This window comes from Loigolactobacillus coryniformis subsp. coryniformis KCTC 3167 = DSM 20001 (assembly GCF_002706425.1).
Classification (GTDB): domain Bacteria; phylum Bacillota; class Bacilli; order Lactobacillales; family Lactobacillaceae; genus Loigolactobacillus; species Loigolactobacillus coryniformis.
In genome coordinates, this window is the sequence record NZ_CP017713.1 from 2824845 (window position 1) to 2940187 (window position 115343).

At 43.2% G+C, this 115343-nt stretch carries 108 protein-coding genes, 1 tRNA gene, 4 pseudogenes and 1 other annotated feature (2 of these 114 cut by a window edge); of the genes and pseudogenes, 35 read left to right on the top strand and 78 right to left on the bottom strand.

The window, feature by feature from the left end:
- A protein-coding gene (locus LC20001_RS13635) for an ABC transporter ATP-binding protein/permease (protein WP_010010334.1) crosses the window boundary here: on the top strand, nt 1-1595 show its 3' portion. The gene continues 388 nt to the left of window position 1, outside the view; the window shows 1595 of its 1983 coding nt (coding positions 389-1983); the start codon falls outside the window, past its left edge; its stop codon occupies nt 1593-1595.
- A gap of 58 nt (nt 1596-1653) precedes the next feature.
- Here the strand turns inward: LC20001_RS13635 and LC20001_RS13640 are convergent.
- The 4 genes and pseudogenes from LC20001_RS13640 to LC20001_RS13655 all read right to left on the bottom strand — a co-directional run bounded on the left by LC20001_RS13640 (nt 1654) and on the right by LC20001_RS13655 (nt 4941).
- Nucleotides 1654-2672, bottom strand: a pseudogene (locus LC20001_RS13640) (linear amide C-N hydrolase).
- A gap of 90 nt (nt 2673-2762) precedes the next feature.
- Nucleotides 2763-3113 carry a hypothetical protein gene (locus LC20001_RS13645; RefSeq protein ID WP_010010337.1) on the bottom strand — a complete coding sequence of 117 codons (351 nt, stop codon included), beginning with the start codon at nt 3111-3113 and terminating at the stop codon, nt 2763-2765.
- 12 nt (nt 3114-3125) lie between these two features.
- Nucleotides 3126-4049 (bottom strand): Gfo/Idh/MocA family protein, encoded by a 924-nt coding sequence (locus LC20001_RS13650; RefSeq protein ID WP_010010339.1) that lies wholly within the window; start codon nt 4047-4049, stop codon nt 3126-3128.
- 160 nt (nt 4050-4209) lie between these two features.
- Entirely contained in the window at nt 4210-4941 is a 732-nt protein-coding gene (locus LC20001_RS13655) for a TatD family hydrolase (RefSeq protein ID WP_010010340.1), read from the bottom strand.
- 115 nt (nt 4942-5056) lie between these two features.
- Between LC20001_RS13655 and LC20001_RS13660 the strand changes: the two genes are divergently transcribed.
- Genes LC20001_RS13660 through LC20001_RS13670 form a run of 3 tightly spaced genes read left to right on the top strand, consistent with a single transcriptional unit; the run spans nt 5057 to nt 6293 of the window.
- The gene (locus tag LC20001_RS13660; protein WP_010010341.1) at nt 5057-5431 is read left to right on the top strand and encodes a DUF4430 domain-containing protein; all 375 of its coding nucleotides are present in this window, start codon (nt 5057-5059) and stop codon (nt 5429-5431) included.
- On the top strand, nt 5418-5942 hold the full coding sequence (locus tag LC20001_RS13665; RefSeq protein WP_010010343.1) for a membrane protein: 525 nt from the start codon (nt 5418-5420) through the stop codon (nt 5940-5942). Before LC20001_RS13660 ends, LC20001_RS13665 begins: the two co-directional genes overlap by 14 nt.
- A gap of 9 nt (nt 5943-5951) precedes the next feature.
- Nucleotides 5952-6293, top strand: a complete 342-nt coding sequence (locus LC20001_RS13670; RefSeq protein WP_010010345.1) for an iron chaperone — start codon at nt 5952-5954, stop codon at nt 6291-6293.
- Between the two features lie 279 nt (nt 6294-6572).
- Here the strand turns inward: LC20001_RS13670 and LC20001_RS13675 are convergent, their stop codons facing one another.
- The 4 genes from LC20001_RS13675 to LC20001_RS13690 form a co-directional block, all read right to left on the bottom strand.
- Nucleotides 6573-7199 carry a stage II sporulation protein M gene (locus LC20001_RS13675; protein ID WP_010010346.1) on the bottom strand — a complete coding sequence of 209 codons (627 nt, stop codon included), beginning with the start codon at nt 7197-7199 and terminating at the stop codon, nt 6573-6575.
- A gap of 7 nt (nt 7200-7206) precedes the next feature.
- The gene (locus tag LC20001_RS13680) at nt 7207-7686 is read right to left on the bottom strand and encodes a universal stress protein (RefSeq protein ID WP_010010347.1); all 480 of its coding nucleotides are present in this window, start codon (nt 7684-7686) and stop codon (nt 7207-7209) included.
- Nucleotides 7687-7775: 89 nt separating this feature from the next.
- Nucleotides 7776-7937, bottom strand: coding sequence for a hypothetical protein (locus tag LC20001_RS14460; RefSeq protein ID WP_010010349.1), 162 nt, complete (start codon nt 7935-7937; stop codon nt 7776-7778).
- Nucleotides 7938-7952: 15 nt separating this feature from the next.
- Nucleotides 7953-9491, bottom strand: a complete 1539-nt coding sequence (locus tag LC20001_RS13690; protein ID WP_010010350.1) for a multicopper oxidase family protein — start codon at nt 9489-9491, stop codon at nt 7953-7955.
- A gap of 153 nt (nt 9492-9644) precedes the next feature.
- Here LC20001_RS13690 and LC20001_RS13695 point away from each other — a divergent pair, with 153 nt between their 5' ends.
- A complete protein-coding gene (locus LC20001_RS13695) occupies nt 9645-10163 on the top strand; it encodes a type 1 glutamine amidotransferase domain-containing protein (protein WP_003678359.1) in 519 nt (172 codons plus the stop codon).
- Nucleotides 10164-10228: 65 nt separating this feature from the next.
- Here the strand turns inward: LC20001_RS13695 and LC20001_RS13700 are convergent, their stop codons facing one another.
- Entirely contained in the window at nt 10229-11614 is a 1386-nt protein-coding gene (locus LC20001_RS13700) for an Nramp family divalent metal transporter (protein ID WP_010010352.1), read from the bottom strand.
- Between the two features lie 448 nt (nt 11615-12062).
- On the opposite strand from LC20001_RS13700, the gene LC20001_RS13705 reads away from it, so the two are divergent.
- The gene (locus tag LC20001_RS13705) at nt 12063-12263 is read left to right on the top strand and encodes a hypothetical protein (RefSeq protein ID WP_010010354.1); all 201 of its coding nucleotides are present in this window, start codon (nt 12063-12065) and stop codon (nt 12261-12263) included.
- A gap of 49 nt (nt 12264-12312) precedes the next feature.
- Here the strand turns inward: LC20001_RS13705 and LC20001_RS13710 are convergent, their stop codons facing one another.
- The 3 genes from LC20001_RS13710 to LC20001_RS13720 form a co-directional block, all read right to left on the bottom strand.
- Entirely contained in the window at nt 12313-13653 is a 1341-nt protein-coding gene (locus tag LC20001_RS13710) for a helix-turn-helix domain-containing protein (RefSeq protein WP_010010355.1), read from the bottom strand.
- 289 nt (nt 13654-13942) lie between these two features.
- Nucleotides 13943-14695 (bottom strand): TerC family protein, encoded by a 753-nt coding sequence (locus LC20001_RS13715; protein WP_010010356.1) that lies wholly within the window; start codon nt 14693-14695, stop codon nt 13943-13945.
- 102 nt (nt 14696-14797) lie between these two features.
- Nucleotides 14798-15631: a YbhB/YbcL family Raf kinase inhibitor-like protein gene (locus tag LC20001_RS13720; protein WP_010010358.1), complete on the bottom strand. Its 834-nt coding sequence runs from the start codon at nt 15629-15631 to the stop codon at nt 14798-14800.
- Between the two features lie 227 nt (nt 15632-15858).
- Here LC20001_RS13720 and LC20001_RS13725 point away from each other — a divergent pair, with 227 nt between their 5' ends.
- Complete coding sequence (locus LC20001_RS13725) at nt 15859-16110, top strand: hypothetical protein (protein ID WP_010010359.1); 252 nt, start codon at nt 15859-15861, stop codon at nt 16108-16110.
- On the opposite strand, the gene LC20001_RS13730 is transcribed toward LC20001_RS13725, so the two are convergent.
- Nucleotides 16107-17129: a YeiH family protein gene (locus LC20001_RS13730; RefSeq protein ID WP_010010361.1), complete on the bottom strand. Its 1023-nt coding sequence runs from the start codon at nt 17127-17129 to the stop codon at nt 16107-16109. The genes LC20001_RS13725 and LC20001_RS13730 overlap by 4 nt on opposite strands.
- Before the next feature lie 114 nt (nt 17130-17243).
- Here LC20001_RS13730 and LC20001_RS13735 point away from each other — a divergent pair, with 114 nt between their 5' ends.
- On the top strand, nt 17244-18116 hold the full coding sequence (locus tag LC20001_RS13735) for a LysR family transcriptional regulator (protein WP_056943299.1): 873 nt from the start codon (nt 17244-17246) through the stop codon (nt 18114-18116).
- A gap of 117 nt (nt 18117-18233) precedes the next feature.
- On the opposite strand, the gene LC20001_RS14465 is transcribed toward LC20001_RS13735, so the two are convergent.
- A complete protein-coding gene (locus tag LC20001_RS14465) occupies nt 18234-18440 on the bottom strand; it encodes a hypothetical protein (RefSeq protein WP_204773051.1) in 207 nt (68 codons plus the stop codon).
- Nucleotides 18373-19148, bottom strand: a pseudogene (locus tag LC20001_RS13740) (IS5-like element ISLpl3 family transposase). The gene LC20001_RS14465 and the pseudogene LC20001_RS13740 overlap by 68 nt, the downstream one beginning before the upstream one ends.
- A gap of 329 nt (nt 19149-19477) precedes the next feature.
- Between LC20001_RS13740 and LC20001_RS13745 the strand changes: the two are divergent.
- Nucleotides 19478-20926, top strand: coding sequence for a DDE-type integrase/transposase/recombinase (locus tag LC20001_RS13745; RefSeq protein ID WP_056943358.1), 1449 nt, complete (start codon nt 19478-19480; stop codon nt 20924-20926).
- A gap of 294 nt (nt 20927-21220) precedes the next feature.
- Here the strand turns inward: LC20001_RS13745 and LC20001_RS13750 are convergent, their stop codons facing one another.
- The 9 genes from LC20001_RS13750 to asnB form a co-directional block, all read right to left on the bottom strand.
- Nucleotides 21221-21862 (bottom strand): TetR/AcrR family transcriptional regulator, encoded by a 642-nt coding sequence (locus tag LC20001_RS13750; RefSeq protein ID WP_010010363.1) that lies wholly within the window; start codon nt 21860-21862, stop codon nt 21221-21223.
- A 102-nt stretch (nt 21863-21964) separates the two neighbouring features.
- Nucleotides 21965-23587 carry an ABC transporter permease gene (locus tag LC20001_RS13755; protein ID WP_010010364.1) on the bottom strand — a complete coding sequence of 541 codons (1623 nt, stop codon included), beginning with the start codon at nt 23585-23587 and terminating at the stop codon, nt 21965-21967.
- A complete protein-coding gene (locus LC20001_RS13760; protein ID WP_010010365.1) occupies nt 23574-24485 on the bottom strand; it encodes an ABC transporter ATP-binding protein in 912 nt (303 codons plus the stop codon). Before LC20001_RS13760 ends, LC20001_RS13755 begins: the two co-directional genes overlap by 14 nt.
- A gap of 254 nt (nt 24486-24739) precedes the next feature.
- Nucleotides 24740-25039, bottom strand: coding sequence for a hypothetical protein (locus LC20001_RS13765; RefSeq protein ID WP_010010366.1), 300 nt, complete (start codon nt 25037-25039; stop codon nt 24740-24742).
- A 125-nt stretch (nt 25040-25164) separates the two neighbouring features.
- Nucleotides 25165-26514, bottom strand: coding sequence for an FAD-dependent oxidoreductase (locus LC20001_RS13770; protein WP_010010368.1), 1350 nt, complete (start codon nt 26512-26514; stop codon nt 25165-25167).
- 112 nt (nt 26515-26626) lie between these two features.
- A complete protein-coding gene (locus LC20001_RS13775) occupies nt 26627-27118 on the bottom strand; it encodes a helix-turn-helix domain-containing protein (RefSeq protein WP_010010369.1) in 492 nt (163 codons plus the stop codon).
- Nucleotides 27102-27548, bottom strand: coding sequence for a GNAT family N-acetyltransferase (locus tag LC20001_RS13780; RefSeq protein ID WP_010010370.1), 447 nt, complete (start codon nt 27546-27548; stop codon nt 27102-27104). The genes LC20001_RS13775 and LC20001_RS13780 overlap by 17 nt, the downstream gene beginning before the upstream one ends.
- 127 nt (nt 27549-27675) lie before the next feature.
- On the bottom strand, nt 27676-27921 hold the full coding sequence (locus LC20001_RS13785; protein ID WP_010010371.1) for a metal-sensing transcriptional repressor: 246 nt from the start codon (nt 27919-27921) through the stop codon (nt 27676-27678).
- Between the two features lie 75 nt (nt 27922-27996).
- Nucleotides 27997-29892: an asparagine synthase (glutamine-hydrolyzing) gene (gene asnB / locus LC20001_RS13790; protein WP_035457012.1), complete on the bottom strand. Its 1896-nt coding sequence runs from the start codon at nt 29890-29892 to the stop codon at nt 27997-27999.
- Nucleotides 29893-30433: 541 nt separating this feature from the next.
- Here asnB and LC20001_RS13795 point away from each other — a divergent pair.
- Together LC20001_RS13795 and LC20001_RS13800 are read left to right on the top strand one after the other, a co-directional pair.
- Complete coding sequence (locus tag LC20001_RS13795) at nt 30434-33223, top strand: LysM peptidoglycan-binding domain-containing protein (RefSeq protein WP_010010373.1); 2790 nt, start codon at nt 30434-30436, stop codon at nt 33221-33223.
- A 110-nt stretch (nt 33224-33333) separates the two neighbouring features.
- A tRNA-Ala gene (locus LC20001_RS13800) sits at nt 33334-33406 on the top strand.
- A 135-nt stretch (nt 33407-33541) separates the two neighbouring features.
- Here the strand turns inward: LC20001_RS13800 and tyrS are convergent.
- From tyrS to LC20001_RS13820, 4 genes are all read right to left on the bottom strand, one after another.
- Entirely contained in the window at nt 33542-34795 is a 1254-nt protein-coding gene (tyrS, locus tag LC20001_RS13805) for a tyrosine--tRNA ligase (RefSeq protein WP_010010374.1), read from the bottom strand.
- A gap of 314 nt (nt 34796-35109) precedes the next feature.
- Nucleotides 35110-35751, bottom strand: coding sequence for a histidine phosphatase family protein (locus tag LC20001_RS13810; RefSeq protein WP_010010375.1), 642 nt, complete (start codon nt 35749-35751; stop codon nt 35110-35112).
- A 70-nt stretch (nt 35752-35821) separates the two neighbouring features.
- Nucleotides 35822-36262, bottom strand: a complete 441-nt coding sequence (locus tag LC20001_RS13815; RefSeq protein ID WP_010010376.1) for an MFS transporter — start codon at nt 36260-36262, stop codon at nt 35822-35824.
- A 168-nt stretch (nt 36263-36430) separates the two neighbouring features.
- Nucleotides 36431-36763 carry a thioredoxin family protein gene (locus tag LC20001_RS13820; protein WP_003677813.1) on the bottom strand — a complete coding sequence of 111 codons (333 nt, stop codon included), beginning with the start codon at nt 36761-36763 and terminating at the stop codon, nt 36431-36433.
- A 236-nt stretch (nt 36764-36999) separates the two neighbouring features.
- Between LC20001_RS13820 and LC20001_RS13825 the strand changes: the two genes are divergently transcribed.
- Nucleotides 37000-38196 (top strand): acetate/propionate family kinase, encoded by a 1197-nt coding sequence (locus LC20001_RS13825; RefSeq protein ID WP_010010377.1) that lies wholly within the window; start codon nt 37000-37002, stop codon nt 38194-38196.
- A 190-nt stretch (nt 38197-38386) separates the two neighbouring features.
- Here the strand turns inward: LC20001_RS13825 and LC20001_RS13830 are convergent, their stop codons facing one another.
- Both LC20001_RS13830 and LC20001_RS13835 read right to left on the bottom strand, forming a co-directional pair.
- Nucleotides 38387-39109: a zinc ribbon domain-containing protein gene (locus LC20001_RS13830; RefSeq protein ID WP_010010379.1), complete on the bottom strand. Its 723-nt coding sequence runs from the start codon at nt 39107-39109 to the stop codon at nt 38387-38389.
- A 115-nt stretch (nt 39110-39224) separates the two neighbouring features.
- Nucleotides 39225-39456, top strand: a binding site (T-box leader).
- 248 nt (nt 39457-39704) lie between these two features.
- The gene (locus tag LC20001_RS13835) at nt 39705-41153 is read right to left on the bottom strand and encodes a DDE-type integrase/transposase/recombinase (RefSeq protein ID WP_056943358.1); all 1449 of its coding nucleotides are present in this window, start codon (nt 41151-41153) and stop codon (nt 39705-39707) included.
- Between the two features lie 175 nt (nt 41154-41328).
- Between LC20001_RS13835 and LC20001_RS13840 the strand changes: the two genes are divergently transcribed.
- The 7 genes from LC20001_RS13840 to serS all read left to right on the top strand — a co-directional run bounded on the left by LC20001_RS13840 (nt 41329) and on the right by serS (nt 48199).
- Nucleotides 41329-42147: a MetQ/NlpA family ABC transporter substrate-binding protein gene (locus tag LC20001_RS13840; RefSeq protein ID WP_035457020.1), complete on the top strand. Its 819-nt coding sequence runs from the start codon at nt 41329-41331 to the stop codon at nt 42145-42147.
- Nucleotides 42148-42182: 35 nt separating this feature from the next.
- The gene (msrA, locus tag LC20001_RS13845) at nt 42183-42722 is read left to right on the top strand and encodes a peptide-methionine (S)-S-oxide reductase MsrA (RefSeq protein WP_003677819.1); all 540 of its coding nucleotides are present in this window, start codon (nt 42183-42185) and stop codon (nt 42720-42722) included.
- On the top strand, nt 42715-43854 hold the full coding sequence (locus LC20001_RS13850; protein ID WP_010010380.1) for an ArgE/DapE family deacylase: 1140 nt from the start codon (nt 42715-42717) through the stop codon (nt 43852-43854). The genes msrA and LC20001_RS13850 overlap by 8 nt, the downstream gene beginning before the upstream one ends.
- Nucleotides 43855-44108: 254 nt before the next feature.
- Nucleotides 44109-44438 carry a hypothetical protein gene (locus LC20001_RS14645; RefSeq protein WP_225351656.1) on the top strand — a complete coding sequence of 110 codons (330 nt, stop codon included), beginning with the start codon at nt 44109-44111 and terminating at the stop codon, nt 44436-44438.
- A 33-nt stretch (nt 44439-44471) separates the two neighbouring features.
- The gene (locus LC20001_RS13860; protein ID WP_010010382.1) at nt 44472-45293 is read left to right on the top strand and encodes a DNA/RNA non-specific endonuclease; all 822 of its coding nucleotides are present in this window, start codon (nt 44472-44474) and stop codon (nt 45291-45293) included.
- Between the two features lie 161 nt (nt 45294-45454).
- Nucleotides 45455-46579 carry a LysM peptidoglycan-binding domain-containing protein gene (locus LC20001_RS13865; RefSeq protein ID WP_010010383.1) on the top strand — a complete coding sequence of 375 codons (1125 nt, stop codon included), beginning with the start codon at nt 45455-45457 and terminating at the stop codon, nt 46577-46579.
- Between the two features lie 342 nt (nt 46580-46921).
- On the top strand, nt 46922-48199 hold the full coding sequence (gene serS / locus LC20001_RS13870; RefSeq protein ID WP_010010384.1) for a serine--tRNA ligase: 1278 nt from the start codon (nt 46922-46924) through the stop codon (nt 48197-48199).
- 18 nt (nt 48200-48217) lie between these two features.
- Here the strand turns inward: serS and LC20001_RS13875 are convergent, their stop codons facing one another.
- The 3 genes from LC20001_RS13875 to LC20001_RS13885 all read right to left on the bottom strand — a co-directional run bounded on the left by LC20001_RS13875 (nt 48218) and on the right by LC20001_RS13885 (nt 51091).
- Nucleotides 48218-49609, bottom strand: coding sequence for an MFS transporter (locus LC20001_RS13875; RefSeq protein WP_010010385.1), 1392 nt, complete (start codon nt 49607-49609; stop codon nt 48218-48220).
- Nucleotides 49610-49673: 64 nt separating this feature from the next.
- Nucleotides 49674-50378: a VIT1/CCC1 transporter family protein gene (locus LC20001_RS13880; RefSeq protein WP_010010386.1), complete on the bottom strand. Its 705-nt coding sequence runs from the start codon at nt 50376-50378 to the stop codon at nt 49674-49676.
- 23 nt (nt 50379-50401) lie between these two features.
- On the bottom strand, nt 50402-51091 hold the full coding sequence (locus tag LC20001_RS13885) for a VIT1/CCC1 transporter family protein (RefSeq protein ID WP_010010387.1): 690 nt from the start codon (nt 51089-51091) through the stop codon (nt 50402-50404).
- A gap of 344 nt (nt 51092-51435) precedes the next feature.
- Between LC20001_RS13885 and LC20001_RS13890 the strand changes: the two genes are divergently transcribed.
- The 5 genes from LC20001_RS13890 to LC20001_RS13910 all read left to right on the top strand — a co-directional run bounded on the left by LC20001_RS13890 (nt 51436) and on the right by LC20001_RS13910 (nt 56079).
- Complete coding sequence (locus tag LC20001_RS13890) at nt 51436-51903, top strand: Fur family transcriptional regulator (protein ID WP_003677837.1); 468 nt, start codon at nt 51436-51438, stop codon at nt 51901-51903.
- An 897-nt stretch (nt 51904-52800) separates the two neighbouring features.
- A complete protein-coding gene (locus tag LC20001_RS14815; RefSeq protein ID WP_409338989.1) occupies nt 52801-53052 on the top strand; it encodes a transposase in 252 nt (83 codons plus the stop codon).
- Between the two features lie 17 nt (nt 53053-53069).
- Nucleotides 53070-53846, top strand: a complete 777-nt coding sequence (locus tag LC20001_RS13895; RefSeq protein WP_258410017.1) for an IS3 family transposase — start codon at nt 53070-53072, stop codon at nt 53844-53846.
- A 501-nt stretch (nt 53847-54347) separates the two neighbouring features.
- Nucleotides 54348-54953, top strand: coding sequence for a WxL domain-containing protein (locus LC20001_RS13905; RefSeq protein WP_056943357.1), 606 nt, complete (start codon nt 54348-54350; stop codon nt 54951-54953).
- 67 nt (nt 54954-55020) lie between these two features.
- Nucleotides 55021-56079, top strand: a complete 1059-nt coding sequence (locus LC20001_RS13910; RefSeq protein WP_010010390.1) for a WxLIP family cell surface protein — start codon at nt 55021-55023, stop codon at nt 56077-56079.
- 108 nt (nt 56080-56187) lie between these two features.
- Here the strand turns inward: LC20001_RS13910 and LC20001_RS13915 are convergent.
- From LC20001_RS13915 to LC20001_RS13940, 6 genes and pseudogenes are all read right to left on the bottom strand, one after another.
- Nucleotides 56188-57469, bottom strand: a pseudogene (locus LC20001_RS13915) (ISL3 family transposase).
- A gap of 307 nt (nt 57470-57776) precedes the next feature.
- On the bottom strand, nt 57777-57992 hold the full coding sequence (locus tag LC20001_RS13920; RefSeq protein ID WP_010010391.1) for a hypothetical protein: 216 nt from the start codon (nt 57990-57992) through the stop codon (nt 57777-57779).
- Between the two features lie 294 nt (nt 57993-58286).
- Entirely contained in the window at nt 58287-58472 is a 186-nt protein-coding gene (locus LC20001_RS13925) for a hypothetical protein (protein ID WP_010010393.1), read from the bottom strand.
- 29 nt (nt 58473-58501) lie between these two features.
- Nucleotides 58502-59833 (bottom strand): DnaB-like helicase C-terminal domain-containing protein, encoded by a 1332-nt coding sequence (locus tag LC20001_RS13930; RefSeq protein WP_010010395.1) that lies wholly within the window; start codon nt 59831-59833, stop codon nt 58502-58504.
- The gene (locus tag LC20001_RS13935) at nt 59817-60698 is read right to left on the bottom strand and encodes a conserved phage C-terminal domain-containing protein (protein ID WP_010010396.1); all 882 of its coding nucleotides are present in this window, start codon (nt 60696-60698) and stop codon (nt 59817-59819) included. Before LC20001_RS13935 ends, LC20001_RS13930 begins: the two co-directional genes overlap by 17 nt.
- A 273-nt stretch (nt 60699-60971) precedes the next feature.
- The gene (locus LC20001_RS13940; RefSeq protein WP_010010397.1) at nt 60972-61784 is read right to left on the bottom strand and encodes a hypothetical protein; all 813 of its coding nucleotides are present in this window, start codon (nt 61782-61784) and stop codon (nt 60972-60974) included.
- 282 nt (nt 61785-62066) lie between these two features.
- Here LC20001_RS13940 and LC20001_RS13945 point away from each other — a divergent pair, with 282 nt between their 5' ends.
- The 3 genes from LC20001_RS13945 (at nt 62067) to LC20001_RS13955 (ending at nt 63750) form a co-directional block, all read left to right on the top strand.
- Nucleotides 62067-62564, top strand: coding sequence for a sigma-70 family RNA polymerase sigma factor (locus LC20001_RS13945; RefSeq protein ID WP_010010398.1), 498 nt, complete (start codon nt 62067-62069; stop codon nt 62562-62564).
- Between the two features lie 245 nt (nt 62565-62809).
- On the top strand, nt 62810-63013 hold the full coding sequence (locus tag LC20001_RS13950) for a hypothetical protein (protein ID WP_010010399.1): 204 nt from the start codon (nt 62810-62812) through the stop codon (nt 63011-63013).
- A 482-nt stretch (nt 63014-63495) separates the two neighbouring features.
- Complete coding sequence (locus tag LC20001_RS13955; RefSeq protein WP_010010400.1) at nt 63496-63750, top strand: DUF2922 domain-containing protein; 255 nt, start codon at nt 63496-63498, stop codon at nt 63748-63750.
- A gap of 241 nt (nt 63751-63991) precedes the next feature.
- On the opposite strand, the gene LC20001_RS13960 is transcribed toward LC20001_RS13955, so the two are convergent.
- Nucleotides 63992-64624: a hypothetical protein gene (locus LC20001_RS13960; protein ID WP_010010401.1), complete on the bottom strand. Its 633-nt coding sequence runs from the start codon at nt 64622-64624 to the stop codon at nt 63992-63994.
- A gap of 544 nt (nt 64625-65168) precedes the next feature.
- Here LC20001_RS13960 and LC20001_RS13965 point away from each other — a divergent pair.
- Complete coding sequence (locus LC20001_RS13965) at nt 65169-65702, top strand: hypothetical protein (protein WP_010010402.1); 534 nt, start codon at nt 65169-65171, stop codon at nt 65700-65702.
- 397 nt (nt 65703-66099) lie between these two features.
- On the opposite strand, the gene LC20001_RS13970 is transcribed toward LC20001_RS13965, so the two are convergent.
- From LC20001_RS13970 to LC20001_RS14085, 24 genes and pseudogenes are all read right to left on the bottom strand, one after another.
- Nucleotides 66100-66354, bottom strand: coding sequence for a transposase domain-containing protein (locus LC20001_RS13970; RefSeq protein ID WP_275453048.1), 255 nt, complete (start codon nt 66352-66354; stop codon nt 66100-66102).
- 81 nt (nt 66355-66435) lie between these two features.
- The gene (locus LC20001_RS13975; RefSeq protein ID WP_099267179.1) at nt 66436-66621 is read right to left on the bottom strand and encodes a hypothetical protein; all 186 of its coding nucleotides are present in this window, start codon (nt 66619-66621) and stop codon (nt 66436-66438) included.
- Nucleotides 66618-67376, bottom strand: a complete 759-nt coding sequence (istB, locus tag LC20001_RS13980) for an IS21-like element helper ATPase IstB (RefSeq protein ID WP_003680852.1) — start codon at nt 67374-67376, stop codon at nt 66618-66620. The genes LC20001_RS13975 and istB overlap by 4 nt, the downstream gene beginning before the upstream one ends.
- Nucleotides 67363-68925: an IS21 family transposase gene (gene istA / locus LC20001_RS13985; protein ID WP_010013312.1), complete on the bottom strand. Its 1563-nt coding sequence runs from the start codon at nt 68923-68925 to the stop codon at nt 67363-67365. Before istA ends, istB begins: the two co-directional genes overlap by 14 nt.
- 160 nt (nt 68926-69085) lie before the next feature.
- Nucleotides 69086-69559: pseudogene (locus LC20001_RS13990) on the bottom strand (SDR family oxidoreductase); the annotation flags it as partial.
- 209 nt (nt 69560-69768) lie between these two features.
- Complete coding sequence (gene rfbB, locus LC20001_RS13995) at nt 69769-70803, bottom strand: dTDP-glucose 4,6-dehydratase (RefSeq protein WP_010010404.1); 1035 nt, start codon at nt 70801-70803, stop codon at nt 69769-69771.
- Between the two features lie 10 nt (nt 70804-70813).
- The gene (gene rfbC, locus LC20001_RS14000; RefSeq protein WP_010010406.1) at nt 70814-71395 is read right to left on the bottom strand and encodes a dTDP-4-dehydrorhamnose 3,5-epimerase; all 582 of its coding nucleotides are present in this window, start codon (nt 71393-71395) and stop codon (nt 70814-70816) included.
- A 4-nt stretch (nt 71396-71399) separates the two neighbouring features.
- A complete protein-coding gene (gene rfbA / locus LC20001_RS14005; RefSeq protein ID WP_069700444.1) occupies nt 71400-72272 on the bottom strand; it encodes a glucose-1-phosphate thymidylyltransferase RfbA in 873 nt (290 codons plus the stop codon).
- 29 nt (nt 72273-72301) lie between these two features.
- Complete coding sequence (tagD, locus tag LC20001_RS14010) at nt 72302-72685, bottom strand: glycerol-3-phosphate cytidylyltransferase (RefSeq protein ID WP_010010409.1); 384 nt, start codon at nt 72683-72685, stop codon at nt 72302-72304.
- A gap of 11 nt (nt 72686-72696) precedes the next feature.
- Nucleotides 72697-74133: an oligosaccharide flippase family protein gene (locus LC20001_RS14015; RefSeq protein WP_010010411.1), complete on the bottom strand. Its 1437-nt coding sequence runs from the start codon at nt 74131-74133 to the stop codon at nt 72697-72699.
- 7 nt (nt 74134-74140) lie between these two features.
- Nucleotides 74141-75268 (bottom strand): CDP-glycerol--poly(glycerophosphate) glycerophosphotransferase, encoded by a 1128-nt coding sequence (locus LC20001_RS14020; protein ID WP_010010412.1) that lies wholly within the window; start codon nt 75266-75268, stop codon nt 74141-74143.
- Nucleotides 75269-75286: 18 nt separating this feature from the next.
- Nucleotides 75287-76474, bottom strand: a complete 1188-nt coding sequence (locus tag LC20001_RS14025) for an O-antigen ligase family protein (RefSeq protein ID WP_010010413.1) — start codon at nt 76472-76474, stop codon at nt 75287-75289.
- A 15-nt stretch (nt 76475-76489) separates the two neighbouring features.
- Entirely contained in the window at nt 76490-77404 is a 915-nt protein-coding gene (locus LC20001_RS14030) for a glycosyltransferase (RefSeq protein WP_010010414.1), read from the bottom strand.
- 2 nt (nt 77405-77406) lie between these two features.
- The gene (locus LC20001_RS14035; RefSeq protein ID WP_010010415.1) at nt 77407-78327 is read right to left on the bottom strand and encodes a glycosyltransferase; all 921 of its coding nucleotides are present in this window, start codon (nt 78325-78327) and stop codon (nt 77407-77409) included.
- An 8-nt stretch (nt 78328-78335) separates the two neighbouring features.
- Complete coding sequence (locus LC20001_RS14040; protein ID WP_010010417.1) at nt 78336-79484, bottom strand: glycosyltransferase; 1149 nt, start codon at nt 79482-79484, stop codon at nt 78336-78338.
- On the bottom strand, nt 79485-80375 hold the full coding sequence (locus tag LC20001_RS14045; RefSeq protein WP_010010419.1) for an NAD-dependent epimerase/dehydratase family protein: 891 nt from the start codon (nt 80373-80375) through the stop codon (nt 79485-79487). It abuts the gene before it with no gap.
- The gene (locus LC20001_RS14050; protein WP_010010420.1) at nt 80350-80985 is read right to left on the bottom strand and encodes a sugar transferase; all 636 of its coding nucleotides are present in this window, start codon (nt 80983-80985) and stop codon (nt 80350-80352) included. Before LC20001_RS14050 ends, LC20001_RS14045 begins: the two co-directional genes overlap by 26 nt.
- A 1-nt stretch (nt 80986) precedes the next feature.
- Nucleotides 80987-82819, bottom strand: coding sequence for a polysaccharide biosynthesis protein (locus LC20001_RS14055; protein ID WP_010010421.1), 1833 nt, complete (start codon nt 82817-82819; stop codon nt 80987-80989).
- Between the two features lie 26 nt (nt 82820-82845).
- Nucleotides 82846-83616, bottom strand: coding sequence for a tyrosine-protein phosphatase (locus tag LC20001_RS14060; protein ID WP_029507993.1), 771 nt, complete (start codon nt 83614-83616; stop codon nt 82846-82848).
- Complete coding sequence (locus tag LC20001_RS14065) at nt 83613-84356, bottom strand: CpsD/CapB family tyrosine-protein kinase (RefSeq protein WP_082602220.1); 744 nt, start codon at nt 84354-84356, stop codon at nt 83613-83615. Before LC20001_RS14065 ends, LC20001_RS14060 begins: the two co-directional genes overlap by 4 nt.
- On the bottom strand, nt 84356-85168 hold the full coding sequence (locus LC20001_RS14070) for a YveK family protein (protein ID WP_056943240.1): 813 nt from the start codon (nt 85166-85168) through the stop codon (nt 84356-84358). The genes LC20001_RS14065 and LC20001_RS14070 overlap by 1 nt, the downstream gene beginning before the upstream one ends.
- A 399-nt stretch (nt 85169-85567) precedes the next feature.
- Entirely contained in the window at nt 85568-86698 is a 1131-nt protein-coding gene (locus tag LC20001_RS14075; protein WP_010010426.1) for a serine hydrolase domain-containing protein, read from the bottom strand.
- 416 nt (nt 86699-87114) lie between these two features.
- Nucleotides 87115-89658 carry an ABC transporter permease gene (locus tag LC20001_RS14080; RefSeq protein WP_010010427.1) on the bottom strand — a complete coding sequence of 848 codons (2544 nt, stop codon included), beginning with the start codon at nt 89656-89658 and terminating at the stop codon, nt 87115-87117.
- A gap of 8 nt (nt 89659-89666) precedes the next feature.
- Complete coding sequence (locus tag LC20001_RS14085; RefSeq protein WP_010014305.1) at nt 89667-90368, bottom strand: ABC transporter ATP-binding protein; 702 nt, start codon at nt 90366-90368, stop codon at nt 89667-89669.
- Between the two features lie 856 nt (nt 90369-91224).
- On the opposite strand from LC20001_RS14085, the gene LC20001_RS14090 reads away from it, so the two are divergent.
- Entirely contained in the window at nt 91225-91614 is a 390-nt protein-coding gene (locus tag LC20001_RS14090) for a hypothetical protein (RefSeq protein WP_010010430.1), read from the top strand.
- On the opposite strand, the gene LC20001_RS14095 is transcribed toward LC20001_RS14090, so the two are convergent.
- From LC20001_RS14095 to LC20001_RS14125, 7 genes are all read right to left on the bottom strand, one after another.
- A complete protein-coding gene (locus LC20001_RS14095) occupies nt 91611-91985 on the bottom strand; it encodes a hypothetical protein (protein WP_003677344.1) in 375 nt (124 codons plus the stop codon). The two genes, LC20001_RS14090 and LC20001_RS14095, sit on opposite strands and share 4 nt — an antisense overlap.
- 14 nt (nt 91986-91999) lie before the next feature.
- The gene (locus LC20001_RS14100; protein WP_010010431.1) at nt 92000-92263 is read right to left on the bottom strand and encodes a YdcF family protein; all 264 of its coding nucleotides are present in this window, start codon (nt 92261-92263) and stop codon (nt 92000-92002) included.
- Between the two features lie 46 nt (nt 92264-92309).
- Nucleotides 92310-92981 (bottom strand): YdcF family protein, encoded by a 672-nt coding sequence (locus LC20001_RS14105; RefSeq protein WP_010010432.1) that lies wholly within the window; start codon nt 92979-92981, stop codon nt 92310-92312.
- Between the two features lie 55 nt (nt 92982-93036).
- Complete coding sequence (locus LC20001_RS14110; protein WP_010010434.1) at nt 93037-93606, bottom strand: LptM family lipoprotein; 570 nt, start codon at nt 93604-93606, stop codon at nt 93037-93039.
- A 43-nt stretch (nt 93607-93649) separates the two neighbouring features.
- Nucleotides 93650-94414, bottom strand: a complete 765-nt coding sequence (locus LC20001_RS14115) for a YibE/F family protein (RefSeq protein WP_003677345.1) — start codon at nt 94412-94414, stop codon at nt 93650-93652.
- The gene (locus LC20001_RS14120; protein WP_010010435.1) at nt 94411-95511 is read right to left on the bottom strand and encodes a YibE/F family protein; all 1101 of its coding nucleotides are present in this window, start codon (nt 95509-95511) and stop codon (nt 94411-94413) included. The genes LC20001_RS14115 and LC20001_RS14120 overlap by 4 nt, the downstream gene beginning before the upstream one ends.
- A gap of 113 nt (nt 95512-95624) precedes the next feature.
- Nucleotides 95625-96152: a GNAT family N-acetyltransferase gene (locus LC20001_RS14125; RefSeq protein WP_056943241.1), complete on the bottom strand. Its 528-nt coding sequence runs from the start codon at nt 96150-96152 to the stop codon at nt 95625-95627.
- Nucleotides 96153-96847: 695 nt separating this feature from the next.
- Between LC20001_RS14125 and LC20001_RS14130 the strand changes: the two genes are divergently transcribed.
- The 4 genes from LC20001_RS14130 (at nt 96848) to pgmB (ending at nt 103837) form a co-directional block, all read left to right on the top strand.
- Entirely contained in the window at nt 96848-97549 is a 702-nt protein-coding gene (locus tag LC20001_RS14130; RefSeq protein WP_010010436.1) for a hypothetical protein, read from the top strand.
- 192 nt (nt 97550-97741) lie between these two features.
- Entirely contained in the window at nt 97742-100048 is a 2307-nt protein-coding gene (locus tag LC20001_RS14135; RefSeq protein WP_010010437.1) for a glycoside hydrolase family 65 protein, read from the top strand.
- 342 nt (nt 100049-100390) lie between these two features.
- Entirely contained in the window at nt 100391-103135 is a 2745-nt protein-coding gene (locus LC20001_RS14140) for a glycoside hydrolase family 65 protein (protein WP_010010438.1), read from the top strand.
- Nucleotides 103136-103168: 33 nt separating this feature from the next.
- On the top strand, nt 103169-103837 hold the full coding sequence (gene pgmB, locus LC20001_RS14145) for a beta-phosphoglucomutase (protein ID WP_003677353.1): 669 nt from the start codon (nt 103169-103171) through the stop codon (nt 103835-103837).
- Nucleotides 103838-104190: 353 nt separating this feature from the next.
- Here pgmB and LC20001_RS14150 read toward each other — a convergent pair whose 3' ends face one another.
- Complete coding sequence (locus LC20001_RS14150) at nt 104191-105387, bottom strand: MFS transporter (protein ID WP_010010441.1); 1197 nt, start codon at nt 105385-105387, stop codon at nt 104191-104193.
- Between the two features lie 339 nt (nt 105388-105726).
- Here LC20001_RS14150 and nrdJ point away from each other — a divergent pair, with 339 nt between their 5' ends.
- Nucleotides 105727-107976, top strand: coding sequence for a ribonucleoside-triphosphate reductase, adenosylcobalamin-dependent (nrdJ, locus tag LC20001_RS14155; protein WP_010010442.1), 2250 nt, complete (start codon nt 105727-105729; stop codon nt 107974-107976).
- Between the two features lie 83 nt (nt 107977-108059).
- Here nrdJ and LC20001_RS14160 read toward each other — a convergent pair whose 3' ends face one another.
- From LC20001_RS14160 to LC20001_RS14180, 6 genes are all read right to left on the bottom strand, one after another.
- Nucleotides 108060-108716: a DUF6198 family protein gene (locus LC20001_RS14160; protein WP_003677356.1), complete on the bottom strand. Its 657-nt coding sequence runs from the start codon at nt 108714-108716 to the stop codon at nt 108060-108062.
- Nucleotides 108717-108880: 164 nt separating this feature from the next.
- Nucleotides 108881-109708: an undecaprenyl-diphosphate phosphatase gene (locus LC20001_RS14165; RefSeq protein WP_003677358.1), complete on the bottom strand. Its 828-nt coding sequence runs from the start codon at nt 109706-109708 to the stop codon at nt 108881-108883.
- Nucleotides 109709-109789: 81 nt separating this feature from the next.
- Nucleotides 109790-110977, bottom strand: a complete 1188-nt coding sequence (locus LC20001_RS14170) for a hypothetical protein (RefSeq protein ID WP_010010444.1) — start codon at nt 110975-110977, stop codon at nt 109790-109792.
- A gap of 117 nt (nt 110978-111094) precedes the next feature.
- Entirely contained in the window at nt 111095-111268 is a 174-nt protein-coding gene (locus LC20001_RS14470; RefSeq protein WP_010010445.1) for a hypothetical protein, read from the bottom strand.
- Nucleotides 111269-111335: 67 nt separating this feature from the next.
- Complete coding sequence (locus LC20001_RS14175) at nt 111336-113726, bottom strand: ATP-dependent DNA helicase (RefSeq protein WP_056943260.1); 2391 nt, start codon at nt 113724-113726, stop codon at nt 111336-111338.
- 71 nt (nt 113727-113797) lie between these two features.
- Entirely contained in the window at nt 113798-114217 is a 420-nt protein-coding gene (locus LC20001_RS14180) for a MerR family transcriptional regulator (RefSeq protein WP_010010448.1), read from the bottom strand.
- Between the two features lie 200 nt (nt 114218-114417).
- Between LC20001_RS14180 and LC20001_RS14185 the strand changes: the two genes are divergently transcribed.
- On the top strand, nt 114418-115343 hold the 5' portion of the coding sequence (locus LC20001_RS14185) for an MDR family MFS transporter (protein ID WP_010010449.1). 544 nt of this gene lie beyond the right edge of the window; only the first 926 of its 1470 coding nucleotides appear in the window; it begins with the start codon at nt 114418-114420; the stop codon falls past the right edge of the window.

Genomic DNA, 115343 nt, shown 5'->3' on the forward strand with positions numbered 1-115343 from the left:
AAGTCGGTTTAGGCGATCAGTTAAAAAAACACCCCAACCAATTATCTGGTGGCCAGAAGCAGCGGGTCGCAATTGCCCGCGCTTTAGCTAGTAATCCGCAAGTGATCATCGCTGATGAACCAACGGGGGCGCTAGATTCTAAGAATACCGCCGAAGTATTAGAGATTCTAGAAAACATCGCGGCGGAAGGTAAATTGGTCATCACCGTGACCCACTCCCAAGACGTGGCTAATTACGGCACCCGGATTGTCCGCCTCGCTGACGGTAAAATTGAAGACGACACCCGCTTAAAACCAGCTTACGAAACAACCGCTGAACAACCAAATATTAAGCCGAAAGTGTTATCAGCTGGCGCCAGTTACAAAAATGCTTTCCAGCACTTATCCTATAATTTTTGGCGTAATTCCCTGATTATGCTCGGTACGGCAATTGGCTTGTTCGCTGTCTTGCTTTTCAGCGGCATTGGTAATGGTGTCAACGCCTTTATTCAAGACCAAATCAATTCAATGATCAACCCGAACTCGATCACGGTCATGAAAAATCCTACCGGTAAAAAACTGAGTAACACTGAATTTCAGCAGCAACTAGCCCAGTTCGCCGATGATCCAACTAAACTCTTATTTTCAGATCAGCAAGTTAAACAATTAGAAAAAGTTAAAGACGTGGACGATGTTGAAGCTGGCTACCAATTGAACAGCTACACCTTATCCTATAAAAATAAAAACCAAACAAGTTCAGGTATCCAGACGTGGACTAAAGCTTTCGCCAGCGACACGATCAAAAGTGGTCATGCGCCCAAAGATAACGAGATCGTGATCGATAAAGCGCAGGCGATCGCCTTAACTAGCGAAAAAACGTACAAAAAAATGCTTGGTCAAAAAATTAAAGTCACCCTTCCATGGATCAATCAAAGTAATCAACCAGTACAAGTTAGCGCTGAATTAACGATTGCTGGCTTTGCTGACGGTGGTCAAGCAGGTTCGATCACCACCACTAATTACAAAACGATGCGCAACTTATTGCGTGACGCTAAGGCGGACACCCGTACTAACTTTATTTCGGTTAACGTCAAAGACAGCAATGACGTTAAGGCCGTTGCCAATCGGATCCGTGCCCTAAAGGACAACGGTAAATACAATTATGGCGCAGTAACCGTCGGCGATATCCTCGATACCGTCAACCGGTATGTCAGCATTGCATCGATCGTCCTAGCTGCGATCGCCGGTATTTCACTGATTGTTTCCGCATTGATGATCATCGTCACCATGTACATGTCCGTTTCTGAACGGACCAAGGAAATCGGGATTCTCCGTGCTTTAGGTGAACGGAAAAAGGATATCCGTCGCTTATTTACCGCTGAATCGGTTTTGATCGGCTTGTTCTCTGCTGCATTAGCGTTAGTTCTCGCATATGCTGCTAGCTTAGGCCTGAACCATGTGCTTTACGGTATTGTGAAGTTTAATATGGTACAGATCACCCCAGGCAACATTATCTTTACCATTGTCGCCGCGATCGTCATCTCTTTTGTCGCGGCACTACTACCAGCCCGTAAGGCATCGCGCTTGAACCCAATCGACGCATTGTCTGCTGACTAATGATCATGAAAAAGAGCCACTCCAGTTAACGCCGGAGAGGCTCTTTTTGCGTTTCAATTTAAATTTCGTTAGTTTTAAACGTTAAATCGATTGGGGTATAGGTGATCGTATCAGTTGTTTGATCAAGGGCTTTACTAGTGAATGTTGGGCAAGCATAGTCCTGCACGTAGAGTTTGCGTGCAGTCAAGTCATAGCCGCTCCAATACTGTGTATAATCAGTGACCGTTTCGTGTTGCGGTGTGCGCCCTAATCCCTTAGGAATCATAACTGAGCTAAACGTATTATATAACACCGGAATACCCGCTGAACTGGCAAACGGATCAATATTCTTAGCAATCAAAGTTGCCCGTACAAAGCGTGACGGCGAAGTATAATCACCAGGCATGCCAAAGAAGCCATGGCCTGTCCCATTTTCGCTCGGTTCTAATTCTAGATCTGCACCCACTGTCTTTTTTGCTTTATTCAGATTGTCCAAAGAAATATAATTACGCAGGTTAGTCGTATGGTAATCATATTCGGGGCTATTGGTCAACACGCCAACACTATCGTATAACTTAAAAGTACCGTTATCAGTCGATTCCAAAACGACCATTGCGCCAGTTGGATCAATAAATGTATAATGCGCTGGAATCTGTGCCGTTTGACCCATAAATGAGTAAGGCTGATCAACCGAAGCTAACGTCGCCGCTAATTCTTTCACTGCAGCGACATCCTTACATTGAGTTAATATGTATGTAACTAACTCTTCGCCTAAGATCGGCTGCAGCCCTCTTTGTTCCAAATCGTCAGCACTGGCGCGGCCGCACTCCATCAAAACTTGTAAATCGCCTGCTAGGCCGCATTCATTGATGCCATCGTATAGCACCAGCGAATTAGTTAAACCAACACCTAGCGTCGCGTAATTTGATCGCCAAGTCGTACTTTGCCCCGTCATGGTGATATTGGCTGGCATATTAATAATCTGTGATGGCATGTAACCATTCGGATCAGCTGCATGGAAAAACTGACCGGATAATCCATCGTCCGCCCCCAGAACTGATCACCGGTTTCCGATGTAAGCTTAATCGATGTACACATATCAATTCCCCCTCGTAATTTTTAATAAAAAACCGCTTAAAAAAAGTATATTCTTTCAGCAAAAAAATGCCAAACGAACATACTTTAAGGTTAAATCAATGTGGCTGCCGTATGCAGATCAACCGGCTGCGCCTGATACATAAATGCCTGCGTGACAAAACCTTGCCGCAACTCAGGTGTCATCGCCTGCCAGTGAAAGGGATGGATCGGAAACGAGAACAGACTGCCATCACCGTTGATATTCTGCACGTAAAAGATCTGAAAGCGCGGAAATGATAAATTGTCTTCAATTAGCGCTACAATTGCCTGTTCTAACGCATTCGTACGTGGTAAGGCTAGCGTCGCTAATTGGCGCTTGAATTCACTGATTTGTTCAACGGTTAATGGCGCTTGCATAATGGCTTGCTTAGTTGCCGCATACAATGCTAATAATTCAGTCATTGAAACACCGCCTTATTTCGTCAATTTATTTTTCTGAGCATAGGCTAATAGGTTTTGGCAAACTTCATGGGTCAAAATACTGGATGCTGGGCTAACCGGATTGACTTGTTGCCCTTGAACCGCCGCAATAAAAGCACGAATCAGGGGTGCGAAGCCACGGCGTTCCAAATTAGGCGTCCAATCCGGAAATACTTGCTGCGTCGTGACCCCATTTGCTTGGACACTGTACGTTGCTAGATCCGTCACTTGGGCAATACCCTGTGGATTCTGTAATTCAGCCGTTTCACTATTCGCCCCTGCCTGCATATTCAGCAACGCATAGGCAGTCGCAGTCGGCGTTTCCAGCACTACACTGGCCTGCTGCAGCAGACCATCCTGCGCCAAGACACGATAGTGATAATGCGTCGGTGTTTGGCCCAGTAAAAATAGTGCCGTATCTACAACATGAGGCATCAGGTCAAACAACACAAACGGTACCGGCTGTGCAGTTGCGATACGATTCTTCTGTACCAAAACCGTTTGTGCTGGCTGCCGTTCTTGTAACTTGGCATTAAACGGCGCAAACCGCCGATTAAAACCTGCCGTTAATAATAAACCTTGTTGTGCTGCCAGTTGATACAAGCGTTTCACTTCAGCCGCGTTAGCGCTAACTGGTTTATCCACGTAGACATGGACCCCAGCGCGCAAACATTTCTCGATATAGGTTGCGTGAGTCGGTGTCGGCGTGTGAATAAAAATTGCCGTTGGCTGCTGCGCTAATAAGTCATCTAGGTCCGCAGCCGTGTGGGCAAAGCCGAACTTTTGCTGTAAGTTTTTTAATTTTGCTACGTTGCGGGTACATAATACCCAATCAACTTGATCCTGCAATTGTGCCATTACCGGTAGATAGGCCTTTTGGGCGATGTTACCTAACCCGAGTACGCCAATTTTTAACATCTGCTCACCTCATTTATTTTTATTCTAGCGTTTCGTTAGCGCTAACACAACCGATAGACTGCAACGCAACCTACTAATATGTTGCACAAGGATGACTTTGCTACTATAGCGTAATAGCTGGCGCCTTATGCCACACGCTCACTCATTTTATGTTAGTCAGCTATTTTTCGCTATCCCCCGCCCAAAAGCGCTGCAGATTATCCACCAACTGCGCTGCTACGTGATCCGGCGCAACATGGTGTGCCTGCGATAACGCCTGGATTCCAGAATCCATGATCCGTGGATAAGCACTCAACGGTAGTTCTTGATTCAGGGCCCAAGCGATACTATCCATTCCGTCTGACTCCAACAAAACTCTGTTCAGCGGTACCGCATTTAACAAGTAATGAACGCTCTCTTCAGTGGCAAATGACGGCCCAATACTGAAATAGCAGCCTAACGCCAAGTAATCCTCAATATATTCAGTACTAGAATACCAATGCAATAAATACGTGTTAAAATACGTCTTCAAAATTCGTAACGTTTCTTGCTCCATCCCTTTAGTATGGATGATCACTGGCTTATGTGCTTGTTCCGCGTAAGCTAGTTGCTTGGTAAAAATTTGCTGCTGTAGTTGCGGATCTGTTTTAGTCCAAACGTTGTCCAACCCAATTTCACCGATCACCGGTACCTGTGCTAAAATCGGCGCCATGTCAGTCCACGCAACTTGGTCGACCTGCCAGGGATGAATACCAGCACTTAAGCGTAAACGCCGGCTATTACCGACCCAACTTTGATTACGGGTAAACTCTGCTGGTGTGCCACAATTAATCGTGGCGTAGATTTTTTCTCGTTTTAATAGACGAACGTAACTTTGTTCTTCTGTATGCGTATGCGCATCAATTAATTGCATGTTCAAACTCCATTCTAAGTGACCAACTTCTCTTTCAATTCTAACATTAATCTCACTAATTATTTGCCAATTGAAAGCAGATTTACGGTATACTATTACCATTGGAGGGAATTACATGCAAAAATTAGTCAAAATCACAACTATTTTTACGTTAAGTGTGGGATTACTCGGTGCCAGCGCACAGCCAGTTGCGGCGGCTAAAGCTAAAACCGTCAAGGCACAGATCACATTAACGGTTGATCATAAGAAAGTCAGCACCAAAAAAGTGACAACCACCAGCAAGCAAACACTGATGAAAGTCATGAAACAACATTATCAGATCAAGGAAGACAACGGGATGATCACCGCGATCAATGGGCATAAACAGAATACCAAAGCACAAAAGTACTGGCTGTACAAAATCAACGGTAAAGACGCCACTAAAGGGGCTGCTGCAACTTATCTAAAAAACAACGATAAGGTTAGCTTCACGCTAAATGCCAGCAAGTAAATCACGTTATACCCCACGTTACATTGCTGTTGTTTCGTTGATCACAGCATTATGTGTCGTCGGTCGTTACTTATTTCAGTTTCTACCCAATATCCAACCAGTCACCGACATCATTATTTTCATGACCTTGAGTTTTGGCGTCGTTACCGGCGGTTATATCGCGATTCTATCGATCTTGATCTCCAATGTTTTACTTGGTTTTGGGATCTGGACCTTACCACAAATTTTTGCCTATCTCATGGTCGTTGGTCTGACTTGGCTATTTGGACATTGGCCATACTTGCGCCGTCATCTTTGGGTACAAGCGGCGTTCAGTTTATTTGCCGGTTACCTGTACGGTTTCTGCGTTAGTATCGGCCAATACCCACTACTAGGTGGTTGGCCGCAATTTGTCGCTTATTATATTGCCGGGTTGTATTTCGACACCTTCCATGCCGTTGGTAATCTGGTATTGTACTTTATTCTAATTCCACCGTTAAGCAAAATTATTCCCCGCTTGCGGCTAGATTAAGGAGAAAACATGAAAACAATTGACGACTATATCGCAACTTTACCACCGAGGCAGCAGGAAGTGGCACAAATCATGCGCGAACTGCTGCACGACGCAGCGCCACAAGCGATTGAGACTATTGCCTATAATATGCCGGCCATTAAGCAAAATGGTAAAGTATTGGTTTATTTTGCCCCGACAAAGCAGCATTTAGGCTTCTACCCAACACCAGAACCAATCGTAGCTTTTGCGGAACAACTACGCGGTTATCAAACCAGCAAAGGGACGATTCAGTTACCTTACGATCAACCGCTGCCGGTAAAATTAATCAAGCAAATTGTCGCTTACCGAATCAAGCAAGTTAATGATTAGTCACTCCCCTCTGCAGCTTTTGTGCTGAGGGGATTTTTTATTTAGATAAGTATTTGGCTAATTTTGGCGTATGTTATCGATAATGACTTTGTTTTTTTCTGATCACCGCACATATTGATTGCCGGACATGCCGGTAAAAGTAGGGTTTCGTAATATCGCTGCTGATTTACTGGGCAAACAACTGAAAGTCCACGTAGTTGGCACTAAAAAAAGACCGTTAAGGAACTACGACATAGCGCAGCTTCTTAACGGTCTCCCGAATATTATAGTTAAAGTATCTCAACGTACTAAAGTTAATAACCACGGTGTAACATAGCTTTCAATCGCTGCAGCCAATAATAAACCAGGCACCACAATCATCAGATACCAACGCAGCAGCGGTCGGATAAACGGCCACCATGGTAAACGACCAATCCAATCATAACGGCGTTTGCGCCAATTGCGCGTACGACTACGAATATAGTAATTTAACTGGCTAGCTAAGGCCAACGCAAAGGCAAAACAAGAAATCTCAAAAATACCATGCGGTACTAAACCCGCTAAAATCAGCATTCCCACACGTGTTTGTCCCGCGTTCACATAAAGCACAAGGCCGATACTCGCTGCCGTTCCAACTAAATTAAGCCAGTATAATAGCGGCACAGGAATCAAGCTTAGCATAAATACAATCAAAACTGCCCGTTCATTATGCCAAGCAATTCGCAAAAACATTTGCCAGTTAGAATCACTTTTAATACCGCTAACTGCACGCTTCAAAGCTCGTTGAATCGTCGTTATATCTGGTTGTGCCCATGCTAAAACCATATAGATCAGCGCCGCGACAATAATCAATGCCGCCCATGCACTCAATAAATTAGTCCAGATTTGCCGGCGGCGCCATTGTCGTAGCTCGGTCGTTTTGTCCATAAGTCACCTACTTTTTCTTTTTAGGCAACTTATTGGCGCTATCAGTTTTAACCACTAATACATCCGTGATTGCCGCTCGATTAACGTACGACGCCACTGAACCGATCAGCATCCGCTCAACTGCATTTAAACCAGTTGCACCGATCATGATCAGATCATTTTTATGCTCCTGTGGAAAATCGCGGGCAATGACCGTTTTCGGATTGCCAAAGCGAATATGAATGTCAATATCATGAAAATCACTATCTTTTTCGATTCGAGTCACTAAGTTATCTAAATAAGTTTTCACATCTTCAGACATTTTATAGATGACGTCACCATCGACAAAGCTGGAATAGCTGACCTCAAATTGTTGCGTAGCCAAAACGTCCAACACATCCAAATGTGCCTCGTTGCGTTTGGCAACCTCAACAGCCTTTGCCAAAGCTAATTCTGCTTCTTCAGAACCATCAACTGGTACTAAAATATTCCGATATTCTTGTAGCATAGCGATCATCCTCCTTGTGCTGATGTTTACACTTACATTATAGTCCAAATCCGTAAATTATGCCGCATACAAAATATCACACGCCGCGTTCATTTGCGTTTATGACTTGCAACTAAGGCTAACCCAGCATCAAGCAACATCCCGATTGCCATCATATACATCGCCAACATATTCTGTCCAAAGGCAACCGCCACCAACAAGACAAGATAAAAAACAAAGAAAAATAAGGCTAAATGACGTGAACGGCCCATGACCATCACTTCCTTTTACATCTTCATGCCCATTTTAGCGTAAGATTCCATACCACCCATCCAGAGCTGATCCATTGGAACACCACGCTCTTCAGATAGAGCCTGCATCATCGTATCCATGTCCATTAATTTATAACTAGGATTAGGATCAGCAGCAGTATACGCCAAAATTTGTGCCATCATGCCACCATCTTCGTGTTCGATAATATGGCAATGGTACATGTATAGTCCCGGTAGATCGAATTTAACTTTGATACGCACAGTTTCACCAGGGTTAACACCCACCGTATCCTTATACCCGTGTTCGTTAGGATATGGTTCGTGCCCATTACGTGAGATCACCGTAAATTGGGTACCATGCATATGGAAAGGATGAACCATACCACCATTCATCGTGTTGGTGTTAGTAATATCCCAATACTGAACATCGCCAACTTTTTGTCGTGCATCGATCCGCTGCATCGCAAATTTTTTACCATCGATCATGACTTCTTCGTCCATCCCCGACATCACAACTTTACGGACTGGTAAGCCTGGTGTAACTGTCGGATCAGCAATATCGACTAAATGCTCAGGCAGTTGCGTTTCATCAGTTGCAAATTGATGCACACGGAAACGAACTAACGGTACATCATCAGAATACAAAGTGACTTCATCGCCCGGTTTATATTGACTAAAATCAACGATCACTTCGGCCCGCTCCGCACAGGTCAGCATTAATTTAGTCAATTTGACTGGTGCCGGCATGATCCCACCGTCAGAGCCGATCTGAGTAAAGGCCAAGTCATCACTAAAGTGCAACCGCCATTCACGCCGATTAGCACCATCTAAGATTCGCAAGCGCAGTCGTTGTGTAGTGACATCAAAGTAAGGATTAACCGTGCCATTGATCAAAGCAGTTGGTCCCTGAACGCCATCGGGATCATAGTCAGCGCGATAATCCCACTGGTTATTTTCGTGAAAGCGCCGATCTTGCAAAATTAACGGAATATCGTCAATACCCCAATTACGTGGAAATGGCAATTTAGCTTCAACTTCGTCCTTAACTAAAACCATAGCGGCTAAACCATGATAAACTTGAGCGGCAGTTTCTGGACAAGGATGGGCGTGCAGCCAGACCGTTGCCGCTGGTTGATCAAGCGTAAAGTCGATCTGGCTACTTTTACCAGGATAGACGGGCGCGTGGCAGCCACCATCTACGTAGGGACCGATCACGTTGAGACCATGCCAGTGAAAGGTCGTTAGCTCCGGGAGTTCATTTTTTAAAGTGACGTGAATGTGCTTACCTTTTTCAAAAACGATCGTCTGACCCAAAACACTATTGTTGTAACCCCAGGTTTTCGTTTTTGCGCCGGGCAGAAATTGCGTTTCACCAGTTTGCGCTACCACGGTATAATAAGTATCCGTGGCGGTCTCCTTATCTGGTTTGAGTAGTGGTGGTACGTTCAATGGCTGCTGTGGGACCTTTGCCTCTTCTAATGGAACGTAGCCGCCATCATGAGTATTAAACGCGGGCTCATCGAAGAAATAATCAGTATAAACCTTATCAGACATCACAATCGTCCTTTCCAAACTCATTTTGTATTCACTTTCATTATAACACTACATCCAAAACTTAAAAGTTTGGTAAGCCGAATTACATGCGTATTTATTGAGTTAAGCGGCCAGCCCTTGCTACACTATCCATATCATAGAGGAGGTTGCTAAATGACTGATAACAAATTAATCGCTGTCCTTGTCACTAACGGTGTTGAAGATGTTGAGCTCACTAGCCCACGTGAAGCGCTAAGTAAGGAAGGGTACCAATTCTGTTTGATCGGCCAACGTGCTGGCGAGATCATTCAAGGTAAGAAAGGCACGCCATTCTTGATCGATAAAGGGATCGATGACGTGCAACCTCAAGATTTCCGAGCATTATTTTTACCTGGTGGCTTTTCACCCGACCAATTACGAGGTGATCAACGCTTTGTCGACTTTACCAAGGCCTTTCTGGACCAAAAGCGGCAAATCTTTGCTATTTGTCATGGTCCGCAATTGTTTATCCAAACTGGGCTGACCGCACAATTAGAACTCACCGCCTACAAAACCGTCCAACCAGACTTGGCTTACGCTGGCGCAACGGTAAAAAATCAGCCCGTTGTTGTTAGTGACCATTTGATTACCAGCCGTAATCCTAATGATTTACCCGCCTTCAATCAGGCGATTGTTTCCGCATTAACTGAATAACAAAAAAGCATCCAGCGACTCTGGATGCTTTTTTGTTATAGTATTAGCGCTTTTTCAAACAAACGCTAAGCCATAACGCCTATAGTTTGTAAAATCAGATAGACGTTCAAGATGATCAAGATAATTGCGATGATCCAAGCAATGTACTTGACCCAACTGCGATTTGCATAATCTCCCATCAGATCCTTGTTACTCGTGAAAATAACTAGTGGAATGATGGCAAATGGTAGCGCAACACTCAAGAATACCTGAGAGAACGTCAGTAGATTTTCAATTCGCGCTTCGTTGCCATGATAGTAGATCGCAAAAATCAATACTGGCAAAACTGAAAGCAAACGGGTCAACAAACGCTGCGCCCATAGTGGCATTTTTAAATGAATGAAGCCTTCCATAATGATCTGGCCGGATAAGGTCCCGGTAATCGTCGAACTTTGCCCCGATGATAGTAAGGCAATGGCGAACAAGCTACTTAGCAATGGACTCGCAATCGCGCCGACAATATTTTTATCATTTAAAGCATTAAATAAATCGACGAACCGACCTAAGTCGCTATTAGTCCCAAAGAACAATGCCGCCCCTAAGATCAACAGTAAACTGTTCACAACAAAGGCTAACGTTAGCTGAATATTAGAGTCAGCAACGGTAAAGCGAATCGCTTTGGCCAAACTCTTTTTATCAGTCCGATCGTACTTCCGCGTCTGTGAAATGGATGAGCCCAAATACAAGTTATGCGGCATAACCGTTGCACCGACAATACCTAATGACAAGTACAACATACCTTTGTTGGTCATGATATCAATATTAGGTACATAACCGGCAAAAATCTGCGGAATGTCTGGCCGTGCAAGAATTACTTCATAGGTGAAGACGATCAAAATGATCGCCACTAAACCGGCAACAATGGCTTCAATCTTGCGAAAGCCTAACTTCATCAATAATAATAGCAATAAAACGTCAAATGCAGTGATGATGATGCCGACGATCAGTGGAAACCCGAAAAGTAATTTCAGCGCGATCCCGGAACCAATGATCTCGGCCATATCGGTGGCCATGATTGCTAGCTCGGTGACGATCCACAGGAAGATCCCCATACCTTTACTCGTACGTTCCCGGGTCAACTGCGCTAAATCTTTCCCGGTGACGATCCCTAACCGCGCCGCCATAGCTTGTAGCAACATGGCAATCAAACTAGAGATCAAGATCACCGTTAGCAAGGTGTATTTATATTGTGCCCCACCGGCGATCGAGGTGATCCAGTTACCTGGATCCATGTATCCTACGGCAACCAGCGTCCCTGGCCCAGTGAAGGCTAACAGCGTCCGCCAATAACCGGCGTTCTCTGGCACCTCAACACTACCGTTTACTTCATCCAAACTCTTGTTATCACTATCAGTGGTATACAAGAAATGTTTCTTCTCCCGCGGCGATTTCTTCGTTGGTTGTTGACTCATTTCAAGCCCTCTCTTCCAGTTAATTTTTCAATGTAGTGCAGTAACATCAGGCAATAATTAAGGTGCCGCTGCTACTGGATAACTGAGTTAATTCCGAATTACAGTGTACCGCTTTACCGGTGGATGTCAAACGGATATTAAAATTTGATGCCGAATCAATGATGCTTTCATGAAAATGCCGTGATTATTTTCATTTGATCCCAGACCCATATCAAATTTAGCACATAATCAGTTGAATAGATAGTTTCGGACCTTATCATAAGTCCACTACACATTGTACACTAAAATATGTTAAAGTAAATAAAAAGTTTAGGCTAACTTAACTTTTTATATTTAAGCGTTAAATTAATCATCAAAGTAACGCGTAAATGCGATTATTAGACTAGATTTTTTGAATCACTTCGCGTACGCTGAGAACAAATAGTTTAACCCTAAAAGGAGTGATCTGATGCATAATTTAGCAATATTGGCGGTCATACTAGGCTTACTGGGTTTTATCGGCTTCATTTGGCAAGCCTTAAAATTACCCCGCGAGCAGCGCTCATTAAAAAGTGTCTTTAATATCTATGGTTCTTGGCTGATCAATCCGATCAGTTGGTTGTTTATCGTGTCATTAGTCCTGATTTTCTATGTTTATTGGAATCGTTAAAATAGTATGCATATAAAAAAGGCTCGATCCAACGCGGATCTGAGCCTTTTTAACCGCCTTTAACTTGAACGATACCGTAGAATAATTCTAGTAGGTCACGTAAATTCTTTGTGATCGATTTACCGTTTTCCCACTGATAATTTGGCGTTTCAGTTAAAGCATCATCAGGCAAAGCCTGACTAGTGATCACTAGATCAGCCGGATAAGTTAAGCCGTCAATAAACTTAAGCGCAAAGGGACTAAATGATTTCAAACAATTGATCACCCGATTATGAATTGACGGATCAACTGCTAGCCACAAACAAACCGTTAATTCTTGTACTTCGATGAATGGTGCTAAAATCAACGACAGATTCGTCGTTAACAACTGCACCTGCCGCGCTGGCAACAAAGGTAAACTCAGGCGGATCGCTTGCTTGATCTCGGCAGTCTGTTTACTCGCCGGTGGTGTCATCAATGACCAGATCACAACCGGCAGATCACAAGTGATCACATAGCTGACACAAGCATTCAAATAACTGCCTAACCCAGTGTAATAATGTGTTGACGAAGTTAAATTCAGATCGGCGATCAAGCGCTCGCTCAATCCTTCAATGGTATGCCAATTCGCAACTTTTGCTGGCGGCCAGAAATAAGGTGAATGGCGCAGAATTTCATTTAGCCAAGTCAATTCACGAACCAATTCCGACTCAGAAAAGTTCATTTCTGTGGCTAAATTACTTAAAACAGTCGTTTGTGTGATTTCAATTAATTGAACGTAACCAATTTTGTCAATCATAAAGCCATTTAAAATACGCCCTAAGGTGACTTGAATATAGGCCAACTGCATCGCCTGCCGGGGTGATTGCGCCGTGGCCGGTAAATTAAAATATTTACTAGCACTCGGCAGCCATTGCTTGATCTCTGGCATCAGCTCAGACACGTCTTCAGCGACATCAGAAAAAAGATACCAGTAGAAAAGCCTGATCTGCCGCTCATCCCCACGTAAACGAACATGACTGAGATCAAGGCGAATATCGCGCTGCGCCAAAAAAGTCTTCAAGTTTTTCAGACGCCGCTGCAAGGTGGATCGACTAATCGATAAGTCACTTAAGATCTGATCTAATGAAGTCACATCTGCCTGATAGGTCGCATAGATAATCTGATAAGGCACTGATTGTTTGATCAATAATTGTCTATACGCACTCGCGCTCATTGAATAGCGCTGATCAGGTGGTGCATCAGTCGTCAGATCAGTAGGTAACGATCGAAAAGTACGATAAAACTCAACATAGCTCATACCATCTTGTTCCGCCAATGCGGCCAGATTTAAATCTCCAGCAATATTAGTTGCACGAAACACCTTAAGCTCGCGTTGTTTTTGTGGCGTTAAGAATACGTTATCCAGCATCAGTCAGTAATCACTCCTTTTTAATTAAATACGGATCAAGTTGGTAGCCAATATTGACATTAGAAAAAATAATCTGTTCTATTAGCCGACGTTAATCACTTGTCTACAAGTATACATTACTCTACTGAATTTTCACCTCATGATTGACCCAAAAAATGTACTTTAGTGATAAAAATGCAGAAAAACAGGTGGATTTTCCCAATGTTAACGAGGTTTATACGTACCAATATCAAATATACATTATTTTTAAAAAAAATACAAAAAACCATTAAATCAGCCCATAACTGATTTAATGGTTTAATTGTTTATGTGGTGTTGTTTTGACTCGCGCTTTCTTTTGTTTACCATAATGAATCAATAAAGTGATCCCAATTGCGGCAATCAAAATAGCGACAAACCAACTAGCTGGGATCTCAATATTAATTTGCGGAATGGCTAGGAATAATTTTACCGCAATGATGGCAATTAAATAATAAGCCATCGATTCCAATTCAGGAATATACCGCATCACTTTCAGAATCAACTGAGCAACCCCACGCATGACTAAAATACCGATCAAACCGCCGATCAACACGATAATCGGTTTACTTGAAACTGCCAATGCTGCTAGAATTGAATCAACTGAAAAAATGGCGTCCATAAAAACGATCTGTATAACTGCTTGCCATAATTTGCTACTACCACCCGTTTTTTGCTGCTGATTGTGCCGCTGGTAAAAAAAGTGTACTGACAAATATAACAGATAAATTGCCCCGACAACTTTGATCCACCAAACTTTGATCAGAAAAGTGCCCAGCCCGATCATCAAGAAGCGCATAACATATGAACCCCATAGCCCATAAATCAACGCTTTTTCCTTTTGCCGCAGCGTCGGTAACTTTTGCGTTTGTGCCGCTAAAACAACTGCATTATCCACCGACAATAAACACTCGATCATGATCAATGAAAAAATAATCGCCCAATCAGCCCCTGAGGTCACGACATTTTCCCAAGCGTGCAGGCTAAAAAACGGCCCGTACAGCTCGACTAACCAGTGTAACATGTAGACCCTCCCTTTGCTTCTGTTCTATAGTGTAGCATAGTTTTTCAGAAAACAAAGGTGCCAGTATGAAAACTTAACTAAAAGGCCATTTAGTGTCCATGCCTAAAGTTTAGCAAACACTGGATAAACCGCCATATCAAGCAAATGCTTATCAAAAGCATTGCGCGCCTCTTCAGCAGTATTTAGCTGACCAGTGAAAATTGGTCGTTCAGTATCCAAGGCAAAAATACGGAACAAATATTCATGGTAGCCAGTATTCTGCACTGGGGCCACACCGCGGAAACGATGCATCGTTTTTTGTTGCTGCGGTGCATCTGCTGCGATCCGCTTTATGTCCGGTACTAATGGCATAACGGTCCAGTAGCTATAACCAGCATTTAATGGATGTTCGTCAGTAAAGAACAAAGCCATTGATTTGGTACCTGCCGGGATACCATCCCATTCCAACGTTGGTAATTGTGCCTGCCCACCAATGTCCTTCGCCATAAACTGTTTGGGCAACACACTAAAAGGTGCAAACTCACGCGCAGCGATCTGGAAAGTTTCGTTCTCCAAACCTTCAAACACCAACAGACGATTTTCATCAAACCACTCATAAATATGTTGGGTCACCACCGCTACAAAAAAGGTAGTTACGTAGATTTCCTGATTAGTCCCAAACGGCGCCGCGTCCAAATGGTAGGTCACCCCATTCAACCGTAATGTCTGTGTTCCAATGGTAAAATCAAACAAATTACCTTTGTAAGTGCCATTAACATTAAAGCCTTGCATCTGAATCGGCTGTTTAATTTCTTTGAATAACGTTTTTAGTGGTACATAAATTTGTGAATTCGACATGATGCCCGTTGCCGATATTTCTAGATCGTCGATCACGATTTTTACCGGTAAATTCCACTGATAGTAGCTCCGTAGTCGTGCTTCAATTGCTTCAGCCATGTTGGTCATCCTATTCTACTTATTTTGATCCGAATTTCCGGACTAGTTTTATTATAAGCGAAAGCGCTGAAGCTTGACTACCACTGCGCGTGAATTTAAGGATTTTGTGAGAAAATAATATCGTCAAAATTTAGAAACTCAATTAATCCAGACAAGCTCACCTTTAAGCCCCATTTAAGCTCACCCCATTATGCTTGCTAATATCAATTAAAGGGAGCTGATCAATCATGAAAAAACACGTTATCTTAGGTGCTATTATCGGATTAAGTTTGTTGGGCAGCATGCCACACTCACCAGTCCAAGCGGCGGTGGTCACAACTAGCAGCGCGCCAATGATCACAACGACCCAATTAACCACAACGCCGATGATACCAAAAGCTAATCCGTATGCCGGCTTAACGACCACCAATGAGGCCATCGTTTACACCACCCAAAGTAGCGTCACGATCGAAACCAGCGGCCGCACCAAGGTCATTTAAAAGAAGGCCTTGCTGACCACGATCACGAACACTAGTAAAATACACGACGCACTGCCGGCAGCTAAAAAGGCTTTGCCGCCGCGTTGGCCGATCACACGGAAATTAACGCTCATCCCTAGCGCCGCCATCGCCATGCCTAAAAAGAGGTAGGCCAACTTAACTAAAGCGGCCAGTGTTGCCGCGCCTAAAGGCAAAAAGGTACCGCAAATACTAGCTAAAATGAAGCCGCCCATGAACCACGGAATCGGTAATTTATGCGCGCCAGCCGCCGTGTTTAACTGATTTTTGCGTTGGTACCAGATGCCAATGATCAAAGCCGCTGGCGCCAGCAGTAGTACCCGCGATAATTTGGTGATGATCGCTGTATCGAGGCTGACTGGCCCGCCAGCGCTACCGGCAGCGACTGCATGAGCAATCTCGTGTAGCGAACCACCCGTCATAATACCAAACTGTTGTGGCGTCATGTGTAATAGCGGCTTTAGTCCTAACTCGATCAGTGTAAAAACGGTCCCCAAAATAGCGACGATCGCCACTGCCAACACTTCATCCTCACGCTTTTGCTCTGCTTGCGCCGACGTAGCAGGTAATTGAGGTGAGATGCCCATCACCGCCGCAGCACCGCAGATACCCGTACCACTGGCGGCTAAAATTGCTAATCGCTGCGACACTCCTAATTTACGTGCTAATTTATAAGTTAATGTGATCGTGCCGCTGACCACAAAAATCGCCAACAAAATCGTCTTTACCCCCGCTTGCGCCAAATCGATCAAATTCAATTTGAAGCCCAGCAAAATAATTCCTAACCGCAAAAATTTATTGGAAATAAAGCCGATCCCCGCCTGAGCCTGCTGCACTACCGGCTGAAAAACTTGCAATATCATCCCTAAAACCAGGGCTAAAACCAACGCACCAATTACTTGTAAATACGGGAAGCCCGCTAAAAAGCTCCCCAACAGTGAACAAAATAACGTTAACGCCACCGCCAAATAAAATCGACCTGATTTTAATAAAACTAACATGATCAAACGCTCCTTCCATAATTATTTAAGCTTAGCAGTTAATTTCTATAAGAAAAAATTAGTAATTATTGTATGCTAATAAATTTAGCTTATAATCAGAAAGGGAGGTGCGTTATGTTAGATCGAAAAATGTATACTTTTGCACGCTTGGCTCAGACAGGCTCCTACACGGCCACGGCACAGCAGCTTTTTGTGACCCAGCCAGCAGTGACTCAACAGATCAAAGCACTCGAAAATGAACTAGGACTAGTGTTAGTCAGCTATGAGCATGCCCAATTAACGATCACACCAGCCGGCCAGCAGTTAGCCGACTACATCAATAAAATCGACCACGAAAGCCAAAAACTATTAACGCAACTACAAACGCCAGCACAACCAATAATCAAACTCGGCTGCACCCGTTCATTAAGTGCTTTTCTACTGACTAGTGTTTTACAACAATTACAGGACCAAGGGCAACAGATCCGCTGCCAAATTGCCAATACCGATACCATTTTAAAGGCTTTGACCGCCGGCACGATCGATTTTGGCTTAGTGGAAGGTAATTTTGATAAAAATAAATTTGCTTCTATCCGACTACGCCGTGAACCCTTTATCGGCGTGACTTTTGCGAATAATCCATTGCTTAAACAAAAACAGCCACTTAACCTAAATGAGTTATTAACACAAACCCTGCTAGTGCGCGAACCCGGTTCTGGCACACGGGAAATTTTTGCAAACTGGCTTACCATGCAAAACGCGCAGATCACGGATTTCAAACAAGTGATCGAGATCGCCACGCCAACGCCGATCATCCAATTATTGACTGCTGGCTGCGGAATTAGTTTCATGTATCAATCACTGGTCACCACTGAATTAGCCCATGGTCAACTGGTCAAATTATCCGTGCGCGGTTTTGAATTACAGCACGAGATCAACCTAGTTTATCCAAAAGATAGCTATTTTGCAGCACAGTACCAGGCAATTGCAGCGCAAGTGATACAATAACGGCCAAAATTAAAAAACGACCCGTTAGTGACAATACTCAAGCCACTAACGGGTCGCAAAATAAGACTATTTTTATTTGAACTGGAAGCAGCAACTAAAAGGTTGCGTTTAGTCGCTTTAATTAACACCATCCGTCCATGAATACGTGATCGTCGCGTTATAATCACCAGGTTGAATGCTGGTGCCAGCTAACTGAAGTTGGATGTTTTTAAAAGTATACGCCATCGTTGTTTGTTTACTAGGGTCCGTCTGAAAACTACTTAAGTAAGATGCAAATTGAGGCAATGTAGACCGTAGCCAGATAAACATGAGCGAGCTTATCATAACGCGTTGCAATCCTACGAAAGTTCTTCAACTGATTGAAGAAGTTCTCAATCAAATGGCGCTCACAATAAACGTGGTAATCACAGGTCCACTTGTCTTTGGTATTTTCCTTTGGCGGAATGGTATAGACGCCTGCTTTATCTTCAATATACTGGCGAAGTTTCGCGGTGCCATAGGCTTTATCCGCGATAATATTTGATTGAGAAATATCGAAGCCTTCCAGCTACTCACTGGCAACTTGGCTATCATGTACTTGACCACCTGTTAGGCGAAAACCCAAGGGATTCCCTAATCCGTCAACGAGTGCGTGAATCTTGGTCGTTCGGCCACCTCGACTTAGTCCAATAGCTTGATTTTCGACCATACATTCGGCGTTTTTTTTGCCCCAGTGGCCTTTTGATGCGCTCGAACGATCGTTGAATCTAAGCTCAAGTTTTCCATGTCGGGATCGTCAATCAATTCGAGAAAAACCTGTTCGAACAAACCTGAACTTACCCAGGCTCGGAAGCGACTATACACCGTTTTCCAAGAGCCATAGCGTTCAGGTAGATCACGCCAAGGAGCCCCGCTGCGCATGAGCCAGAGGATAGCGTTGAGGGCGGTACGGTTGTCTAGGCTTGATGGACGGCCAGTCCGGTATGGCGGGAAGTATCCTTTGATTCGGTCCCACTGAGCATCTTCCAGTTCATATCGTTTAGGTGTTGTCATCGGAATGCCTCGATTCGTTTTTCCTCAGATTATACCTGAATTTTTAGTTTTCAGACAGTCCCTAGTTTATCGTTGCATTGTGTACTCACTTATTCTCTTGAATTTGCTGGTTCGCTATCGTTTAACCATCAATTAATATAATCCGCCGATTAATATTAATTTCCTCCTTAATAAGGCGGTACTGTCAAACGTACCCGATTTTGTCTAGTTTTAATTATTGTTTCTAATGGTTTTGTATTATCTAAGTGAAATTAAAAAACACCCGGACCAATTCTTCTGTTATCCTTGGTGTGCAACCAACAAGAATTCCAAGAAAGAAGGAGATCCGAGTGCTTACACCATTATTAACTTATTTAGTCCAAATAATCAAGTTCCAACGTGCATTGATCATCTTTTTGTTGGCCCAGCTGATTGATATTTTTGACCATTCGCGCTTGCCCAGCACCGATAAACCAACCTATAAACGCTTTAATCAATTTCAAGTTGACGATAAATTACCAATTTTAGCAGCCGATATTGGTCCAGAATCACTTAATTATGAGCAACTGATCATTGACTACATGACCAAAACCGGCAAAGATCTAAAACCAATTCGGCGCCGACAAGGCACCGTGATCACGTTCCAGAACCAACGTTGCCCACGCTGTAATGCCCCAAGCGACTATCTATACGCTAATAACGGTAAAGGTAATCAGCTTAAGTGTAAGATCTGCGCTTTTAGCTTCCAAAATGGTGATGCGCAGAAGAAGAAAGCGGTGGTACTTCGTTGCCCATACTGCCAACATCGATTGGAAGCTCATCACCACCGTAGTAACTTCGATGTGTTACGTTGTCCTAATGACCAATGTTCATTTCGTTTAAAACAAATCAAGCAGTTATCCGTAGCTGAAGCCAAACAATTCAAGGAACAGCCATCTAGCTTCAAAGTACGCTACACTTTCCGTAACTTTAAATTCGATCTCAAAGGCTTAGCGGCTAGTTCGCCAGTTCAAGCCAAGGTCGATTTGAGTAAGATCCAAGCCAGCCCTGAGGTTTTAGGGCTTGTCCTGACCTATCACATTAACTATGGCCTGTCGGCCCGTCGTACCGCAGCCATCATGTACGACGTTCACGGCGTTAAGATCTCCCACCAAACCATTCACAACTACGAAGAGGCGGTAGCGACCGTTATTCGACCATTCTGGGCTAACTATCCTTACGAACTTTCCAACCAATTAGTTGGTGATGAGACTTACGTCAAGGTCAAAGGTAAGTGGAACTATATCTTTTACTTTTACGACGCGGTTAAAAAGCTAATTCTAGCCGACTATATAACGCCCAACCGCACAACTGAATCAGCGGTCGTTGCCATCAATCAAGTCCTACAGAAGATGTCCGAACGTCCAGCCGACCTACAGTTCGTAGTCGACGCCAATCCCATTTATCAAGTAGCACAACTTTATTTTGCTCAACAAGGGATCAATTTTAAAATCAAGCAAGTAGTAGGGTTGACCAACAAAGATCCAATCAGTAAAGAGTATCGTTTCTTGAAACAAACAATTGAGCGTTTAAACCGTAGTTTTAAGGGCAATTATCGGTCGGCCACTGGTTTTAACTCACCAACCGGTTCAGCCAGTTATACCGCCTTATATTCAGCGGCTTATAACTTTTTACGCCCGCACGAAGCGCTAGATTATAAGGTGCCGGTACACCTACCAGAGCTGGACAATAAACCGCGCATGTACGATAAATGGTTGGCCTTGATTGATCTAGCACAAAGCCAATTACCAACTGCATAAGCAAGCATTAGTTTAGGACTAGAATCAAACTTGTCTAAGCTGACTTTGTGTTGCCTCGAAACGGGCGATTGGCCGGATTAATACTGTGCGCGTACAGAACTAACCAACTAGACCACTCAATCCTTAAGTCGATTTCTACAGTTGCATCTACACCACCTTCTGAACCACGGTTTTCATAGAACTTTTGACGTTACCAATAAGGCCAAAACCTATGTGTGCGGAGCAGAAAAAAAGAGCCAACACCATTAAATTCACTAATGGTGTTAGCCCCGTTAATAATAATTAAATATTTAGTTAATCCGCCAAAAAGCCGTGCTCAACAATATCCATCAGCGCCATCGCCTGCTCAACGATTCCATCAAAATCAGCCACTTTAAGCTGCGGATTCGCCTGGATCATCACTTTGCTTTGCTCGCCGATAAAATTAGAGATCGCCAAGATCATCGCCTGCACATCATCCCGCTTAACGCCAGAACGTAACGGCAGTCGGTCGATAACTGGGGTCACTAATAAAGGTACCGAATTGGCCAAAACGCTGCGCCAGATTTCCTGCATCTGCGGCCGTAGTTTTTCCGGCAACGCATTGGTATCACCGTAGGCCTGCATCGCCAGCGTAAATTCATCCGGGTACTGTAATTGCATTTTAATTTTATAGCGCAGCGCACGTACGATCATGGTTTTCAAATCGGTGGCGTCTTGCCAGACACTCAAGTCCGCCGCTTGATTGATCTTATCAAAAGTCCGGCGAACTGTTTCCAAATAAAGATTAGCTTTTGATTTAAAATAGTGAAAGATCAGCCCTTTGGAAACATCGGCTTGTGTGGCAATGTCGTCAGTTTTTGTGTCCCGGTAACCATGTTGTGCAAATTCATGCATTGCCACGTCAATAATTCTTGCTTTCTTTTCTGGATCGATCGGTTGTCTTGTTTTTGCCATAAACTGCCTTCTCCCTACTACACAATTAATGATAGCTTATTAACGTTTAATTGGCTGCCTTTTTTAGCTGTTTTAGCGCAAAAGTACTGTTATTTATCGCTGCTAATTTACTAACAGGTCACGGCGAGCGTACGTGAGATACCCGGTAAGAATCAAAATCAAGCCCAAAGCGGTCATCCAACCAGCGGTATCCCACGCAACTGCATTGATCGGCACTTGATTGACCCAACCGTATGGCGAAATACGAGTCGCCCATTTAGGAAAGTCTAGTAACGGACCAAGGTACAGCGAGATCAGCCCATAAACCGGAATCGCCCAGGCAATATTTTGCAGCTTAGGCGCTAGCCCAGCCAGTAACGCCGCAATACCAAAAGTAACGATCAGCGCCGGCGCGTAACCCCAGAATGCCCGCATGAAGCGGCTAACAGCCAAGGCTTCATCGCCCATTGACGCCGCGCCAGCCACGTACATCCCTAGAATGCCCAGCAACAAAGCAATCACGGCACTGACCAAGCCAAAGGCCACGATACTGAGATACAAGTGCCCGCGGGAAACTGCCTTGGCGTGCAGCTGCTCAAAATAGCCGTTGCGTTCATCGCGATTAAGCCGGAACAAAATGATCAAACCAGGAACTGTCGCTAATACAACAAAGATGATCACTAATTTATTGGCAAAAGCCAGCACGATAGCGCGATTGGCCTGGGTCACCGCTGTAGTACCGATCAATTTAGCCATGGTTGGATTGGTTTTCATCAAATCGCCGGCAGTGCCAAAAATCGAGCCGTAGGTGGCACCAAGAATAAACAACGCCACTAGCCAAATAATTGTACTAGTGCACTCCAAACGTGCAATCAGGGTCAATGGACCACGCAATAGGCTTGAAGCACGACTGCGGCCAGCCCGTTGTGGCAACAAGCCAGCACCAACATCACGGGTCGCCCCTAGTGTAATTGCCATTCCGCCGACAAGTCCGATCAAGATCAGCATCAAGCCCACCGGCCACCAAATATTCTGACCATAAATATCTAACTTCTCGATCCAGCCATAAATCGTCCACCAAGTTAGATCCGTATTTTGAATATCAGTCACCATGCGCGCAACAAATAAGAGCCCAAGAATTAAATAACTTAAAATCGTGGCGCTACGACTGGAACTGGCTAGTTGTGCGGCTAGTAGCGAAAAAGCCCCAAACATCAGCCCAAATGCAGCTAAACTGAATCCAAACAGCCAGTTTCCTGCGGCATTAATACCTGACATACCAGAAACTTGTAATCCCACCGCTTCAAGCACGCCAGCAATCAAGTTGATCAATACCAATTCAAGAATAGCCGCAGTCAGACTAGCATTCCGACCAGTGGCCCGCGCTCTGACCAATTCAGTGACGCCAGACTCTTCATCGGTACGTGTGGCGTGGATCGCAAAATAGATATTCATTATCGCCACGAATAACCCCATGAAGACCATCATTTCAGCTGCGTAAACGCTTGCCACTGTGTACGGCTTTTCTGCAGTAAAGGGACCTAGCAGCGATACCATTGCCGGTGTGCGTAAAGTTGTAATGATCGAGTTCATGGCCTTGCTTGAGCCGTACAGCGTATCAAATTTACCGGCAGCCCCCGCCATCAAGCCAACAACCCCGATCAACCACAGCATAATTTTTAACCAGTCACGACGTAAATAAACCCGCAGCAAAAAGCCGGTTTTCGCATAATTAGTGTTGGTCATCAGCGACACCCTCCTGCTGGTTGTAATAGCGCATAAACAGATCTTCCAATGTTGGTGGCGTACTTTGCAATGATTTAACGCCTAATGGGGCTAAATCGCTGATCACAGTTGCCAACGCTTCTGAATCGACGGCAAAAGTTGCTTTGTTGCCCGTCTGTTTAAAACCGTGGACCGCCGGATTTTCACCGATCTGTGTATTTTCCTTTTCTGTGGTCACCGTCACCTGTGTACGACTCAGTTGACGCATATCGTCTAAGGTACCAGTTTCAATAATTTGTCCTGCACGAATAATGGCGATGCGATCACACATATGCTCCACTTCACTTAAAATATGGCTGGACAGTAGCACACTTTTACCAGCATCCTTTAATGCTAAAACCTGCTTTTGGAAAACTTCTTCCATTAGCGGATCTAAGCCACTAGTTGGCTCATCAAAGATATACAAATCAGCTGCCGTGGATAACGCCGCAATCAAAGCTACCTTTTGTCGGTTCCCCTTAGAATAGGTATGACATTTTTTAGTAACATCGAGCTCGAAAGCTTTGATCAGCGTATCAGTACGCGCAGAATGTTTTTGATCATTCAGTTTTAAAAAAAGATCAATCACTTCGCCGCCACTTAAATTCGGCCAGAGATAAACATCCCCCGGAACATACGCTAAACGTTTATGAATCGCTACGGCATCGCGCCAAACATCCTGACCAAAAATCGTTGCCGTTCCGCCGCTTTTCTTCAAAATACCCAGCAGCGTGCGAATAGTTGTCGATTTACCCGCACCATTTGGACCAATAAAACCGAAAACTTCACCGGAATTGACGGTCAGTGTAATATCTTTCAAAGCTTGAAACTTACCAAAATGCTTCTGCAAATGCTTTATTTCTACAACTGATTGGGCCATTATAATAGCCTCCTTACACGGATTAATTGATTACGGCCATAGTGTAATCCTAATTGACTTACTAGTCAATGACTAACCAGTCAATTTTGAAAAGTTTTTTATGCTGGCCCAATAAACGCGCAGTATAGCGGCCTTTTGACCAAAAAAATAGCCTGCGCCAGAGCAAATCCGGCAACAGACTAACGTACGTTTGAAAAAGCTTATGGAATATCGCTACATCATAAGCTGTTTCAACCACGACCTAAATCAATTAATTATTCAAAACGGCTCAAGACGACCATTAATTCACTGTCTTCCAAGCCTTCCATATTATGCAATTCGCCACGTTCCATCACAACGGCGCGCCCAGGATAAATTTCTTCGCTGCCCTTTTCAGTAAAAAACTTGATCCGCCCTTTGACTGGGATCACAACACCATGTGCTGGTGCTGGATGCAACTTACCATTACCCGTTACTTCGCCTTTAGCGATCGTACGGTGCCCAACAACTTGAGAAGGGATATTAAAAAGATGCTCGTGAACGCCAGCACCTGTAGTTCCAGTTAAAAATTCCATCAATGAACAACTCCTTAAGTCGCGCGTGTATTTTGCAATACTGCGTGCTGAGATTATAACCAAGCCAGCATTAAGATCCGACCTAGCTTATCTATCATTAAAGGCGTCCACCATAAAATTGTCAATTAGGGTTTCACCGCAGATTCCTGTGCCATCGCAGCTAAACCGAGCTGGTTCAGGTAATTAAATGGTCGATCATAGTAAGGCGAGAACAACATGTCGACAAACGCCAACTGCTCGATCGTATTCTCATTTTGAATACAAACGGATAGTAAATTCGCTGACTGCGCAACATCATATTCACTATAAAGTTGGCCGCCTAGAATTTTATGGGTGGCGCGGTCATAAACTAGGCGCATATCGATCGGCGTGGTCGATGGCATAAACTCTGGTCGATAATTATCGGTCAGACTAGCTACGGCAGCAGTGAAGCCGTGACTTTGTGCCCGCGCCAGTGTCAGGCCAGTTGAAGCCAACGTTTTGCCATAAAGGTGCAACGCCGAAGTCGCCTGCGTGCCAATATCCGGCAAGGTGGGTTGAAAAATATTCATCCCCACCAACAATCCTTGGCGAACGGCATTTGTTGCCAACGGCGTGTAGGCGTCTTCTTGCGTTGGGTTAAAATGGACCGCCACCGCATCGCCGGCTGCATAAATATTCGGATCAGATGTACGCATATAACGGTCAACGTGGATCGAACCGTCCTGATTCAATTTGATTTGGCCCACCAACAGATCAGTTTGCGGGCGAAAACCAACGCAGATCACCGCCAGATCAGCCTGATGCTCAGCCTGATCCGTTTGAATATAGACATGCTGTTCATCACTATCAAATTTCAACGCGGTTTCATTTAGCTTTAACTTGACACCATGTGCCGCCAAATCAGCCGCCACTTTTTCAGAAAAATCGGTATCCACATAATGACTTAACAGCGGATGCAAGCCATTGATCAGCGTTACTTGATGGTCAGTGTTGCTGTAACTTTCCGCTAGTTCAACGCCGATATAGCCGCCACCAATGATCGCAATGTGCTTCTTGACCCGCGCCGTTGCTGCAATTTTGGTGGCATCCGCATAGTCCTTACAGATCAGAATATTCGGCAAACTAACTCCCTGAATTGGCGGCACCACTGGAACCGAGCCAGTTGTGATCACTAATTTATCGTATTGGTCGACAAATTTGCGTCCAGAAAGCAGATCCTCAACTAGGACTTGCTTTTTGGCCACATCGATTTTATAAACATCATGCTGCGTGTGCACTTGCGCGCCCAGGTCTTTCAGATCCTGAGGCGTGGCGTAAAACATATCTTCCAGCGCCTTAACGGTACCGCCTAAATACAGCGAGATCCCGCAGGACAGAAACGAAATGTTATTATTACGTTCATAAATCGTCACCGCTGTCTCCGGATGCGTTTTTAGTATCTGTTGTGCCACGCTGGTGCCAGCATGGGTACAGCCAATAATGATCACTTTCATAAGCAGTCTCCCTTTACCAACTCGACCAAATAAAACCATCAACTGATTTTACCACGGCCCAGTCAGTAAGAATAGCGGTTACTTTTTAGCAGCGCGTGAGTTGAAATACAGTCTAATAAAGGCGTAGCGTCACTGGTGTCTTAATCGCAGCAAATAAACTCGCCCACTGACTCAACGACAACATTGTATTTACCCGTTCTGCCCGCGCGATCTGTGATTGATTAATATTACCAACTTTTGCCGCTACTTCTTTTTGCGTCATTTTAGCTTGTCGCCGGGCAATTTGAAACTTAAGCGCTAATTTGACTTCCGGTGATAAGTCGAGCACTTCGCTAATATCCTTACCAGTATAACTGGCAACGATCAACGCCGCGGTCTCCTGGTATGTGATCGTGTGGTCCAGCTGCGTGAGCATCAAGTGATAAACACGAATCGGAATATGATCATAGATCAGCGCACTTTGCGCATCCCCAGCCACCATAGAACGCTGATCATCACTGGCATAAGTTTCAATAATCTCACCGTAATGTTTTAACGCCGCAGCAACCGCATTGCTGTCAGTCAAATCTAGTTGCTTTCCTGCTGATTCATTTAGATTGATCATGGCAATTTCCTCCACTCAAATAACGTTTGATCAAGGCCATGCTTGCATCAGGATAGAAAATAACATTTTGATGATCAACAATGCCGCCCAATCGCGCATAGAACTTTTCAGCACCGTTAGTCTTGGTCGTTAGTTGGACAAATCCGGCAAACGCGTGATCAAATGAGTCTTGCGCAACTTGAGCGATCAGGTGCGCCCCGATATGGCGCTGACGCATCTGACTAGCGACTTCCACATTATGGATCCGATCAAATTCGTTGCTGAAAATCCGCTCAAATAGAATCACACCAACAAGTCGTGTTTCCAACAATGCAATAAATAGTTGCCCGTTTGGGTACATTTGAAGTAAATTTGCCCAATTAAATTGGAAATTTATTTCTGGCCAATACTTAGCCAAAAATTCTGCTTGGGTAACACGTTGATAAGTCATTTCCATAGCTTTATTATAGCATAATATGCTATTTTAGCATATTATACAGAACTCCCTCGTCATTAATTATAGCTAGCTATTAAAACCACAGCCCCACTATATTTAATCTACGCAAAAAGTCACCGCTTTATTTCGTCTTCGCAATTAAATCTAACGCCGCCTGCAATTCCGGCGTGACTGCCGTTGCCGGTAAATTAGCCGCCACGTTAGCCGCTAAAATCAAGCCGATCGTTTTATCGATGGTCGAACGGACTGCAGTTAACTGAATCAGCACATCTTTGGCGGCGCGCTCCTCGGTCAGCATATTTTGAATGCCGCGCAACTGACCTTCCGCGCGCTTTAATCGGTTTAAAAGTTGGTCGTTAGTTGTCAAGTCGATTCCTCCCTGCTACTATATGAAAAAACGTTTCGGCCACTCTTTTTAGCGAGTAACTGAAACGTCTTTCTTCTATTGAAATTGATCCAAGTTGATAAAGTAATCTTGATACCAAACTAAGAACGTGTAAATGACCCAAACTTGGCGACGACCATCTTGGGTATCCTTGTGGGTCGCCTCTAATAGATCAAGAATTTGTTGTTGATCGAAGAATTCCTTGACGAAATCCTGACTGAAAAGATCACGTACTTGTTGATAGTACTTGTCTTCTAGCAGCCATTGATGGATCGGTACTGGGAAGCCTAATTTTGGCCGACTAGCAAATTCTTTACCTAAATGTTTTTCAGAAGCGCGGCGGAATGCGTACTTAGTGTCCTTAGTGTTCAACAAATACTTGCTAGGAATACTGTTGGCCAATTCAGCCACATCGCGATCTAAGAATGGTACCCGCAATTCTAAGCTGTGCGCCATCGAGATCTTATCAGCTTTTTGTAAAATATCGTTGGCCATAAAATGATGCAGATCAATGTATTGCATTTGCTTCACTTCGTCAGCGTCTTTAACTTTTTTGAAATCACGTTGGTAGTTATCACTAACGTTCAAATCATTTTTGTACGCAGCGGTCACTAAATTATTGGCTTCATCAGCGCTGAAAATCGTTGGGTGCTCGAAAGTATAGATCACTGATTCACCAACATAAAATTCGCTAGGTTTGGCTAAGCGCGTGTACAAATGGACCTTACCGTGGAAGTTACGACCTTTTTTGATTCGGTTAGCCAACCGATAGCGCGTACCCCGTGGCAATTTGCGCAAGCCTTCCGCAAAAACTTTGATCACTTCATTGTGCGAATGCATCCCATAATTGACGTAGCCGGCAAACATTTCATCAGCGCCCTCACCGGATAGCACCACGGTAACTTCCTTAGCGGCCATTTCTGACAAGAACCACAGCGGAATTAGGCTAGGATTACCATCAGGTTCGTCCATGTGATACTGCATCAATGGGAACTTAGCGAAGGCATCGTCACCATGGACCGTGGTCGTGTGAAATTCCAACCCGAGATCGTCAGCTAACACTTTAGCCCGACCAGCTTCGTTGTAAGTTTCATCAAAACCGACACTGAAGACTTTTTCTGGCTTCAAAACGCTGGTTACGTAACTACTGTCGACCCCTTCAGAAAGGAAGCTACCCACAGGTACGTCCGCGATATGATGCAATTTAACTGATTCTTCGACTGATTTATTGATGGCTTCAACCGTTTCGTCAAAGCTCATATTATTTTCTTTGTATTCCGCATCCCAATATTGTTCAATATCAACGTGACCATCACGCCACATAAAATAATGGCCCGCGGGGAACTTGAAGACACCTTTGAAGAAGGTTTCATCCAAGTCATTGTATTGATTCATTAAATAAGGTTTGAGTGCATCCTTATTGAGCTGCTTTTTAAAGCCCGGATGCTTCATGAACGTTTTCAGTTCGCTAGAGAACATAAAGGTGCCATCATCTAAATAGGTGTAGTACAACGGTTTGATCCCAAAAAAGTCCCGGGCACCGAACAGTTCCTTTTTGACCGTATCCCAGATGAAAAAGGTGAACATGCCGCGGATACGTTTAAGCACGTCCTTACCCCAAGCTTCGTAGCCATGCAACAAAACTTCAGTATCGGTATGCGTTTTGAAAACATAGCCGAGGTTTTGTTCCAAATCGTCGCGCACGCTTTGATAGTTGTAAATTTCGCCGTTAAAGACGATCAGTTTAGTATTGTCCGCATTGTAGATCGGTTGCTTACCGTTGGTGAGATCAATGATCGACAACCGCCGGAAGCCCAGCGCAACATCTTCGTCAACATATTTTCCTTTGTCATTCGGGCCCCGATGTTTGATGACTTCAACTTGTTTGTCTAAAGTTAAGTTCTTATCATCAACCGACAAATCACCGCCGGCAAAGCCGATAATTCCGCACATATAAACTCCTCTTTCGTTGTGAATATTCAGAGTGTAAAATTAGGCGCTCAGATTCTGGAACAGAGCCTAGTTTACCGATAAGATACACGCAGTGAATCGTTCGGTAAACGTAGCTATGTGCAAGAATCTGCCTAATTTTACACGTTTACACCAAACAATTGGCAATGGTGAACGCCCATTACCATGCCATAAAAATAACCGCACAGCGCACGGTTACCTTATGTTTACAAGCATAACTTTCATTATAACATTATGTGCGTTAGAGAACAGGGGCGGTTCAATAAAATTATATGCTCATTTGTAATGGAAATATTGCGATTCGGTAACAAGCAAAATAGACGCACACCTGTTCGAGCCCGGTAAGTGTCACCAAAATGTAATCTACTCAGCGTTGACACCGTTTTGATGAGATGCTAATTTATACATATGTAGTAGTAGATAATTTAACAATAATTTAATTAATTTTAAACTTTTTGAAATATTAACCCACCATTCAACTGTTAGACACAGGTTGTATAAAATTTGGGAGGATCTTATCATTATGCAAAAAGAAACAAACGAACAGAAAGTACATTATAAAATGTATAAGGCTGGGAAAACCTGGGTCTTCACTGGGATCTCAGTCTTAACATTAGGTTTAGGTATTTTTGGTGCTCAAAACGCCGCTAATGCCGCTACCAGTACTAAAACGACCGATGACCAAGCCACAACTGATGACAACGCTGATTTAACCAGCAACACAGCAACACTTAAAACAAGTGCAGTAGCGGCAGCAAGTACGGCTGCACAATCGACAGCTGACAGTACAGCTCAATCCGCGGCAGCAGTTAGTACAGCCAAATCTGCAGCAGCAAGTGCTGCGGCGGCATCAACAGCTGCCAGTCAAACTGCACAATCAACGGCTGATAGCTTAGCAGCTAAGTCGGCTGCGGCTAGCACTGCCGCTAAGGCTGTTGCTGCTAAATCAACGGCTGCCAGCCAAGCTGCACAATCAGCCGCAGCTTCAACTGCAGTTAAAAATGCTGCCCTCAGCGGCCAAACGGTTTTAGCAACAGCATTACAAAATGAAAGCAGTACAGCCACTAGTACAGCGAGCCAAGCTGATACGACTAAAGCTGCTAGCAATACAACTAGCCAAACTGCTGCAGCAACGAGTACAACGCCAACAGCCAGTGCGGCGGCTGGCAACGAAGCAAAAACTGCTAGCTCAACAGCTGCCACTACAGAAACTACTAGTACTGTAGCTAATTCGGCAGCAACTGCTGATTCTACAGCTAGCCAGGCGACAACAGCTGAGCAAGCTGCAACTGATGCCGATAAGGCCACATCTGATGAAGCAGCCACTAGCACAGATACAACTGCCACTACCGACAAAGCTGAAAGTGACGTAGCGGCGACAACTGATACCACTGCAGACAGTACTGCTGCTGAAGTAACTACGGATCAAGCGACTACGGATAGCACGTCCACTGACACTGCTGCAGCAGCGACTTCAACCGCTAGTACTGGTAACTCAACTGCAACTAGCCAGGCCAGTGCTGAAAGCACTGCCGCAACTGAAGTGGTTGCTAGCCAAGCGAGCACGAGTACTGCAGCAAGCCAAGCTAGCTCAGCGCCAGTTTACGCTTTAGGCGATGTTGACGATGCTGCTTTGTATTCAGCTAAAGCAGTCGCTCTAGCTGAATACAAAGCTACTGGTCAAGCCCAAACAATTACCCGCGTAGCTGCTAACTATTACTTATCAGCGGCTAACCAAGCTTTCTTAGATAGTATTAAAGCCGGCGCCATTGCTGGATGGAAAAAATATGGTATTTTACCATCCTTAACGGCAGCCCAAGCGATCCTTGAAAGTGGTTGGGGTAAATCTAGTTTAGCGGCTAATTACCATAACTTATTTGGGATCAAAGGCTCATACAACGGGCAATCCGTTTCATTGCCAACTAATGAATATTACGGTTACTGGACGACGATCTATGACTATTTCCGGGTTTATCCAAATAACTCAGCTAGCGTCGAAGACCACGGCTTATTCTTAACTCAGAATTTACGTTATCATAACTTAATCGGCGTTACTAATGCCGCAACTGCCACCACTTTGATTCGCCAAGACGGTTATGCAACTGCACCAAGCTACAGCAGTCAATTACTGAATATTATCAATTCTTACGGTTTGACAGCGTGGGATCAGATTGCCTTCAGTGGTGGTTCAGTTTCAACTTCTACAGGTAGCTCAAGTAGCAGTTCTAGCACCGCCATTGGTTCAACTTACACAGTTCAAAGTGGTGACACTTTATCGGCAATCGCTAATAAATACGCGACAACTGCTGCTAATTTAGCCAGCAAGAACAATTTAAGTAATCCTAATTTGATCTATGTCGGTCAAGTACTTAATGTTGCCACAACAACGAGCAGCTCAAATACTGGTAGCACTACAACTGTTGGTAATACTAAGTATTACACGGTGCAAAGTGGCGATACTTTATCCGCGATTGCACGGACTTATAATACGACAGCTGCGACTCTGGCTAGCAAAAATAATTTAGCCAACGCTAATTTGATCTACGTTGGTCAAAAATTAATCGTCAGCTCCAGCGCTGCTACTTCAACCAACACTAGTGCCAACAATACGACTTCAAGTAAGTATTACACAGTTCAAAGTGGTGACACTTTATCAGCAATCGCTAGAACTTTTAACACAACAACTGCAAGTATTGCTAGCAAGAATAATATCAGTAACGCCAACTTGATCTATGTCGGTCAAAAACTATTGGTTAGCGGTTCAACTGCCACAGCTAATTCGACTGCCAGCCAAACTAGCAGCAGTACTTATTATACAGTTAAGAGTGGCGATACTTTATCCGCTATTGCTAGTAAATACAATACAACTGCAGCTAACTTAGCCAGCAAAAATAGCATTAGTAATGCTAATCTAATTTACGTTGGTCAAAAATTAGTTGTTGGTGGTTCAACTGCTAAGGTGACAACAACTGCTAAGACAACATCATCTAGTAACACTTACACCGTTAAAAGTGGTGACACTTTATCCAGTATTGCCAGCAAAAATGGGACGACTACTGCCAGCCTAGCTAGCAAAAATAATATTAGTAACGCCAACTTGATCTACGTCGGCCAAGTACTAACGTTATCCGGTAGCACTGCAACTAGCGCTACCGTAACACAGTTAAGTAATAGTAGCAGTTATACCGTTAAAAGTGGCGATAGTCTGTATAGCATCGCCGCTGCACATGGTACTACTGTGCAAGCATTAGCCAGCAAAAATGGGATCAGCAATACTAGCTTGATCTACGTTGGCCAAAAAATCAGCTTCTAATTGAATTATTTTAAAGCCGTTATGTCTGAAATCATCAGGCATAGCGGCTTTTTTTATTTTCCTTACGCCAGTACTGCATAAATATGCTATAATATTTAGGTAAGTTATTTGGGTCCGTAGCTCAGTTGGGAGAGCGCCTGCTTCGCATGTAGGAGGTCGACGGTTCAAGTCCGTTCGGATCCATTCCGTACCTGACCGCCGTTTGCTATAGCGACGGTTTTTATTTTTGCTTTTATACAAAACCAGCAGCTTAATTAAGTTGCTGGTTTTTTGATTGAACAAAAAAACGACTCAATAACTGAGTCGTTTTTAACTATTTTATTTTACTCGTGCTAAGAAATAACGTTTCTTACCGCGCCGAACGATAACGAAGCGCCCATCAAAGGCAGCCGTGGGGTCTAATTCAAATTCAACGTCGCGAATACGTTCACCATTGACGGTGATCGCCCCATTCGTCACATCCTCGCGCGCTTGCCGCTTAGAAGGTTCGATCTTGGTGTCAACCAACCATTGTACAATATTGGCCTTCTCAGCGGTCACATCGACTGATGGTACATCACGGAAACCTTGTTCGATCTCTTCTGCAGTTAAAGCGGTCACATCGCCAGAGAACAATGCTTTAGAAATGTGTTCCGCTTCAACAACTGCTTGTTCGCCGTGCACAAATTTAGTTACTTCTTGTGCTAAACGCCGTTGTGCTTCCCGCTTTTCGGGTTCCGTTGCTACTTTTTCAGCTAGAGCTTCAATTTCGGCACGATCCAAGAACGTGAAATACTTCAAGTAACGAACAACATCCCGATCATCTTGGTTTAACCAGAACTGGTAGAATTCGTACGGTGTTGTCCGCTCTGGATCTAGCCAAACGGCGCCACCGGCAGTTTTACCAAACTTAGTCCCATCAGCTTTCAACATCAATGGAATCGTCAAACCAAAGACCTTAGCGTCAGCACCTTCTTGCCGATGGATCAAGTCAGTCCCAGCAGTGATGTTGCCCCATTGATCGGCGCCACCAATTTGTAGTTGAACGTCGTTGTATTTGTATAAATGCAAGAAATCGATCGACTGCAAAATTTGATAAGTAAATTCAGTGTAAGAAATCCCTACTTCTAGCCGGCTAGCAACAATTTCCTTATTCAACATCGTATTAACGTTGAATAATTTACCGTAATCGCGCAAGAAATCTAGCAATGACAGTTTGGACAACCAATCATAGTTATCAACGATCGTGAAGTTTTCCGTACCAAACAATTTCTCCATTTGTGCCGTCAGATGTTCTTTATTGGCTTGCACTTGGTCCATTGTCTGCAAAACTCGTTCGGAATTTTTACCCGAAGGATCGCCAATGGCACCAGTACCGCCACCGATAACGATCACGGGATGATGGCCGGCTAATTGGAATCGTTTCAGCACCATGAATGGAATCAAATGCCCAATATGCAAGCTAGAACCAGTTGGATCAACCCCGCAATATAAACTAATTGATTTTTTCTGCGTTAGTTCTTTAAGTCCGTCTTCGTCGATCACTTGATTGATCGCCTCGCGCCATGTAAGATCCGCCATAATATCTGTCATAATTTCTACTCCTTTTCTAACGTTAAAACAAAAAAAGTCCCCGATCCATTGATCAGGGACGAAAAATTCCGCGTTACCACCCAAGTTATAGCTTTACGCTACCACTCATACATGTAAACGACATGCGCGTCAACACGGTTTTTCAAAGTTGTAATTCATCACCTAGCTGCTATCAGTTTTCAGCGCCACTGACTTTCTGCAATGCCACTAAGCGACTACTAGTCTTAACGTGTTCATTATTAAATTAGTTTCAATATAGCCTAGCTTGGCCGACCTGTCAATAGTCGATGCCAAAAGGGGTTTATGCAAAGAGGCTAATTGGCCTTTTGGCTGACGTTAGCTAGAAAATGCGTATCGTTCCAGCGTGGCAAGGTGAACGACATATCTGCCGTGCCCTGTAGCACGCTGATACTGGTATTGTCTAACTGTGGCTGCGTCATGATCTCACCAATAGATGCCCCCAGCGCTGACCGAATCATCAGCGTCAGCATCGTCCCGTGGCCGACGATCAATAACCGTTGCTGCGGAAATGCCTTCACTAATTGATGCAATAATGCTTGGCCCCGTGCAACCACTGACGTAAAAGTTTCGCCGTGGAAACTTTGTGGATCGTAGTGAACAGGATCAGCAAAGAAGCGGCGCAACGCGGGATCTTGATTCGCTTCTTTGATTAAATGCCCCTCCCAATCACCAAAATCCATTTCGTGTAATTGCTCAGCAATCTGCATCGTTGGTGCAGTTGGATTAGGTGCCAATACTAATTTAGCTGTTGCTTGAGCGCGCTTTTGCGGGCTGACAAAAACTTGGTCGAATGTAACTTGCTGCAATTCCCGACCAGCGGCTTGAGCCCCGCTCACCCCAGTAGCAGTCAGTGGCGTATCAACGTGTGCCCCATTGATCTTCTTTTCTTGATTAATGATCGTTTGTCCGTGGCGTATGAAATAAAGTTCCGTCATTAGTGCCGCTCCTTTTCTACCTCACTATAAATTGCTGGAGGAATATCCTCCTCATTATAGAATAGAGCGGCTACTTAGTCACCTGTTGCCCACGAACTTTCCACGTTATCGCAAATAGGACTGCCGCAAACAACGCTGCGAACACGATCGTCAAAAAGCCCGTTGCCCAACCAAAATGGTCAACGATCATACCCATAAAGGCGTTTGCCATTACCGAACCGAATAGATAACCAAATAGTCCAGTTAAGCCGGCAGCAGTCCCAGCCGCCTTTTTAGGCACTAAATCAAGTGCCTGTAGCCCGATCAACATTACTGGCCCGTAAATCAAGAAGCCGATCATAACCAAGGAAAGATTGATCCAAAATATCGAAGTCGCTTGCCAATAAACGATCGTAAAAGCAGTCACCCCGAGCATAAAAACAAAACCAGCCGGGCCACGACGACCTTTGAAAATCTTATCGGATACCCAGCCAGCAAAAATTGTACCTGGAATCCCCGCAATTTCGTACAAGAAATAACGTACTTAGAATAGCATCAACGAGCTGGAAAAACAATTTATTTTGCTTATTTTCAAATGTAGACCAATTACATGATATATTTAATTATCGTTTACATAATTAAGATAATAAAAATAGACCAATCATAGTTATTACTACGATTGGTCTACTAATCACGCTCATTATTCAGCAGCTACTGGCAATTCATTGATGAATTTCTCGACTTGCTGCTTTGTTTTACGATCCTTATTAACGAAACGGCCGATTTCTTCACCATTTTCGTAGGCAATAAAGCTAGGAATGCCAAACACATTAAGCTCAATGGCTAAATCGATATTTTCGTCGCGATCAACGCTTAAGAAAGTAAAATCTTTGTATTCGGCTTCGATCTCAGGCATTGCTGGTTTGATAAATGTGCAATCTGGGCACCAGCCAGCGGAGAAGAAAAGCATATATTTGCCAGTTTTGATTTTTTCGAGTAGTTCTGCTTTTGTAACTTTAGGTAAAGCTTCCATCGCGATTACTCCTTTATAATTAAACTCAGTTATTAACAACGATACTGCGATCAACGAAACTTGATCGCCTCTAACTGCTTTATATTTTACTCATTTTCTCGTAAAAAGCAATTTACTGACTTTTAATAAGCTAATTATTTTCTGAAAAAGTTTTTAGTTCATTTTTTCATAAAAATAGTTTATGATAACAATAAGTAAATTCAAACAATCCGTATCCCTTATATTAGGAGGATCATATGCAAAGAATCTTAACTATTAACGCCGGTAGCTCATCGCTTAAGTGGAAATTATTTGCGCTACCGATGGAAACTATCCTTGCTCATGGCCTAGTTGAACGTTTAAATCAGCCGGTAGCGACTTTCAAGCTAACTACAGCGGAACAAAAATTTAGCCAATCCGTTACCGATCTAACTGCTGAAACGGCCGTGAATTTAGTCTTAGATAAGCTGGAAGAATTAGCGGTGATCAACTCGCGCCAAGAAATTACCGCGGTCGGTCATCGGGTAGTCGCCGGTGCGGATATTTTTAAACAAGCAACCCTGATCACACCAGCCGTGCTAGAGCAGATCCTGAATTTAAGCGACTATGCCCCGCTGCACAACCCAGCTGCTGCCCACTACATTAAATTAGTGACTGCAGCGTTGCCACAAGCGCAACAAATTGCGGTCTTTGACAGTCAATTCTTCACACGAATGCCTGAAGTTAATGCCATTTACAGTATTCCTTATGAATATACGCAACAATACCGCATTCGCCGTTATGGTGAACATGGTATCAGCCATGAGTATCTAGCTAATCGAGCCGCTGACTTATTAAGTCAACCGCTTAAAAAATTAAAGTTGATCACCTTGCATCTCGGTAGTGGTGCTTCGATCACCGCGATCAAAGACGGGCAACCATTTGATACATCAATGGGCTTAACACCATTAGCTGGCGTGACCATGGGCACGCGTTCTGGCGATGCTGACCCAGCATTAGTGCCATTTTTACAAAAAAAGTTGGCGCTGGCTAATGCAACAGACGTCACCAATATATTAAATAATAAATCAGGATTACTGGGTATTTCTGGAATTTCAACTGATATGCGTGATTTAAAAGCAGCGGAACAAACTGATGCACGGGCTAAGTTAGCAATTGATATATTTGTTAATCGTATTGTCAAATATATCGGTAGCTATTACACAGAATTAGGTGGCCTGGATGCATTGATTTTTTCTGGTGGTATTGGTGAAAATGATGCCGATATCCGCGCGCGGATCACTCGTGGAATCCAAGCTTTAGGGATCACACTAGATGAACAGCGCAATCAAAAGTTACGTGAAGGTGTGATCAGTCCAGCAGGTGCATCGACAGCAGTATTATTGATCCCTACCGACGAAGAATTAGCAATCGTGCGGCAGACGGTTCAAGCGCTCAATGTTACACAAAGATGACATTTTATAAAATAGCTAGTCTTTCAAATTTGGATATGGTAATATGAAATTGGCTTCAAAAGCTCGCTTGGAAAAGGTCATAGATGACCTAAAGTAAACGGCATTATTCTAATTACGACATATCCTTTAATTATCTATTCTATAAAACATAAAAAAACGCTAACCTCCGGGTTGGCGTTTTTTATTTGACCTATTTTGGTGGCGGTAACTGCCGTTGGCGCGGTTTGAAAAGGCGTTGTAAAAGACGAGTCAACCAGCTTTGTTGACGTGGACGTGGCGCAATTGCTGCACTGGCGGCCGCTGATGCAGCACTAGTGGCAACACTATCAGTCAATTGACGTAAAGCGGCTTGATCACTTTGTAGCTGGGCTAACATTTGATTGACCACAGCTTGGTTGCTTTGCACCTGAGCAACTAAAGCCGCTAAACTAGCAGTATTATCAGCTGTTGCCGCACTGGCAACTGTTGGTTTACCACTGCTGGCCGCGTGAACTTGTGCACTAGTTGTCTCCCTAATTGCGGCACTGGTGACAGATGGTGCGGATGGCACAGTCGAAGTAGCCACTTTTACCGGTGCACTACTCGCCACTGATGTTGCTTCCGTTGCTGCATCAAACTCAATCACATCAGCAGGTAGCAACTGCCGCGCTGCTGGTTTAGCGACAGCAACTGCACTGCTGCCAAAATTGATCGTGCCAAAATTAGCACGGGCACTGGTTGCCGCTGATGCAGCCGAACTTAATGGCGGCTGCACAATACCATGCGTGTTTCGATAGGCAACTAAATCATAACCGCAATGTACGCATTTTCCTTCCTGTAATGTAACCGGTTGACCACAACTTGGGCAAATAAATTCTCCGACGCCTAGACTACCAAAGTCCATCGCCCACAGCTTTTTCGCAATTTGTTTCACCGTGCATCCCCTACTATTACCAGTTTTATTGTTGAATTAACCATAGCACGAATGCAGGCTGGCGACAATTGCGCTTGACTTATTTTTATCACGCGCTAGAATATGAAGTAATCTTAAAAACGCATTGAAGAGGAAAGTACAAGATGGCGCGTGTTTAGAGAGCATCGTTTGCTGAAAAGATGCCACGACAAAATCAAGGAAAATGGCCTCGGAGCGGGTCGCGCAAAATGAGCGTGACAACGGTCAGCTGCCTGTTAGCGCAGCGCATTTTTGCTTAAGGCAGAAGTGGCTAAGTGGCAATTTCTAGAATTGCAATTAAGGTGGTACCGCGCTCAAGCGTCCTTTTTTCGTGAACAACGAAGAAGGACGCTTTTTTGTTGTTCTAGAGAACTCACAAAACGGTAACGTCAAAAGTTCTATGAAAACCGTGGTTCAGAAGGTGGTGTAGATGCAACTGTAGAAATCGACTTAAGGATTGAGTGGTCTAGTTGGTTAGTTCTGTACGCGCACAGTATTAATCCGGCCAATCGCCCGTTTCGAGGCAACACAAAGTCAGCTTAGATAAGTTTGATTCTAGTCCTAAACTAATGCTTGCTTATGCAGTTGGTAATTGGCTTTGTGCTAGATCAATCAAGGCCAACCATTTATCGTACATGCGCGGTTTATTGTCCAGCTCTGGTAGGTGTACCGGCACCTTATAATCTAGCGCTTCGTGCGGGCGTAAAAAGTTATAAGCCGCTGAATATAAGGCGGTATAACTGGCTGAACCGGTTGGTGAGTTAAAACCAGTGGCCGACCGATAATTGCCCTTAAAACTACGGTTTAAACGCTCAATTGTTTGTTTCAAGAAACGATACTCTTTACTGATTGGATCTTTGTTGGTCAACCCTACTACTTGCTTGATTTTAAAATTGATCCCTTGTTGAGCAAAATAAAGTTGTGCTACTTGATAAATGGGATTGGCGTCGACTACGAACTGTAGGTCGGCTGGACGTTCGGACATCTTCTGTAGGACTTGATTGATGGCAACGACCGCTGATTCAGTTGTGCGGTTGGGCGTTATATAGTCGGCTAGAATTAGCTTTTTAACCGCGTCGTAAAAGTAAAAGATATAGTTCCACTTACCTTTGACCTTGACGTAAGTCTCATCACCAACTAATTGGTTGGAAAGTTCGTAAGGATAGTTAGCCCAGAATGGTCGAATAACGGTCGCTACCGCCTCTTCGTAGTTGTGAATGGTTTGGTGGGAGATCTTAACGCCGTGAACGTCGTACATGATGGCTGCGGTACGACGGGCCGACAGGCCATAGTTAATGTGATAGGTCAGGACAAGCCCTAAAACCTCAGGGCTGGCTTGGATCTTACTCAAATCGACCTTGGCTTGAACTGGCGAACTAGCCGCTAAGCCTTTGAGATCGAATTTAAAGTTACGGAAAGTGTAGCGTACTTTGAAGCTAGATGGCTGTTCCTTGAATTGTTTGGCTTCAGCTACGGATAACTGCTTGATTTGTTTTAAACGAAATGAACATTGGTCATTAGGACAACGTAACACATCGAAGTTACTACGGTGGTGATGAGCTTCCAATCGATGTTGGCAGTATGGGCAACGAAGTACCACCGCTTTCTTCTTCTGCGCATCACCATTTTGGAAGCTAAAAGCGCAGATCTTACACTTAAGCTGATTACCTTTACCGTTATTAGCGTATAGATAGTCGCTTGGGGCATTACAGCGTGGGCAACGTTGGTTCTGGAACGTGATCACGGTGCCTTGTCGGCGCCGAATTGGTTTTAGATCTTTGCCGGTTTTGGTCATGTAGTCAATGATCAGTTGCTCATAATTAAGTGATTCTGGACCAATATCGGCTGCTAAAATTGGTAATTTATCGTCAACTTGAAATTGATTAAAGCGTTTATAGGTTGGTTTATCGGTGCTGGGCAAGCGCGAATGGTCAAAAATATCAATCAGCTGGGCCAACAAAAAGATGATCAATGCACGTTGGAACTTGATTATTTGGACTAAATAAGTTAATAATGGTGTAAGCACTCGGATCTCCTTCTTTCTTGGAATTCTTGTTGGTTGCACACCAAGGATAACAGAAGAATTGGTCCGGGTGTTTTTTAATTTCACTTAGATAATACAAAACCATTAGAAACAATAATTAAAACTAGACAAAATCGGGTACGTTTGACAGTACCCACAAAACTTGGAGGAATTTAGTATGAAAAAATTAAAGTATTGGTTGATCGCATTAGCCGCAATTCTATTCTTTGGCGGTGTCAGTACCGCCACGCACGCTGCCACTACTGTTAAAGTTGGTGTTGCCAGTGCCAAACATGAAGAATGGGACGCAGTAAAAGAGAAATTGGCTAAAAAAGGCATCAATATTCAAATCGTCACCTTTACCGATTATGTCCAACCTAATAACGCATTGGCTGAAGGTTCATTAGATCTGAACGCTTTTCAAACAAACATTTACTTACAGTCTTACAATAAGGAACACCACACTAACTTAGTCCCAATCGCCAAAACCGTTATTGCGCCGCTAGGTTTATATTCCGATAAAATTACTAAGATCTCACAAGTCAAAAAGGGCGCAACAATTGCGATCCCCAATGATGCCTCTAATGGCGGTCGAGCTTTGTTACTATTACAATCGGCTGGTTTGATCAAAGTTGATTCCAGTAAAGGCCAATACCCAACCGTGAAAGACATCACGAAAAACAAAAAGAACTTAAAGATCAAAGAGTTAGATGCTAACCAAACTGCTCGCGCACTGAAAGATGTCGATGCCTCAGTGATCAACTCCGGTATGGCCGTCGATGCTGGGATCAATCCGAAAAAGGATGCGATTTATTTAGAAAAGGTCAACAAAAAAGCTGAACCTTATATCAACGTGATCGCAGCCCAAAAGAAGAACCGTAATAAGGCAGTCTACAAGAAAGTCGTTAAAGCTTTCCAATCAGAAGACATTGCTAAGGTTATTTCTAAGTCATCTAAAGGTGCTTCGATCCCTGTTTGGAACACAAAACTAAAATAAGCGATTCAAAATTTAAAATTAGGAGCTGTTGAAATATGAGTCAAACTAAAACTGCAATTTTTGCCGGTGGTTGTTTCTGGTGTATGGTTCGCCCCTTTGATGAAACACCAGGTATCGTTAATGTGGTCTCTGGTTATACTGGCGGTCACGTTGCTAATCCGACCTATGAACAAGTCAAGTCACACACCACTGGACACACTGAAGCAGTCGCCATTACTTATGACCCAGCAGTGATCTCCTACCAACAATTACTAGATATTTATTGGCAACAAACCGATCCTACTGATGCTATGGGCCAATTTCAAGATCGTGGCGACAATTACCGGCCAGTGATCTTTGTTCAGAACGAAACTGAACGGCAATTAGCGATCGCTTCACGCGAAAAATTAGCTGCCAGCGGTCGCTTCACTGACCCAATCGTCACCAAAATTGAAGACGCACAACCATTTTATCCAGCGGAAGCTGAGCATCAAGACTTCTATAAACGCCACCCTGAACGCTTCGCCGAAGAGATTGCTGGTCGCGAAGAATTCACTGCTAAATATTGGCAAAAAGAGGCGAACGTCCGTGGATAAAGCAACACTGATCAAAATCACACAGGATCTGATTCAACTAGACACCGTTAACGACCATGAAGAAGCAGTCAGCGATTATTTGGCTACGCTATTTACCGCTAACGGAATCAGTACTAAAAAATTAACTTATGCGCCTGGTCGCACTAGCCTAATCGCTGAGATCGGTGATCCGACTAGCAAACAAGTCTTGGTCTTTTCTGGTCATCAAGATACAGTTGCAACCGGTGATGCTGCCGATTGGCCATATGCCGGGCCGTTTTCCGGTGAATTACATGCCGGCCGCATTTACGGTCGCGGTGCTGCTGATATGAAAAGTGGACTCGCTGCAATGGCTACAACGCTGATCGCACTAAAGGATACACCACTAAAGGGTCGTTTACGTTTTGTAGCCACAGTCGGTGAAGAATTTGGCGCTCACGGTGCCCGTGAATTGACCGAACAAGGTTACGCCGATGATTTCAGCGGTTTAGTGATCGGCGAACCAACAGGTCAGAAATTGATCTACGCTCATAGTGGTTCAATCGATTATACAGTTACTTCGATCGGCAAAGCAGCCCACAGTTCATTGCCAGAAACCGGAATCAACGCGATCACTAACCTCGTTAAATTCATCACTGCTGAAGCGCACGCTTTTGATGACGTCGCCCCACATCCAGCACTAGGCGATTTTGTCCATAGTGTCACTGTGATCAAAGGTGGCACGCAAGTCAATAGTATCCCTGGTTACGCACAATTGGCCGGAAATATGCGCCCGATTCCCAGCTTTGATAATACGCAGGCAATCGGCCGGCTACAAACGATCATCGATGATCTAAACCAGCAACCTGACGTTAACTTAAAACTCAATGTAGATTTCAGTTTTGTACCCGTTTTGACAGCTCAAGATGATCCATTGGTTACCGCGCTCCAAGCCAGCGCTCAACAAGTTACGGGTAAAGAACTGATCGAAGATGTGATCCATGGCGCCACTGATGCGTCTGAGTTCACCAAGTCAGCGCACAAGTTCCCGGTAATTATTTTTGGCCCTGGCGATTGGTCAGCTGCGCATCAAAGTAATGAATCCGTCAGTGTTGCCAACATCGTTAATACGCAAAAAATTTATCAAGCGTTAGCCCTGCGGCAACTGAGTTAAGCTTTAATTGCACTATAACACAATTAAAGCGATCAAAAAACTTATGTTCGCATTGGAAATTAGGCCAATTGCTTACTAAATTACCTGACTACTTTTTGCGTAGCCCCACTGAAAGTCACCAAAATGGTGGCTTTTTTTTCGGCATTAGTTATGCTAAAATGAGAACAACCGTTCGTTTTAATTTTGAACTAACTGAGTGCTTTTTTGCTAGTCTAGGATCACAGGCAGCTACTATTGCGGAGCGAGGGATACTTATGCGAATCACCGATTTTTTAGCCATGATCGCCGACCTAAACCGAAATTTTTGGGTCATGTATGAGTTCGGTGCCAATCGCCATGGTAAACGGACTGAAGAAGTGGATCATGTGCAATACATTAAGCTAAGCGGCCTGCATACAGCCGAGATCACACAACCGCAGTTGATCCTAGAAACCACGCCCCATCAGCAAACACTCCATTTATGGGAATTATCGGTGTTACTGCGACAGCACCAATTACGCCGCTACATGTACGTTGAGTATCAAGACCAGCAGCATCCACTATTTGGTTTCCGCGTAGAAAAGAATTTAGTTCTGCTGGGCTAAATTGAATTTTAAGTAGAAAGTAGTTTTTTAGGCATGAAGAGACGCAGAAAAAAACGCACCACTTCGCTACTTGTTTTAGCGATCGTTTTAATTGGCGGTTGGCTAGGACTCAAGCCAAGTCAATCACAAAATTTGTGGCAAACAGCGCAGGCATTGTTGCCCACAGCACAAAGCAGTACCACCAACAGTACCAGCCAACCAAACGCTAGCACCGCGCAATTAGCTGACCTAGATTATCGATCAGGTCAAAGTGCTGTCGTTGCCGTCAACAATAACAAAGCGACTTTGGACCCTGCTAGTTGGAAAACCAACCACGTCGTTTATGCTGATTTAGATCAGCTAAACCGCACCAGCACAGCCAATACCGCTTATTTAGAACAGCGCAACGTCGCCAATGATTCACTGCGGGTCAGACAAACGGTACAACCTACGGGCTGGCATCAGAAGTTTTCTGGTCGCCAAGCAATCCTCAATCGTGGTCACTTAGTCGCCTACTCAATCTCAAAGGGCATCAGTGTTGACGGTAATTATGATCCTAACCAACAAAGCGGCGACCAAAATAATTTGAAAAACTTATTTACACAAACGGCTTTTAGCAATCAGCGGCTACAAACCGTCTACGAAACTAAAATTCGAACCGCACTGCGTAATGGTAAAAAAGTTATTTACCAGCCCCACGCTATTTTCCGTGGTAGTGAGTTAATGCCCCGCGGTGTTCAGTTACAGGCGATCAGTACCGATGGCAGCTTGAATTTTAATGTCTATATTTTCAATGTCCAACCCGGATTCACCTTTAATTACAGCGATGGCACCAGCCAAACCAGCAGCCTCCAAGTACCGGATACAACGATTTAAAGCCAGCAAAGCCTCTGCTGGCCTTTTTGTTATTCTAATGTAACTTTTATGTAACACAACCAGCATATTGTAACAATTCTGTTACGCTAGCTACACATTTTCGTGCTACAGTTAGGTTATTATTTAACGAAAACGTTCACTTATTTCAGGAGGATCTCTGCATGCAAAAAAAGAACGCTCTATTACTTAGCGCGACAACTTTACTTAGTGTAATTGGCGTTTCCGCTATCGCAACTAAAGCGGACGCGGCAACAGTCACAGTTAAAGCCAATGATACCGTTTGGGACTTTTCTCAAGAATACGGCGTCACGGTTGATCAAATCAAAACAGCGAACCAATTAAGTGGTGACAACCCAATTATTTTAATTGGACAAAAGTTGGAAATTCCAACCGATAATAATGCCACAACCAATACTTACAGCGCGGCGGCAACTCAAACCGTGCAACCAGATTGGAACAGCCAATTAGCAGCACAGTCAGCCGCGACAGCTTCGGCCAACGCAGCTAGCCAGGCAGCAGCACAATCAGCTACTGACGCTGCTAATGCCGCTTTGCAGGCTGCTAACGAATCAGCAGCAGCGGCTTCAGCTCAAGCAGCTAGTGCAGTGGCACAGTCGGCAGCAACAGCCTCAGCTAACGCGGCATTTCAAGCTGCTAACGAATCAGCGGCAGCGGCTTCAGCCCAAGCAGCTAGTGCAGTGGCACAATCGGCCGCAACGGCCTCAGCCAACGCAGCTAGTCTAGCAGCAACGCAAGCTGCTAACGAATCAGCAGAAGCAGCTTCAGTCCAAGCAGCTAGTGCAGCAGCACAATCAGCTGCAACAGCTTCGGCCAATGCAGCTAGCCAAGCAGCGGCGGAATCAGCGACAGCAGCCAGCCAGGCAGCTGTGATCGCGTCAACGCAGGCAGCTAGTGCAGCAGCGCAATCGGCAGCGATCGCATCGAACCAAGCCGCTAGTCAGGCAGCGGCAGAATCAACAGCAGTAGCGACACAAACAGCAACAAGTAGCTCAGCTAGTACCAGCAGTAACACAACTACCGCTAGCGCTGACAGTAACTATACATTCACTTACTACAACGCAACACCAGATCAAGGTTGGGGTGACGCCAGCGCAACTGCTGATGGCACCAGTACCGCAACTGGCCGTGACGCTGATGGGTATCTGATTGCCGCATCTGACAGCAGTATTCCATTTGGTACTCATATCCAAACACCGTATGGTGAAGCCGTTGTCCACGATCGTGGCGGCGCTGTTTCTGGAAATCATATTGATGTATTGCAATAGAAATGTGAAAATCGCCGGTAAGGCGATTTTTTTATTTACTTACCTTTTGACATATTCACAAACAGTGCTATATTGGAGTCGTAAATAATAATGCGATTATAGCAACTAGTAACCATTGGTAAACGTCCAGAAAATTAGCGGTAATGTGAGCTAATCGCTTACCAGTGGCGAATCCACTGCTTAGCTTGACCTGTGAACAGATCACGGCGAGACGATATACTCAGAGTATTGTTGCATATTTGCAGCATAAAACTACGGGTGGTACCACGCTAATTACGTCCCATAATCTTCAAAAGAAGATTATGGGATTTTTTGTATTAAAAATAAAAAGGAGTCCTTATCATGTTAAATCCAAAAATGATTCGCAAACAGCCTGATTTAGTCAAAGAACGCTTAGCAACTCGAGGTATTGATCCAGCTGAAATCGATGAATATCGCAATCTCGACCAACAAAATCGTGCTGCGATCACAAAGGCTGAAGCCATGAAAAAAGAAAAGAATCAGCTGACGGCTAAAATTAAAGCTGCTGATCCAAAATCAGCAGCTGGGCAAGCTTTGATCAAACAAGTTAAACAATTAAACCAAGCTATTCATGACATTGAAGCCCAACAAGAAAAAGGCGCGGAACGCTTGCAGCATATCGCAGTGCGCCTACCTAATATCCCCGCTGCTGACTTACCAGTCGGTCCTGATGAAGCTAGCGACACCGAAGTGCGCAAATGGGGTACGATTCCAGAGTTTTCTTTCACACCGAAAGCACACTGGGAAATTGGTGAACAACTTGGTCTGCTTGACTTTGATCGTGCGGCTAAAGTTTCCGGCGCTCGGTTCGTCTATTACAAAAATGCCGGTGCGCAGTTAGAGCGTGCAGTATACAATTTTATGCTTGATCTGCATACACGGGAACAAGGCTATCAGGAAGTTATTCCTCCTTATTTAGTTACTGGTAAAACCATGTTTGGCACCGGTCAATTCCCTAAGTTTAAAGAAGACGTCTATACTGTGGAAGCAACTGGGATGACATTGATTCCCACCGCTGAAGTGCCGTTGACCAACTATTATGCTAACGAAATTCTGGATGAAGCTGATTTACCGATCTATTTCACTGCTCTCACTCCATGCTTCCGTTCTGAAGCTGGCAGTGCCGGCCGTGACACTCGTGGTTTGATCCGCATGCATCAATTCCATAAAGTTGAAATGGTTAAATTCAGTAAACCAGAAAACTCTTACGCTGAACTAGAAAAGTTGACCCAAAATGCTGCTGAGGTTTTGGAAAGATTAGGTCTGGCCTACCATGTAATTACACTGTCTACTGGTGACATCGGCTTTTCTGCCGCTAAAACTTATGATGTAGAAGTTTGGATGCCACAGCAACATATTTATCGTGAAATCAGTTCTTGCTCTAATTGCTTAGATTTCCAGGCACGGCGCGCAATGATTCGTTATCGTAAAGCCGATGGCAGCGTGGAATATGTGCACACGCTAAATGGCTCCGGCTTAGCTGTCGGTCGTACCGTTGCCGCAATTCTAGAGAATTATCAACAGGCTGACGGTAGTGTGAAGGTTCCTGAAGCATTACAGCCTTATATGCATGGCTTAAAAGTAATTACTAAATCATAAGGTTATTAAAAAAGTCCGCTAAGCGCGGACTTTTTTCGTATCACGTAACATAAATGCCAACACTAACCCACACAACTCCACTATCAAGAAGGTTAAGAAAACCGCACGATAACCGCCAATTTGTGCCTGACTGATATCGACGCCGCGATTTTGTAATGCGTGGGTGGCGTTAGCTAAAATCAACGTCGCTACAGCCACGCCGGCTGAGCCTAAAATCTGCCGTACCGTGGTGATTACCGCGGTACCATGCGCAATTAACTGATCAGGCAAGGCGTTAGCCCCTAGCGTGACCGCTGGCATCATAACGAAGGCATTGCCACCTTCGATCAGCGCTGCTAGTATCATCATTAACCCTAAATTCATATGAGCGGCAAAAAGCGTTAGGATCAGCCAACCAAGACAGATCAATAACATCCCCGTTAGCATCACCCGTTTAAAGCCGAAACGATCGGCTAATTTACCGGTCAACGGATTGAGAATACTCAAGACTACCGCACCGGGAACCAAAGCGAGGCCAGAAATAAAGGGTGAGACGCCCAAGACTTTTTGGTAATAAAGTGGAAAAATAATCGTGACGACGATTAAGGCAATATACGAGATCGCGGTTAGTAAAACCGCTAAGTCATAATTAAACGTTTTTAACACCCGTAGTTCTAGCAGCGGTTGTGTCAGTTGGAATTGCCGCCAAACGAAAAAGGCTAGTGCTACTAAACTTAAAACAAGTAGCGCAAAATTAAAGGCCCAGTTACCAGCCTGGCCGATCTGATTGACCACATACAGCACACCAATAACACCTACTGAGCAAATGATCGAAATAAAATCAATACTAGACGGTGCCAATGTCATCACACTTTTGATCGTAAATAGGCTGGCGATAAAAACTAAGGTAATAATGACTAAGAATACAACGAATAAACCTTGCCAAGTCGTAAAACGGAGCACGATCCCAGAAATAATCGGCCCTACCGCTAATGCAGACCCCATGACTAAACCAGCAACACCCATGGTACTACCACGTTTAGTTTCTGGCGTGATCGTCAGCATAACCGACTGATAAGCTGGAAACAGTACCCCAACCGCGATGGCCTCCAACATTCGCCCAGTCATCATCATGACAAAATTTGGCGCTAATAAAATAATTAAAGTTCCCACATCAAAAATCACTAAAATGCCTAAAAATAAGCGTTTAAAGGGGATATTCTTTAATAGCCAAGGACTAACGGGCATCATGACGCACATCACCAACATAAAGCCAGTGGTCAACCATTGGATCGTTGCTGCCGGTAAATTGAAATACTGCATCAGCGTTGGGTACGCTGTTGACAGTGAAGATTGACTGATCGACATCGTGAAGGTGCCGGCTAATAAGACTGCGATAAACCAAAAACGTTGCGTTTGCTTTGTTTGCACGAGAAATTCCTCCAATAAATTAAAAACAGCTGCGCGTGGACGCAGCCGCTCGTTGTCATACTGCCTACATCCATTGACCGATGTAGTAATGAATAAACATGGTAATGATCCCAACTAATATATTCCGAATAATTGCTGTTTTGACTAGACCATCACCTAACTTGGCACTGAGGAAACCAGTTAGGGCAACTGACAATGTGACTGCAGCGATAGTACTAGGCCACGCCCACGCTGCCGGTGCTAACGTCATCGCAACCAATGGGAAAAGTCCCCCCGATGCTGCTGCGACCAGCGATGAAAAAGCCGCCTGCCAAGGACTCATGTAGTGGCCGAGCTCCAAATCATACTTAACTCGGATCACAGTACCCAACGCGTCTTTTTCCATCAAGGCCTGTGCGATCTCAGTTGCCGTAGCTGTTGTCACCCCACGCGCCTGATAGTACGCTATAACATTGGCTAACTCAGCCGCAAAATTTGACTCCAATAGCGCTGCTTCTTTGGCTACTACCGCTTTTTCCGTATCCTTTTGCGAACTGACTGAAGCATATTCGCCTGAAGCCATGGAAAATGCACAGGCCAGCAGATCCGCTAAACCAGCAATAAAAATCGTGAAGTGATTGGTTGTTGCGGCCGCGACACTGAATAGTACGCCAACCACGGTTAAAATACCATCATTGGCCCCCAGAACGCCAGCTCGCAAGGTATTTGAGCGTTCGGCCATAGTCATTTTGCGTTTTGGTGCTACAGTTGGTTTAATCACTTTCATCATGTTTCAAGGCCTCCTCGACTAAACTAATGGGCGAACAAACTACCAATAACATAGGTGACGATCATCGTTAGTAACCCAGAAATAACGTTCCGCAGCACGGCGCGGCCACGATTGGCGTTGCCTAAAGCTGCCGCCGTATACCCAGTGATGATTAACGCCACGATGACTGCAGCAACCGTTGCGACTACTTTGATCGCTGGCGGGAAAAATGTGATCGAAACTAACGGTAAAATCGACCCCGTAGGAAAAGCAATCATTGAAGCAAATGCCGCTGCGTAAGCACTTGTCTGCTCCCGGGGATTAAAACCATAACGTTCACGGACTGCAGTGTACAAACCATCCTTTTGCAGCATCTCGTGAGTTGCTTTTTCCGCTAACTTGGCTGGGATACCAGTTTGCATATATTTATGTTGGATAAAATCAAACTCATCTTGGTAGTGGTCGTCGAGCACCGCCGACTCTTTTTCGATTGCCCGCCGCTCTGAATCACGCTGCGTATTAACTGAAACATACTCACCCATTGCCATGGAAACAGTCCCAGCCAACATCCCCGCGATCCCAGCTAGAAAAATCGCATTGCTATTGCTAGTAGCACCGGCGACCCCGATAACGATCCCAGCGATTGATAAGATACCATCGTTAGCGCCCATAACACTAGCCCGCATCACATTGATTTTTTCGGCCAATGAACGTTTCTTCTTCGCACGCTCCATATTATAACCCTCTCTACTCCACATATAGTGGTTAATTTTTAACATTGCGACTGGGAATCATGTTTGTTTTGTACATAAGTAGCATGAATCTCATTTATCTTTTAATTTAGAATCATTCTTATTTGTTATCAAATAAATTATAATTTTAATTCTTTTAAAAGTAAAGTCATTTTCACCTTTTTCTAATAAAGCTTGATAATACGCTAATTGAAAACTTTTTTCAGTTCGGATGGTGTTTTAACTTGGAATCATTCTAAAAAAGTGGTTTAATATAGTTGTTAAAAAATAAAACATTTAAATACGTAGTCTCTTTTACAATTTACTTTTAGGAAGGATGACCGCTTGTGACTACTGATGTTACAGATCAAACACTGCAAGTATTGAAAGATCACGGTTTACGGGTCACACCGCAACGCCACATTATACTTTCGTACCTGGCCAGCCATCACAATCATCCATCAGTTGAAATGATCCGGGTGGCGCTAAGCAGAAAGCTGCCAAACTTAGGTGCGGCAACAATTTATAACACATTAAATACGTTTGTTGATCTAGGAATTGTCGTTGAGTTACAAAATGGTGATGGTAGCACGCATTACGACTACTTCGGCACACCACATTATCATGCAATTTGTACCAATTGTGGACGGATCACTGACGTCACTTACCCCGATTTCAGTCAAGTTGAACGTAAACTAGAAGCCAAAACGGCTGAACTCACCGGCTATTTAATTTCCGGTAACCATATGGAAGTTTATGGTTTATGTCCCGATTGTCAAAAAAAATTACGCGTCAACAAAGAAAATATTAAATAGAAACGTGGTACAAAAAGCTTGTCAGCAAAATATTGTTGGCAAGCTTTTTGCGTGGTTGTTGATCCCTTATTTTTAATCCCATATCGTTAAAAAAATTATCCAACACGTTCATCTTCTTATACGTAAAGCCCATTAGTACCAGTATTTTAACCGGTTAAAAAAATAAATTAAAATAGTTGAGTTATTGCTTGCAATCGCTTACAGATAATGCTATATTATGAGTGTGGAAAGGATAAGACCTGACCAGTAGTAAAGGCTCCTCGGTCTCCGGCAGACCACCAAGACATGAAATGGCGGTCGTTGGTAACATTTTAAGTATTATGGATCTAAGTACCATTTAGAAACATTTAAGTCTTCGGCAGACCACCAAGACACACGATGGCGGTCGTAGGCAACACTTAATTGTTCCAAAGTTCTATCAAATCAACGTTGTGAAACGTCGGATCAACAAGTAGCAAATTCTTTCTGGAGGTGTATGTCGCATAGCAGGCATAACCACAGTTCCAACGCTCCTGGTGCTTCGCTGAAACCTAGTTTGAGGGTCTTGAATCCTATCATTAGATAGGTACGACCATACAGATGTAGAAAATTAATAAACAGGTAAGCTAGAAGTTCACCGTATGCGTAAAACTTAATATGAAGGTGTCTAGATATTCAAAAATCTCTGTACGACCAAAGTAGTTTAGGTCAGGCATTTTCCATGATTCGTTAGACTTCAAGACTGAGGAGACTTGAAGTCTATTTTTGTGGTTTCTACACTACTGCTGGCTATTTCAGTTTTAAGTTAAGTGAAATTTGTTACTCTAAATGATCGAACGTTACTTTGGATGTAAGCTGATTCCTGAGACAACTTTTAAGAGAGGGTATAATGAATAAATCATCTCTCAAAAGGAAGGAATTTTTACATGCCAACTCGTTACGACAAAGAATTCAAACAAAAACCTATATAAGCAAGGCGAATCAGCTGCCCAACTGGCCAGAGAATATGGCATTGGCTATTCAACAGTTCATAAGTGGATCCAGGGCCAGGCCAAAACTCAATCCGGTAAATCGCCAGACGAAATCAAAGCGATGGAAAAGCGACTGGCTTCGCTGTCTGAGGAGAACGAAATCCTAAAAAAAGCCCTGGGCTTCCTTGCGCAGAAGTAACCAATATCTTTGATTACATTCACCAAGAAAGCCATCACCACCAGGTAACCAAGATGTGCCGAATCCTCGGTGTTTCCAGAGCTCAGTATTATCGTTATCGATCCCCCAAACCTTCAAAACGCCGGGCCGAAGATGCGGGCTTGAAACAACGGATTCTGCGGATCTTTGCGGAATTTAAGCAGCGATACGGTGTTATGAAGATCCACCATGAATTGAATCTGGAACTTCAACCACTGCAGCTTCGGTGCAGTCCACGACGGATTTCCCGGCTCATGAAGGAACTGGATATCCACTCCGTTACCGTCAATAAGTGGAAAGCGGCTTCGGCTTCCAAAACCAAGGTTGAACAGCGTCCCAACTTGCTTAAGCAGGATTTCTCGACCACTGGTTTAAATCAAAAATGGACCGCTGATATGACCTATATTCAAACGAAGCGTAATGGCTGGTGTTACTTATCAACCATCATGGACCTGCACTCACGACGGATTATCGGCTATTCGTTCTCAAAAAAGATGGCTACTGATTTAGTCTTAAAGACCCTTGAAAGCGCGGTTAAAAATCGAACCATTACTGGGGACCTGATTATCCATACGGATTTAGGATCACAGTATACCAGCGATGATTACAATCAACGTTTAACTGAGCTACATATCCGCCACTCATACAGCCGTAAGGGTTGTCCGTATGATAATGCGCCAATGGAATCCTTTCACGCTTCCCTCAAAAAGGAATGTGTTTATCCAGTGCCGGTCTTTGAAGATTATGAAACTGCCGCTGCCGTCCTTTTTGAATAGGTGCATGCTTTCTACAATAGGAAGAGCATTCATAGTTCACTGGGCTACCAGACCCCCTTACAAGTTGAAATTGCAACACTTACGAGCCAAATGGCCGCCTGATTTAATGCTTTCCAGGGTTCAAATAAGTTATTAATCGCGATTAATGATTTATTTGAGCTGTGGAAGGTAAACGCGGTTCTGAATGTCTCTTAAAATCTGTCTCAAATATTGACTTCAATCCACTGGCTATCAAACACCCAAAGAGCTTTTCTCCGCTGCTTCCGCCGGTTAAGTTAAGTCCATAAAATATGAATATTAATGAAAATACTGATTTAATAGGATTTATCGTGTGGCTAATTTGTTCTTGCAATTTGGGCCCAAAAAATATATAATATACGCGGAGATTGAAAGAGGTCTCTATGTGATGGATATTCTCCAATTCAGCAGAGTCCAATTGATCCACCACATTAAGGCTCTGCTTCATAGCAACTAACAGTCGTTTATAAGGGGGAAAATATTATGAAAAAACTCGTAAGAAATAGCATGCTAGTAGGGGCAGCTGTTTTGGGAATTGGTTCATTGGGTACAGTTGCTCAAGCAGCAACGACACCAGAACCAACGACACCAACAACACCAGTTACAAGTGAGGCTACGGCTGAAATAACGCCTGGAACGATCACTTTAAGTTCGTCCCCTAGTTTCCAATTTGGTAAGGTAGAAGCTTCAGCAAACGATGTTTCGTATAACTCAACTTCCGTATCGGGAGATTTAAAGATTGCTGATGTTGGTACCGGTACTGGATATACTGTAACTGTTGCAGCATCACCATTCACGGCAAAAGGCGGTGCAGCTTTAAAGAATGCACAACTAATATTAAATAATAAAGAAGTAACTCCTATTAAGGCGGATGATGCTGATAATGTATCAACACCTCCAACACTTGTTACAAATCTTACACTATCAAGCTCACCAGTAACCGTTCTTAATGCTGCAGCTGGTAGTGGTGTAGGTGCTTATACTGGAACATATGGTGCTACTGATGCTTCACTTAAGGTCCCAGCTGGTAATATTGGCGGAACCTACAGTTCAACATTAACATGGACATTGGCTAATGCACCTGCTTAAATATAAAAATTGAGGGCTTGTAACTTAATTGTTGCATGCTCTCTCTTTTTCTTCGGGAGATGATATTTTGAAGAAGCGTATTTGGATTTTTATGCTGTTTTTAATTAGTGTCATAACCTTTGGCTGCTTGGGTACCCAGAATGTTTTAGCCGCTACCTCAGAAGCTCAACCAGCAGTGACTTATAATATTGTGCCAGAACTTTCAAATGATCAGATAGATAAAAAAGTTGGTTATTTTGATTTGAAAGTGACGCCAAATCAAAAGTTACAAGCTAAATTTAGGATTAACAATAACGATACTAAAACGCATACTTATACTGTAATGGTGAACCGCGCATCGACTGGTACCAATGGGGTAATAGTCTATAACGAACATAATGTTAAAGCTGATTCATCTTTGAAATACGATATTGAAAAATTAGTTACATATCCTAAGAGCGTCACCGTTGATGCAAAATCCTCAAAAGAGGTAGTCATCGATATTAATGCTCCTAAAGGAAATTTTGATGGCGTATTGTTAGGGGGTATCTGTATCGAACAGGATAATCAAGTCAGCAAGAGTAATGCTAAAGGTGTAACGTTGAAAAATAAGTATAATTATGTTCTAGGGCTACAGTTAAGACAAAGTACTGCTACAGTTGAGCCAAATTTGAAGTTGGTCAGAGCATATGAAGATACTAAAAATGGTCAGATTACAGTCAACGCACTATTAGATAATGATGTGCCAAAATTGGAAGAAAAGGTTGATATTAAGGCAAAGGTAACATCAGAAAATAATAGTAAGGATGTTATCTTACAATCGGAAAAATCAAATATGTCGATTGCTCCGAATAGTTACTTTGCTTATCCAACCAATGTTAATACTGTTATGGGTACTAACAAAGATAAGAGGTTAAAGTCAGGTACTTATATGCTGTATTTGAATGTGAAGGCTAATGATGGTCAAAATACTTGGAAACTCCAACGTAAATTTACGGTTACTGGTAAGCAAAGTCGTGAAATCAATAAGAAGACACCAGTTAAAAATAGTCATGCTAAATCCAATATGGCTATTATCGAAACAGTTGCTGCAATTATAGTGGTTGCTGGATTAGGTGTTTGGTATTATAAGAAACACAGGAAGTAGAATATCTTAAAAATAAAGGACCCAATAACCCAAATGAGTTATTGAAGTGCCCTAAAATTGGGCTCTTTGTCAAATCCTGTTGATGAATAGCTTTTACAGAGTTGAAAGTCATGCGACTTTCAACTCTGTTTTTTTCATTGGTTTTGTTCTCATTTGCCGTAACTTAATACGTGAAATCATATGATGGTAATTACGGAATCCAAATGCTGTGCGTTGAATTTGTTTAATCATTCGATTCATGCCTTCGACTGGGCCATTCGTATAGTCCGATTCACTGGCGTTGAGTACAACCACTAAGTTCTTTTTGAACGTTTGAAACACTGCTTTCATGTAGGGACTTATATTTTGACTTGTATATAGATCTTCCACAAGCTTGTCTTTGTCTTGATTCTTAAGGTTTTCCATGATGCTTTGCATCGACTCGTACGATGCTTTAAGTTCTTCGTTAATTGTCAGTCCTTGTTCTACACGTTCTAGTTGTGTGAGTTGTTTTCGCAGGTGTCGGTCATAAAAGACATGTTCCTCATCTAGATTTCCGGCATACTTCAAATAAAGCCGCCAGGCGAACTTTAACGTGCGATATTCATAGGATCTGTTATTGTACTTTTTCATGGTTTGCACCCGAGTTTGATTAAAAGCCCGAGTCATCATTGCAACGATGTGAAAGCGGTCGATCACAATTTTTGCCTGCGGAAACATTGCCTTGGCAATGTCTTGATAGTAACTATTTAGATCTACGGTAACTGTTTTGACACGTGCTCGAACACTTGCTGGAAATTGTTTAAAATAATCAGTAATACTTTGCTTGAATCGGTCTGGCAGAATTTGTTGAATTTCGTGCTCACCAGCGCCATTAATACAGATGAAATGGAGCCGACCACCAATTCCTCTAAATTCATCCATGGCGAGATGAACCGGTAGATAGTTAAGATTTCTGCGAAATAAGTCATCATAGTTGTCTAAGTAACGACAGACAGTGCTAGCTGATATGCCGGCATCGATCGCAATGCTAGCTTGAGTGCGGTCGTCTTGTAGACTCATAAACACTTTCTGACGCGTGGCTCGGGAGATACAACAGTACTTGTCTACCACATCAGAAGTAGCCATAAACGACGCTTTACAATTACGACAAATGACGCGTTCTTTATGGAGTTCTAAATAAACTGGTTCACTCGCATTCGCTGCCAGATAGGTCACGCGTGATACGTAGTGTCCATTATGACTTAGCTCGCAAAAGCCACAGTTAGCGCAATGTTTCTGGTCGAACTTAACCGTGGCTATATATACTTTTGCGCGCTTAGCTTTAATCACTTGATAGTTATATTTGTAAAAAACTACATTTGGGTCTTTAATACTGAGCGCAAATTTTATATTTATCTACAGGGTCCATAAGTTTTCACGTCCTTTAAAAAAGATGCTGTAGTGGGTGGATTTTTTAGGTGCGAGGCTTATGGGCCTTTTTTATTTTGCACTAAAAAATCCTGCTAATAGATTACCATGTTAAGTAAGCTATCAACAGGAAAAAGTATAGAACCATCATTACGCTAGTCAACGTTAATGTCACACGCTTTAAGTTTTATCATTTTTGATGGAGCTAGATTATAGTTGTTAGTCCTAAAATAAAACTGATCGAACATGCCATTTTTTGCGGCATGTTCGATCAGCTTTTTTTCTTTAAACCAATAACTTATTTATTGCTATTCCACCGCCCGTGCCCCCATTAACCGCAACACCCCCGCCGCGCTACGCTGATTCTGGCACAAAAACTGTAAAAATTGCAGAAATTCGCCGGCGTCAGCTTGACGGTACAAAAACTCACCTAGTACATAGATCGACGCATCAGCCGACAATGGTCGATCTAAAAAGTCATGCTTAGCCAGCTCGTGGCCGACTGGTAATCCTAAATCTGTCATCAAAGCGACTCCTTTCCTAAAAACTAGATAGTATTTGAAAAATGCTGTCAGCTTTTTTCATTACTAATTTGTTTAAACGTGGTCGAAAAAGCCGATTTCTGCGCCTAACCACGCCAGTCAAGCACATCACTTGCTTATTACCCGGCTGCCATGCTTCAACTTGGCGATTTTTGCCTTAGTTGCATGGTCAACGTCCGGAACATTAAAGATTATTAGCAGTCCTTGCTAATAATCCACCACTACTGCGAAGTAGTAGGCTAGTGCTCAAAATCTGGACGCTTTTGCAAACACACTCTAGCAGTCAAAAGCTTCACCGAGCAACGTTTCTAGCTCACTGTGCCATTTATGCGCCGCGAGTACGACTACGCAATCGTTGGTACGCATATTGCGAATCACCAACACGCCGTCTGTGCGGTCTAGCTCACGCACTATTTTGTTCAAATGCATCTTCGCCGTACTAACGGTGACCGTCTCGATCATCAGCTCTCACCTCCTCTACAATAGCGCCATTAGCTGCGCACATCTGCTGGCACCACATCAGTCTGCATCGGCAAATGACCCCCGTCACCCACAGCCACAGCTTGTTCCTGCACTAATTGTGGCGTGAAGCGCATCTGCCCCGGCACAAAGCTAAACGCCAATTCCGCCAGCCGCCCCGACCGATTTTTACGAAAAATCAGATTCAGATGGCGCGTGGCCTTGCGCTCCTCACTCAAACTGGCCGGATACAGAAAACTGACCACATTGGAATCCTGCTCAATACTGCCCGACTCGCGTAAATCAGCTAATTGTGGCGTGCGATCGACGCGTTTTTCCAACTCCCGATTCAATTGCGAGAACAAAATGATCGGAATATCCAACTCGTTGGTCAGCAATTTCAGCTCGCGGGTAATAATCTCGATCTCCTGCCGCCGATCATGCCGCGCCGCCACCCGATCCAAACTGATTATTTGCAAATAATCGATCACCGCCACATACTGACCCGCCGGTGCGTGCAACGCATGGTCCCGGATCACCTTGACGATCTGCGGTAGCACCAACAGTTTATCGTGCAATTGCAATCGCTGCTGATCTAACTGACCCACCGCTGCCTGCACCTGCTGTTTTTCCGCCGCCGACAACTGGAACGGATTGGCGAACTTGCCCACTGCGACCCCAGTAGAATAAGCCACCGTCCGCTGATAATTGTCAGTCGCCGTCATTTCCAGGGAAAATAGATCTACCGTCAAGGCCGCATCATGGCTTAGCGCGCGCTGAATTAGATTAACCGCAAAAGCTGACTTACCAATGCCAGGGCGGGCGCCGATTGTCCAGAGTACACCACCGCGCAGGCCGCCATTGAACACCGCATCCACATTAGAAAAGGTTTTGATGCCGTTAGCTTGCGGTTGAGCCAAGGCTTGCAACAGCTCCGCGCCGTGCTCCGACATACTCCGTGTCGGCAACTTCGGCTGATTCAGCGCTGCTAGCTGCGCACTTTGTACCTGTAACTCGGCTAAATTATCCGCGCTAGGCAAAGCAAAGTAGGCTTGGGCCGCTACTTGCAGCTTGCCTTGCGCATACCAGAAATGCAGCGCCTGCAAGCTATCCTGAAAAATCGCTTCGTCATCAAATGGCCGCTCAAAAGTTTGCCACTCATCAGCCGCAAAGGCCAACGGATAGGCAGCGTTGAAGCGCCGCTGGATCTCGACCCAGTTGCGGTACGGTCCCGGCTCCGCCACCATAAACTGAATAAATTCACGACAACTTTTGACGCCAAACCATTCAGCGTCGATGCTCACCGTCTGCATCATTTCCGGATGATGCAATAAATAATGTACTACCTTAGTGTCCAATGGCATGCCCGATCTCCTCCACTTCCGCTATCGTTGTGCTGACAGACTCTTCTGCCGCCCGGGCGACCACTTGCGTCACATCACCACAACAAAGATTGAATAAATTCGCTAAATAACGCTGCTTGGTCAGCGGCGCCGCCGATTGTACATGTGGTGCTGGCGGTGCCTCCAATAAATACTGGTTAAACTTCGGTCCAAACAAAGTCTGTGGTCGCAAAAACTTCCAATAATCGGTACCATACCAATCCTTGCACTTCCAATCGATCACCTGCTTGATCTGTTTGATCGTCACTTGCTGCTCAAATAATTGCGCTAGCAAAATCTGTGTTGCCGAGTCGTTACTAAATTGTTTGCCTGACTGTTGCCGCAAGTAGGCTAGGATTTTGCCGCTAGATGCCGCTAACTTAGTGCGTTGCTCCGGGGTATATTTTTGCAAAGTCAGTGGAGTGACACCAGTTAAGGCCGCTTGCTGATTTATCGAGCGCGCTTGACTTTTCTGGTCAGGTAAATCAAACTTGATCAGTCCAGTATAGTTGGCCCCAGCATCAGGTGCATAGCGCTCCCAATGACAGATCTGGTAGTGACCGTTACTAGCCGGTCGCATTAGATCGCACTGTGCCAACAAAGCCACCACCGGCGCAACGTATGAACCGCGCTCGATTTTGACCCAGCGCGCTAATTCAGTCAACGTCAACGGTTTGTCTGGATCAGTGTATAGCAACCCATTCTGCCGCAACGCGCCAGCCACGAATAACGCCTTGATCCACAGCATATAGCCAGTGTGACACTGACTACGATTAGCTAATTTTTCTAATTTAGTTAATTCCGGTAAATGTAAAAAATCATCCGGTAGTCTAAATAACGTTCGCAAACCCAGCACCTCTTTTTATTTCTTCACTTATAGATGCCGTATCAACGACCGCTTTTGTGCCACAATTTAGGCAAAAAAAATAGACCACATACAGTAAACGTTGATTTAACGCAACTGACGCGGTCTATTTTTTTAAAGTTTTTGACTAAGAATTACCGTCGATAACGATTTAAATTTTATCGTCAGTGTTGCTGACAACACTGCATCCTGTTGCCCGCAACACCCTTGACCGTTGTTGGCAACACCCAACACTGTTGCACACAACAGTCACTTTTATGACTGCTGCCGGCGTGCTTTGATCAACTCACGCGGCGGAAACCAGGCGTATTGCGCCCGTTCAGTCGCCTCATGGATCGTACTGCAACACTCATCTGTTGCGATATAACAAACATCTTCATCGTGATTAGCGAAGATAAACTGCCGAATCTGCCATGCCGACCACAGTGGTAGCCTTAATCCAGGTATCTCCGGCAAGTTAGCCGGAACAACTAAGTCAACATGACTACTAGGCAGCCACTGTTCGATCGCCCATTGCGTCAACTGGTGCGTATAAATCAGCATTGCGCGCACCTGCGCCAACTTCTTAAGTAACTTCCGCTTGCAGATATGCACCCGAACAATCACTTGCCGTTGTGTTTGCGGCTGCGTAAAAGTCACAAAGGTTGCCTTACTAGTAGTATAAATCGAATCGTACCAGCGACTGCCGATCCATGAAGTTTGCCCCCAGCTAGGTGTGCTCTCCGGTACAAACGAATTCTCCCCCGCAAAATAAAGCGGCTTCCAGCCCAATCTACGTGCTACCCAATGCCAAAATCGCGGACTCGTTAATGACCGCTCACTATACTCGCTGATCAAATCGTTAGACTTACAAGTGGTCAAGATGCAACGCCCATTGATCCCGATCATAGCCGTATAGTATCGCTTACCTTCCATATTAACCGCATGCGCTAAGCTAGCGACATAAACCGTATCAGGTCTTATCACAAATTCATCACTCAACTCAACCAGATCTAACCGCGATTCGATCTGCTCCAAATCAAAATACGGTACGTCGTCGTTAATAAACTTGGGTTTTCGAACTAACATTTTTTAACCCCTTTAAATATCGACGATAATAATTAGCTACATTAATAGCATAAACGACAAAGGTAAACCAGTGCATGAGGAAGCGCTTATTTTTTAATGAAAATATTATTAAGCTTACATTAAAAAAGCTAAGTTAGCACCACCAAAGGCTTTTGCATCAAGAAAGCGTTTTATTTTTATTCGTAAATTCGCCTTTTTTGTCGTTTGCGTACTGCGGGGGTTGACCAGTATGCTTATAGCGTCCTAGACGTCTGGGATCACTACAGAAAAGGTTGTGATCCAATGACAAATCAATTGATCAACACCGCATTTAACGCTGCACTCGCCGATAAAAAGCTGATTTTCGGCGTCTTAAAAAAACTCAACATCACCCGACAGAATCCTGATTTTGACGACTATTTTCAAGAATGCATCCTGGCTTATGTCGACGCGTATTGCCGCTATGCCGAAAATGGCGCCAGCCTTGATCGCCACACTTATCTCTACATCAAACTGCGCCAACGCGTGATTGACTTACTACGCAAACACGACTGTTACCAACGCTACTTCGGCCACACCGCGCCCGATGACCGCAGTAGCGACACCGAACACAGTCTATACCAAGCACTACTCTTGCAGCAACTACTAACTGAACTCCCGCTAACCGAAAACCAATTATTCCGCCTACTTTACCTGCAAGATGACTCGATCACCGAGATCTGCCAACAATTAAAAATTAGTCGCCGCACCGTTTACCGCCGCCGAACTAAGTTATTGGCAAAGTTACAGCAATTATTGTAACGATTGATTTCAGTTACCATGTTCTCAACCAATCTAGACTAAACGCGCCTAAAAAAGCAGATTACTGCGCCTTTTTAGATACCCTGTAGAAAAAAGGTGGCACAAATCGGCCCGCTCATACGGCATCTATAAGTGAAGGGTAAAATAGCGGCCGCTGATTTTCCCCCCTTCAAAAACTGGCGCCTACCACTAAGTTACTCATTAACGATAGAGTAGCGCAGCCATAAACTTAAGGAGGTCATCCCATGGCTATTTTGAAAACAGACTTGCAGATCAAAACCGTCGGCGACAACATCGACGGCGAAGCGACACACAAGTTCGTCAACGTCAAAGAAGGCACCACGACTGAACAATTGGATAAATTCGGTAAGACCATCGCTGAACTAGCCAACGAAGGCTACAGCGCCGCCGTCACTGTTGTGTATGATCGACACGACTACGCAGGTTAGAGTGCGTTGAAAAAGCGCTCAGATTATGGCCTATAGCCTAGCTGGACGATAAGAGACACGCAAGTAGCTCGTTCGAACAGCGTAGCTATACGGAATAAGCTGTTTTTTCGACCACGTTTCGGCTAGAGTGATAAATTAGGCGCTCAGGATTTGAGCATCAGCCTACTACTCCACAAAAGTAGTTGATTATTAGCAAAAACCGCTAATAATCTTTGATGTTACGGGCGTTGACCATTCTTGTGGCAAAATTCGTGCCGCAAGAAACATGGCAGTTGGGTGATAAGAGACACGTAGTGACTCGTTCACACAACGTAGCTAGTCGCAGAAACCTGCACCATTTAGCATGTTTCCACCACCCTTGAGTAACGCGCACCACCCTCATTTTCGCCGCCAAGCGTACGCCCCAACGCCAAATTGCGGAAATGCCGCACCACTAAATTATCTACTACTACACCCAATCCACCACAGAGAGGAGCATTCCCATGAAACAACTTGATATGGAGTTCAAGAACGAAATCGGCAAAACGAAACACATGCGCCTGAACTACGCTTCCCAGACCTTGGACGAAACCACGGTCAAAACAGCGATGCAAACGATCGCCGATTTGAAGATGTTTGAGTTGGAAGCTGTCAACCCGTACGCAACGCCGATCAAGGCGCAGTATATTGAACGGACAGTAACACCAATTTTTGGCGGTGAAGCAGAGGCTGTAGAACCAGTAGCCGACGCTGAATAAACACCGAATACGCCAAACAGCCACACTCAATCAAAAGTGTGGCTGTTTGGCGTTATTTCATTTCAATTTAATAATTCGTAATACTATCGATCGCACGTTGCCGTAATAATTCGATCATTGCCGAACTAACATCCATGACTACTTGATCAGCACCCACAAATTATCAGGCCAACGACTATCCTGTCTACTTATGATCGGCATCATAATAATCAACGCTGATCCTTGACCATCAGATTCTCCCTCACCCCAGCAATGCTAGCAAAGACTCCTGTTCAATCGCCAGTGTTTCCGGTATCTGCTGCCAAAAAGTCTGCGCAGAACGTTCAAAATTAAGCAGATCTAGCTCGTTAATTAATAACGCGGCCTGATTTGTATAGACCGACGTGAAGACATCCAGATGACTACTGAGACTATTACCAGAAAAGTCCAATGGGTCAGCTTGACTACGAAAAAAATCGGGTCGTAATTGCTGCAATTTTTGGACAGCACGCTCATTACCTGACTTAATAGTTTCAGCCAAGTAATAAAGCTGCTGCATCTCAGCAACATTCATTGTTTTAGCCACATCAGCGGATAGAAACATCCCAAAAAGTCGCACGACGGTTCGATAATTTAGATTCTGGCTAGGTAATTGCTGCCGCTTCAAGTTATCTTGCAAAAAAGTATATATCTGATTACGCAATTGCTGCGCTAGCATCAAAATATGGGTATAAAGATGCATCGTTATCTCACTATCTACTAAATCAGCCGGATATTGTTCTATTAGCGACGGCTGGTCGATCTTGGTTTTAAAATAAAACCGCTTAACTTCTGTCAGCTGCGCACAATAATCATCTTTCTGATCGACCCAAAAATAAAATTTTACCGTCTCCATATCGCTAATCCCCATACTCAATATAGTCACTTTATTAGCAGTGAAATACTCATTTCTAAACATAAAGTTGCTTTAATAATACACAATGTATAGGTAATTTACAAAATAAATTTAGCTTTTTGATATTTAATTAAAGTAAGGTCGCATATCACCTTGATAGCAATAAAACCACCACTACATAACACGACCAATTTGAGCTATTATCAGCGCTAGAACGGATACGCGCTCAAGATGAGCATGTAAAACAGGCTAAAAAGTATACAGGCGATTGGGTGATAGATGTTAAAAGATCAAGACGACTATACTAATGTTGGCCGATCGTCTGTCTTTGTTGGACGATTTGCTGGCACTGCCGGACGAAAACTTGGCAGAAGGTACGGCTGCTTGACCGTCATCAGCTAGATTGTTTTAGTCTTTCGCACTATGGGGCCTATTTCTTCGCAAACCATGGCCTATTAGATTGCATTATGTGGCCTATGATGATGCTTTCTTCTATGTTACAATTCAATAAAGCGCTTACTTCGATTATTGGGGATTATAACTAATGAACTCAGATACTTGGTTTGATAACTACGTACCAAAATTTATCTTTAACGATAACAATCTAACTTGGAAAATCGATTCTAAATATGACCCACTGATTGCAGAATATAGAAAAGAAGTGGACTTCGATTTTGACATCTTTATTTACACCATGCTTACTTGGCTAAATAACAAGATGCCCCAGTTTAGCCAACAGCATGTACTTAATATGATATTTGACTACTTAGATCAGGCAGAACCCGCTGAGGACACTCAAATTGCTATTTACGGTTTTCTGAATTATTTAACCGTTAATCTTCAAACTGATGTAATCGACCAGCTTGATCATAAACTCTTTAAGTATCCTAAAAAAGCTACACTAGTAGAATATGAGTCAATCGCTGACGTATACTGCAATATTGTTGAAAACGCAATTGCTAGTAGTTTGGGCGGTGATGAGGAACTAGCGATTAAATATTGGCAGCGGTTCTTTAGTTTGCGGGAGAACAGGCCACAACTGAATATCGAGTTTATAAATAATAAGCATGACTCCTAGTAGCATGATTATTTACCACCCTTGCAATAAATAACTAACCGACTTCAAAAATAATTTAATCCAAGTTGTGATTGCCTCAGCAAATAATTGGTGAGGTGATTTTTATTGAATAAACCAGATATTGTTCAAATCAAAATGGATCATCCCGATTCTCAATCACGATCTACTATGGCAATAAAGGCCCTACAGATCAGAATTGATGCTAATAGATCGGTGGTAAGGTAAATTTCATTGATAGGATACCTTTCAAAATTATTCGTTTAACGCAATTATTATAGTTACTTAGTATAAGTATAGTAAGCACCCAATAAACGACCGTAATCAAAAGAAGCGCTACTGATCCGAAACTTTTTGGTTCGAATCAGTAGCGCTGTTTAGTTTTAAATTAGCCAATGGGCTACGCTTGTTGATCACGCCAAACCTTTTTGTCCGGCACTTGTCGCCATGGCAAACAAGCTACCAGTTCTTCCTCAGTTGGAAAAACTGGTAGTTGCCCTAATTGATCAAGCAGGTATTCGAGATACTGCCGGGGATCCAAACCATTAGCTTTCGCGGTTTCAATCAAGGTCATCCAAATCGCGTTAGCCTGTGCCCCTGCAGGACTGAAGGCGGCATCGTGAATTAACCAAGTGAGCGTAAAAATTGACCACACTCGGCGAAAGAATTGACCAACTTATGCGAAGAAAATTGACCATACGACTAAAAGAACCCACTAAAGTGGGTTCAAACATTGTTATTGCTCTAGGTATTCTTTGATCAATTTAATACCAATATCAACGAGCTCATTCTCACTAATTTGTTCATTGCTTTGAAGCATGGCCATTGTTAACCGATCAACAAATTTATTTTCAAAGCTTTCTTCTATCGAGTTAAGAAAGTAGTAACTAGCGAGCCGATTGCGCACATCTTCTGGAATCATACAGAGTCACCTCGTAATCCATAGCGTTCACGCATTGATTTATCGCCTTGAATTAAAATCGGGTAGGCATCATGGATAATGCGATCAAGGATTGCATCGGCTATTTGTGGATTACCTAGTTTATTATGCCATCCATCTGGCGCAAACTGTGAACAATAAATGGTTGATGATTGATGTAATCGACTTTCTACTAGCTCTAAAACATAGGTAGACTGCTCTAAAGACAACTCCGTTAACAACCATTCGTCAATGATTAAAACATCAACTTTTTTATAGCGAGCTAATATTTTATGAAAATTTCCATTAGCTTCATGCTTAGCTACAGCTAAGTCGTCTAAAAGTTCTGGCAGCCGAACATACTTCACCTTATAAAATTGGCGACATGCTTCTATGCCTAAGGCATTAGCGAGCCAAGTTTTACCATTGCCAGATGCGCCCATCAAAATAATATTATGATGCTCACGAATGTAGTTCCCTGTTGCTAGTTTTTGGATTAGCTTACGATCCAATTTGCGATCTGGCAAATAATCTATTTCGGCTAACGCAGGCTCTATACTCGGAAAATCAGCGCTGTGTAATAGCCGACTAAGCTTATTAGATTGCTGTCTGGCATAAGCACCATCGACAATTAATTCAAACTTATCTTCAAAATCCATTTGTTGGTATTCTGGTTGCTGTTCCTGAACTTCTAAAATCTCAACCATAGCGTTGAGTCGCATTTCTCGTAATTTACGCTTAGTTTCATCTGATGTCATTATCTTTTTCCCCTTCGATTCCAAAATAGGCTGCGCCACGCGTGAAGCCATAAGTGTTTTGTGCACTTGCATTGTGAGGTTGCTCCTGTTGTTGGTTACTGCGTAATAAACGCTCGATTACTGGCACCGTTGGTGCTGAGGCAATTTTTATAATATCTTGGCAAGCCTGCTCAATCGCTTCACTGGAGTACTTACGGCCAAAATTCTTTAAACGAAGGGTTGCTTTCAGTGCTTGCTTTTCCACTTTTGCCGATTTAAGCAAATAACGAACGACTTCCGTTGTTGCTTCACCAATACTTTCGGCCCACTTAATTGCTTCTTTTGGGGTGTAATCAAGATACAACTGGTGGTTCTCTGGTAGATGATCATGATTAGTCGAGAATTGACCAAGCTTGCCATAAAGTCGTTTGTGTGAGGCAATACGACTATCTTTGTAAAAGATCTCAACGAGATCTTTCGTAACTTTAATATCAACTTTATTCTGGATATATTCGTAAGGAACAGAATAAAACATATTCTCCACATTAGTGTGGTAATCTAATTGTACAGTGGCAGTTTTCCAGGTTGCCATTTTATAAGGTACCCGTGGTAGAGGCTGTAATGCGAACTGCTCTTCGCTAATAAAAGCGTCTTTACGGTTACCTTTTTTATATTTCTTGGTGAATGGTCGCAAATTAAACTCATCTAATTTTTCCCTAACAGCCTGATTTAATTCTATTAATGTGAAAAACTTTTCGTTACGTAGCGCAGCGATAATCCAAGTTGAAAGGATCTTTACACTACCCTCGACGTTGGCTTTATCTTTAGGTGTTCGGACACGTGCCGGCAATATAATCGTGTTATAGTGACTTGCCAATTCGCGGTAAGTCGAATTAAGCACAGCTTCTCCAGCTTGGTGCCTGGTAACACCAGTTTTTAAATTATCTGGGACAAGGATTTCCGTAACCCCACCAAAGTACTTATAAGCGTGAATATGACTAACTAACCAATCTTCTTGTTTCATTGACAAGCGAGCCTCACAGTAGCCATATTGGCTACACGGTAGTGTGGCGACAAATAAATAAGCTTTAACAATTTCTCCTGTATCTGAATCAGTTAGAGACAATGTTGTACCTGCCCAATCTACTTCCATAGTTTCTCCCGGCTTACGCTTTATGCGCATAGTCGCTTTATACTTTTGTGCATATTCGTGATAATACTGACAAAATGTGCGGTAAGCGTAGGGAATAACATTATTTTGACGGCACATTGCCTCATATTCATAGTGTAGTAGTGACAACGTCACATTAGACTTAGCTAGTTCCGTATGGATATGTTCAAAATCTGGCAATTGTCTGCCTTTAGACTCACGCTTTTTATGCGGGAAAAGTAGCGCTTCGAACCATTCGTCATCCATTTCATCAGTGAACGGTGGTACTAACACTTCTTCTTTTGCCCGTTTGATGATCTCTGCAATTTTGGGGCGAGAATTACCTGTAGCTGCAGCGATATTCCGTTGTACGACCTTTTGAGCATGGAGCTCAAGAATCTTACGATACTGAATGGACATAAAAAACCTCCTGTATAATATAATTACGCAATGTATGCGCTATCACATTATACAAGAGGTACCTTAGGGCTGGTCAATCTCTTTTGCAGAACTTGGTCAATTTCTTCGCTTAATGGGGTAAAATTTTATGCCGAAGGGGGTAAATGGGAATGCCGTCATCACCGTATTCGCCATAGACCCACGAAGTCCGAATAATATAGTATTTGTCAGCTAACCGTTGGACCGCCTGTTCGCCTTCGTATTTAGCACGGCCATATTCATTCCGCGGCGCTGGTTGCGCATCGACAGTATATTCTGCGTCTTGATCGCCATCAAATACATAATCGGTACTGATGTAAACCACGATCGCGCCGACTTCATTAGCAGCTGCGGCAATATTGGCGGTACCGTCAACGTTGACGACTTGATTGATCGCCTTGCCAGGTGCTTCTTCGGCAGCGTCAACCGCGGTATAAGCGGCACAATGATACACCACTTGTGGCTGAAAGTCTTTGAAATAAGCAGTCACGGCCGCCTTATCCGTAATATCCAATTCACCACTATCAGTTGCCCGATAATCCGTTTCGCGCGCATCTAATAAATGTCGTAATTCCGTACCTAATTGGCCGTTAGCGCCGGTAATTAAAATTCGCATAATTGAATCTCCTCACTATTATATTGATTCATATGTATGAAAAAGCAGGGCAAACGGTCTCACAACTAACTGTGTCTCATTTGCCCAACCCTATTTTAATGTATAATTGATTGCTTTAGTTATCGCATCAAAGGAACGCTAATACTTCTCGCGTCAAGAACAATTCCCCACCAGTACTCGCTGTAGAGAACGCTAATCAGAATCGTCACTTATTGGCCATTCTGAGCATATTTCGCCTCAACCGCAGCCTTCTCCGCTCGCCACCAGTCTTCATGCGTCGTATACCAATCGATCGTATGCTGCAGCCCAGTTTCAAAGTCAGTAAACTCAGGCTGCCAGCCTAATTCAGTCTGCAGCTTAGTCGCATCGATCGCGTAACGCAGATCGTGACCAGGCCGGTCCTTTACCTGCTCATAATCCGAGGAAGACTTGCCCATCAGCTTCAGGATCAATTCCAAAACATCCTTGTTGTTCTGCTCACCGTCAGCACCGATCAAGTAAGTTTCACCGATCTTACCCTTGGTCAATATCTGCCACACCGCACGCGAATGATCGTTGGTGTGGATCCAATCGCGGACGTTTTTACCGGTACCGTATAATTTCGGCTGAATCCCGCTTAAGATATTAGTGATTTGCCGCGGGATAAACTTTTCGATATGTTGGTAAGGACCATAGTTGTTAGAGCAATTCGAGATCGTTGCGCGCAAGCCAAATGAACGCACCCAGGCACGGACCAACAAGTCCGAGCTAGCTTTCGACGACGAATAAGGACTACTTGGTCGATAAGGTGATTCTGGCGTGAACTTTTCGCCTTCGCCTTCGCCTTGTCCCGGTAAATCCTCACGTAACGGTAGATCACCGTACACTTCATCAGTAGAAATGTGGTGATAGCGCACATCGAATTTACGGCACGCATTGATCAACACCGATGTGCCCACGATATTCGTTTGAATAAATGGTGTTGGATCGATCAACGAATTATCATTATGACTTTCAGCCGCATAATGAACAACGGCATCCGCATCTGCCACCAAACGCTCAACCAGCGTCTGATCACAAATATCACCAACGATCAGTTCAACCCGTTCCGCAGGTAAACCAGCCAAATTAGCTTTGTTACCAGCATAAGTAAGCTTATCTAGTACTGTGACATGAACCTCAGGATGATGCTTGACTACATAGTGAACGAAGTTACTGCCAATGAAACCGGCACCGCCAGTAACAATAATATTTTTGAATGTCATGTTAAACTCCTTAGATTTCACCGTAAACAAAGGGATTATTCTGCTCGAACTCAGTAAAGGTTGGTTGTGCCGCATCCTTTTCTGATGTGATCGCCTTATCGAAATCAATTGGCCAATTAATGTTCAATTCTGGTGTCTTAAATGAGATCCCGCCGTCAGCCGCAGCATCATAGTAATTATCACACTTATAAAGAAAATTCACGTTGTCGGTTAACGTCAAGAAACCGTGCGCAAAACCACGAGGGACTAATAATTGACGGTGATTGCTAGCAGTTAGCAAATAGCCTTCCCATTGCTTGTACGTTGGTGACCCGGCCCGCACATCGACAATTACATCCAAAACAGCACCGGTAACCACCCGAATCAACTTAGTTTGCGCTGCTTGTCCCCGCTGAAAATGTAACCCGCGCAACACACCAGCTTGACTAGATAATGACTGATTATCCTGAATAAAATTAAAATCAATGCCCGCTGCCTTAAAATCCCGATCTGAATAAGTTTCTGTGAAAAACCCACGCTGATCGCCGAAAACTGCCGGCGTGATCAACTTAACATCTTGTAACTTGGTTGTTTTAACAATTAATTTACCCATAGAACTATTTTCCTTCTTTCGCTAACCGTAACATATATTGACCATAATCCGTCTTCTTCAACGGTTGCGCCAACTGAACCAATTGTGCTGCTGAAATGTAACCCATGTGAAATGCGATTTCTTCCAAGCACGCTACTTCTAAATTCTCACGCGTTTGAATGGTTTCAATAAAGCTAGACGCTTGTTGTAATGAAGCGTGGGTGCCGGTATCTAACCAAGCAAAGCCACGGCCCATTAATTGGACATCCAACTGACCACGGCGCAAATATTCTTGATTGACGTCAGTAATCTCTAACTCGCCCCGTGGTGACGGCTTGATCTTTTTAGCAATATCCACTACTTGATTATCGTAGAAATACAAGCCAGTGACCGCGTAGTTACTGGTTGGGTGTTCTGGCTTTTCGACGATCGAAATGGCGTGATGGTTTTCATCAAAATCCACCACCCCAAAACGTTCTGGATCATTGACATGATAACCAAAGACGGTGGCGCCGACGGTTTTAGCCGCCGCTTCCTGTAACATTTTGGACAAGCCACCACCGTAGAAAATATTGTCACCAAGGATCAAGCATACTGAATCCCCAGCAATGAAGTCTTCCGCCAGTAGAAAAGCTTCCGCCAATCCGTTGGGCTTTTCTTGGACCTTGTACGAAATATTCAACCCTAATTCATGCCCGTCCTGGAATAATTCCTCAAACCGCGGCGTATCCTTTGGCGTGGAAATGATACAAATATCTTGGATCCCCGCTAACATCAAGCTAGACAGCGGATAATAGATCATTGGTTTATCGTAAACCGGGATCAATTGTTTCGAAATCGCCCGAGTGACAGGATACAGGCGGGTTCCCGAACCGCCTGCAAGAATGATACCTTTCATTTTAAGAATCTCCTCGCTCTATTTTATACTCACATTAAGTCGTGCTTAATTTTAGATGTGGAAATACCATCTGTCCGCGGTAGATAGACTACCTCACAATAATCCTTTAAAAAATCGAATTGTCCTTTCCAATCATCACCCATTACGAAGGTATCAATATTATATTTTTTAACATCGTCGATTTTCTGATCCCACGACGTTTCAGGAATCACTTTGTCAACATAGCGAATAGCCTCCAAAATATACTTACGATGCTCAAAGCTATGATAAGCCTCTTTATGTTTCAATGAATTAAATTCATCCGTCGATGTTGCTACAATTAAATAATCACCCAATAAACTAGCACGTTCTAATAAACGTACATGCCCCCAATGTAATAAATCAAAAGTACCATATGTAATAACACGTTTCATAATTTACCTCCTCATAATTTTAAAATTTTGCGTAATTTATCCAACTTATTTCTGTTCACTATAATAACCAATATCGCATATACTAAACTAACAACTACTGACTTAATTACAAGATCATAAAATGCACTTATTTCGCCGAAATCTAGCATTAGACCAACGAATAAGGTTACTAGAAATATTAATATATAGCGAATATGCGCTTTGAATATCGTCCAGATTGGGAGATATTTTTTCACAATAAATACTCTAATCAAACAAACGAGTATCTCTGTGGTTGTAATAACAATCGTTCCCCCAAATGACTTCATCTTAGGTACCAATAAAAGGTTCAAACTTATACTATAAATTGCACCAATAATATATGGAATTGCATAACGCACGTATAGCCCACGAGATAATGTATACTGTGTAGCAAAAACGCCACCATAACTAATAAATATAATAATCAAACTAACCCAAAACATATTTTTGGACATAGGTGTAAACTCATTACCAAAAAACCAACCTACAAAGACTTTCGCATTTACCATTAACAACATTGCTAAATATAAAGAAATAATTAATGTTCCAGTTAGTGAAATATCAAAAACCTTTAAAATTCGTTTTTCAGTAGCATCTTTTTTTTGCATTGCCGCCATCTTAGGCATTAAAACAACACTTACGGAAGTAATAATTGCTAAAACTACTCTAGCAATATTTTGTGATTGACTATAAAAGGCTAACTGAGTCGCACCAGATATTATGCCAACAATTGTACTGTCAAAGCTAGTATATGCTTGTACGGCTACTTGTGGAATAAGTAAAATAAGCGCCTGATGAAGTAACATTTTGCTTGTCGTGCCATCATTTACCTTATCAACATCTTTTTGACCTTCTTGCCGAAGTGATCTAATAATAGAAAACCAAAAAACTAGATTAGATAATAAAATACTTAAACTATTAATTAAAACATAGATACCTAAATCATCCGTGGTATGAACACATAAAAAAATCAAAACTAACGCAAACATTTTGATTAGGGTATTTCTTAAAACCACTTTTTTTATTTCTCCAATACCAATAAAATACCAAGAAATATCTAATACATATCCAACCAAAAAAGGAATTTCTAGCAAAAAATACTGCTTATATGGCAATAATAAAATGGTTACACATATAAAAACAATAATGACAATTAAGCCTGTTATAAATTGAATAAACCACAATTGTTTAAATCTTTTTAACCTTAATTCTCTATTAGTTTGCGCTATCACTTTAGGCCCTAATTGATTCATTCCAACTGCTATTAAAACACTCAGAAAAGTAATGATAGAGTATACATATCCATAAATGCCTAATGCATGTGCCCCTAATACTCTCGATACGTACGGAACAGTGATTATGGGTATTATGATAATAAATAGTTGGTAAAGTCCATTATAAATAATATCAGAGAATGTCTTTTTCATTTCTAAATTACATACCTACTTTTGCCTTAATTATTTGGCCTATTTTTTCTATTGGGTACTCATTAAACAATAAATTTAGCTGCACTCTCTGCTGCTCATCTTTAGAGAAATCATGAGTCATTAACACATTTATCAGCTCTTCTGTATTCCTTACAACTGGTCCAGCAGCATCTTGACTAAAATCATTCCTATATAAGCCACGATCATCATTAATAAATTTATCCAAATCATACACAAAATGAATAATAGGACGATTCAAAATTAAATAGTCAATATACACACTCGAAAAATCGGTAATCAATATATCCGTATTATTTAATAATAATTGAGTATCAAAATTCTTTGGTAATTCAACTATATTACTTGATGTTTCTTTACTATTATTATTTCTCGCAAAGTGTTGCTTTTCTATTATAAGTATATTCTTTTCTTCTAATTTTTTCATTTCTTTTCCTGAAAGTTTATGGAAAGAAAAAACCTCATTGGTATTATCACGAAATGTCGGGATATAAGAAACTACTGTGGCCTGCTGGGGTATTCCTAAGCTTTTCTTAAATGCTGAACTAGCTGACTCATTAATTAATGGAATGTAGCGCGGTTGTCCAACATGAATAATATTAGTCTTAGTAATTCCCCAATAACGAAATGCAGATAATAAACGTTCATCCATTAATCTAGATGTGGAAAGAAAATAATCACAATGATGATATGGTCTCTTTTGTGTGAAATTATTTGCATCCGCAGCAATCTTTTTCACTGGAAATCCATGCCATAATTGAATAACCTTAGCTCCCTTCAGTAAATTAATAGAGCCTAAATCAAGATACCCTTGATTTACAAAAACATAGCTAGCTCTTAATTCTAATAAGTACGCTTTCAAAGAATTTCTACGACAAAATCGAACCCTACCTTTGAACAGCTCCCTTATAGGGGCGTAACATTCTTTATTGCCAATCCAAACAAATTCATATTCAGAGTATAGTTTCTTATCAATAAAGTCCTTAAGCAAATACATTGAATTATCAGTAACCTGAGTACCAAACCAAGCACCAAAAATCACTAAATTTTTTTTACGAATAAAATATTTGCTTAAAAAATAAAAAATATTTAGTATAAAATGAATAATTTTCCTCATAATTATCTCCTAATTTATTTAATCACTTAGACCACGATCACCTGTTTCATCTTTACTGCGTTCATAAAGAGAATACACTAGCAAATATATAACAAACCCCGTTGCGGTAAATAAAAATGGATCAGTATATGCAAGAATTAAATAACCTATGTATGCAAGACAAATCCATCTTGTTTTTCTATCTTTAAATATAGGAATAATTGGTCTAAGAATAAATACCAAGAAAATACTTAATCCAATCAGGCCATTTTGACGCAAAAACTCAAAATAAGATAACTCAGAAGTCGAAATGAGTCCCAATCGTGCCGGAGAAAAGTACTGACTACCAATACCATTCCCTAAAAAATAAGACATCGGATTCTGATTCATGCTTTGAATAATAGAATGATAATTAGAATCACGAATAGCATCCCCTGATAGTTTTGCATCATTCATTAATTCAACTCGAGCTAAAAAGACACCTGAATAGCGATAAGATATATATATAATAGAAATTATGAATATAGTTTTTAATACTCTATTTTTCACAAAAAAGATGAAGTAAATAGCCACAATTGCCAGCGCCTCATAAATATTTGCCCGAGTACCCGACAGTAACAGTGCCATAAACGCTACAATTCCCCAAATAATTTTATTATTAAATAGACTATATAATAACAAAATAAGTATTAGTGGGGAACCATTTAAGAATATCACATAGGTAAATATAGCATTAGACGACACACTTATTTGCGCTTCTTGTGCCGTATTTAAATAAACAAGTAACGGATTACTACTAATTGACATAATTCCAATTTTATCTAATAATGCGCTCAAACAAATAATCAATGCTATAATAAGTAATGCACCCAAAATATACTTCAAGTAATCAATCTGATACTTCAATATTACTGGTAATAACCATATATACGAAAAGATGTATACCCCTGCTAGGACATCTCCCATGGGTACACGAGTAATAGAAATCATAAAAAGAAGCAGTGGAAAAATAACCGTAAAAAACATATAATACAAGTGCTTTCGGTCAATGAGAAAGAAAACTATAGTCTTAATATTCAGCACAAGTAAGAGAGAAAAAATAAAAATTTTAATATTCAAATTGTCTGCTGGCATTAAAATAGCAAAAAAAGTGAATAATGCTAATAACATGCCGTTTAAACGACCATAAATGGTATCAAAAGTAAATCTAGACTGAATTGTCGACATTTAGTAATCTCCATTCTAAAATCGATTTAAAATAAGCAAAAGAGTCATTTCAATTTTACTAATCACAGACTTCATTTGATGGTTTAATTCGACCATTGCACTAATCTTATTTTTTAAGCTCAATTTATAATCAATTAGATGCTGGATTAACAAACGATTCTCTAAGGACATATCTTCACCATAATAGCTATCTAAATCGTGAATAAAATCTAATCTTATTTTATTTTTATCGAACATACCACTTTCAAGAAGCTTTCGCAGAAAACTTCTTTTTCGTCCTCCGACCTCGTTCTGACTATGTTGCCTATATAATATATGAGAGGTTGAATCAAAATAAATATATCCATTTAATGAAGCACAAACTGCATAAATCAACTGATCGTGCAATGGATAAGCACCAAGTTTATTAACTACGAGTTTATCAAGCTGTTTTTTTAATTTATCATTAAAAACAAAAGTACATCCAATACCATTATTTCTCGTTAGGATTTCTCCAAAAGATAGCACTCGGTGATCAAAGCTATCCATGCCCTGCACTTCTAGATTTTCATTTACTATTCTAGCCACAGAAAAATATAACTTGTACTCCTTATTAATTTGTTGCTCCAATTTTTCTACACCAGATAACAACTTATCTTCATTCCAAACATCATCTTGATCTGCAAATGCATAATAATCTGCATCAGATACTCTCTGTAAACCGTTCAAAAAGCTTTTTTTGGCTCCAATATTTTTAGCGTTAATCTCTAGATGGATACTTCTATTAGAATTCATCCATTTTCTTATGATTTCAACAGTATTATCTTTTGAAATATCGTCAAAAATATATAATTCAACCTCAACATTTTTTTGCCCAAGAATAGAATGAATTTGTTCATCTAAATATTTTGAACCATTGTATGTCGACATTATAACTGCAACTTTTTTCATTTTCAGAAAACCCCCATTAAAACCGCCACTTTAAATAACATATTTTTTTGCCTTACTGGGGTTCTATATTTTCTATCAAAAGCTAAATCAATTCGACTTTTAAAATTAGAATTATACTTTACTAATTTATTTAAACTATCTTTCTGCTCGCCATCGATGTATTTAGTATAAGATTTTAGTAATGAGATTCCTTGTCGTTGTCGTTCGTTCTTATTCGAAATCATACTTCTTATCAATCGCTTTATCCGCTTAAAAAATTCTCTCTTATTGAAACCAACGGAATTATCACCATGCTGCCGGTACTCTAGTAAGGCCTCATCAGTAGTAATTATTTCTGCATTAACAAGTTCAGCAACAAGTAAGGTCCAATAGTCATGCATTCTAACAAATTCAGGTTGACCTTCAACTAACAATTTAAAAAGATTTCGGTTAAAAACCATAGTACAACCAGAAGGCACTCGATAGACTATCGTAGACTCCAATGTAAAATCCCAATAATAATGCATATCTCTTTTAAAGATAAAATTCAAGTTTTTATCAACCACATTATAAGTAGACATAAAAATAGCAGGTTTATTAGTAAAAGTATGCAAGCCCTCACTTGCTTTTTCAAGTTTATCTAAATGCCAAACATCATCTTGATCTGCAAATGCATAATAATCTGCTTTTTCATTTTTTACTAGTTTCATTATTTCCAAATAACTTCTAGCAGGTTTTAAGTTTTTTGAACCTTGCACCCACTTAATCTTTTGAGGGTTATCTCGGCTTAATTGATTCAATATTTCCTGTGTTCTATCGTTTGAACCATCGTCTCGTATAAATATATTTACATCAACATTTCTTTGATTCAATATGCTAACAATCTGTTCCTTTAAATAACGTTCACCATTAAACGTTGACAGCATAACTAATACTTTAGTCATTATTACCCCTATAATTCTGAATAAATTTCTTCCATAATTTTATTTACATTACTTATATCAAACTTTTCAACTTGCTTAATGTTATTTGTTCCCATTTTTCTTCGCAATTTATTATCATTAATCAAAGTTTTAATGCCAATCGCAAACTTATCTACATCTAAAGGTGAAGAAACAAACCCAGTTACACCATTAATCGAATAATCTTTAATGCCTTGAACATTTGAAGTAATTAATGGCAGTCCAGCTGCCATCGCCTCAAGGCCAGCAAGTCCGAGACCCTCACGTCTTGAAGGAAAGGCCGAAATGTCAGCCATATGTAATAAGTCACTTATATCAGTTCGATATCCCAACAATTTTACTTTTTTTGAAATATTTAGTTTCTCTGCTAATAATTCTAAATTTTTTTTCTCGTTTCCATGACCACAAATAAGATAAAATACATTCTGAGACTTTAACTTTGCTAAAGCCTTTATGATAACTTGATGATTCTTTCGTTGTGATAATTCCCCCACAGAAATAATCACAAATGAATTTTCAGGTATCCCAAATTCTTTTCTTAATAAACTTATTTTATCTTGAGTTGGTGCCATCATAGTAATATTCTTATAATTTATTCCTACTCCAGGAATATACCTAGCTTTAGCGTGTGGGAAATGCTGAGCTAATGAAAAATCATCATTATTAATTGTAATGATTTGCTCTGTATAACGCGCCAAAAAATACTCTATGGGATAGAATAATAGCCAATCCTTTTTAGGACCACCATGAAAGAATTGAAATCCATGGGCTGTATAAAGCACCTTAACTTTGTATTTGTGCCCAATTAAACGGCCACACACTCCACCAATTGGCGATTGACAATGAATAAAATCATATCTATAACTACTCATAACATCAGATAATTGATGGATTGCAGTAATCAATGTCACTGGAGTACCAATTCCTCTAGGAAAATCTATGTGATGTGCAATAACGCCTAGCTTTTTCAACTCATTTTTAAGATGCCGATTTTCTTCAGCACTCATCGTACTACCATGTTTAAAATTAGTTGCCACATGCACTTGATAGCCAAGATCTTGTAAAATGGCAATATTATCCATGTTAAATTGCTTGATCATTGATGCAACCGACGTGATCATCAACATTGTTTTAGCCACTCAGATGGACCCCCTAATTGATCTCTCAAAATCTAATACTTGATAATCATTTATTTTTATTTTATCCATTGTTGATAGCTGTTTCTCATAAACTAATGACCCAAAGGCCTTGCTCGCATAGACGCCCAATTTATTTGACTTCCGCATCAGTAAGTGAATAAAACCACTGAATCCTGGTAATAGAATAATATTCTTGTTCTGAAATCTTCTAATTTCTCGGACAAGTTCTGTAGTATTAACGTATTCAAGATTTTGCGGAAAATATATATTTGTTGTTTGTTGCTTTATAATTAACTGTTTGATAAATTCATTGAGGTTATCAACAAATAGCATAGAGCGTTGATTAGCAACTTTAGGAAATACAGCCGATTTTTTAGCCAATTTCACTAAAATAGGAAAATTGCCTTTACTATCAGGACCATAAATCATTGGTGGCCGTATTAATAACACTTGAAAGGCCTGGCTACTTAAGGGTCTTAAAGCTAATTCAGCTTGTACTTTACTGTCACCATAAAAATTTTCTGGGGCAGTTGGCGTTTCCGCAGTAATCCGCTTAACCTTTTGCCCATAAACAATAATTGAACTAAGGTAAATAAACTGTGAAAAGCCGCTGCGCTCAGACTTATACTTCTCAGCAACCGCAACAGCCAAATCTTTATTAATCGCGTAATATTCTCGTTTAACTGCTTCTGAAACATTACTAACATCAGCATGAGCTTTCCCTGCCACGTGCAGCACTGCATCATACCCAGAAAAGTCGTACTCACGCCAAGCATTTCCACGTACAGAAATACTATCCACTTGAAGCTCAGATGGATAGTTTGCTTCAACATAGGTCTTGAAGCTACGACCAATATAGCTGGTTTTACCCGTGATTAACACTTTTTTCATTAATTACGACTCCTTGAGTTTTAGCGCTCTTACCCTCCTTGACACCGTCATGCTTAAGGACAGAAGTGATCGTTTCAAAAAACAGCTTAACATCGCCAACAAACGTGATCTTTTGGCAATAATCACCATCATACTTAGCTTTGACTGGAATTGGTAATTCATCACGCCCACTAATCTGCGCCAAACCAGTTAAACCCGGTTTAACATCGTTGGCGCTATATTCGTCGCGTGCAACAATTAAATCCTTTTGGTTCATCAAGCATGGCCGTGGCCCAATAATGCTCATTTCGCCTTTTAAAATATTCAATAATTGAGGCAGCTCATCAAGACTTGTTTTACGCAAAAACTTGCCGACGGGCGTAATAAAACTGTCGGCGTGAGCAAGCATATGCGTCGGCATATTATGCGGTGTATCGGTACGCATGGTTCTAAACTTATAAATTTTAAAGGCTTGTTTATGCTGTGCCATACGCACCTGCTCAAACAGTACCGGGCCCTTAGAATCCAGCTTAATGGCAATGATAATTATTAAATAAATCGGTGACAAAACAATTAGCCCCAACAACGCTAACACAAAATCAATTTTCCGTTTCATATAGTGTGCGTACATCTTAACTGACCCCTTCCAGCTTTTCTTGCCCATTATGTTGATTGGAATAAGCAACGATTTCCTTTTGTAACTGTTGATCATCTAATGTTAATAAATATTTGGCAAATTCGATGATTTTATTTGTATCATACTGGGTAACGTGGCCTAATGAAATCTTATCGTAAACCTTTTTATTCGTGGCCTCTGCGTCAGTAACTAGTTCTTCATACAGCTTTTCACCTGGCCGCATACCAACTTCTTTAATACCGATTTCTTCTTCGGTGTGCCCAGATAAACGAATTATTTTTTTAGCTAAATCGAGAATCTTAACTGGCTTATCCATATCAAGAATGAAGAGCCCCCCGCCATTAGATAGTGCACCGGCTTGGATCACCAAGCGACTAGCTTCTGGAATCGTCATAAAGTAACGGGTCATCCGCCGATCAGTTAAGGTCAATGGTCCACCAGCTTTGATCTGACGCTTAAACAATGGTACCACGCTGCCGCGACTACCTAACACATTACCAAAACGAACAACAGCAAATTTAGTCTTACCTGGTTCATTCTCACTAGTTACAATCATTTCGGCCATACGCTTAGTTGATCCCATTACGCTGGAAGAATTAACTGCCTTATCGGTTGAAACCATCACAAAGGTGTTTACCCCAGCTGTTTTGGCTGCATCGGCAACGTTCTTAGTACCGAAAACGTTATTTTTAACGGCTTCGTGCGGGTTATATTCCATTAACGGCACGTGCTTATGTGCAGCCGCATGATACACAATATCAGGCTGATATTTGGCCATCAAGCTAAACATTAACTTACGATCCTGTACATCACCGATCAAAGGCACAAAATCAATATGTTGATCCGGATAAGTTTTACGCATTTCTCGATTAATCATGTAAATTGAATTTTCACCATGTCCTAGTAGAAGTACTTGTTTCGGTCGGAACTTAGATACTTGACGTACAATTTCAGAACCAATCGATCCACCAGCACCAGTAACCATAATCACCTTATCTGTAATTCGATCGGAGATTTGATTCATATCTAATTTAACTTCTGGTCGTTCCAATAAATCAGTTACATCAATATCTTCCAATTGACCCACATTACTGCGATCAAGCAAAATGTCATTGAGTTTCGGCATCCGGTTAACCGTTACTTTTGTGTCTTTTAATGAATTCATTATTTTCTCATAACCAGCTGGTGGTAAAGTTGGAATACCAACTGTAACTTGTTCAATTTCATTTTTACGAATCAAACTAGGTAAATCCTTCAAACCACCAAGCACTTTAACACCATGTAACCAAGTATTCTGTTTATTAGGATCATCATCGACTAAACCAATAACGTTCACATTAGGCTGATCATAAGCCAACCGAGAAAGTAGCACGCTAGCACCATCACCAGCCCCAACAACTAAGGTTGGAATTAGCCGGCTAGCCTGTAAACCACGACGATGCAACCGATACTCAACATAATAACGCCAAGCTAAACGACTACCAGAAATAAACATAATAGCAAATAAATATGTTAATACTAAATGGCGTAAGCTATAGCTGATTCCTAAAATTGTCAATCCGATTCCAGTTACTAAGTAAGCACCGGTAACTGCCAAAGCAATCGAACCAACTTCCTTAATGCTGGTATAACGATTAATTTTTGAAAAAACCCGACCACCATTAGCAACTACCAGATATAAGAGGATTTCTACGATTATCGTTGCAACAAGGTAAAGACCTGACAATGTAACATAATAATCCACAAAATAAAACGCTATTCCGTTAGCTAATGCAATTAAAATTGCATCCACCAACATTAGAATCATTTTTTTAGCCTGCCGAATCATTCTTATTCCTCCAAGTTAAAACACTATTATCTAAACAACCCAAACTTCTTTTTTTCTTTAACATAGTGGTACTCACTTGGCTCCAGGTCATCGCCATTAATGATCTTTTTAGCGTTATCTTGCATCCAAGTGACCATTTCCGCCCCATTATGCTGCTCTAGCTTAGCGAAAGCTTTCTGCATACGAAAATTACGGCCCTTTAAGTTATGTGCGTCAGAGGCAAAAACAAAGCCTAAGCCGGCATCAATGATCCGTTGCGTAAAGTCTTCGACCTCGGAACCAAAAACGCCTAAGTAACTACTAGCGGTAATTTGCGTTAAACAACCGCTAGCCACGAAATCATAGAGCAACTCGGGCTTTTTTTGAATACCATGATTCCGCTCTGGATGAACAATTACTGGTGTAATTCCTGCCGCTTGTAGTTCAAAAATCATTTGGTTCGTGTATTCTGGCACCTCACTATGGGGGAGTTCCAACATCAGGTAGCGATTAGTTTCGTCAGCGAACAATACGTCATCATTTTTAATGGCTTGCATTAAGTCGCCAGTGATGTGTACTTCTTGACCGGGAAAGACAACTAAATCGATTTTAGCTTCATCCAACGCTGCTTGAAATTCTGCGGTCCGCTGAATCACGTCAGCCTTATGATTGGTATATTTGCCGTCCATGTGGTGTGGCGTCACCAAAATATGACTGATGCCGTTATCGACAGCCACTCGGGCCATCGCTAAAGCATCAGCCATGGTAGGCGCCCCATCATCACATCCTGGTAAGATATGACAATGTAGATCGATCATTTCTTATCGTCCGTTCCGTAATACCCACCATAGTAGCCACCGTAGTAACCGCCAGAAGCTGCATCCGTCACGCGGTTAAGTACGGCACCGATCAGGTTAGCGTTCACCTTTTTGAGTAAATCGCGCGCCCGTAAAACAGCCCCTTTAAGAGCGATACCTTGGGGAACCACCAAGATCACGCCGTCAACCTTACTTGCTAGAATTTGTGCATCGGTGACCTTATTAACTGGTGGCACGTCCAGAATAATAATATCAAATTGTTCTTTTAAGACTTTCAGTAATTGATCCATTTTCGAGGAGTTAAGTAATTCAGACGGATTCGGTGGCACCGGACCGCTTGGTAAAACGTACAAATTCGGCACTTCAGTCTCATGAATACTTTCACTTAAATTCGCCTGTTTTGCCGTTAAAATCGTGGTTAACCCTTGACTATTAGAGACGCGAAAAGAGCGCGCAACCGCTGGCCGGCGTAGATCACTATCGATCAACAGGACTTTATTCCCTTGATCCGCCCAAGTTACGGCTACGTTAGCACTAATCGTTGACTTACCTTCTGAAGGATCAGCGGACGTAAAGAGCAGCGTTTTCAGTTGCCGATCAGCAGAAGAGAACTGAACGTTAGTCCGAATCGTTCGAAACTGTTCGGCAATCGATGAGGTTGGCTTGGTGACGGTGATCAAACCGACCCCGTTTTTCATACTGCTCGAATCCAACTGCTTTTTCTTTTTAAATAAAGCCATTAGTTCACCCTCCGTCGTAATTCTGCACTACGCGGCGGCAACTCATCGGTTGTTTCCGCAACCCGCGTATGATGTCCGTGTTGACCGTGTTGTTGTCCAGCAAAGGCTCGCTTCTTAATATCTTCGTCTGAAATTTCCGAAACGATCCCTAAGCTGGTCAAACCTGCTTCAGCCAAAAAGGCTTCATCCTTAACCGTTTTATCCAACGCTTCATTTAAGAAGGCCAAGCCAATTCCGGCTAACAAGCCGAGCACGAACCCAATGGCAATATTTAATGGTAACCGCGGTGAAACTGGTGATTCATTGACCGCTGCCTTGGAGACGATCGAAACGTTATTAACACTCATGATCGATTTGATCTTATTACGGAAAGTCTGTGCCGTGACGTTAGCGATTTTAGCCGCTTCTTGGGGATCGGTCGTTTTAACGTCGACTGAGAACACCTGTGAATTCTGTTGACTACTGATTGAAATTTCGCTGCTTAACTTACCAACCGTTTGCCCATTACCCACCGTCTTAGCAACATCCTTTAAGATCGTTGGGCTAGTGATAATATCCTTATAAGTACTGATCATTTGCACATCAGCCTGGGTTTGTTGTAAAGCCGCCGTTTGTTCACTTGCATCTAATTTACGATTAACCAATAATTGTGTTGTCGATTGGTATTTAGGTGTCATCACGAAGAACGTCACGACGAACGCCAATAACGTTACGATGATCGTTGATCCGATAATGATCTTTAAATGTTTGCGCAACGTCAACAGAATATCTTCAATACTCAGGGTTGCCTCTGAATGGCTCGTTTCGTTCATTTAAAAAGCTCCTCCTATTACACACTCTTAAGGTGAATCCATTAGTTAAATCTACTAATAAATTTTAGATGTTACAGTTGGTGACCATCCCTGTGGCTAAAAAGTCCCACAAGAAATATGACCAGATCATACATAGATGACGGGATAATTTATGCAGAGCATAAATTTGAATTTTTGATTTGTTTCGGCTACCTACCGAACAAGTTTCTTTTTGTTTTATATTTTCTAATAAGCACTATCATTGATTAAACTTATTGTTTAATTCACTGTCATTATAGTTTGTTTACATAACAGTTTCATGACAAACACGTAACAAAACGAATATTAATTACCATGTGACATACTGTGTCGCGTTATTTCCGGACAATCGTTCGTAAATAGTGCCTTTTGTGCGATTAATTAGTCGTTTTTTTGCACCAGTTTCAAAATGGCTTTCGCCGTATCACTTAAGCTGCCATCTTTTTGATAATTGCTTAGTAATACGACACCAGTTTTACCATCCTCGGTAAAGGCTAGCGCATTGTGGTAACCAGCAAAGTCAGCTCGACTGACTAACCGGCTGCCATCAATAGTCAACCGTCCAGTATAGGCAGTCCCCTCTTTGGCGATGGCCCCTTGATGCATGTACTTTTCACCGACAAAACTACTACTGGTGATGTAATGAGTCAACTGTGCCATATCACTAGCTGTAGTATAGAGCTGTTTTGAACCTAACTGACCATTCATCGTTTGGAAAAGCGTGTCTTGCGTGACCGCTGAAGCACTGTCACTAGCCTTATCATAAGTGAATGATGGGGCTAACTTAGATTGTACCGCGGCGCTGGTGACAAAGCCTGTATGTTTGACCCCAGCTGGTTGCAAAAGCGTGTCCTTAATGAATTTCTGGTAGGATACGCCAGAGGCTTGCGCGATAATGCCAGAAAGTAACGCATAGTTAACTGTCTGGAAGTTATATTGCCCCGTTGTGGTCACAGTGGCGTTTGCTAGATTCCATGCGATCACGTCTTTGTTTAACTCGCTGGCCGGTAAAACATCCAACGTCAAGCCAGAAGTCATTTCCAAAAGGCTGCCTACCGTGACACTAGCATCGGCATTATCTAATAGGTAATATTTACTTACCGGTGTGGTCAGATCCAACTTGCCATCTTTGACTAACTGCATCACGGCCGCCGCCGTCAGCGTATTTTGCAATGCCCCGATCTGATACTCCGTCGTCGCTGTTTTGACATTCTTTTGTGGATCTTGTCCGTATGGTTGTTGGTAGATCAACTTGCCATCTTGAATCACCGCTACATTACCGACGAACTGGAGCTGTTTCAATTGCGCTTTCAGCTTTGTTTCATCAATGGTAGAACTTGCAGTCTTATCCGTTGTTGCCACTGGCGTTGTTTTCTCCGTCTTATCAGTCAACTTGTGAAAATAAACGTGAGCTAGACTGTTTTTTTGATAAATTGCTGCTACAGCTCCACCACCAACGATCACCAGCAAAACCAGTAAAATCGTCACAATTCGTCCTGCTTTATGTTTCATGCGCACCTCCGCCATCACTGCAATCTTCATAAAAAAATCATAAAAAAATGCATTATCTATCACACTATAACATAATGGTATATACCCAACAACTTAGATTCAAGTCTTGTTACAGAGCTGTAACAATTGATGTCAACAAAAATGGTCAAGTTTTAATAGCAGTTTTTTCACTTCTATATAATAGCAATATCCTTTACCGAGCATCGTCATTCATCCATATCAGCTATATATCAACCAATTCTTATTAGATAATTCATTGAACTATAATATCGACTTAAAAATATTAAAACTAACTAAATAAAAAAGCATTTGTTTTTTATCAAAATATAGTGGCATTAATTAATTTATGTATAAATACAATTCTCCAAAAAAGCTGATGGCGTATTCGCCATCAGCTGATCTTAAAACTTCTTCACTTATTCCTTTGCCGCCAATGCACTGATCATATCAACGCGCTTTAGCCGGAAATGCGTGACGACCATGACGATCACCGTAAAGACGATCGTCATCAATGCCGCCACCACGTAGCCACTCCAACCGATGGTCAGCGGGAAGATCACCGTACTAGTAGCCGCCTGGCGCAAAATAAATGCCGTCAGCAGATTACCTAGCCCGTAGCCGACCACGATGCCAAAGATCGTCAGCACCACATTTTCCCGCACGATATAGTTAGTGACTTCGTTGTCGAAAAAGCCGAGAACTTTGATCGTTGATAGTTCGCGAATTCGTTCGGAAACGTTGATGTTGGTCAAATTGTATAACACAACGAACGACAACAAGCCGGATAGGAAAATGAAGATCCACACGATCGGATTTAATTTAGCAGCTTGTTGATCGATGGCACGCTTTTGCTTAGAGATAAACTCAGTATGCACGACTTTATCACTAGCCAATAGTTTTTTCGCATAGGCGTTTTCTTGGGCGGCCGACTGTTTTTGCGTTTTAACTAGGCGGGTGTTGACCTGATAGCGACCACTAAATAACCGATTCAGTGTAACTTTGCTCATATAGGCAAAATGACCAGCGTAATTGGCAGTGATACCGTGGACTTTGACTCGCGCGGTCTGATTATCCGAGTTGGTCACCGTCACTATGTCGCCAGTCTGCACGTCTAACAGCTTAGCCAGTTTATTGCTCAATACTAGCCCATTTTGTGGCAATTTGGTCGTCAAACTAACGTAATCCTTGAATGCCTGCGGTTGATCAGTGGCGTCTAAACTGACTTCGCCGACTTTTTCTTGGCTGGTGCTAACGCTGACCACATCGGTGTACAATCCAAGCGACTGTTGGTACCGTGGATTTTGCGCCAAGGTGGTAGTCACGTTTTTGGCGTCATCAGTGAGGCTGACCACCGCTTGGTAGTGCATGATCTGCTGGAACTGATTGATCCCCGACTGACTGATCGAGTCACGAATGCCGAAGCCGGTCAGGATCAAGGCGGTCCCACCGGCGATGCCGATGATTGCCATCCACATCCGCGCCTTGAAACGGAATAGATTGCGGTAGCTGACTTTTTGGTTAAAACTCAAACGCCGCCAGATAAAGCCGATCCGCTCTAACAAGATTCGTTTGCCGGCTTTCGGTGCTTTCGGTAGCATCAATGCTGCCGGTTTTTCGCGTAACTCTCTGGTCAACACGATCGATACTGCACCCAGGGTGACAAAAAAGCTGAATAGCGCCGCTAGCCAAATGGCGTTAACGGGATAATCCAGCACCACCGCTGTGTAGACATACTGGGTCATCGCTTTGAACACGATCAACGGCAGGGTATTAGCGCCGATCACCACACCCAGTACAGTTCCTAGCAACGCCGCAGCGATGCCATATAATAGGTAGTTACGCGCAATTTCCCATTTGGTATAACCTAACGCTTTCAGCGTGCCGATCTGGCCGCGGTCCTCTTCGATCATCCGTGTCATCGTAGTAAAGGTGATCAAACCGGCGATCAAGAAGAAGAACAACGGAAAGACATTGGCGATAGCGGCAATCCGCGTCGTCATATCGCCATAACCCTGGAAACCAGGATTGCCCGCCCGTTTGGTGTAGGTGTATGTCGGTCGTTCAATCGCAGTCGCCTGTTGCCGTGCTGCAGTCAATTTCGCTTGAGCTGGCGCCAATTGTTGCGTGGCCGCCGTTGCGCCGATAGCTTGAGTCAGCTGGGCTTTTTGTTGATCAAGTTGCTGTTGTTGCTGCTTGATCTGTGCTAATGCCTGCTGTTGCAAGCTAGTCTGGCGCGCTGTTGCCCGGCCGCGCAAGGCTTTTTTAACGGCAGTTAGTTTGCGCTGGACCTGCTTTTTGTAAGTACTGCTGAAACTACTGTGATTTTGTAACTGCGGGAAGCGCACCGATAAAGCGGTGTAGACGCTGGCCTTGAAATTAGTGGCCGGTAAATAGGCAAAGTAAGCCACACTACCATCGCCAATATTGGCTGCGCCGCGTTCTTCGTCGTCGACAAATAGCGGCGAAGTCACAAAACCGACAACGCGATAAGTCTGCGTTTTTAGGTTATTATTTTTAACGCGGTAAGTGTCGCCTAGTTGGTAGCCTTTGCTTTTAGCTAACTGATCCAAAACGATCTCGTCACTGCGCTGCGGTAAATGGCCACTTTTCAACTTCAATTGGTTTTGCGTATCGCTTTTGCGGTAAGCAAATAATTGCGCCACGTCGCTACGCTTTTGGTCCAAAATGTAGACTGACTTTTCCGGCTGCACCTGAGCACCGCTGACTTTTTTGACGCGCTGCACATCCGCTCGGGTCAAGCCCGCGGTGGACACAACCCGCAAGTCGCTAAGCTTTTGTTGGCTAATATAACGGTCAGCACTGCCATACAGGTCAGGACTGACCGCCTTGATGCCGACAAATAATAGCACGCCTAGCATAATGATCAGTACGATCGCGATAAAACGACCTAACGACTGCCGAACTGACCGCCATAATGATTGACTTAAATTATTCTTCATTAGTTTGCTCACCACTCAATATCGGCAACTGGCGTCGGCTGCGGATTTAATTTGATCTCACGCACTTGCGCATCGTTGATCTTGATCACTCGGTCAGCGATCGGTGCGATCGCCGCATTATGGGTAATGATGATCACCGTTTTACCGCGCTTGCGACAAACATCCTGCAGTAGCTGCAACACTTGTTTACCGGTGGTGTAATCCAACGCGCCAGTTGGTTCATCGGCTAGCAATAGCTTAGGGTTTTTCGCCAACGCCCGCGCGATCGCCACCCGCTGCTGTTCACCACCGGATAATTGTGCCGGAAAATTTTCTAGACGCGCACCTAAGCCAACCTCACGCAATGTTTCCGCTGGGTCTAACGCATCTGGCGCCACCGCGCTAGCCAACTCTACATTTTCCAATGCCGTTAAATTAGGGATCAAATTATAGAACTGAAAAACAAAGCCCACATCAGTCCGTCGATAAGCCGTCAATTGTTTTTCCGTAAACTGGGCAATATCGACGCCATCAATGTTGATTGCCCCTTCCGTCGGTGTATCCATCCCACCTAAGATATTCAATACCGTTGATTTTCCCGCACCACTGGGTCCTAAAATAATCGTCAGTTCACCTTGTTGAATGTCAAAAGTCAAATCATGATTAGCCACGATCTCGGTCTCGCCCATCTGATACCGTTTGGATTCGTGCTTCACTTCGATATACGCCATAATTGCCTCCGTAATTTAGATATTATCGTTATTATATGGGTGTCAAATTGCGAATGCAATCGATAATAGCACGAGTTAAGTGCGTTTTTGCCACCAAATTATTTCAAATCTGTTTTAGATACCCCATATCGTAAGCCACATGAGCAGACTTGGCCAATAGTGTGATCCATTAACGCGTGCTTTTTTAGATAATCAGTTTTAGTCGTTATTCCGACCGCCGTTGATCCAACTGATTGAATTCACATTGTTCCCATTGTTCCATATGAAACATAAATTCATCACGTGTTTAAAATCCTAGCTACCCCTTTCTAGTGAATTTTGATACAGTTAAGATGGCTTTAATTCAATTAAGTAAGCAAGAATTTGAACCACGCTATTTCATTCAAAAACAAGCAACAACGAAACGACACTGAAGGCAGTGTCGTTTTTTCGGCACATAAAAACCCGCCATAACAATAGTCATGACGGGCTAAAAAGGAGTAAGGGTGCGTTTATGATTGGGAGGTCATAAACGCTTTTCTTTTACTTTGGAGGAGTAAAATGAAAAAATGTTAGTTTCAAGCTCACACTTAAAACTGTTAGGGTTGTTAGGGTGTTTGGAAATATCAATAAGGTGGGTTCCTTATTGATATTTATCTATAATAATCAATAAATGTGAAGAAAGTATGAATTTTTGCTTGCTAAAGGCTTAAGAAACGATAAAGAAACCGCTACCCGAAATTATAATTCCATAAAAAGTAGTACTAGTTGCCAGACGCGAATAAGTTTGGCATAATGTAAGCAATTACATTATCGCTATACATGTGCTTTCACGTGAACATTCACACAATAATTTATTGGAAAGAAGGGTCGCGCCATGAATCCAATTATGCATACTTATTTATTAGAGAATCACATCTCGTTAACGGATATCGCGCGTAGCGGCCACCTTGAACTGACTACAGTTGAAGAACTTTGTCGCGGGCCATTGAACCGGCTACCGATCTATTTATTAAAGGTCCTGGCTAACACAGTTGAACAGTCGCCAACCCAGGTTTTGGAAGATCTGCTCAAGCTAGAACTACAACACACCGTACTATTGCGCACTGATCTTGATCATTTAACGATCATGGATGTGCCCTTTGCCGATCAAGCCAGCTATAAACGCGGCCGCGACATGCTGCTAGCCTACATTCGCGCCGGCTTTTCGCCGTCAGTTCGTGATGTTAAAACCGTGCGTAGCGCCTTAGAACGTCAGCACAGTTAACGCATCATTTTACGCATCGTGGGCTGGCGCTTGTGGCCTTTCACGTGGCGATTTTTGACGTGCACGTGTTGGCGCGGATCAACAATTTTAAAATGGCGCATTTCGCCAACAAAGGGGCGGCCTAACGCCTTGATTCGTACCCATTCTGCCATTGCTTGAGCCATTGCTTGGGCCGTTTTAGCGCGCTCTGGTTGGCCTTCCTGCTGGGCTTCATTGACAACACTCACCGTCAAATAAGTCATCAACTTCTGATTATAGCGCAACAACTCATCAGTCAATGGCGCATCCTTATATTGATTAAATAACTTCTCAACGTAACGCATGGCATCCTTAGTGTCATGCGGTTGATAATAACGTCCTTGATCAGCCATGATCGTTCCTTCTTTCATGAAAATAAGCGCAACGCCGCTTGCATAATAGCCAACGCCACTAAAATACCGGCAATCGTTAAATGTAGTCGTTTGTGCATCACCATGATCGCCGCAAATTCGCGTAAAAACGCATTCGGTAGGAAATACCGCGCCGTCCGTGCGCCGATCCCATTAGCCCGAAAACCAGCTTGCCGCGCAACTAAGCCGGCCCGAAAAATATGATAGCCGTTAGAGACAAAAATCGCTCGATAATTAGCCCCAAAACGCTGCGTGATCAACTGTGCTTAAAAGCGCATATTCTCCAGCGTATTGCGTGATTGGGGCTCAACTGCCGTATCCGCCAATGGAATACCCAGTTCGTGCACCGCATACCGTTGCATCGCTGCCTTGGCCGCCGCTAAAAACCAGTAATGGTGTGGGGCCACCTTTAGCTTGCTGTTGCTGATAAAAGGTTACTGCGCGTTTAATGCGGCCTGCCAACAAACCAGAAACGCGCTCGCCATCGATCAAGCCAGCGCCTAGTACTACAATTGCTTGTTGCCGGTAGCGCGGCCGATTAAGCTGATAGACCAACGACAGCGTCAAAAAATTCCACACATTAAGGAAAATGTAGAACAACAAGCTAGGCATGAAGCTAAATAGCAACACTAATGGCGAGGGAATTACCCCTTGTAGCACCAGCGCCTGCCAAATAACATAGACGCTTAAGCCCAACGCCAAAAGTAAGCCAAGCAAATTGGCAAGCGAGTGGCTCTCCCGGCGCCAAACTTGGCGGGCGTTATGCAAGAGGAAGATAATCACCCCGTAGATTCCTAATGCAAAAGCGACTAGTAAAATTAGGCCCAGCAGTAATATAGGAATTAATAGCCACATTTGGCCACTGCTGACAGCTACGATCAACAGCCAGCCACCAGCGCAAAGCACGAAACCATTTAACCAAATACCATTACTGAGTCGGCGGCGTTCGTGGAAATAATTAGTTAAGCTGAACACCATTAATAGTAACGCCTAACTACCAGACAACCAAACTGTCGGATCCATCGTCTTCCCCCTACTCCACAAGCGCCTTACCAGCCGCCGAATCACGCGTCATGATCTCACCCGTACTAAGCACAATTAAATCTAACGCGTCATCGACTTTACCATCCTCACGGCGACCCTGAACCACAAAATAGTGCTGACCATCTTTTTCGCCAGTTGTACTAGCCTGCCACGTCATTTTACCATGACCGTCCTGTTCGCCGCGTTGCTGCTTGACCCAATCAACAGCCTGCACCGGCGAATTGATCTGGTTTTGGCTGATCGATTCAGCCGCTGCACTCACCGATTCCGCCTGACTACTAAACGCTGCGCTCGCTGATGACGCTTGACTGTCAGCTTTTTCCTGCGATTCTGATTCGGCGATCGCCTGTGACTCCGATTCAGCGATCGAGGACGATTCGGTGCTAGCGCGCACTTTATCCAGTGAACTTTCACGGGCATCAAGTACACTAGCCCGGCTTTCCAAACGCGCTGAAGATGACGCTAGCGCCGCTTTTTCCTTCCGTAACTCATCTTGCCCGCAGCCGCTAAGTACACCGACCACAATTAACAACGTAGCGCCGAGTAACCAACGTCGCATCGCATTCCCTCCTTTTTGAAACTCTTTTTAATAGGATAGCATATCAGTCTTGCTTTTTTCGCATAATTTGCAGCCGTTGTGCCATGACCCACGTCGTCATTGGCACTGTCAGAATCACACTGATCAACGAAAAGAGCACCAAGATCAACTCTGCATCTAGCACTTTATTATTCAGCAGTTCACCCCAGGTATACTGCAGATCAGCGAACCAAATAAATAGGCCTAAAAAGCCACCAAAAAAGCCGAAAAATAACGTATTGAACGTAGTGCCAATGATTTGTTGACCCACATGCATCCCCGCAGTAAAGAGTGCGCGTGTTTCAATAGTTGGATGCTGCTGGATCAACTCACTTAAGCCCGCGGCAATCGCCATCGCCGCTTCCGCGATCGCCCCTAATGTGCTCAAAACTGCAGTGGCGATCGAAACTTTAACAAAATTAATGCCGACCAGTAACGACAAACCTTCGAGTTCATCACTATCTTCCATACCGAAACCTTGTACGGCGGCCCAGTGTTCCACCGGCACGATCAACGCCAATAAGATCAGTAGTACCAAAACTGCCGCAAAAAAGGCTGTTTGCGTAGTCATTAAGTCATCCTGGCCTACAAAAATCGTCAACGCCAACATTAAAATGCCTAAGATCAGCGTCACTAACAATGGTGAAAAGTGAACTGAGATCAGTACAATGGCCAAGAATAAACAGCCAAAATTCAGCCATAAACTTAAAAATGCCAGCGCCCCTTTGCGGCCACCGACCAGCACCATCACTGCCAATAGCACTAAACTTAATGCCATGATCGTACTCATTTAACTGCACCTGCTTTCGTCACCAATAACCGACTCGCCAGGAAACTGACCACCGGAATGGCGAGAACAATACCAATGCCACTGATCAAACTCTGCGCCATCCCTAATGACATGGTCATCGAGAAAGTATAACCCCAGCTATTACCATTTTTCAGTAATAATAACGCGATTGGCATCGTCTCGGCGATGAAAATCAGCAGTAAAACGCTGATCAAAGGACCCATGATTGCTGTGCCAACTTGGCGACCCGCTTGAAATAGTTCCAGCGCGCTGATTTCCGGTTTATCGGCTTTTAATTCGAATAAAGTGGCGACGATATCAGTCGACTCATCCATCACTGCCCCCAGTGAACCGAGTAAGGTCGCCGCCAAAAACAGCGGCTGCGGTGCAACTTGGGTCACATAATCCATCGTTTCATAATAGATACCCTTGTGCTGCGTCAACACTAACACCAGCACGCTTAATCCCATTGATAGCACAGTTCCACTAACCGTCGCGGCAAAAGTGATCACCATTTGCTTGGTCGGCCCGAGGATCAGCCACAAAGTCAGTAACGCAAACACCAAGGCTAAACCACCGAATAACCAAAGAAATCCATTACTATGTAGTACCAGATCAAGTTCAATTGCCAGAAAGAAAATCACCAAATTGAGCAGAACGCTGAGTAATGCCATCATGCCAGCACGATGCAACATCAGCACTAGTAAAACGACAGCCAACCACAACAAAGTTAGTAAAACAGTATCGCGTTTTAACCCTTTGATCAGTATGCTTTTGCGGGTCATACTAATGAAGACCTGGTCACCGACGCGGTATTTTTGATCAAATGCGCCTGAGGCCGTGTAGACGTTTTTTACGTGGATCAGCTGGCCGCGCTGCGAACCATTTAGTAAGCGGCCAGTTAATTGTTGTGTATACTGATGATCACGGTTATTGAATTCATCCTCTGTTTTGGTCATGCGTGTGACTTTACTGGCCGTCACTTGCATGATCGACTGGCGATAAAGTGGCGCCGCATAGCGGGTGCCAATCACCAGCAACAGCCCACCAACGATCAGCAAGATTGGTCGCCACCAGCGCCGAAGTTGTTTACCCATCAAATCATCTCTTATCTCTCAATATAATTTTAGTCTACCATAGAGTCCTTACGATTGAATTAAGTTCTGAATAACAAAAAAAGCTGGGCCTAAATTTAGGTCCAGCTGATTTATTAGGCATTTAATAACAATTGATAAGCATAGCGCGGTTCCTTTGGTTCGTGCATGTAGATAATACCACGATATTCAAACCCATTCTGCTTGATCACGTGCTGCATGCCTAAATTCTCAGGATGCGTATCGATACGGACATCGGCGTAGCCTAATTGCAACGACAATGTCAGTAAATTGGTAATCAGCGTTTCCGATAAATGTTGTCCGCGGTAGCCAGCCGCTACGGCGATGCGGTGAATCGAGGTATAAGTGGCGTCGGCAGCGCCCAGCCACGTCCCCTGATCGATCACTTTATAATTATCGTCGATACCTTGCAATAATGACGCCGTACCAACGATCACGCCATCGCGTACCATCACGTAATTCACACCAGCGGCTACGTCAGCAGCCATATCATTTTGTTCCGGATAACCATGTTGCCATTGATCCACATTTTGTTGCTTTAAATATGCTTTCGCTTCATCTATAATTTTCATGATGACTGGTAGATCAGTCATTTTTGCTTGCCGCAAATAAGTTGTTGTCACAACCTTTGCCCCCTATTCCACTATTAAGGTTTATTTATTAGCACAGACCACTAATAAATTTTGATGTTACAGGCGGTGTCCATTCAACTATGGCTCAATGCGCCAAGTTAAAACATGGCCCTATTCCACTATTAAGGTTTATTTATTAGCACAGACCGCTAATAAATTTTGATGTTACAGGCGGTGTCCATTCAACTATGGCTCAATGCGCCAAGTTAAAACATGGCCCTATTCCACTATTAAGGTTTATTTATTAGCACAGACCGCTAATAAATTTTGATGTTACAGGCGGTGTCCATTCAACTATGGCTCAATGCGCCAAGTTAAAACATGGCCCTATTCCACTATTAAGGTTTATTTATTAGCACAGACCGCTAATAAATTTTGATGTTGCAGACGGTGTCCATTCAACTATGGCTCAGTACGCCAAGTTGAAACATGGCCCTATTCCACTATTAAGGTTTATTTATTAGCACAGACCGCTAATAAATTTTGATGTTGCAGACGGTGTCCATTCAACTATGGCTCAATGCGCCAAGTTGAAACATGGCCCGCCTAACGCTGATCTAACAGGGTCAATCAGCATTAATTTCTGCATTCGACTATTATCAACATTTATGCAGCGAATTTCAAGCGAAAAGTTCTAAATTTTGCGTCGCTCTCACGAAAATTTAATTTCAAGCGAGGAATAAAAGATGTACGTCGGTTATTTTGATTCATTTTACGATCTACCCCAATTAAATAAACACCTGCGTTGCCATTGGCGTGCCTATTACCCAGCCAAAAAGGTGGGCATCAAGGCACCGATCGCAGCTGGAAAATTTCCCTTGATCTTAACGCTTAATTTACCAGCTGATTGTGGGCAAATTTTAGCCGCTGCCGGCAATATCGTGTGTCAGCTACAATTTCCGCAGCGCCACGCCACAACCCCTAACGACTATCCGCAATGGCTCGCCGAACATCCCCGGCTCGTCGCAGCCAACAAACAAGCCGTCAAACAAAGTTTGCTGGTGATCGAGCAATTACTCTCGCCCCACCAAATCAACAGCGCCCCCTTACAAGCGCACATTCGTCCTCAGCAAGTTGGTGCTTGTGGTTATGGTTTTGGCGGCAGTGTCGCCTTAGAATTACTGCGCCGCTCACATCTCATTATGGCGGCCAGCGGGGCCACAAGTTATTTAGCCAGTCAAAAATGGGCTAGCCCTTGTGAGCAACCACAACTACTGATTCAAAGCCCTGCTAAGCCAGGCTTATCACCGATTTTTAAGCGCGCTAGAAAACGCGCTTATCTTTACACTACTCCTCAATTAACACCAGCAAAACTAACCACGCTTAGCCGTTCTTTTTTTGCTGCTAGCTTTGCGCATCAGCCATTTGACTTCGCCCAGCTTTTCTAAGTAAATCATGAGCATTCCGCTAAATAACCGTGTTAAACTGAAAATAGGATTAACTAGTGTGTGTCTGGAAAAACGTTTAAATTTTTCACCTACGTTTAGGCAAAATTAGCGATAAAAACTAATTTTGTAGTCCTTGCCCAACACCACCTAGTGTAACTGCTAAAAAACACGCTTATGAAAGCGAGGAATTCCATGTCGGTTGATGAACAGTACCAAATTCATTTACAACAGCTTAAACACAAAGAACCCGGTTTTGTCGAAACAATTTATGCCTTAGGTAATGGCCACCTCGGTGTGCGGGCCAGTAACCCACTGCAGGGTAACTCGCCTGCTTATCCCGGCAGCCCCGGTTTATTTATTAACGGCTTTTACGACTTGACGCCGATCACTTATGGCGAGGCGTACTTCGGCTATGCCCGCAATAATCAGACGATTTGTGAGCTGCCGGACCCCCGCTATCTAATTTTCAGCGTTGACGGCGTGCGTTCGGATGAAACTCCCTACCAAATTGAAATGATTGATAAGACGTGGGACATGGCTAGTGGCTTGTTGCTGGAAACTTTCCACGTCACCACACCGACGGCTAAAGAATTCACATTGACACTGGAATCTTTTGCCTCGCAGGCAGAACGTCATTTATATGTGATTCGCTACGATATCCGGACATTGAACTTTAGCGGGTCGGTAACTGTAATTAAACAGCATGCCTACGTTAATCAGCAAATTGCTCGTGACAATACCGATATGCGGCGCGCTCAACGCGGCAATACTTTGCTCCAAACTTATTTGCCTGCCGCAGCGCCGACAATGCGGATCAGTACGCAAAAAAGTCAATTGAGTTTGTTGATGACGATGCAGTATCTCGGTAGCGATCCCCGGGTCCAGCTCAATGCCCATACCGATATCCCTAATTACGAGATCCAATTGCAACTCACGCCTGAGCGTAGCGCCCAATTTAGTTTTGGTTATTCACTGGGCGAGATCCACAACCAGCTCTCATTTGAAGTCAACCAAGCACGCTACATTGAAAAATCATTGGCCCGCCTGGATGGTGAAAGTTTTTCTAGTTTATTTGCTGCTTCAGCGGCCCGAACTCGCCAATTCTGGCAGGACAGTGATGTGATCATTGAAGGCGATCCAATTTTACAAAAGGGCATTCGCTTCAACTTATATCACCTCTATCAAGCTGCTGGTCGTGATCATAGCACCGATATTCCCGCTAAAGGCCTAACTGGCGCTGGCTATGAAGGCCATTATTTCTGGGACACGGAAATGTATATGTTGCCGTTTTTCATTTATACACAGCCACAGATTGCTAAGGCCTTACTTGGCTATCGTTATGCGACACTAGCCGAAGCCGGCCAACGTGCGCGCGAAATGGCGATCAAATCAGGCGTTCTCTTTCCGTGGCGCACGATCAATGGTGAAGAGGCGAGCGCTTATTTCCCAGCGGGCACGGCCCAGATCCATATCAATGCTGATATTGCTTACGCTACCGACCAATATATTCGTGCCACCGCCGACACTGATTTTCTGGTCAGTGCTGGCTTCGAACTGATTTTAGAAACTGCGCGCTTTTGGCTAGCGTATGGCAATTACGCTGACCACGGTCCCCAAGCTGGTCATTTTGTGATCAACCGAGTCACCGGACCCGATGAATACACGGCGCTGATCGACAATAATTATTACACCAATCGCATGGCTCAGCACAACTTGCGTTTAGCGGTCAAATATGCCGCTGAATTAAAACAGTTGGCACCAGATAAATTAGCCGAATTGGCGGTCACTGATACGGAATTGGCGGCATTTAAAAAGGCGGCAGCCAATATGTACCTCCCCTACGACGCTCGACACCAAATCAAACTACAAGATGATAACGCGCTGAATCGGCCGCGCTTTGATTTAAAAAACGAGCCGGCAACTAATTTTCCGTTGTTACTGCACTATCATCCCCTGGTCCTTTATCGCTACCAGGTCAACAAACAAGCCGATACGCTAATGAGTGACTTTTTATTCCCATTGGATCAAGATGAAGCCCAATTACGTCGTGACTATGCCTATTACGAGGGGATCACTACCCATGATTCCTCATTGTCACGAGCGATTTTCAGTATTCTCGCCAACCGAATTCACGATCCAGACAAGGCACAAGCATACTTTTTAGATACCGCTTTAACTGATTTGACCGATTTACAAGGTAATTCGGAAGACGGTATTCACGCGGCTAATATGGGTGGCAGTTGGCTCTCACTGATTTATGGCTTTGCTGGTATGCATTACGGCACTGACGGTTTGACATTTGCGCCCCAACTACCAGCTGGTTGGTTCCGACTTAGTTTCAAGATCAAATATCGTGGCCGGCAGATCGATATTGACATCAATCAAAAAACTGCCACTTTTAACTTGCTTAGTGGCGCGCCACTAACTTTATATTGTGGTCCAGAAGCCTGTGATCTCAGTCAAAAGATGCCAGTTACCGTTGACATCAAACATGCCTAAAAGTTGATAAATTAAGATTTACGTTCTACTATTATTAGTAACGGGTACTCATTTGATTACGTTAGAACTTATTGTTGTGATCAAAGTAGCAGCACCCTTTTTGGCGAAAATAATGGTGTCCTGATCAGGCACCGCTGTTTAATGAAAACGATCGGAACGATGCTACAAGAATTTAGCATAAACGTGTTTAAAAAAGCAGCTTTTTGCGCCTAGCTGCCATGCTGCTTGCGGTATGGTTTTACAACATTTAAGATTTTCGTTTCAGAAATCTCTTGTGGCGCAGTAGCTAGTGCTCAAATCTAAGCGCTTTTTTAAACACTCTGTAGAAAGGCAGTGGATATTGTGAAAGTTATTTCATTACGCGTCACTGATGATGCAATCGTGCTGGCCTATGTGCGGGCCAACAAACAGCGCCAGCAAAGCGTGATTGCTTATGATCCGCAACAAAGTATCGGTGACAACTTAGAGAAAATTCGCGAACGGCTAGTCGGCATCAATTTTGATGTTGCGGTGATCGAGAATCCCTTAGCCTACGAATTCTCTGACACGATCGTTGGTATCAACCATCAGCGAATCGACATTGGCCTGGCTTTGACCAATATGCTTAACGTGCCAGCCGTTAGCCAACAAATGGTCAAGACTTTGGGGCTAGCTAAGGCAGCTGCCCGTAAACAATTTTACAATCAATGGCATTTGGATTATTACGGCCAATACACCGGCAAACGTAACTATGGGCAGGAATCAATGCTGACCTTAGGTAACGGCTTTTTCGGTTTGCGGGGTAGTTATGTTGAGGCTAAAGCTGATGATGACAACTATCCAGGCACCTATGTTGCTGGCTTTTACAACCAACTGACCACTAAGATCAATGATCGTGATGTCGTCAACGAAGACCTGGTCAATTTACCGAATGGGCAGTACTTAACTTTCGGCGTCGATCACCAGACACCATTTAAAATCAAAGCAGAAAATATTCAAGATATTTATCGCAGTCTCGACCTGCAAACTGGCGAGTTACGCACCACCATGTTAGTGCAATTAGCAACTGGTCACGCCTTGCGCGTGGTTACAACCAAAGTTGCCGACATGCATAACTGGCATCAATACGCGATTCGTTATCAATTGACGCCGCTAAACTTCTCCGGCAGTCTACAAATTTACTCCGAGATCGACGGCAGTGTGATCAACAGCAATGTTGAACGCTACCGCAACTTCAATTCGCGTCATTTTGACGTAAACGAAATGAGCACCGCTGGCCATGAAGCTTATCTGGCCGGCCAAACTAAAACTTCACAGATCAAGTTCGTTGTCGGCAGCAAGTTGACTAACTGTAATGATGTCCCAACTGAATTGACCACACACAACCGCCCTGACGTAATCGCCCAAGAATTATCCCTCGACGTCGCGCAAAATCAATCGTACACTTTTGAAAAAAATGTGGCTTTATTTACCAGTTTGGAGACTACCACTGATTTAATGACCGCCACCGCTAACGAGCTGCATCAAGCTTCATTCCAGGCTAGCGAACAACACAGTGATGACTTTTGGCAAGATATTTGGCACAACGCCGACATTCAGATCGATGGTGATCTGACCAGCCAAAAACTGACTCGGGTCAATATTTTCCATACCTTCGTTTCAGCCACGCAAATAGCTAACCAGCATCTAGATGCTTCAGTTGGTGCCCGTGGACTACACGGTGAAGCTTACCGCGGCCACGTTTTCTGGGATGAAATGTTTATTATTCCTTTCTATACATTGCATTATCCAAAATTAGCGCGGCAGTTGTTGATGTATCGCTACCACCGGCTTGATGCGGCGAAGAAATATGCCGCCAGTGAAGGTTACCAAGGCGCTATGTTCCCATGGCAATCAGGTCAATATGGTGATGAACAATCTCAATTCGTTCATTTAAATCCACTGACGCAACAATGGGACCCTGACAACAGTCGCCTACAACGCCACGTTTCTTTAGCAGTCGCCTACAACGTTTGGGTTTACTACCATTTAGCTAACGACCGTGAATTTATGCAAAAATACGGTATCCAAATGTTACTGGACATTGCCCGTTTCTGGGTCAGCAAGGCCGAGTATAATTCAACGACCAAACGCTATGATATTAAAAAAGTTATGGGCCCTGATGAGTTCCACGAAGGCTATCCAAATAGTGACGAAGAAGGCTTGACCAACAATGCTTACACCAACATTATGGTCAGCTGGCTTTTCGAAACCATTGCTTATCTTCGGGGTAATGTAGTGCCAGAAACAACCTTTACCAAGGCGATGCAAGTAGCTGGTATCAACGACGCCCTGTACAAAAAGATGGGAACAATTGGCCATAAGTTGACCTTAGATGTGGATTCAGCTGGCGTGATCGGCCAATTCCAAGGCTACTTCAAGTTACCAACATTGAACTTTGAAAATTACCGTAAGAAGTACGGTGATATTTCGCGGTTAGATCGGATATTGAAAGCCGAAGGACATACACCAGATGCTTATCAAGTCGCTAAACAAGCCGATGCACTGATGGCCTTTTACAATTTCGACTTGACCCACGTCAACCAAATTCTTAAACAAATGGGTTACGATCTACCAAATGAGTTCTTGACTCGTAATATTGAATACTACCTTGATCGGACTACCCATGGATCAACATTATCCCGGATTGTTTACGCGGTTTTGACCCTAGTTGACGGTAATATGGATCAATCGTGGCACCTCTTTTCACAAGCGTTGCTCTCCGATTATTACGATATTCAAGGTGGGACGACCGCCGAAGGAATCCATCTGGGCGTAATGGCAGCGACCTTAATGTTGGAGACGCGTAACTATGCCGGTGTCGATGAGTTAACCGATATGATCAACATCGCGCCTAATTTACCGGCGCATTGGCGCAGTATCGCCTTCCGTCAATATTTCCGCGGCACCCAATATCATTTCCAGATCACGCAAAAAGCGATCACAGTTACTGCCGATCAAGCGGCTAAAGTCCGCGTCGCTGGTCACGAACTGTTACTCACCGCCAAGCAGCCGCTGACCGTCGATTATCAAGGGCAACCCCTGACCACGATCAGCAAAGCAAAATAGAGCATGTTTTAAAACATAAAGGAGGCACTACCCATGGTAAAATTTACAGATATTAAAGGTTTTGTATTCGATCTAGATGGCGTCGTCACCGATACATCCCGTTATCACGCGAAAGCTTGGGGCCAACTGGCCGACAAATTAGGCGTTGACTATCCAGGGTTAGGTGATGCGGTCAAAGGGATTAGCCGGATGGACGCACTGGAAATGATCCTAAAAAAAGGTGGCTTGGAAAACAACTATTCTGAAGCCGAAAAAGAAGCACTAGCGGCAGAAAAAAACGCCAATTATGTCAACCTGATCCAAAATATGAGTGCTAAAGATATTTTGCCCGGCATGGCCGACTTTTTAGCTGAGCTCAAGGATAAGGGATACGGGATCTCATTAGCTTCTGCGTCAAAGAATGCACCTACGATTTTAGAAAAAATCGGCCTCAGCGACTATTTCACTAAAGCCGTTGACCCAGCAACCTTGAAATATGGTAAACCAGATCCTGAGATCTTCATCAAAGGCGCGCAGCTACTTGATCTGATGCCGGCTCAATGTATCGGCTTAGAAGACGCAGCCGCCGGTATTGCTGGTATCAATGCTGCTGGTGAGACCTCAGTCGGTATCGGTGATCCTGAATTATTGCATGACGCAACGATCAACTTTACCGATACTAGTCAGGTCTCCTTGGCTAATATTGAAAAAGCAATGCAATAAAAATTAAAGCAAAACTAGGCAATGATTTTCTGAAGTATAGTTATTAAGTACACGTAAGCATAGCGAGTCAGGATCCATTCCGGTGCTGACGTATGGAACGAGTATGCTGTATGCTTACTTGGTAATTCGTAATTTTCAAGCCAATCAAATCATTTCTAAACAAAATACCAGTAAAAACAGGTTTAACTGTTTTTACTGGTATTTTTGCGTACAACTAAATTTGGTATGTGCCACCGCGGCCAGATGAATGGAATCTAACCTGCTTCGTTTCAACCATCGGTCAAAAAGAGTCATTTCAACCACTGCTCGTTTTTTAATTGCTGCTAAATTGGGACCAAGCGCGGTAATCAACCTTAATCGGTGACGTGTTTGCCCCCACCATTGACATTCATGCGAATCAAATAAGTCAGTCCAAATGAAGCAGACAGGAAAACCGTTACGACCAAATATGGATAGTGATAATTCATATCTAGTAGCGCGCCGGACATGATCGGCCCGATGACATTACCGACACTGGTCAGCGACATATTTAAGCCGTTGATCAAGCCTTGATTGCCTGAACTAGCCTTCGTCAGCAGCGTTGTGATCGCCGGCCGTAGTAAGTCGAACGCTGTGAACACGATCAAGGTTGCGACGACAACTTCCCACTTACTATGCGCCAAAATGATCCAGATCGTACCGACAAAGCTGAAGAAGAAACAATAGCGAATGACCCGCGTTTCGTTGAAAGCGACCACTAAACGATCGAACAGCGCCACCTGCATGAATAACGAGATCAGCCCGTTCAACGTCAGTACCAGCGCAATATTACCCAGCGTGAAATGGAAAACTTCATTAACGTAGATGCTGTAGATACTTTCAAAGCCTTGGAGCCCAAATGAAGAAACTAAGATCATCACAAATAGCAGAATCACCGACTTGGTCAAAAAAGCCTTGATATCGCCTTTAGAAGGTGATTTTCCTTTTGCAGCAACAATATCATCCGCCAGCAATTCGTCTTCATGAGGTAACATGACCAATAAAGCGATCGTGCTCAGCAGACCGAGCACTGCAGCGCTCCAGAACGGCGCTTTATAGTCGATATTAGCCAGCACACCACCAAGACCAGGACCGAGGATCAGGCCGCCGCTAAACGCCGCTGATAGCCAGCCGATCACTTTGGCCCGCTGACTACGTGTGGTGATATCAGCCGCCATCGCCATCGCCGTTGGTGTCACCATTGCTGCCGATAAACCACCGACAGTTCGCGAAATGTTGAACATATACAATTTATTCGTCAACGCAAATAAGATCTCCGACACCATAAATAAGAACAAACCAGCAGCCAACATCGGCTTGCGGCCAATTCGATCAGATATCCGACCTACGATTGGTGAAGCAATAAACTGGGCAAACGCAAATAATGCGCTCATGATCCCCATATCCGTTGCGCTTAAATGCAGCTCGTTTTTGATAAATGGCATAACTGGAATCACTAGTCCAATGCCTAAACAAACCAAGAACTCACTAAAAATCAAAATGAAAATCGCCCGTTTTGCCTTCGCTGTCATATTGACCACACTCCTTATTATTATTGAATTTTTAACGCCGTCAAAAAATGGTCGCCGCTAGACCCAGCAACCATTTTTCGCAATCCAATCCAGTATACCGGTAGACGGTATTCAATAGCAAGCAAGAGTATCTGGAAAAAGTCCAACCACTAAATATAGATTAAAAAAATTTTGGTACACAACGACAATTTTAGTGGCAAAAAATTTTTATCAATTTTTTAAAGCGCTTAATCAGGGGCTGCGCAAGTTTTCAGTCGTTTTTCACCGATCACCATATATAGTATCTTAAATAAAAATGTGCTACCATATAATGTATTGAACTGAACGGAGGCACCAGATATGCAAATGACATCAACACCAATTAAAATCGGCTTGACCAATGATTTCGTCGAACAAGTTAAACAAGAAGTCCAACCACATTGGGGTAAACTAGGCTGGGTTACATATAAACGCACATACGCTCGCTGGATCCCGGAACAAAATCGGACTGAGGAATGGTTCGAAACTGTTAAACGTGTCGTTGAAGGTAATATTAACCTTGACCCACGGCTGCATAACGGTGACGTGACGCCGGAATTATTTGAGGAATTAACGACTGAAGCACAACAACTCTATCGTTTGATCTATGGCTTAGGCGCAACGCCATCTGGCCGTAACTTGTGGATCTCCGGTACTGACTATCAAAAGCGTAACGGCGATGCCTTGAACAATTGTTGGTTCATCGCTATTCGGCCGCAAGCTTATGGTGACAGTCATATCGTACCTGCTTATTTGGATCCAGAACAACCAGCCGTTTCAATGCCATTTTCATTTATGTTTGACCAATTAATGAAGGGCGGCGGTGTTGGTTTCTCTGTTGTTCCATCAAATATCAGCCAGTTGCCACCCGTTGCGGCTAAGATCAAACTTAGTGTATTGATCGGCAAAGAAAGCGACTCTTACCAAGATTCTTTGGCCTTAGGCGCGGTTGACCGCGATCAATGGTTGGCTGAAAATAACGTCGCTGACACCTTGTACTATGAACTACCAGATACACGTGAAGGCTGGGTTTTAGCTAACGCGCACATGATCGACGCGCATTTTACGTCCACTAACCCAACGCAAGCTAAACAAGTCGTTTTAGACATGACTCAAATCCGCCCTAAAGGCGCACGGATCCACGGTTTCGGTGGTACTGCTTCGGGCCCAATGCCATTGATCAGCATGTTGATCGACAGTAACGATGTTTTAAACGAAGCTGCTGGTCGGCAATTAACTGGCGTTGAATGCACTGACCTTGGTAACATGATCGGCAAAGCCGTTGTTGCCGGTAACGTACGGCGCTCAGCTGAATTAGCTTTAGGCGGCGCAGAAGATGATGCCTTTATCACAATGAAGCAAGACCAAGAAAAGCTTTACCATCATCGTTGGGCTTCTAACAACAGTATCGCCGTTGATTCTAGCTTCACCGACTATGGTCCCGTAGCAGATTCGATTTTGCATAACGGTGAACCTGGTATCGTCAACTTAGAATTATCCCAAAACTACGGGCGGATCGCTGATGGCCGTCAAGAAGGCATTGATGGCAGTGTTGAAGGCACTAACCCTTGTGGCGAAATCTCGTTGAGTAACGGCGAACCATGTAACTTATTTGAAGTCTTCCCTTCTGTTGCCCAAGAACAAGGTTGGCAATTAGAAGATGCCTTTGCTTTAGGCACGCGCTACACCAAGCGGATCACTTTTAGCCATTACGATTGGGAAGTTTCCCGTAAAATGATTGCTAAAAACCGGCGGATCGGTATTTCAATGTCGGGGATCCAAGATTGGATCTTAGATGAATTTGGCCAACGCGTCGTGACTGGCTTCACACCAGCTATCGATCCTGAAACTGACGAAACGTTCCAGAAACCAGTTTACGATCAAAAGGCCGTTCAACGGTTTGATGCTTTGTATCAGGCAATCGCTAAAGCTGATCAGGACTATTCTGATACGCTTGGTTGCCAGCCATCGATCAAACACACTACGGTTAAACCATCGGGGACCGTCGCTAAATTAGCTGGCGTTTCCGAAGGGATGCATTTCCATTATGCCGGCTACTTGATCCAACGGATTCGGTTCCAAGATAGCGATCCATTGTTACCAGCATTAAAGGCTTGTGGTTATCGCATCGAACCTGATGTTTACACTGATCATACAATGTGTGTTGAGTTCCCAGTTAAGGCCGCTAACGCTGACAATCCAAACTTTGCTTCTGCCGGCAGTGTTTCTGTCGCTGAACAATTTGCGACGCAAGCGTTCTTGCAGACTTACTGGTCCGATAACGCCGTCAGTTGTACCGCTACTTTCCAACCAGAAGAAGCGGACCAATTAGCTGGCTTGTTGAAACAATATCGTCACACTACTAAATCAACTTCAATGTTGCCATACAGTGGCGGCGACTTGAAACAAGCACCAAAAGAACCCATTGACGCAGCAACTTATGAAGCTCGTTGCGCAGAGATCAGCGGCGATGTTGAAGCAACATTTGCTCAACTACATCCCCAAGAACAAAAAGATCTTGTATTGGTCGATCAGACTGACTGCGAAAGTGGCGCCTGCCCAGTACGTTAATAAATAAGAAAACGCCTTGCAAGTTATGGCCTGCAAGGCTTTTTTGTGTTTTCGAGCGCGCTTGATATCGCGCTTAACTTTTTTTAAACATCCACATGATGCTTTAACTGCGGAAAAACATGTCCGTCTGACCATTTCATCAAGAAGCCTTGCGCCGTTAGTGCTAAGACAGTACCGTAGCCGATCGCCTCTAACTTGCCAGTGGCAATAAAGGCCATCACCGTGATCAACAATGGTGGCATATAGCTAACCCACTGTCCCAAGATCGCGGAACCTTTTAAAAATTTAAATCGCAAAATATAGGAAAGATCATCATTAGGATGCATCAATAAGTTGGATCGTTGATAGATGGATACGGCTGCCGAAACAGTAAAAATACCAAGCGTATCTAGCAGTAAACGGCTAACTAGTCCAAGTTGCGGTATACCGGTCCAATTCCAAACGAATGTAAACCCGGACACCATGTAACTAAACGGTATTGTATATAATAAGTTGGAAACCAAGCGCCGCCGATCAAAATGCCCGAGTAGTAATTGATTAACCACCGTAACCAACACCCCATAAATAAATAACGTCGTTCCCAGTGGAACATGGAGCCAGTGAGCTAAATTAACTGAAGAGCCTGTCCAAACAGCGCTACCTAAATGCGTCGCGATCGTTAGCCCATTACCAGCAGCGTTCATAAAAATCGAGAGAACTAAAAAGTCCATCCGCTGCCGAAAATCCTGCATTTTTGCCATTTGTCCATCCCTTTTCTACTATCAATAACTTCCATTTTAACACTAAAAAAATGGAGTTGTGACATAAGTCATTTATGCCCAACTCCATCTTTGCACTTCCGAACAATTCAGTATGAAAATCAACTATTACTGTGGCGTCGCGTTATGCCACACTCTCTGCAATTTTAACCAAAGAAAACAAAGTAACCGATCACTAAGATCCCTAACACGATCCGGTACCAACCGAAAGCTTTAAAGTCGTTTTTCTTGATGTAACTTAACAAGAAACGAATCGATAAGTAAGCGACGATAAAGGAGACCACCACGCCGACGAGTAAAACAACACTTTGCAAGCCAACTAAACTATTACCATGATCATAGAATTTGTAGATTTTTAATAGCGAAGCGCCTAACATGGTGGGGATCGCCATAAAGAAAGAAAATTCCGTTGCGACATAACGGGAAGTCCCAATAATGATCGCACCAAGGATCGTTGCCCCTGAACGCGAAGTCCCCGGAATCAATGATAATAGTTGGAAGACACCGATAAACAGCGCTGTTTTGTACGGTAATGTATTCAAATCAGCGAATTTCGGCGTTAAACCCTTGTTGTGGTTTTCGATAACGATGAACAAAATCCCATAAATGATCAAGGTCGCTGAAACGACAGCCCAATTCATCAAATGTGCGTCCATCCAGTCATTTAGTGGCAAACCAACGATCACAGATGGAATCACCGCCAATAATACTTTCCACCATAACGTCCAAGTCTGCGACCGTTCTAGCTGACTTTTCCGACCGGACAGCGGATTTAATTTATGGAAATAGAACACCACCACCGCCAAGATCGCACCTAACTGAATGACCACGTTGAACATATCGATAAAGGCCTTCGACTCGTGCAGCTGAATAAATTCGTTGACCAACACAATATGGCCTGTCGAACTGATCGGCAGGAACTCGGTGATCCCTTCAACGATCCCGAGGATCACTGCTTTAATAATGTCTAACAAAAGTATGTACCTCATTTCAAAAATTTATTATATGTAAAATGCGGAATAAGGAAAATCCTTGTTCCGCCTGGAAAACAAAGTTTATATATCACCATTTTCCTTGATCTGGCGCTCAGTCAGATAGGCATCCAAGTAATCGAATGCCAACTCACCAATACTATCAAGGGAAAAGCTGACTTGATCTTCTGCTTCAAAACCATCGTCATCAGCGGTTTCACTACTATTGATCAAGCGTAGTGTCACCAAATCACCGTCAAAACGCAACGGAATACCGATAAATGTCGCCGGATCGTGACGCAGCCGCAACCGGATCACTCGAGCAAATACCCGTGACTGCTGGATCAAGCTCGCAAATAAATCGGTGGTCCCATCAAACAAACGCTCATCATTAAGCACCGGTTGCTTAACAAAATGCCGTTGCCGATTAACTTTAAGGAAAAATTGCATCATTTGCAAGTAATCGGCTTGGGTCGTCAAACGTTGAATTTCATCGATCCGCAGTAAAACATAACCACCGAACTGACCATTCATATCGATCAAATTAAATAACACCGTCTTTTGGTTCAGTGTATTAACGGTGCCGACAAAGAAATTATCATCATCATTACCGGTATAGATCATCACCAATTCCTGACCCTTTTGCGCTAATCGTAATTGCTGCCCGATGACCAACGGCACCGTAAAATCAACGGTGTCCAGATGTTGTTTTGGTGCTACCTCACGGACATATTTACCCACTAGTGTTAATTCTTTACCTTGCAATTCAATGATCTGAATATCACTTAATGCCACGGTGACTAGCCGCTGCGTACTAAAATCGAATTTATCGAACACATTCACCGTTACCGTATCAGTGGTCACATGCTGGATTGAACCTTCCATAAAGGTTTCACCATTACCTAAGATCAACAACATAAAATACTGTTGGTTAAGTGCTTGCTGTAGCAATTGCGGTAATAGATCAAAATGATCATTAAAATCTAACTTTTGTGGTGTGAGCTTGATGAACTGCTCTAATTGCGCATTTTTGATGCGAAAAGCCATATTAGTCAGATCTTGGCCATCCAATTCGACCTCACTGATCACCGCTAACGCCAAGTAAACGGCGCCATCGCGTAGCCCACCATCATCATACGTATTGAGCACCACTGCAGTATCGTTCACTGTAGCAACGTAGCCGGTATAAACAACTTCCTGCGCTTCCTGATAAATATTGACGAGTAAATGTTCCGTCTGGGCAGTTTCCAAATCAGTTAAAATTGAATTCATTGCGCGACACCTCACTTTCTGGCATTAGTCCACTTATCATTATACCGACAAAAGACCAGAAACGATAGCATTTATGCGCAAAATTAAAGCGTGCGTTAAAACTAAATTAGCCACACTTTAGTTACGCGCACGCCGCAACCAATTAATACCCCACACGATACCGCCAATAAAGAGTGCTGCGAAAATTAATTTAAAGAATAAGCTGAAGACAATTGGAATTAAATGTAACACTAACGCTAAAACAAACAGACCAACAAAGACCATACCGACGATCCGGAAAAATTCATTCATAATGGAGAACCTCACTTTTTAAGTTTAATTGCTGTCTCCATTTTAAAGGGCGATCGCGGTAGCGTCCTCAGTCCAAAGCTTTATTTTTAACTGCGACCATTTGCCAGAATTGGTCGATCTGGTTAGTCAGTTGCGCTACCGAGTAACAACGCTGGAAATGTTGCCAGTGGGCGGGAAAGAGTTGCGTATAGCGCGAGCTAGCAAAGCGCTGATCCAACAGTAGAATCACGCCGACATCATGACTGCCACGGATCAAACGCCCGGCAGCCTGCAGGACGTGGTTCATCCCTGGCAGTTGGTAGGCATATTGAAAGCCCGTTCCCTGCTGCGCATCAAAATAATCGCGCACTAAATCACGCTCAGTCGATAACCCCGGCAAGCCAACACCGACAATCGCCACACCGATCAAGCGCTCCCCTTTTAGATCAATTCCTTCAGAAAAAATACCACCGAGCACACAAAAACCGACTAAGGTTCCCGTTGGCTGCGCGGTAAATTGTGCTAAAAATTCAGCGCGCTGTATTTCATCCATTTGGGTTGCTTGGCTGATCGTTTTTAACTGTGGATACGCCGCCGCAAAAGCTGCCTGCACTGTTTCTAGATAACTATATGACGGTAAAAAAACTAAATAGTTACCGACTTTAGCATTGACCATTACCCCAATACTGGCGATGATCCGATCCAAATTTTGTTCCCGCTGCCGGTAAGTAGTCTGAATATAGGGAGTGACCAGTAACGCTTGGTTTTGGCTGGGAAATGGTGAGGCTAAGCGGAACGTCAAACTATCCTTATTATTACCTAATACTTGTTGGTAATAACTCAGCGGTGATAAGGTTGCTGAGAATAAAATTGCCCCTGCACCTAAACCAAGTGCACGATCCAAAAAAGCACTGGGATCCAGACAGAGCTGCTTCACAGTTGTCTGGCGCAGTTTATGATCATACGACACCAGCGACTGATAGGTTTCATCATATAAATCAGCGATCTTCAAATAAGTTAAGCTGGCAAAATAAGCATCCAGCAAGGTATCCACTAAGGGATTATCTTGGTATTCAGCCAACCAATCATGGATTTTAGCGACCCAATCAGCTAAGGCCTGGTTAACTGAATCTAGCGGCGCTTGCCCAGTCATTTCGGTGATATCATCGTCACGTAGCGGTTTACTTATCTTAGTCAGTGCCCGCTTAACTTTACTGGTCAATTTTTCAAGCGCGCTTGTTCCGGCGCTTGATTCTGTTTTTGCCTGTTGTAGGACTGCCTGAAAGGTTTGACTACTAACACTAGCCGAATACATATCCCGCGAACGGCTAACTAAATTATGTACTTCATCAACTAAGAAAAAGTTATCACGATCAGGTTCGCTAAAAAAGCGCTGTAGATAAACGATCGGGTCAAAAAGATAGTTATAATCGCAAATAATAACGTCAGCAAATAAGCTGGCGTCCAGCGAAAATTCAAATGGATCAATGGTATGTTTGCGCGCATATTCCTCGATCACCGTACGCGTCAATTGATTTTCATGCATCAGCAGATCACGTAGCGCTGGCTTGACACGATCATAATAACCTAGCATATAAGGATTATTTTCTGGAGCCAAATCAACCTCTTCCGCAAAAGTGATCTTGTCCTTAGCAGTCAGCGTGATGCTTTTCAGCTGCATCCCTTGCTGACTCAATAAAGCCAAAGCATCCTCGGCGACTTGCCGTGTACTTTGTTTAGCCGTTAAATAAAAAACCCGCTGGATCTTGTCTTCGCCTAAAGCTTTGATTGCCGGAAATAGCGTCGAGATCGTTTTACCGGTTCCGGTCGGCGCCTCAACAAACAAACGTTTCTGTAATAAGATCGACTTATACACGGCCACCGCTAATTCGCGTTGACCTTGCCGATATGCTGGAAATGGAAAATCGATCTGTTTGACCGTAGTATTTCGCTGAGCACGCCATTGATCACGTAATACTAACCATTCTTCATATTCAGCGATCAATTGTTGGAAAAATGCGGTCAATTCAGCTTGCTGCATAACTTTGGTTTTAGTGGTCACAACTTCGGTGGTGGTCTGAAAATAAGTAAGTTGCAGCGTTACCGCGGCCAGATTTTTTTGTTGCGCCAAAATATAGCCATAAACTTGCGCTTGACCCCAATATAACTGCAATGTATTTTCACTAACTTCAGCAAAATCCAGATCTGAAGTTTTAATTTCTTCAATTGTATAATCTTCATCAGTGGTATGGCTGATGCCATCGGCACGGCCATCGATCGTGTACTCGCGGCCACTCATCGTGACTGACTGCTTCAAATAAACTTCTTTTTCGTAATCATCACCGCGCTGTTTTTGTAAGCGACGATGGATCCGCGCACCATTTAGCGCCGTATTTTGACTTCCTTGGCGTTGGTTGAGATCACCTGAGCGCAAGACAAATTCGACTAATTCACGGACGCCAATTCGCGTGGTCGCCATGCGCTTCATCCCCTTTTCACAAGTACTTCATTATACCAAAAAAGGCGGTCGCTGATCACCGCCTTCGATTACTATTTATCTGCTATTTTAAATTCGGCATGGCCATCTTGCATCAACCCATAAATTCGTTGCTGCTCATTTAAATCGCCGAAATCTAATACCATTTCGCCATCGACTTCGGTGGTTCCTTCAAAACGTTGCGCTACGAAATGACGTAACAAAGCATTTCGTTTAGCAAATAAAGCCACCTTCTCTACAGCAGCAGCTAGTGTATAACCTTCATCAAGGAACTGTTTGATCCCAATAATTCTGATTGTTGTTTTTAAATTATATTGTCGACTAACGCCGTCTTTTTCCGGTAGGGAACTAATATAGCCACGCTTCTCCCAGTAGCGTAGTTGCCGTGGCGAAATAGCTGTCATCTGACTGATCTGACTAATACCAAAGATCAGTTTATCCACATCGATTCCCAATTTAGATTTTAAACTCATTATGAAAACTCCTTATTTTACATAATCATGATCAGTTCTTAGTATAAACCCGCTAACTAACTGGCTAAATGCTACAGGTATTATCTCACAGTTAACATTCTTGTCAAACGCAAAGCTACAAGTGTCAAGTTACTTGACAATCAAAAACGTTAGGTTTATAGTTTTCAACAGTGATTTTTTCATGAAAGAGGGACTAGAACTTGGCTAAAACGCAATCTTTAGATGCCAATGGCAAACCATATAATCGTGGTCTTTTGCTAGCAACGGTCATCATTGGGACATTTGCGACGGTGCTGACACAAACTTTATTGGCCACCGCCTATCCAACCTTAATGGACGCTTTTGACATTTCTACCGCCACAGTACAGTGGCTAACAACTGGCTTTTTGCTGGTTAACGGGATCATGATCCCAATCAGTGCTTGGCTGATCAATCGTTTCAATTCCAAGTATCTCTACATTAGTGCTATGGTCATTTTCTTTATTGGGACTTGGATCTGTTGGCAAGCGCCTAATTTCGCAATGTTACTTACCGGCCGCTTAGTTGAAGCGGTTGGGGTTGGCTTATCAATGCCATTAATGCAGACCATCGCCCTTTCGATCTTCCCACCACAACAACGTGGGGCAGCGATGGGGGCAGTTGGTTTAGCGATCGGACTAGCGCCAGCGATTGGGCCCACACTTTCTGGTTGGGTCATTGATACTTACAATTGGCGTGTTTTATTCAGCATGATCTTACCAATTGCCGGAATCGTTATTATCGCTTCCTTCTTTACCATGCGTAAAGTTTTGGAAACTTCCAAACCATCCTTGGATATTTTATCTGCCGTCCTTTCAACGATCGGTTTCGGGAGTTTATTGTATGGTTTTTCCGAAGTCGGTACTGAAGGCTGGGGAAGCTCGATCGTTATTATCGGCATCGCAGTCGGGGTCGTATTTATCGCATTATTTGCTTGGCGCCAGCTTAAAATGGCGAATCCATTCTTGGAATTACATGTTTTTCAAACGCCAGCATTTACACTTGCTACAATTTTAAGTGGTGTCGTTAACATGGCGATGGTTGGTGCTGAAATGGTGCTACCGATGTATATCCAGACCGTTCGTGGCGAGTCAGCGTTCCATTCCGG

What these genes read in the sequence shown, in the direction of transcription:
- LC20001_RS14075 (WP_010010426.1), bottom strand. Translation starts at nt 86,698, where the DNA reads ATGAAACATAAAGCAGGACGAATTGTGACGATTTTACTGGTTTTGCTG.
- LC20001_RS14095 (WP_003677344.1), bottom strand. Translation starts at nt 91,985, where the DNA reads ATGGCTGATCAAGGACGTTATTATCAACCGCATGACACTAAGGATGCC.
- LC20001_RS14060 (WP_029507993.1), bottom strand. Translation starts at nt 83,616, where the DNA reads ATGATCGATCTACATTGTCATATCTTACCAGGATGTGATGATGGGGCG.
- LC20001_RS14055 (WP_010010421.1), bottom strand. Translation starts at nt 82,819, where the DNA reads ATGATTCGGCAGGCTAAAAAAATGATTCTAATGTTGGTGGATGCAATT.
- LC20001_RS14460 (WP_010010349.1), bottom strand. Translation starts at nt 7,937, where the DNA reads ATGGGCCGTTCACGTCATTTAGCCTTATTTTTCTTTGTTTTTTATCTT.
- LC20001_RS14115 (WP_003677345.1), bottom strand. Translation starts at nt 94,414, where the DNA reads ATGAGTACGATCATGGCATTAAGTTTAGTGCTATTGGCAGTGATGGTG.
- LC20001_RS13725 (WP_010010359.1), top strand. Translation starts at nt 15,859, where the DNA reads ATGAAAAAACACGTTATCTTAGGTGCTATTATCGGATTAAGTTTGTTG.
- tyrS (WP_010010374.1), bottom strand. Translation starts at nt 34,795, where the DNA reads ATGACAGATATTATGGCGGATCTTACATGGCGCGAGGCGATCAATCAA.
- LC20001_RS14080 (WP_010010427.1), bottom strand. Translation starts at nt 89,658, where the DNA reads ATGAAGAATAATTTAAGTCAATCATTATGGCGGTCAGTTCGGCAGTCG.
- rfbB (WP_010010404.1), bottom strand. Translation starts at nt 70,803, where the DNA reads ATGACATTCAAAAATATTATTGTTACTGGCGGTGCCGGTTTCATTGGC.
- LC20001_RS13810 (WP_010010375.1), bottom strand. Translation starts at nt 35,751, where the DNA reads ATGACGGAACTTTATTTCATACGCCACGGACAAACGATCATTAATCAA.
- LC20001_RS14035 (WP_010010415.1), bottom strand. Translation starts at nt 78,327, where the DNA reads ATGACTAAAGTATTAGTTATGCTGTCAACGTTTAATGGTGAACGTTAT.
- istA (WP_010013312.1), bottom strand. Translation starts at nt 68,925, where the DNA reads ATGTCCATTCAGTATCGTAAGATTCTTGAGCTCCATGCTCAAAAGGTC.
- LC20001_RS13650 (WP_010010339.1), bottom strand. Translation starts at nt 4,049, where the DNA reads ATGTTAAAAATTGGCGTACTCGGGTTAGGTAACATCGCCCAAAAGGCC.
- LC20001_RS13765 (WP_010010366.1), bottom strand. Translation starts at nt 25,039, where the DNA reads ATGGAATTTTTAACTGGAACTACAGGTGCTGGCGTTCACGAGCATCTT.
- LC20001_RS13710 (WP_010010355.1), bottom strand. Translation starts at nt 13,653, where the DNA reads ATGCTGGATAACGTATTCTTAACGCCACAAAAACAACGCGAGCTTAAG.
- LC20001_RS14085 (WP_010014305.1), bottom strand. Translation starts at nt 90,368, where the DNA reads ATGGCGTATATCGAAGTGAAGCACGAATCCAAACGGTATCAGATGGGC.
- LC20001_RS14180 (WP_010010448.1), bottom strand. Translation starts at nt 114,217, where the DNA reads ATGAGTTTAAAATCTAAATTGGGAATCGATGTGGATAAACTGATCTTT.
- LC20001_RS14175 (WP_056943260.1), bottom strand. Translation starts at nt 113,726, where the DNA reads ATGGCGACCACGCGAATTGGCGTCCGTGAATTAGTCGAATTTGTCTTG.
- LC20001_RS14025 (WP_010010413.1), bottom strand. Translation starts at nt 76,474, where the DNA reads ATGTCGACAATTCAGTCTAGATTTACTTTTGATACCATTTATGGTCGT.
- LC20001_RS13920 (WP_010010391.1), bottom strand. Translation starts at nt 57,992, where the DNA reads ATGACAGATTTAGGATTACCAGTCGGCCACGAGCTGGCTAAGCATGAC.
- rfbC (WP_010010406.1), bottom strand. Translation starts at nt 71,395, where the DNA reads ATGGGTAAATTAATTGTTAAAACAACCAAGTTACAAGATGTTAAGTTG.
- LC20001_RS13925 (WP_010010393.1), bottom strand. Translation starts at nt 58,472, where the DNA reads ATGATCGAGACGGTCACCGTTAGTACGGCGAAGATGCATTTGAACAAA.
- LC20001_RS14110 (WP_010010434.1), bottom strand. Translation starts at nt 93,606, where the DNA reads ATGCGACGTTGGTTACTCGGCGCTACGTTGTTAATTGTGGTCGGTGTA.
- LC20001_RS13670 (WP_010010345.1), top strand. Translation starts at nt 5,952, where the DNA reads ATGAAAACAATTGACGACTATATCGCAACTTTACCACCGAGGCAGCAG.
- LC20001_RS13780 (WP_010010370.1), bottom strand. Translation starts at nt 27,548, where the DNA reads ATGACTTATCAACGTGTTACCCAAGCAGAATTTTTGGCTAAGTATTGG.
- LC20001_RS13750 (WP_010010363.1), bottom strand. Translation starts at nt 21,862, where the DNA reads ATGGCAAAAACAAGACAACCGATCGATCCAGAAAAGAAAGCAAGAATT.
- LC20001_RS14050 (WP_010010420.1), bottom strand. Translation starts at nt 80,985, where the DNA reads ATGTACGCACACTATATGAAACGGAAAATTGATTTTGTGTTAGCGTTG.
- LC20001_RS13885 (WP_010010387.1), bottom strand. Translation starts at nt 51,091, where the DNA reads ATGGAGCGTGCGAAGAAGAAACGTTCATTGGCCGAAAAAATCAATGTG.
- LC20001_RS13770 (WP_010010368.1), bottom strand. Translation starts at nt 26,514, where the DNA reads ATGAAAGTGATCATTATTGGCTGTACCCATGCTGGCACCAGCGTGGCA.
- LC20001_RS14030 (WP_010010414.1), bottom strand. Translation starts at nt 77,404, where the DNA reads ATGAAAAAAGTTGCAGTTATAATGTCGACATACAATGGTTCAAAATAT.
- LC20001_RS14120 (WP_010010435.1), bottom strand. Translation starts at nt 95,511, where the DNA reads ATGGGTAAACAACTTCGGCGCTGGTGGCGACCAATCTTGCTGATCGTT.
- LC20001_RS13930 (WP_010010395.1), bottom strand. Translation starts at nt 59,833, where the DNA reads ATGCCATTGGACACTAAGGTAGTACATTATTTATTGCATCATCCGGAA.
- LC20001_RS13715 (WP_010010356.1), bottom strand. Translation starts at nt 14,695, where the DNA reads ATGTTACACTGGTTAGTCGAGCTGTACGGGCCGTTTTTTAGCCTGCAC.
- asnB (WP_035457012.1), bottom strand. Translation starts at nt 29,892, where the DNA reads ATGTGCGGAATTATCGGCTTTGCCGGCGGTGATTTGTCGGTTGATGAT.
- LC20001_RS13865 (WP_010010383.1), top strand. Translation starts at nt 45,455, where the DNA reads ATGCAAAAAAAGAACGCTCTATTACTTAGCGCGACAACTTTACTTAGT.
- LC20001_RS13680 (WP_010010347.1), bottom strand. Translation starts at nt 7,686, where the DNA reads ATGCTACAAGAATATCGGAATATTTTAGTACCAGTTGATGGTTCTGAA.
- LC20001_RS13960 (WP_010010401.1), bottom strand. Translation starts at nt 64,624, where the DNA reads ATGGAGACGGTAAAATTTTATTTTTGGGTCGATCAGAAAGATGATTAT.
- LC20001_RS14170 (WP_010010444.1), bottom strand. Translation starts at nt 110,977, where the DNA reads ATGAATTCAATTTTAACTGATTTGGAAACTGCCCAGACGGAACATTTA.
- LC20001_RS13950 (WP_010010399.1), top strand. Translation starts at nt 62,810, where the DNA reads ATGGCTATTTTGAAAACAGACTTGCAGATCAAAACCGTCGGCGACAAC.
- LC20001_RS14130 (WP_010010436.1), top strand. Translation starts at nt 96,848, where the DNA reads ATGTACGTCGGTTATTTTGATTCATTTTACGATCTACCCCAATTAAAT.
- LC20001_RS13675 (WP_010010346.1), bottom strand. Translation starts at nt 7,199, where the DNA reads ATGGACAAAACGACCGAGCTACGACAATGGCGCCGCCGGCAAATCTGG.
- LC20001_RS14045 (WP_010010419.1), bottom strand. Translation starts at nt 80,375, where the DNA reads ATGAAAAAAGTGTTAATCACGGGTAAAACCAGCTATATTGGTCGTAGC.
- LC20001_RS14105 (WP_010010432.1), bottom strand. Translation starts at nt 92,981, where the DNA reads ATGGTGTTCAGCTTAACTAATTATTTCCACGAACGCCGCCGACTCAGT.
- LC20001_RS13880 (WP_010010386.1), bottom strand. Translation starts at nt 50,378, where the DNA reads ATGATGAAAGTGATTAAACCAACTGTAGCACCAAAACGCAAAATGACT.
- LC20001_RS13755 (WP_010010364.1), bottom strand. Translation starts at nt 23,587, where the DNA reads ATGACCAACACTAATTATGCGAAAACCGGCTTTTTGCTGCGGGTTTAT.
- LC20001_RS13655 (WP_010010340.1), bottom strand. Translation starts at nt 4,941, where the DNA reads ATGCAATTAATTGATGCGCATACGCATACAGAAGAACAAAGTTACGTT.
- LC20001_RS13795 (WP_010010373.1), top strand. Translation starts at nt 30,434, where the DNA reads ATGCAAAAAGAAACAAACGAACAGAAAGTACATTATAAAATGTATAAG.
- LC20001_RS13965 (WP_010010402.1), top strand. Translation starts at nt 65,169, where the DNA reads ATGAACTCAGATACTTGGTTTGATAACTACGTACCAAAATTTATCTTT.
- LC20001_RS13760 (WP_010010365.1), bottom strand. Translation starts at nt 24,485, where the DNA reads ATGGCCCAATCAGTTGTAGAAATAAAGCATTTGCAGAAGCATTTTGGT.
- nrdJ (WP_010010442.1), top strand. Translation starts at nt 105,727, where the DNA reads ATGCAAATGACATCAACACCAATTAAAATCGGCTTGACCAATGATTTC.
- LC20001_RS14015 (WP_010010411.1), bottom strand. Translation starts at nt 74,133, where the DNA reads ATGAAAAAGACATTCTCTGATATTATTTATAATGGACTTTACCAACTA.
- LC20001_RS13940 (WP_010010397.1), bottom strand. Translation starts at nt 61,784, where the DNA reads ATGTTAGTTCGAAAACCCAAGTTTATTAACGACGACGTACCGTATTTT.
- LC20001_RS13720 (WP_010010358.1), bottom strand. Translation starts at nt 15,631, where the DNA reads ATGGCTGAAGCAATTGAAGCACGACTACGGAGCTACTATCAGTGGAAT.
- LC20001_RS13730 (WP_010010361.1), bottom strand. Translation starts at nt 17,129, where the DNA reads ATGTTAGTTTTATTAAAATCAGGTCGATTTTATTTGGCGGTGGCGTTA.
- LC20001_RS13860 (WP_010010382.1), top strand. Translation starts at nt 44,472, where the DNA reads ATGAAGAGACGCAGAAAAAAACGCACCACTTCGCTACTTGTTTTAGCG.
- LC20001_RS13645 (WP_010010337.1), bottom strand. Translation starts at nt 3,113, where the DNA reads ATGACTGAATTATTAGCATTGTATGCGGCAACTAAGCAAGCCATTATG.
- LC20001_RS13690 (WP_010010350.1), bottom strand. Translation starts at nt 9,491, where the DNA reads ATGTCTGATAAGGTTTATACTGATTATTTCTTCGATGAGCCCGCGTTT.
- LC20001_RS13735 (WP_056943299.1), top strand. Translation starts at nt 17,244, where the DNA reads ATGTTAGATCGAAAAATGTATACTTTTGCACGCTTGGCTCAGACAGGC.
- LC20001_RS14070 (WP_056943240.1), bottom strand. Translation starts at nt 85,168, where the DNA reads ATGAACGAAACGAGCCATTCAGAGGCAACCCTGAGTATTGAAGATATT.
- LC20001_RS13705 (WP_010010354.1), top strand. Translation starts at nt 12,063, where the DNA reads ATGCATAATTTAGCAATATTGGCGGTCATACTAGGCTTACTGGGTTTT.
- LC20001_RS13665 (WP_010010343.1), top strand. Translation starts at nt 5,418, where the DNA reads ATGCCAGCAAGTAAATCACGTTATACCCCACGTTACATTGCTGTTGTT.
- LC20001_RS14645 (WP_225351656.1), top strand. Translation starts at nt 44,109, where the DNA reads ATGCGAATCACCGATTTTTTAGCCATGATCGCCGACCTAAACCGAAAT.
- LC20001_RS13820 (WP_003677813.1), bottom strand. Translation starts at nt 36,763, where the DNA reads ATGGAAGCTTTACCTAAAGTTACAAAAGCAGAACTACTCGAAAAAATC.
- LC20001_RS13945 (WP_010010398.1), top strand. Translation starts at nt 62,067, where the DNA reads ATGACAAATCAATTGATCAACACCGCATTTAACGCTGCACTCGCCGAT.
- rfbA (WP_069700444.1), bottom strand. Translation starts at nt 72,272, where the DNA reads ATGAAAGGTATCATTCTTGCAGGCGGTTCGGGAACCCGCCTGTATCCT.
- LC20001_RS13825 (WP_010010377.1), top strand. Translation starts at nt 37,000, where the DNA reads ATGCAAAGAATCTTAACTATTAACGCCGGTAGCTCATCGCTTAAGTGG.
- LC20001_RS13975 (WP_099267179.1), bottom strand. Translation starts at nt 66,621, where the DNA reads ATGATTCCAGAAGATGTGCGCAATCGGCTCGCTAGTTACTACTTTCTT.
- LC20001_RS13955 (WP_010010400.1), top strand. Translation starts at nt 63,496, where the DNA reads ATGAAACAACTTGATATGGAGTTCAAGAACGAAATCGGCAAAACGAAA.
- LC20001_RS14465 (WP_204773051.1), bottom strand. Translation starts at nt 18,440, where the DNA reads ATGATAAGCTCGCTCATGTTTATCTGGCTACGGTCTACATTGCCTCAA.
- LC20001_RS14135 (WP_010010437.1), top strand. Translation starts at nt 97,742, where the DNA reads ATGTCGGTTGATGAACAGTACCAAATTCATTTACAACAGCTTAAACAC.
- LC20001_RS13905 (WP_056943357.1), top strand. Translation starts at nt 54,348, where the DNA reads ATGAAAAAACTCGTAAGAAATAGCATGCTAGTAGGGGCAGCTGTTTTG.
- LC20001_RS13700 (WP_010010352.1), bottom strand. Translation starts at nt 11,614, where the DNA reads ATGAGTCAACAACCAACGAAGAAATCGCCGCGGGAGAAGAAACATTTC.
- LC20001_RS14150 (WP_010010441.1), bottom strand. Translation starts at nt 105,387, where the DNA reads ATGACAGCGAAGGCAAAACGGGCGATTTTCATTTTGATTTTTAGTGAG.
- serS (WP_010010384.1), top strand. Translation starts at nt 46,922, where the DNA reads ATGTTAAATCCAAAAATGATTCGCAAACAGCCTGATTTAGTCAAAGAA.
- LC20001_RS13775 (WP_010010369.1), bottom strand. Translation starts at nt 27,118, where the DNA reads ATGATCAATCTAAATGAATCAGCAGGAAAGCAACTAGATTTGACTGAC.
- LC20001_RS14090 (WP_010010430.1), top strand. Translation starts at nt 91,225, where the DNA reads ATGAATCCAATTATGCATACTTATTTATTAGAGAATCACATCTCGTTA.
- tagD (WP_010010409.1), bottom strand. Translation starts at nt 72,685, where the DNA reads ATGAAACGTGTTATTACATATGGTACTTTTGATTTATTACATTGGGGG.
- LC20001_RS14470 (WP_010010445.1), bottom strand. Translation starts at nt 111,268, where the DNA reads ATGAATGAATTTTTCCGGATCGTCGGTATGGTCTTTGTTGGTCTGTTT.
- LC20001_RS13695 (WP_003678359.1), top strand. Translation starts at nt 9,645, where the DNA reads ATGACTGATAACAAATTAATCGCTGTCCTTGTCACTAACGGTGTTGAA.
- LC20001_RS13840 (WP_035457020.1), top strand. Translation starts at nt 41,329, where the DNA reads ATGAAAAAATTAAAGTATTGGTTGATCGCATTAGCCGCAATTCTATTC.
- msrA (WP_003677819.1), top strand. Translation starts at nt 42,183, where the DNA reads ATGAGTCAAACTAAAACTGCAATTTTTGCCGGTGGTTGTTTCTGGTGT.
- LC20001_RS14020 (WP_010010412.1), bottom strand. Translation starts at nt 75,268, where the DNA reads ATGAGGAAAATTATTCATTTTATACTAAATATTTTTTATTTTTTAAGC.
- istB (WP_003680852.1), bottom strand. Translation starts at nt 67,376, where the DNA reads ATGACATCAGATGAAACTAAGCGTAAATTACGAGAAATGCGACTCAAC.
- pgmB (WP_003677353.1), top strand. Translation starts at nt 103,169, where the DNA reads ATGGTAAAATTTACAGATATTAAAGGTTTTGTATTCGATCTAGATGGC.
- LC20001_RS14160 (WP_003677356.1), bottom strand. Translation starts at nt 108,716, where the DNA reads ATGGCAAAAATGCAGGATTTTCGGCAGCGGATGGACTTTTTAGTTCTC.
- LC20001_RS14065 (WP_082602220.1), bottom strand. Translation starts at nt 84,356, where the DNA reads ATGGCTTTATTTAAAAAGAAAAAGCAGTTGGATTCGAGCAGTATGAAA.
- LC20001_RS13660 (WP_010010341.1), top strand. Translation starts at nt 5,057, where the DNA reads ATGCAAAAATTAGTCAAAATCACAACTATTTTTACGTTAAGTGTGGGA.